This is a genomic window from Streptomyces sp. NPDC014623 (assembly GCF_043088245.1).
Lineage (GTDB): Bacteria > Actinomycetota > Actinomycetes > Streptomycetales > Streptomycetaceae > Streptomyces.
In genome coordinates this window covers 1-90,187 of sequence record NZ_JBIBZU010000027.1, presented here as the reverse complement: position 1 = coordinate 90,187, position 90,187 = coordinate 1, and the positions used below count along the sequence as shown (strand labels likewise).

Genomic DNA, 90,187 nt, shown 5'->3' with positions numbered 1-90,187 from the left:
CCGCTACGAGAAACGCGCTTACATCTACCTCGGTACCGTCACGCTCGCAGCCCTCGTCATCTGGCTCAGAACATGATCCGAGAAACAGTGCCTAGCAACACCCACGCCCCGTCGACAGTGGACTCCCCGCCCCCCTGGGCCAGCGACGGCGACCAGTTCATCCAGTTGCTGGTCGGTCATGTCATCCGCGGCCATGACTTGGTGCCCCCCCTGCCCTCGTCGGTGCGCGAACACCAGCCACGCACGTTCGATAATCACGCAACCAGTGTCCCCCGGACCGGGAAAGCGTACGTGCTCTGTGGAGCGGGACCAGCGCCCCGCACTTCTTGCTGCCGGGGCTCCGGGCGGTCACGCAGCTGTCCCCATGACTTGTCGCACGGACAGCGCAGGCTTCTTCTCGCGGTGTGCTCGGGACTTGTGAACCCGGGGAAATCCGATTGCGGGATGATCACTTCGACGTCTAACGTCTACCGTCATCGGCGTGTAGCTCAGCAGTAGAGCACCGGCCTGGCGATCGTCGAGGCCGGCGAGGCCCTGACCCGTTCGACCAGCGTCCGCACCTCTCCCGGTTTCGCCCGGCTGTGCGCCGAACGAGCCGGGCCGGCGTCGCGGTCCTGGTCGGTCGCGGCGAACGGTGCGGTGATCGAGCAGGCGCAGATCCTCACCACGCACAATCTGGCCACGCTGGTGAACCGGGTGGGCATCGCACCCCGGCCCGGCTGGGCTGACCTGGCGCGCCGCTGCTTCGTGGCCGTGTGCCGGCTGACCGCCCGTGTGCACCGCGGCCCGCGGCCGTTGGGCACGATCAAGGACTCTGCCTACGCGTGGCGTCAGACGGTGTTCCACCTCTCCCTGTGCCCGCCGCAGGAGCAGCGGCGGGTCATCACAGGTTTGAAGGAGGAGGCTGCCCGCCACCCGGCCCATGTCGCGACCCGGCTTGCCCCCGTCCTGGCGGGCCTGGACCTGGTCGCGGAGGGCGGCACCTTCGGCAGTGACGGAACGGCAGACGCCGGGCGTGCCCGGCGCTTTGTGGGATGGAGTACCGACAGGCACTGGATGCGGTGAAGACGAGACGGGGGCACGACGGGTGTACGGCCGCCGGCCTGGTCTCCGCAGCCGCTGCGGCGGACCGGGTCGCGATGTGACTCACCCGGCCTGCGGGTGAACCGGACCGCGTTCCTGTCCGGTAACCGGTGCCGGGTTCACGGCCAGTCGTGATCCCGGCACCGGGGACTCAGCACGGGGACGTCGATGCGCTCGCGCGCCGGTCAGCCGCGCCAGCTCCTCGACCAGTTCCGCGGGTTCGTGTACGACGAAGTCGTGGCCGGGCAGTGCCGGGTTCGTCGCGAGCAGTGGGAGCGAGTCGCCGCCGATGCTCAGCAAGCAGTCTTCAGGACCGGTCGTTTCGATGATCCCGGTGCATGGTGAGACCTGGTCGGCAACGGTGGTGACAGGGCATGGCGGTGACCGAGCCGGGGACACGCGTTCGCCTCTGGCCTCGTTCGCCGACCGTACGCCGGAGCCGGCATCGGCCGAGGTCCTGCGAGGAACACGACGTCGTGTTCCTCGCGCTCCCCCACGGTGGATCGGCGCCGCTCGCGCGCGCCCTCGGGGACGACGCCCTCGTCGTGGACCGCGCCGCGGACCTCCGGCTGCGGGACGCCGCGTGGAAACGCTCCTACGGATCGGAGCATGCGGGGACATGGCCGTACGGCCTGCCTGCACTTCCGGGCAGACGAACGGGGTTGTCGAGCGCTCACCGGATCGCCGTACCCGGTCGCTACCTGTCGGGCCGCCTGGTCACGGTCACGGCGGATCCGTGCGCGGGCGACTCGTCCACGGTGATCGGACCAATGACCTCACTGCCGAGTACGCCCACGAGAACAGCGCGTACAGCTCATGAGCGGGCGGGGGACGAGACGGATGAAACCACTGCCCCTCGACCCGCCCGACGGCCTCACGGTCGCCGATCTGCCGTGGCCGGAGGGGCTTCGGGGCCACACGGCGGTCGTCGAGGGACGATTCCACGGGCGCACCGTGCGCGCTCCGGCGCTGACTGGGCAGCCCGCGAAACGCGCCCCGTTCCCGCCTCTGCCCGGTGGCGTCACACATGGGCCCTTCGGAGACGCCGAGGTCCTGCGGGGCGGCGTCACCGTACGGACCGCGACGGCGGCGAAGCAGCCGGACGCTCCGGACAGGCCCCGAGAAGACGGCACAGCGCCACGTGAGCGACGCGACCCGGCCGCATCCCGCACGAAGGCCCGGCACCGGGCCCGTCCTTCGTGGTCGAGCAACCGTTCCTCCGCCACGGCGTGCGGGGCGTACTTGCCGGCCCGTACTGCCCACAGGTGTGCCTCGGGCTCCCGGGGCGCCGGCAGCTCGGTCTCGTCCAGCCATGCCGGAGACGTCCCTACCCGCACGGCCGTCCCGGGGACTCGTCGCTCTCCGGGCCTCCTGCCTCACGCATCCTGCGCAGGACCTCCTCCGCGCACGTGTCGTTCACGGGGCGGGGATGTTGAGCTCCGTGTCGAAGACCATGGTCTCGTCGGCCGTGTGCCGGATGACCCGTCCCGGCGGGGTCGCCGGTGCCTGCCACAACGGCGCGTGCGGGTCGAGTCGGCCCTCCGTGGTACTCACAGCTTCCCCTCCCCCGTCGCGCGGCCGTCCACGAACGTCTCCACGACCTCGATGTCACCGATCCGTGAGGGCCCGACGTTCCGCGGATCGTCCCCCAGCACCACCACATCGGCGCGCTTGCCGGGAGCGAGGCTGCCCGCACGGCCGTCCCAACGGCACGCGTACGCTCCGGCGACCGTGTAGGCGCGCAGGGCCTCGTCGACCGTGATCCCCTCGTCCGGACCGATGAGCCGGCCGGAGGTGGAGGCGCGCTCGACCATGAACTGGATGGCACGCAGCGGCGAGCCGTCCGTGACGGGCCGGTCGGAACTGCCGACGAGCGTCACGCCGTGGTCCAGGAATCCCCGGCCCCGGTACATCCAGGGCGCGCGCCGCTCCCCCATGACATCGGCGTAGTCGTCACCGAAGTACCGCAGGAAGTTGGGCTGGACCACGGCGCTGACGCCGAGCCGCGAGAACCGCGGGAGCTGGTCGGGCCGGATCAGCCCGGCGTGCTCGACACGGTGCCGGGCGTCCGGGCGGGGACGCAGCTCCTGGGCGCGTTCCAGGGCGTCCAGGGCGAGGTCTGCGGCACGGTCGCCGATGGCGTGGACGGCGAGCTGCCACCCGGCGAGATGGCCGTCGACGATGAGGTCGGTGAGCCGTTCGGGGTCGTCCTGGAGCTGCCCGGCGTGGCGCATGCCCTCGTACGGTGAGGTGAGCGCCGCCGTCCGGGCCATCATGCCGCCGTCGGTGTAGATCTTGAGCGCACCCAGGGACAGCCAGTCGTCGCCGAAGCCGGTGCGCAGGCCGAGGTCGAGGGCGCGCGGGATGCCGTCGTTCCTGTGCGCGCCGAGAGGTCGCAGGGTGTCACCGGCGGCCATCAACTGGACCCGCAGGGGAAGCCGGCCCTGGTCCCTCAGCAGCTGGTAGGCGCCGAGTTCGACCGGGCTGTGCCCGAGGAGGCCGCCGCCGATCCCGGCCTCGGCACACGCGGTGATCCCTTCGGCGAGGCATGCGCGGGCCGCATGCTCGATCGCGTCGGCCAGCTCCTCCTGGGAATACGGCAGGCGCAGCCGCCGTACGGCGGCCATGGCGCTCTCCGCGAGGAAACCGTCCTGGTGCGGCACGTCATCCGCAAGCAGGTCCAGGACGGCGCTGTTGACCACGCACGCGTGCCCGGAGTCGTGCATCAGGAACACTTTGCGCCCATGGCTGACCCGGTCCAGCTCGGCGGCGGTCAGATGGCGTCCGAGGGCCCGCTGGTCGTACCCGGCGATGTCGACCCAGGCGCCGGGCGCGCCCTTCCGGGAGGTGACGTTCCCGACGACGGCGAGTACGTCCTCGACGCGCTCGCACGGCGCGATGCTCGGGGTGTTCGCCTTGAGTCCGGCCCACGCCAGGTGGACATGGCTGTCGATGAACCCGGGCAGCACGGTGGCGCCCTGCAGGTCGACGACCGCGCGTGCCGGCAGCGAGGTCACCGCCGCGTCCAGGCCCACGATCCGTCCCTGCCAGATCCCGAGGTCGTGGGCGACAGGATGGTCCGGGTCCATCGTGATGATGTGCGCGTTCGTCAGCCTCGTGCAGAGCATGGGCAAGTCCGTTCCTGGTCGCGGTCGTCAGGAGGTCTCGGCCAGTACGGGGTCCGTGCCGGCCGGGGCGTACCGCTTGGGCGCTGCGGGCACCATCAGCGGCGTTCCCGTCTCCGGGTCGGAGATGATCCGGCAGGGCAGTCCGAAAACGTCATGGACCAGCTCCGCCGTCATGACGGTCGCGGGGTCGCCCTCGGCGGCGATCACGCCTCCGGGCCTCATCACGATGAGGTGGGTGGCGTAGCGGCATGCCTGGTTGAGGTCGTGCAGGACCGCCACGACCGTGTGGCCCTTGCGGGCGTGCAGCTCGGCGCACAGGTCGAGTACCTCGACCTGGTGGGCGATGTCGAGGAAGGTGGTCGGTTCGTCAAGGAGCAGGATGGACGTCTGCTGGGCCAGCACCATGGCCAGCCAGACACGCTGGCGCTGACCGCCGGAGAGGTCGTCCACGGAACGGTCGGCGAGTTCGAGGACGCCGGTCTGCCGCATCGCCTCGACGACGGCCGTCTCGTCCTCGGCGGACCACTGCTTCAGCAGCCGCTGGTGCGGGTACCGGCCGCGGGCCACGAGGTCGCCCACCGTGATGCCGCCGGGCGCGCTGGACGACTGGGGGAGCAGGCCGAGCCGGCGCGCGACCTCACGGGAGCGGTACGAGGCGATGGCCGCGCCGTCGAGGTAGATCTGCCCGGTCTTGGGCTTGAGCATCCGGGCGAGCGCGGTGAGCAGAGTCGACTTGCCGCAGGCGTTCGGCCCGATGATGACCGTGAAGGAGTGGTCGGGGATGTCGACGCTCAGAGAGGTGGCCACCGTCCGCTGGTCGTAGGACAGCGTGAGGTCCTCGGCGCGCAGCCGGGGCTGTGGGGAGTTCGTTCCAGTCATGCGCGGCTCTTTCGCGACTCGGTGATCAGCAGCCAGATGAGGTACAGCCCGCCGATGGCGCCGGTCGCCGTGCCCACCGGGAGGAGAGCGGGTGCGAAGACCCGCTGCACGACGAGGTCGCTGAGGGCGAGCAGGACGGCGCCCATGAGGGCGGAGGGCAGCAGCGCGGGTCCGGACGACCGGGTGAGCCTGCGGACCACTTGGGGGGCGGCCAGGGCGATGAACCAGATGGGGCCGGTGACGGCGGTGGCGAACGCGGCGAGGGCGACGCTGATCACGAGGAGCACGGTGCGGGTTCGCGTCACGTTCACGCCGAGCGCCATCGCGGTGATGTCGCCCATCTCCACCAGGGCGAGGCGGCGGGAGAGGAGGAACGCGGGCGGCAGCAGGACGGCGACGGCGAGACCGATCGCGTTGGCGTGCATCCACAGCCGGTTTCCCAGGCTGCCGATCAGCCACGCCTGGGCCTCCTGGGCCTCCTGGAAGGTCGCCCGGGTGATCAGGTACGAGTTGACGGCCAGCAGCAGGGCGCTGACACCGATACCGATGACGACCAGCCGGAAACCCTGCAGCCCTCGGCCGATCAGGAGGAGGTGGACGGCGAGTGCGGTGGCGAGGCCCCCGGCCAGCGCCCCGAGAGCGATCTGGGTCATGCTGCCGTGCAGCACGATGATGACGACCAGCGCGCCCACGGCGGAGCCGTTGGTGAAGCCGATGATGTCGGGGCTGCCGAGGGAGTTGCGGGTGAGGCTCTGCAGGATCGCCCCGCTCACCGCGAGGGCCGCGCCGACGAACACCGCGGTCAGGATGCGCGGCATGCGGAGGGTGTTGACGACGAAGTCGGCTGCTCCGGATCCGTTGCCGGCCAGGGCCTGGAGGACCTCGCCGACGGAGAGGGGGAAGTCACCGGTGGTCAGGGTGATGCCCATGACGACGACGAGCGCGGCGAGCAGCAGGGCCGTCACGGCGGCGGTGCGGCCCTGTACGCGCAGCGAGACGCCGCCCGCTCCGGTACGGACGACCCGGCCGCTGACGACGCGGGGGGCGGGGGTGCTCCCGGATCGGGACGCGGAAGCTTTCGTCTCCCGTGCGGCGCTCACAGCATGACCAGCTTTCGACGGCGGCACAGCGCGATGAACAGTGGTGCGCCGATGAACGCGGTGACGATGCCGGCCTGCACCTCGCCCGGGGCGCCGAGCACACGGCCCAGCACGTCCGAGCCGAGGAGCAGGACCGGTGCGAGCAGCACCGAGTACGCGAACACCCAGCGCTGGTCGGCTCCGGCGATGAACCGGGCGACGTGCGGAACGACCAGGCCCACGAAGCTGATCGGTCCGACGGCGGCGGTGGCGGCGCCGCACAGCAGCATCACGGCGACGGCCGCGAGCACACGGGTGCGGCCGACGTTCACGCCCAGGGCGCGCCCCATCTGGTCGCCCATGCCCAGGGCGTTGAGGGACGGGGCAAGGAGGAAGGCCACGATCAGGCCGACGACGACGAACGGCAGGACGAGGAGCACGATGTCGTAGTACCGGCCCGCGAGAGAGCCCACGGTCCAGAAACGGAACTGGTCGAACGCCTCCGGATCGAAGAGCAGCACGCCCCAGTTGAAGGCGTACAGCACGGCGGTCACCGCCGCTCCCGCGACGATGAGCCGGTCGGGAGTGGCCAGTTTCCGCCCGGAGGAGCCGAGGAGATAGACGCCCACCGACGCCACGGCCGCCCCGGCGAGGGCGAACCACACATAGCCGAGGGGCGTGGCCACGCCCATGAAGGCGATAGCCACGACGACGCCCGAGGAGGCGCCCAGGTTCACCCCGAGCAGTCCGGGGTCGGCGAGTGGATTGCGTGTCAGAGCCTGCATCAGTGCGCCGGACATCCCGAGGGCCACTCCGACGAGGACGCCGAGGAGGGTACGGGGCATCCGGTACTCGTGGACGATGATCGAGGCTTCCGACCCGTCAGGTCGCCACAGAAGGTCCCATGTCGAGGCGAACGGGATCCCTCTGGTGCCCGTCCAGACACTGACCAGCGAGACGAGGACGAGCGCGCCGAGTGTCACGAGAAGCCCGAGACCGCGCAGAGCCACCACGGCCGGGCGTGCTGTGGGCACGACGGGCTCGACGGGCTCGACGGGCTCGACGGGGCCACCGGTCCCGCTTCCGGACGCCAGCTGGGCTTCGACGGACAACGACCACTCCCCCGGCGGCGGTTTCGAGTGCCCCGCGAGTCGCGCGAAGCCTGAACATCGGCGTGCCGCAAGCGACATGACCTACGAACGAACATAAAACTTAGGTGAGCCTAACCGCACAGTCGCAACGGGGTCAACGCGGCCGGCGCCCGTCGCGCACCCTTGGCATGAGCCGCCGTTAAGCTAGGCTTACCTAACCATCCAGCCCCGTTCCTGTGGAGGCGCCGCATGCCCGCTGGAGGACCAACGGGGGGCCATGTCCTCCGGAGAGCGCTCGTCGATCAGCGCCGCCGTGTCGCAGGAGCCTCCGTCCTCGGTATGGCTCACCAAGCGTGCGAGGCCCTCGTCCCGGTCGTCATCGGCCTGGTCATCGACGAGGCGATGACGACCGGCTCCTCCGGCGCCCTCCTGCGCTGGCTGCTGGTGCTCGCCGCTCTCTTCCTCGTACTGTCCACGTGTTACCGGAATTCCGCACGGCTCACCGAAGGCGCGGGCGAGGGCGCCGCGCACCGGATCCGGCAAGACCTCGCCGCCCGGGTGCTCGACCCACGGGGCGGCGCCGACACCGGACGGCTGCCCGGCGCGTTGACCGCCGTCGCGACCGGCGACGCCCGGCGCGTCGGCTCGGTCGCCTCCGCACTGCCGTACGCGCTGTCCGCCGTCGCCGGGCTGGCGATCAGCGCGGTGGCGCTCCTCCATATCTCCGTACCACTCGGTCTGCTCGTCCTCCTCGGCGTCCCGCCTCTGCTGTGGATCGGCCACCTCATCAGCCGCCCGCTCGAACGGCGCAGCGAAGCAGAGCAGGAGCACGCCGCCCATGCGTCCGGCGTGGCCGCCGACCTGGTCGCCGGCCTGCGCGTGCTGAAGGGCATCGGTGCCGAAGCGGCGGCGGTCTCCCGGTACCGGGAGACGAGCCGGAGCTCTCTGGCCGCTGCCCTGCGAGCGGCCGGCAGCCGGGCGTGGCACGACGGCGCGATCCTTGCCCTGACGGGCATCTTCATCGCGGTCATCGGGCTCGTCGGCGCCCATCTGGCGATGCGCGGCGCCATCAGCGTGGGTGACCTGGTGGCGGCCGTCGGCCTCGCTCAGTACCTCCTCGGTCCCTTCCAGCTCCTCACCTACGTCAACGGTGAGATCGCCCAGGGCCGTGCCTCCGCCGACCGGATCGCCGAGGTCCTCGCATCGGCTCCCGCCGTCGCGGCCGGGACGGCCACGCTCCCCGACCCGGTCGTCGGGCGGCTGCGGCTGCGGGGCGTCACCCAGGGTGCGCTGCGCGGCGTCGACCTCGACATCGCCCCCGGCAGCGTCGTCGGTGTGGTCGCCCGCGACCCGGCCGCCGCGAACGACCTGCTGCTCTGCCTGGGCCGCGAACTCGACCCCGCCGAAGGCACCGTCGAGCTCGACGGCATACCCCTGACCGATCTCGATCCCGGCGACGCCCGCCGCGTGATCCTGGTCGCCCACCACGACGCCGACCTGTTCGAGGACAGCCTCCTCGCCAACGTACGGGCCGGAGCGGACGCCGAGGGAACAGACGTGAGCCCGGCGCTGGCCGCCTCCGCGGCGGACGACGTCGCCCAGGCCCTGCCCGACGGAGTGGACACCGTCCTCACCGAACGGGGCCGGTCGCTGTCCGGCGGCCAGCGCCAGCGGGTCGCGCTCGCCCGGGCCCTGGCCGCCGACCCGCCGGTCCTCGTCGTCCACGACCCGACCACCGCCGTCGACACGGTCACCGAGGCGCGGATCGCCGCCAGGCTGCGGGAGCTGCGTCAGGACCGGACCACGATCCTGGTCACCACCAGCCCCGCCCTGCTCGCCGGAACCGACGTCGTGGTGATGCTCGACGACGGCACCGTGGCCGCCGAGGGCAGCCACCCGGAACTGGTCGCCGCCCACGCGACGTACCGCTCGGCGGTGCTGGCGTGACGACCGTTCAGGACAGCGATCCGCAGGACCCAGGCACGAAGGACGAAGGACGGACGATGAGCGGACCCGGCACGCCCGAACGCGAGCTCCTGCCCACCGCCACCGGCGCCCAGACCCTCGCCGTCGTCCGCGGACTGATGCGCCGTCACCGGACGCTGGTCGTGGTCGCGACGACCGTCCTCGTCGTCGGCACGGCCGTCGGGCTGCTGACCGCGCCGCTGCTCGGCCGCATCGTGGACCTGGTGGCGGACAAGGCCGGCGCCGGCGCGCTGACCGTACCGATGCTGCTCCTGCTCGCGGTCGCCCTCGCCAGGGGCGTCGCGACCGCGATCGGCAAGTCCCTCGTGGCCCGGCTCGGCGAGACGGTCCTCGCGGACCTGCGGGAGCGGTTCATCGCGCGGGCGCTGCGGCTGCCGCTCGAACGGGTCGAGCAGGCCGGCTCGGGCGACCTGACCTCGCGCGTGACGGGCGACGTCACCCTCATCGCGAAAGCGGTACGGCAGGCCCTGCCCGAGTTCGCCGGCGCCTTCCTCACCATCGTGCTGACGCTGGCGGGTCTCGCAGTCCTCGACTGGCGCTTCCTGCTCGCCGTACTGGTGGTCGTCCCGGTCCACGTCCTCACGGTCCGCTGGTACATCCCGCGTGCCACCAGCATCTACGCCGAGCACCGAGTGGCGACCGGCGCCCTGCAGCACCAGCTGCTCGACAGCGTCGGCGGGGTCCGTACGGTGCGGGCGTTCCGTCTGAACGACCGGCACACGGAGCTGCTCGATCGGCGGTCGCAGACGGCCGTCGACCTCGCGGCGCGCGGCATGCGCCTCATCTCGGGATTCTTCTCCCGCCTGAACATCGCCGAGTTCATCGGTATGGCGTCGATCCTCGTCACCGGCTTCCTGCTGGTCGACAGCGGATCGGTGAGCATCGGTACGGCCACGGCGGCGGCGCTCTACTTCCACGGCCTGTTCAACCCGATCAACGCCGCGCTCTTCCTCATCGACGACGCCCAGTCCGCCGGGGCGAGCCTCGCCCGCCTGGTCGGCGTGTCGAGCCTCCCGGCCGAACGTGAGTCCGACGGGCGGGCCGCCGTGCCGGTGGACGGCTCGGTCAAGGTGACGAACCTCGGCCATGCGTACGTGGACGGCCACTCGGTGCTCTCCGCGGTGGACCTGGAGGTGCGGGACGGCGAACGCGTGGCTCTGGTCGGCGCCAGCGGCGCGGGGAAGACCACACTGGCGAAGCTGATCGCGGGCGTCCACGCCCCCGCAACCGGTGCGATCTCCCTGGGCGGCGTGGACGCCCGGGAGCTCGGTCCGGCCGGGGTCCGGCAGGCGGTCATCCTGATCAGCCAGGAGGTGCACGTCTTCGCCGGCCCGCTGTCCGAAGACCTGCGACTGGCCCGCCCCGGGGCGACGGACGAGGAGTTGCGCGCCGCGCTGGCCCGCATCGACGCCCTGGACTGGGTCGACGCTCTGCCCGACGGCATGGCCACGGTGGTGGGCGAGGGCGGCCACCGGCTGACCGTGACCCAGGCCCAGCACCTGGCCCTCGCCCGTCTCGTCCTGGCTGATCCGCCCATCGCGATCCTGGACGAGGCCACCGCCGACGCCGGCAGCGCCGGCGCCCGTGTGCTGGAAACCGCCGCTCTGCGCGCCCTGGAGGGCCGTACGGGCCTGATGGTGGCCCACCGCCTCCCCCAGGCGGCGACCGCGGACCGCGTCGTCGTCCTGGACCAAGGGCGCGTCGTCGAGACGGGCACCCACGACGAACTCGTCGCGGCGGGCGGCCGCTACGCGGCACTGTGGTCGGCGTGGTCCGACAGCCGCCAGGAACCGGCGGTCCCGGCTTAGGCCGCCCCGTCTCACCAAGGCTCCCGCCCACGAACCTGGGCCGGGAGCCTTGCCGGTGCCGGGTGCGGCCTTGCACTCCGAGTCGTACGAAGCCCTCGGGACCCGCTGCCACTACTGACCGCTCACATGCGCCGCCGCCCGTGGTGAGGTCTCCACGGGCGGCGGCGTCCTGCTGCCGTACGGGGTCAGCCCTGCTGAGCGACCAGACTCGCGGGGCGCAGGTCCGTCCAGTGCTTCTCCACGTACCTGGCGCATGCCTCGCGCGTGTCCTCGCCGGAGGCGGTCCGCCACCCGGCGGGAACCTCGGCGAAGGACGGCCACAGCGAGTGCTGTTTCTCGGCGTTCACGAGTACCAGGAAGCGTCCCTGCGGGTCCTCGAACGGGTTGGTGGTCATGCGTTGTCACTCCTTGTGGACACGGCGGTGAACAGCTCCGAGAGCGGCTGTTCCGGGTCGGCTGCCACGGCGCGCAACAGCCTCTGGAGTTCGTCGGCGAGCCGCTGTGCCCTGGCGGTGCCGAGCAGGTCGGTGGCGTGGATCAGGCCGCAGTGGACCGGGCCGTCGCCGCGCGGCTCGTAGAAGCTGAGGGTCAGCTGGGCCCGGGTCGAACCGGTGGGTACGGCGTCGAGGGAACCGACACCGCCCTCCAGCTTCTCCAGGTCCGCCTGTTCATGGTGGATCACCATGACCTGCGGGCCCTCCTGCGGCAGTCCGGTCGCCCCGGCGACCTCCTCGAACGGGACCTCCTGCCGGTCCAGGGCGCCGAGCGTGGTCTCCCGTACACGGGACAGCAGCTCCGCGAAGGTCGGGTCGCCGGCGGTGTCGGTGCGCAGCACGACCGTGTTGGAGAAGCAGCCCACGAGATCGGCCAGCTGGTCGTCCGTGCGGCCGGCGACCACCGTGCCGAGGGGGAGGTCCGTGCCCGCGCCGTGGGCGGTGAGCAGCGCCGCCAGGGCGGAGTGCAGCACCATGAACATGCTGGTGCCGGTGGCCCGGGCCAGGTCGTCCACGGCCACGTGCAGCTGCTCGTCCAGGACGAAACCCACGTGGTCCGCACCGGGCGAGGACGAGCGTGGCCCGTCCGCCGGGAGGGCCAGCTCGGCCGGTACGTCCTTCAGCGTCTCGCGCCAGTAGGCGAGCTGCCGGCCGCCCCGGCTGTCCGGGTCGTCCAGGTCGCCCAAGACCTCCCGCGCCCACAGGGCGTAGTCCGTGTACGAGACCGGCAACGGCTGCCACTCGGGCGCCCGGCCTTCCGTACGGGCCGCGTACGCCTCCGTCAGGTCACGGAGGAGGGGGACGACCGACCACTCGTCCACGACCAGGTAGTGCATGGTCAGCAGCAGGGCCTGCTGCCCCGTGGCCGTCGTCAGCAGACGAGCCACGAACGGAGCCGCGCGCTCCGGCTCCGGTGATCCGGCCGCCAGCTCGGTCAGCCGCGCCTCCAGGTCCGCGCACTCCTCCAGCAGCAGCGCCGAGGGCTGGACGGCCCGGTGACGCAGCGCGCCGTCCTCCTCCGTGAACGCCGTCCGCAGGGGTTCGTGACGACTCGCCACGTCGGCGAGGGCCGCGGACAGCGCGTCCGCGTCCAGACCGCCGGGCGAGCGCAGCACGAGCGCGTGGTCGAAGCGGGGGGTACGGCCGTACGCGTCCCACTGCCAGCGCTGGACGGGTGCGGCGAGAGGCGGCTCCTGACGTGCCTTCGCCGGGCGCAGCGCCGGGCGGGCCGTGGAGGCGCCCTTGAGCTTGCCCTCGATGCCGGCGACGGTCAGCGCGTCGAAGACGTCCCGGATGCTCAGCTCGACCCCGAACTCGGCACGGATACGGCCCAGGAGCCGCATCGACGCCATGGAGTGGCCGCCGAGCGCGAAGAAGTTGTCGTGGACGCCGACCTTCTCCAGCTTGAGGATCTCTCCGAACAGTGCGGCGAGCCTGGCCTGCGTCTCGTTGGCCGGCAGCGTGCCGCCGGTCATCGTGGTCCAGTCCGGGACGGGCAGCGCCTTGCGGTCCAGTTTGCCGTTGGGGGTCAGCGGCAGCGGGCCCTCCAGCGGCACGACGAGCGCCGGGACCATGTACTCGGGCAGTTGCCCGGCCACGTGGGCGCGCAGTTCCCGCGGGTCCAGCTCCACGGACTTCCCCGCCTCTGGGACGGCGTAACCGACGAGACGGACGATGTCGGCGTCCCGGTCGGGCAGCACGGCTGCCTGGGCGACCGCGGGGTGACCGGCGAGGGCCGCCTCGATCTCGCCCAGCTCGATGCGGAAGCCACGGACCTTGACCTGCGTGTCGACGCGCCCGAGGAAGTCGAGGTTGCCGTCCGCGCGCCAGCGGGCGCGGTCCCCGGTGCGGTACATCCGGCTGCCGGGCGGACCGTACGGGTCGGCGACGAACCGCTCGGAGGTCAGCCCGGCCTTGCCGAGGTAACCGCGCGCGAGGCCGCGTCCGGAGACGTACAGCTCGCCGGCGACACCCGGCGGGACCGGCCGCAGGCGCTCGTCGAGGACGTAGGCGCGGGTGTTGGGGTCGGGGCGGCCGATGGGCACGCGGCCGGTCGGGCGGCCTCCGTGTTCACGCGAGGGCCACAGCGTGGAGTTGACCGTCGCCTCGGTGAGCCCGTACGCGCAGATCAGGTGGGCCGTGGTGCCGAACCGCTCGAACACGTCCGGCGGCACCGTCTCCGTACCGACCAGGACGGTCGACCCCTCGGGCAGTTCGCAGCCGGGGGGCAGGGCCGACACGAGGGACGGCGGCAGGATCATGTGGGTGATCCGCTGCTCCGCGAGGAAGTCGGTGAGCGCCGGGCCCGCGACGCGCGCCTCGTCCGTGATGAGGACGAGCCGGCCGCCGTGGCAGAGCGCCATCGCGAGCTCGAACACGAAGACGTCGAAGCCTACGGACGCGAACTGGAGGACGTGGCTGTCGCGTTCCAGGCCCATCCGGTCGACGGCCGTGGCGATGAGGCTGGAAATGCCCTCGTGCGGCACGACCACGCCCTTCGGACGGCCGGTGGAACCGGAGGTGTAGATCACGTACGCGGCCTGGTCCAGGCCTGCCGGTCCGCCGCCGGCGGCGGACTCCGGCAGACCGTCCAGCTCGGCGGCTACGGACGGCTCGTCGAGCAGCAGCACCGGTACGCCCGCCACCTCCGGGATCTTCCCGGCCACCGCCTCGGTGCCGACCACGACGGTCGCCCGCGAGTCCTCGATCATGTAACCGAGGCGGTCGGCGGGGTGGGCCAGGTCGAGGGGCAGGAACGCGGCGCCCAGCTTGAGTGCTGCGAGCACCGTGGCGATCATGCCGGCGGAGCGGGGCACGGCCACTCCGACCACGCTCTCGGCACACACGCCGCGCGCGGCCAGGAGCCGGGCGATCCGGTTGGACCGCGCGTCAAGACGCTCGTACGTCACCGAGTGCGAGCGGTCCACGACGGCGATCGCGTCGGGCCGCTCGGCGAGCCGCCGCGCGAACATCGTCGGCAGGGTCTCCTCGTCCACCGGCCGCGGGGTGCCGTTGAAGCCCTCCAGAACCAGTTGCCGCTCCTCGCCGCCGAGGATGTCCGCCCGCGAGACGGGCTGCCCGGGTGCGGCGACGAGGGCAGCGACGAGCGCCCGGAGGCGGTCGCCGAGACGTACGGCGGTCTCGTGGTCGAAGAGCTCCGTGGCGAACTCCAGGCGGCAGCCCAGGGAGCCCGTGCCGCCGTCGGCCGGCGTGTGCTCGGTAAAGCTGAACACCAGGTCGAACTTGGCCGAGCGGATACGGAACGGCACGTAACCGGCGCGGAGGCCGGGCAGTTCCAGTGTGTCACCGGTGCGGGCGTGGTAGCCGACCATCACCTGGAACAGCGGGTTCCGGGACAGGGAGCGGGCCGGGTTGAGCTTCTCCACCACGGACTCGAACGGCACGTCCGCGTGCGAGAACGCGGCCAGGTCCGTCTCCCGGACCCGGGCCAGCAGTTCGGTGAAGCTCGGGTCGCCGCTCAGGTCGGTGCGCAGCACCAGGGTGTTGACGAAGAAGCCGACCAGGTCGTCAAGGGCGTCGTCGGCGCGGCCGGCGATGGGCGAGCCGAGAGGGACGTCCGTCCCGGCGCCCATGCGGTGCAGCAGGGCGGCCACGGCCGCGTGCACGACCATGAACATGCTGGCGCCGGTCTCGCGGGCGAGCCGCTTCAGCCCCTCGTGGACGTCGGTGTCGAACGCGATGTCCAGCTCGGCACCGGTGAACGCCGGCCGTGCCGGGCGCGGCCGGTCCGTGGGGAGTTCGAGCTCCTCGGGGGCACCCTCCAACGTCGTACGCCAGTACTCCAGCTGCCGGGCGGCCAGACTGTCCGCGTCCGCCGGGTCGCCGAGCAGACGCTGCTGCCACAGCGCGTAGTCGGCGTACTGGACGGGCAGCGGCTCCCACTCCGGTGCCGCACCCGCGACGCGGGCCGTATAGGCGGTGGCCAGGTCCCGGAGGAACGGGCGGTCCGACCACTCGTCGGTGGTGATGTGGTGCAGCAGCAGGACGACGACGTGGTCCTCCGGGGCGAGTTCCACGATCGTGGCGCGCAGCGGCAGTTCGATGGCGAGGTCGAAGGGCCGGTTGACGGCCGCGTCGACGACGGCGGGCATCTCGTCCTCCGTGGCACGCAGCAGTTCCACGACGGGCCGTGCCTCTTCGGCGGGCAGCACGCGCTGGACCACCTGACCGTCGGGCTCCGCGAACACCGTCCGCAGTGCTTCGTGGCGGGCCGTCACGTCGGCGAGCGCCGTCTCCCACGCCTCGGCATCGAGGGCACCGCGCATCCGCATGACCAGCGGGAAGTTGTACGCGGCCGAGGTGCACTCGATCTGCTGGACGACCCACAGCCGCTGCTGGGCGTGCGAGAGCGGCAGCTCGTCGGGCCGCTCACCGGCGGTCAGTGCCGGGCGGGCGGCGGCGCCGGAGCGGGCCGCGCGCTCGACCAGCTCGGCGACGGTGGGTGCCTCGAACAGGTCGCGGATGGCCAGTTCGGTGTCGAGCGCCGTGCGGGCACGGCTGACGAGCCGGGTGGCGAGCAGTGAGTGGCCGCCCAGTTCGAAGAAGTCGCTGTCGATGCCGACACTGCCTTCCGGCAGGCCCAGAACCTCCGCGAAGAGCATGCAGAGCGTCTCCTCCTGCGGCGTGCCCGGGGCTCGGCCGGCGCCCGTTCCGGAGAAGTCCGGGGCGGGCAGGGCCCGTACGTCCAGCTTGCCGTTGACGGTGAGCGGAAATGTGTCCACGGGGACGAGTGCGGACGGGACCATGTAGTCGGGCAGCCCGGCCTTCAGGTGGTCGCGCAGCCGCTGGAGCAGGTCCTCCCCTGTCTCCGTACCGTCCTCCGGTGCGAAGTAGCCGACCAGGCGCTTGGTACCGGTGCTCTCGTTCACGACGACCGCCGTGTGGGCGACCTCGGGGTGCGTGGACAGGGCCGTGGAGATCTCACCCAGCTCGATCCGGTAGCCGCGGATCTTCACCTGGTCGTCGGTGCGGCCCAGGAAGTCGAGCAGACCGTCGGGCCGCTGCCGTACGAGGTCACCCGTGCGGTACATCCGCTCTCCCGGTTCCCCGAAGGGGTCCGCGACGAACCGCTCCGCGCTCAGGCCGGGACGGTCGTGGTAGCCACGGGCCAGGCCGGTGCCGGCGATGTACAGCTCGCCGGGGCAGCCCGGCGGGACGGGGCGCAACATCGCGTCCAGGACGTAGGCGCGGGTGTTGCGGATGGGCATCCCGACCGTGGAGGTCGCGCTGTCCGTCGTCGAGCCGCCGAGGGTGTTGATGGTGTACTCGGTGGGCCCGTAGAGGTTGTAGCCGTACGTGCCCTCGGTGTGGCGCAGCTTCGTCCACACCGTGTCGGACACCGCCTCGCCACCGAGCAGGACCAGCGCCGGGCGGTGCTTCCCCGCCGTCTCGTCGCGGTCGAGGAGGCCCTCCTCGATGAGCAGCTGGGCGTAGGTGGGGGTCACGTTGACCACGTCGACCTGGTGACGGTCGCAGTAGGCCACCAGCGCCTCCGCGTCGCGGCGCAGCTCCTCGTCGCAGACGTGCACCTCGTGGCCCTCGACGAGCCAGAGCAGTTCCTCCCACGACATGTCGAAAGCGAAGGAGACGGTGTGCGCGATGCGCAGCCGGCGGCCGCCGGCCGAGGCGATGGCCGGGTCGAAGATCTCCTTCTGGTGGTTGAGCTGCATGTTCGTCAGGCCCCGGTAGGGGGTGACGACACCCTTGGGCCTGCCGGTCGAGCCGGAGGTGTAGATGACGTACGCCGGGTGCTCCAGGCGGTCCGGCACGCCGTGGGCGAACGCGGGCCGCTCGGCATCCGTGATCTCCCCGCCGGGCAGGGCGCTCAGCTCGGCGGCCACGGACTCGTCGTCCAGGAGGAGTTCGGGGGCGACGGAGCCTTCGAGCCCGCGCAGGGTCGGTGCCACAGCCGTGGTGGAGACCAGGCCCAGCGGGCCGGTGTCCTCGAGCATCAGGCGCAGCCGGTCGGCTGGGTGGTCCAGGTCCAGCGGCAGGTACGCGGCGCCGGTCCGCAGGACGGCGAACAGCGCGGCGACCATGTCGATGGACCGGGGCAGGGCGAGCGCCACGACCTTCTCCGGTCCCGCGCCCCGGCTGAGGAGCAGGCGGGCGATCCGGTTGACGTGCGCGTCCAGTTCGGCATAAGTCAGGGCGCGCTCGCCGAAGACGAGCGCCGCCGCGTCCGGGGTACGGGCGGCCTGGGCCGTGAGCATGTCGGCGATGGTCTCGTTCGGCACCGGCTCCCGGCTGCCGGCCCACTCGGCCGTGAGCGCGGCGCGCTCCGGCGGCAGCAGCAGGTCCACGCCGGCCGTACGGGCCGAGGCGGCGTCCGGGGCGGAGAGAAGCGTTCCGAGCCGCTCCAGGACGGTCGTGAACCGGCCGAGGACGGTGGCGGCGGCCTCCGCGTCGAACAGGTCGGGCCGGGCCGCCAGGGTGACTCGCAGGCGGGTCCCGGGCGTGACGATCAGAGTGAGCGGGAAGTGGGTGCCGTCCACGTTCGAGACATCAGTGATGCCGTGCCGCTGCCGCAGCGCCGCGGCGCGGTTCTCGCCGTCGGCGGAACGGAGCACGAACAGGGTGTCGAACAGACGGCGGTGGCCGGTCTCCTGCTGGAGCGTGCCGAGGCCCACGTACTCGTACGGCATGACCGCGGCCCGCTCGGACTGCATCCGGCGCAGCAGGTCGAGCAGCGGCTCGTCCGGGGCGAACGCGACCCGGGCCGGGATGGTGTTGAGGAACATGCCGATGATCCCGGCGACGTTCGGCACGTCCGCGGGCCGTCCGGCGACCGCGGTGCCGAAGACGACGTCTCCACGGCCGGTCATCGCCGAGAGGACCAGGCCCCAGGCGGCGTTGAGTACCGTGTTCAGGGTGAGGCCATGCCGTCGCGCCAGGGCGCGCAGCCGGTCGCTGGTCTCCCGGGTCAGCACCGCGTCGAAGTCGGCCGGGATGACCGGGCCCGCGTCCCGCCCCGCCGGAGCGACGAGAGTCGGCTCGTCGAAGCCGGAGAGCACGCCGCGCCAGACGCCGAGGGCCTGGGGCGTGTCCTGCTCGTCCAGCCACGCCAGGTAGTCGCGGTACGAGCCGGGAGCGGGCAGACCGGTGGCGTCGCCGGCCCGCTCGTACAGCGTGAACAGTTCCTCCAGGAACAGCCACGCGGACCAGCCGTCCCACAGGATGAGGTGATGGGTGACGACGAGCCGGTCGCGGCCGTCGCCGAGCCGGATCAGCTGGAGGCGGCACAGGGGCGGCACGGACAGGTCGAAGCGCTGTCGGCGGTCGGCGGCAAGCAGTTCGTCCACGCGGGCACACCGCTCCTCGGCCGGCAGCCCGGACAGGTCGGTCTCCACGAGCGGGATGTCGGCACCGTCCGCGATGAACTGCACGGGCTGGGGCAGGCCGTCGCTGGTGAACCCGGCGCGCAGGCTGGCGTTGCGCTCCAGGAGCGCCCGGCAGGCGGTGCGCAGCCGGCCGGCGTCGAGACGGCGGTCGAAGTCCAGGGTCTCCTGCGACAGGTAGACGTCGAGGGCGTCGCCGGCGTCATAGGTGGCGTGGAAGTACATCCCTTCCTGGAGCGGGGAGAGCGGCCAGACGTCCGCGACCGGGAGGCCGGCGACGGCCTCGACGCGGGCGGTCTCCTCCGGGGTCAGTTCAGGGCCGCCCAGCGGGGCGGGGGCCGGGGCCTGCGCCGGTGCCGCGGCGGTGAGCTGCTCGAGCAGCGCTTTCAATGCGGGGTCGACCGCCGCGCCGGACTGCTGTTGCGCGGCGAGCACCGCCTGGAGGGCGGCGGCGGCCTGCCCGGCATCGGTGGCGGACACGGTGACACCGGCGGCGGGTGCCCCGGCTGCGGCCGGAGCGGGCTCGTCCGGCACGCTCGCGGCCACTGCGGCGAGCGCGCCGGGCGTGCGGTGCTCGAACACATCACGCGGGCTGATGGCCAGTCCCCTTTCCCGGGCCCGGGTGGCGACGGCGATCGAGGTGAGGCTGTCGCCGCCGAGCATGAAGAAGTCGTCGTCGGCACCGATCCCGGGCATGCCGAGGACGGTGGTGAAGGTCTCGCACAGAGCGCGTTCGCGCTCGTCGCGAGGCGCGCGTCCACCCGCCCGGGGGGTGACGGACGGCGAGGGCAGGGCGTTCTGGTCGAGCTTGCCGCTGGGCGAGAGCGGCAGCGCGTCGAGGACCGTGACGGCCGTCGGCACCATCGCCGCGGGCAACGCCTCGGCGAGCGCCCCGTGGAGGGCATCGGCGTCCGGGGCGGTGCCGGGAGCGGGAACCGCGTAGCCGAGGAGCGCTCCGTCACGGACGATCACGGCAGCGCGGGCGACGTCCGGCAGGGCGGCCAGGGCGCTCTCGATCTCGCCCGGCTCGATCCGGTTACCACGGATCTTGACCTGCCGGTCCGTGCGGCCCAGGTACTCGACGGCACCATCGGCGCGGCGCCGGACCAGGTCGCCGGTCCGGTACATGCGCGTGCCCGGATCACCGAACGGGTCGGCGACGAACCTCTCGGCGGTCAGGCCGTGCCGGTCGTGGTAGCCGCGTGCCAGCTGGACGCCGGCGAGGTACAGCTCGCCCGGCACGCCGTCCGGGACGGGCCGCAGGAAGGCGTCGAGCACGTACAGGGGGGTGTTCCACACGGGACGGCCGATCGGAACGGCGGGCTCGGTGCCGCCCTCGTACGGGAAGTACGTCACGTCGACGGCCGCTTCGGTGGGGCCGTACAGGTTGTGCAGCGGTACGGGGCCGTGGCCGTGGCGGGATGTCAGCTCCCACCAGCGGCGGGCGTCCGGGCCGGGGAGGGCCTCGCCGCTGCAGAACACCCGGCGCAGGCTCGCCGCCCAGTCCGGGGTGCCGGCGGCGGTGTCCATGGCCTGGACGAACGCGGCCAGCATCGACGGCACGAAGTGCATCGTCGTGATCCGCTCGGTACGGATCAGTTCAGCGAGGTACGCCGGGTCGCGGTGACCGTCGGGCCTGGCGAGGACGACGGTCGCGCCCTCGACCAGGGCCCAGAAGAACTCCCAGACGGACACGTCGAAGCTGGACGGGGTCTTCTGCAGCACCCGGTCGTCGGCGCCGAGCCCGTACTCACCCTGCATCCAGGCGAGGCGGTTGACGATCGCACGGTGGGTGACGGCGACGCCCTTGGGGCGCCCGGTGGAGCCGGAGGTGTAGATCAGGTACGCGGGGTGGTCGGGGCCCGCCTGCGCACCAGGCACATCGGGCGCCTCCTCGTCGTGGTCCACGAGGACGTGTTCGAGACCCGGCACGTCGGGCAGTCGCCCGGCCGAGCCGTCGGTGGTCACGACGGTACGGGCACCCGAGTCGGCGAGCATGGACGCCACCCGGTCGGCAGGGTAGTCGAGATCGACGGGCAGGTAGGCGGCGCCCGCCTTGTGCACACCGAGCAGCGCGACCATCAGCTCGGCCGAGCGGGGCACGGCGACCGCGACGAACCGCTCCGGGCCGGCGCCGTGTGCCCGCAGCCGCCGGGCCAGGGCCTCGGCGCGCCGGTCGAGTTCGGCGTACGTCAGGGCGGTGTCCTCGAAGACGACAGCCGGGGCGTCGGGGGTCCGTACCACTTGTGCGGCGAACAGCGAGGCAAGGGTGGCGTCCGCGTCGGGCAGCGGGTGTGCGGTGGTGTTCAGCGCGGTGAGGTGCTCCTGCTCCCGGTCGGACAGCATTCCGACCCGGGCGACCGGGCGGGCGGGGTCGGACGCGAGCGTCCGCAGCAGCGACTCGAAGCGGTGGGCGATCACCGCGACGGACAGCTGGTCGAGCCGCGCCGCGTCGTACGTGAACCGCAGTGCCAGGTGGGCGCCGGGTTCGACGATCAGCGCGAGCGGGTAGTGCACGGCGTCGAACACCTCGGCGCCGGTGACGCGCAGCGTCTCCTGGTCCCGTTCGGTGGACAGCTCTCCGGACGGGTAGTTCTCGAACACGACGAGGGTGTCGAAGAGTTCCCCGCCGCCCGCGAGGCGCTGGATGTCGGCGAGTCCGAGATGTTGGTGGTCCAGGAGGGCCGCGTGCTCGTCCTGGACGCGCAGCAGCAGATCGGCGAGCGACTCGCCGCCACGCAGGGTGACCCGGACCGGCACGGTGTTGATGAACAGGCCCACGGCCGAGTCCAGACCATCGACCTCGGTGGTGCGTCCCGAGACGGTGGTGCCGAACACAACGTCCTGGCTGCCGGTCAGGCCACCGAGGAGCAGGGCCCAGGCGCCGTGCACGGCGGTACTGAGGGTGAGGCCGTGGCTGCGGGCACGGGCGGTCAGATCAGAGGTGAGCGTTTCCGGCAACCGGACGTCCACGTGCTCGGGCCTGGCGGCCGGTGGGGCCTGGCCGTCGCCCGCAGCGGAGGCGAGGAGCCGGGTGGGCCCGTCCAGACCGGCCAGCGCCTGGCGCCACGCGTCGCGGGCGGCGTCACGGTCCCGGCCGGCCAGCCACGAAAGGTACGCCTGCGGACCGGGCGGCTCGGGCAGAGCCTCGCCCCGATAGGCCGTGGTCAGTTCGCGCAGCAGGACGGAGACCGACCAGCCGTCGGCGATGATGTGGTGCAGAGTGAGCAGCAGCCGGTGGCGCTGCCCGTCCCGGATCAGGGTGGCCCGCATCAACGGCGGCCGGGCGAGGTCGAACCGTTCGGCACGGTCCTGCCGCAGCAGGTCCTCCAGCGTGGTACGGGCGGTGGCGGCCTCCCGCCACGGAAGGGTCGTGCGGTCGGGGATCCGCTGGACGACCTCACCGCCGGACAGCTGACGGAAGGAGGCGCGCAACAGCGGGTGCCGGTCGAGCAGCAGCTGGAGCGACTGACGCAGTCGGTCCGGGTCGATGTCGCCCGCGAGGTCCAGGAGTTCCTGGACGACGTACAGGTCGCCGGCCTCCTGGTCGAACTCCGCGTGGAAGAAGAAGCCTTCCTGGAGCGGGGAGACGGGCAGGGCGTCCTCATCCAGCTCCACCACCGGCGCCGTCGGCGTGACGGCAGTCGTCACCTGGCCCGCCGTCCTGGCGAGCCCCTCCACGGTCCGCTGCCGGAACACGTCGCGGGGGGTGATCGCGAGTCCTGCCTCACGGGCACGGCTGACCAGCTGGATCGCGACGATGCTGTCGCCGCCCAGCTCGAAGAAGCTGTCGTGCACACCGGCCGACGGCAGGCCGAGCACCTCGGCGAACAGTCCGGCGAGCGCGGTCTCGGCGGGGGTGGTGGGCGCGTCGCCGCCGGCCGTCGCGGTCCACTCGGGCGCGGGCAGGGCCCGGTTGTCGAGCTTGCCGTTGGGCGTCAGCGGCAGCGGCCCGTCGAGGCGTACGACGGCGGACGGGACCATGTAGTCGGGCAGCGCCTCGGCGACCCGGGTGCGCGCCTGAGCCACGGAGGCGTCCGCGTCCGTGGCGGCCTCGGCGACGAGGTACGCGACGAGGCGCTTGGCGCTCCTGTGGTCCTCCCGGACGAGGACGGCGGCCTGGGCGATGCCCGGACAGGCCATGAAGGCGCTCTCGATCTCACCGGGCTCGATGCGGTGGCCGCGGATCTTGATCTGGCCGTCGGCGCGTCCCAGGAACTCCAGGTTGCCGTCGGCGGCCCAGCGGACGCGGTCGCCCGTGCGGTACATCCGGGCGCCCGGCTCGGCGGCGTACGGGTCGGCGACGAAGCGCTCGGAGGTGAGCCCCGGCCTGCCGAGGTAGCCGCGGGCGAGGCCGCGTCCGGCGATGTACAGCTCGCCGTCGACGCCGACCGGTACCGGGCGGAGCGCGGAATCGAGCACGTAGGCGCGGGTGTTGGGGTCGGGCTCACCGATGGGCGCGGGTCCGGGGCGCTCGGGGGTGGCGACCCACAGGGTGGAGTTGACGGTGGCCTCGGTGAGGCCGTACGCGACGACAACCTGGAGCCGTCCGGCCCAGCGGGCGATCAGCTCGCCGGGCACCGCCTCGGTACCGACGATCAGGACGGCACCGTCGGGCAGGTCGCAGTCCTGCGGAAGCGCCGAGACGAGGGACGGCGGCAGGATCATGTGGGTGGCGCGGTGGCGTGCGACGTAGTCCGTGAGCGCGGGTCCGGCGACACGCCGCTCGGTGGGGACGACGATGATCCGGCCGCCCACGCAGAGCGACATGATCAGGTCCCAGACCGTCACGTCGAAGCCGACGGAGGCGAACTGGACGACGCGGCTGTCGGCGGTGACGCCGATGCGGTCGGTGGCGGTGGCGATGAGGCTGCCGACGCCGTCGTGGGAGACGACGACACCCTTGGGCCGACCGGTGGAGCCGGAGGTGTAGATGACGTACGCGGCCTGGCCCAGGGCGATGGGCAGGCCCGGGTCCGAGGCGTCGAGGGCGGCACACTCCGAGGTCACGGACGGGGCGTCGAGGAGCAGGTGACCGAGGCCGGCGGTCTCCGGAAGGGCGTCGGACAGATCGCGGGTGGTGATGACGGTGCGCGCCCCGGCGTCGTCCAGCATGTAGGCGAGGCGGTCCTGCGGGTGGTCGGCGTCCAGCGGCAGGTAGGCGGCCCCCGCCTTCATGACCGCGAGGAGGGACACCACGAGGTCGGGAGAGCGCGGCACGGCGACGGCGACGACGTCCTCGGTGCCCACGCCACGAGCGGCGAGGAGGCGGGCCAGCCGGTTGGCGGCCGCATTCAGTTCGGCATACGTCATCTTCCGGCTGCCTCCCCCGGACTCTGTCCGGGGGAGGCAGCCGGAAGATGACCCCACCTGTTCCTCGCACACGAGGGCGACCGCGTCCGGGGTGCGGCGGACCTGGCGCTCGAAGGCGGCGGGCCAGGAGAGCTCGGCCGTCTTGCGCGGGGACACGCCGAACCCGTCGAGGATCCGGGCCCGCTCCGCACCGGAGGTCAGCTCGATGCGGCCCACGGGGTGGTCCAGACCCTCGGCCAGGGCGTCGAGCAGCGTCAGGAAGCGGCGCTCGTGGGCGCGCAGGGTCTCCTCGTCGCACACATCGGCGTCGGCGTCGATGTGGACACGGATGCCGGTTCCCCCCTGGCTCTCGACGAAGCTGAGGGCCAGGTCGCTGACCGGGCCGAGCCAGACCGGGTCGAGTTCGGCGTCGTGTTCCGAGAACCGGAGGTCTTCGGGACGGGGCAGGATGTTGACGGTCGGGCCGACCAGTTCGGACACGCCGTCGGCCAGGCCGAGTTCCCGTGCCAGGTCCTCGACACGGTACCGCCCGTGGGCGACCGCCTCGGCGACCGCGTGCCGTACGTCGGCCAGGAGTTCGGCGCCGGTCGTGCCGGGGTGGACGGACACGCGCAGCGGGACGATGTTGGACAGCATGCCGGGGATGCCGGCGGACACGGCGCCCTCCCGGGCGGCGATCGGCAGACCGAGGACGAGGTCCCGCTCACCGCTGACCCGGTGCAGGTAGGCGGCCACGGCGGCGATCAGCAGGCGGGAGACACGTACGTCGGCGTTCTCGGCAGCGGCGCTCAGCCGGTCGGTGACCTCGGCGGACAGCTCCACCGTGCGGCGCAGGCGCCGCGTCATGGGCGACGGCGCGCGCTCGACGAGACGTACGGGCTCGGGCCGGTCGGCCATGCGGCCCAGCCAGTACGCACGGTCCTCCTGGTGCCGGCCGGAGGAGCGGTAGGCGCGGTCGGCGTCGACCAGGCGGGACAGGGACCAGTCGCACGGGGCGGGTTCCTGGTCGCCGGCGGTGTAGAACTCACCGGCCCGGCGGGTGATCAGGGCGGCGCCCATGCCGTCGGTGACGATGTGGTGGTAGCGCTGGTACCAGGAGACGTGGTCGTCCGCGAGCCGGAGCAGCGCCTGGGCGAAGAGAGGCCCGCGCGCGAGATCGACGGGCCGTCCCCGGTCTGCGGCCATCCAGCCGGCGGCGGCCGCCTCGGGGTCCGGGGCGTCGCGCAGGTCGACGACGGGGACGTCGACGGGGACGGGGACGGGTGTCTGCCGGAGGGCGCCGTTGTCGTGGCTGACACACACGTGCAGGCTCTCGGCTTCCTCGACGGCCTGCCGCACGGAGGCGGTAAGGCGGGCGAGGTCGACGTCGCCGCGCAGGTCCAGGGCGAACACGATGTTGTAGACGGAGCTGTCCGGGTCGATCTGCTGGGCAAGCCAGATACCGGATTGACCGCCGGTGACGGGTATGCGGGAAGCGGACGTCCGGTCCGACTCGACGTCAAACATCGTTCGAATGGGCCTTTCCCAGGTAGTGCGTCGATGAGGTGTCCCGGTGCGGGCCCGCTCCCGGCCGGGCGGGGAGGGCCGCCGTACGGGCGGGCGGCAGGGCGCGGTGCCGAGGAGGAACGGGGACGCAGATGGCGGGGCCCGCCCGTACGCGGCGTGGCCGGCGGACGGGCGGGGATGCCGGTGGACGGCGCTTACTCGACGGCCGCGATCAGCGGCTCGATCTGTTCGATGGCGTACGGGATCGACAGGACGGTGTTGAAGGAGAAGGCCGCGCCGATGTCCGGGTCCTGGTAGGGCACGAACAGGTCCCGCCTCTCCTGGTGGACTTCCAGCTTCTTGTAGAGCGCCTCGGCCTTGATGCGGTCGTTGGCCTCGGTGCTGGAGGTGACCCAGACGAGGCGGTCGACGTCGAGCACGTCCAGTTTCTCGGCGCTCAGCTCGGCGACGTTCCAGCCCGGCTTGGCCAGGGAGTCGATCTCGGGCTTCAGCTTGAATCCGAGTTCGGAGAAGAAGATGGCCTTCGGGTCGGTCTTCGTGAAGGCCGAGTACTTGCCGGCCTCGAAGCTGTCGGCGACGGCGACGGTATTCCGGGCGAACTCGGGGTGCTTGTCGCGCACTGCCTTGAAGCGCGCGTCGATGCCGGCGATGAGCTTCTCGGTCTCCGGTTCCCTGCCGAGGGACTTGCCGATCTGCCGGGTCATGACCTGCCAGGACGCACCGTAGTCGGGCAGGTCCTTGGGCTGGGCGACGACCTCGGTGAACTTGGAGAGCGTGTCGTACTGCTCCTTCTTCATCCCCGAGTACTGAGCGATGACCAGGTCCGGCTTCAGTGCCGCGATCTTCTCGATGTTGTACTCGTCGCGCTCGCCGACGATCTCCGGCTTCGTGGTCCCCCACTTGTCCTTCGTCCACGGCCACTTGCCGTACGGGTCCTCCTTGAACCAGTCCACCGTGCCGACCGGCTTGATGCCGAGTGCCAGAACCGCGTCCTGGTCCGACAGCCCCAGGGTGACGACCCTCTTCGGCTCCTTGTCGATCGTGGTGCTTCCGTACTTGTGCTCCACCGTCACGGGGAAGGCGGCCGACTCGGTGGTCGCCTCGCCCGAAGGCTGGGACCCGGTCTTCTCGGTCCCGCCCCCACAGGCGGACAGAGCGAGCACGGCGACAGTGGCGACGGCCACACGGGGGACGTATCTGACGAACCGCGTCAGATCGGGGCGCGTACCAGTGGGCACGGATGTTCCTTTCACGGGGGTCTCACAGTGCGTGCCACGCCCGCCCGTGCACGACGGCGCTACCGGGCGGGTGGGGCAGGTGGGGGGCTTGCCCAGGAAGGGCCCTGGGGAGGGGGAGGCTCTAGCGGACCGATCCGATGCCGTCGACGACCGGCCGGGACTCGCCCTGAGCGGGCACGGGACCACGGTCGAGGATCGAGTCCAGGATCTCGCCGACCCTGATCGCGGTGTTCGAGAGCAGGGACGACGTGATGCCGTGGGTGTGCTCGGTGCCGCCCTGGAGGTATATGCCGCAGCGCAGTTCGGGGTCCGTAATGATGCGGTAGTCCCGCTCGACCCGGACACGCCCCTGGGCGTCGCGGTGGCAGCGGTCACCGACCTCGCCGAGGAGACCGAAGGGGTCTGCCTGGCTGTAGCCGGTGGCGAGGACGACCACGTCGGCCTCCAGCGTGCTCTCCTCACCGGTGACCAGGGACCTGACGGTGGCGCGGACCTTGTCCCCGGTCTCCTCGACGCCGGTGAGACGCGAGATGTTGAGGAAACGCAGGCGTTCGGTGCCGAGGACTTTCTCCTGGTACGCCTGCCGGTACAGGTCGTCGATCAGGTCGATGTCCACCACGGAGTAGTTGGTGTTCCCGTGGTAGTCCATCAGGCGGCGCTTGATGTCGTCGGGGGCCGCGAAATACTCGTCGACCGCCTGCGGGTCGAAGATGCGGTTGGCGAAGCCGCTGTCGTCGGCGGGGCTGTAGCCGTAGCGGGAGAAGACGGCGCAGACCTCGGCCCCGGGAAAGCGCCGGTGCAGGTACGCCACGTTCTCGGCGGCGCTCTGACCAGCCCCCACGACGATGAAGCGGGTGGGGTCCGTGCCCTCCAGGCCGTCCACCTTCGCCAGCAGGTCGGAGTTGTGCCAGACGCGGTCCGTCCGCTCGACGCCCTCCGGCATGAGCGGACGAAGCCCCGTACCGATGACGAGGTTGCGGGCGCGGTGGACCACCGTCTCCACCCCGGAACGGGCCGTCACATCCACGTACTCCACCACGCCGTCGCGTACGACGGGCTCGATGGCGATGACGTCGTGGCCGTAGGAGACCATGTCGTCCACCTTGGCCGCGGCCCACTCGAAGTACTCGTGGAACTCCACCCGGAGCGGGAAGAGGTTCTTGTGGTTGACGAAGTCGATCAGCCGGTCCTTGCTCTGCAGGTAGCGGAGGAAGGTGTACTCGCTGGACGGGTTGCGGAGGGTCACCAGGTCCTTGAGGAAGGACACCTGCATCGTCGCGTCGTCGATCAGCATGCCTCGGTGCCAGCCGAAACCCGGCTGGCGCTCGAAGAAGTGAGCCGTAACCGCCTCCTGCCTGCCGACGCGCGCGTTGTGCTCGCTGAGCGCGATCGCCATGGCCACATTGGACGGCCCGAAGCCGATGCCTATGAGGTCATGGATCAAAGGTGCGTCGCCAGGAAGAACCTGTGACATGTCACTCCCATCGTGCGGGACAGCCGCCTGTCAGGCGTGGACGAAAAGAAACAAGACGCCGAGCCCGCCGTCGACCCCGGCCAGTCGAACTTAGGTAAAGCTAACCTGACTTGGGCCGCCCTGTCGACAGGGCGAAACGGGCAAGCGGCAAACCGGGGTGCCGAACGGGCTTGAATTCAGGGCCTGTTGTATTGTTAGGTAAGGCTTGCTTTACTTGACCCGATCATTCGCTCTTCCGAGGAGGAACCCCATGCGGGTCGTCATGTTCGGTTACCAGACCTGGGGGCACCGCACCCTGCAAGCACTCCTGGACTCCGAGCACGACGTGGTGATGGTCGTGACGCACCCCAAGAGCGAGCACGCCTACGAGAAGATCTGGAGTGACTCCGTCGCCGACCTGGCCGGGGAGCACGGCGTCCCCGTCATCATCCGCAACCGGCCCGACGACGAGGAGCTGTTCCAGCGCCTCGAGGAAGCCGACCCGGACATCATCGTGGCCAACAACTGGCGCACGTGGATCCCCCCGCGCATCTACACCCTCCCCCGCCACGGCACACTGAACATCCACGACTCACTACTGCCGAAGTACGCCGGCTTCTCCCCGCTGATCTGGGCCCTCATCAACGGGGAGACCGAAGTCGGCGTCACCGCCCACATGATGGACGAGGTGCTCGACGCGGGTGACATCGTGGACCAGCACGCGGTGACCGTGGAGCCGACGGACACCACCACCGACCTGTTCCACAAGACCGTCGGCCTCATCGCCCCCGTCACGATCGGTGCCCTGGCCCGTATCGCCGCCGGGGAGACCGCGTTCACCAAGCAGGACCGTTCCCAGGCCAGCTTCTTCCACAAGCGCGCCGAGGAGGACATCCGCATCAACTGGGACTGGCCCGCCGACGTCCTGGGCCGCCTGGTCCGCGCCCAGTCCGCCCCGTACCCGAGCGCCTTCACCTTCCACAAGGGCAAGCGCCTGGAGATTCTGACCGCGGTCGTGTCCGAGGGCCGCTACGGAGGCACTCCCGGCCGCATCTTCTACCGTGAGGGCGACGGCGTGGTCATCGTCGCCGGCGCCGATGCCCGCACCGGCCGCAACCACGGCCTGGCGATCACCCGCGTCCGGACCGAGGACGGCAGGGAGATGGGCGCGACCGAGTACTTCACCTCCATGGGCGGCTACCTCACCAGCCGTCCCTGACGACCTCCCGGTACAGCCTTCCGAACTCCGGCGTCCGCAGACCGTCCTGGGGACGCCGGCTTCCTTCCGCGGGTCTTCAGCACGCCCGCGAACACCGATCTGGCGATCGGCACCACCACGGGTGGGATACCAGGTGTCCTGGCCGCCGTCTCCGTACGTCCGGTCCGTGGGCGGCATCTCCGGGAAACGGACAAGTGCGGGAAGAGCGAGCCTTCCTCGGGGACCACCGCGACCCGACGCCGCTCGGGCGGCACCGCGCCTTCGGGTGAGCTGTTCTGACAGGAGGACAAGCGCGGTGAGGGCGACGCGCACCAGCGCGCCGGTGCGGTCGAAGCCGGGATTGATCGAGGTGAAGACGCCCCGGATGAGAACCTCCACCGGCACCGAAGCCGGAGAGCACGCAGAGCACGCAGAGCAGGGCACCCGCCGCCGGCCGCGTCTGGCGCTGTGTCATGCCGACGGCCGTGCGCCGAGCTCCCCGCCCCAGCGACCGCGGCGCTTCCTCCCGCGCCGGCCGGTGCGGCGGTGACCGGCAGGCAGCCGTACGGGGAGGAGACCGGCGTGCACCGGTGCCGGTCCCGCTCCTACACCGGTCGCGCCGCCGTGCTCGCCCGGGTCACCAGCCGGGTCGGCACGAGCGTCGTGCCGCGCTCCGGGCCGTCCTGACGCATCTTGCGCAGCACGGCCTCCACGCAGAGCCGTCCGACCTCGGCGAAGTCCTGGTGGACGGTGGTCAGCGGGGGCAGGAAGGAGCCGGCCTCGGGAATGTCGTCGAAGCCGATGACGCTGACGTCCTCCGGGACGCGACGGCCGCGTTCGTGCAGGGCGCGCATCAGGCCGAGGGCCATCTGGTCGTTGGCCGCGAAGACGGCCGTGCACTTCTCGCGGGCGGCGAGTTCCAGGCCGGCCCGGTAGCCGGACTCCGCCGACCAGTCGCCCCGGGTGAGGGGCGGCGGGGTGCGGCCGGCCTCGGCGAGTGTCCGCCGCCAGGCGTCCGTGCGGCGCTGGGCGGCGAAGGAGCCCTCGGGCCCGCCGAGGTGCCACACCGTGTCGTGTCCGAGGTCCAGCAGATGGCGCACGGCGGCGCGGGTGCCCCCGGCCTGGTCGGTGTCGACGACCGTGTAGTGGCCGCCCGCGTCGGAGTCGACCACGACGACCTGTACGTGAGGCGGCAGTTTGAGGGACGCCGCGTCCAGCAGGTGGACCTCCATGATGACGATCACCGCGTCGACGGCCAGCTCCTCCAGCCGGGAGAACGCACCCCGCACCTCGTCATGGGTGGGGACGGCGACCGGGAGCAGCGTCACCGCGTACCCCTCGCTCGCCGCGGAGGTGGCGATGGCCTCCAGGGTGCGTACGTTGCCCGTGGTGGCCAGCGAGAAGGTGATGACGCCGATGGTGCGGAACTCACCGCGCTTGAGCGCCCGGGCCGCGCTGTTGGGCCGGTAGCCCAGCTCCTTCATGGCCGCCAGTACCTGCTGCCGGGTCTCCTCGGTCACACCGGCGTAGCCGTTGGAGACGCGGGAGACGGTCTGCGAGGAGACCCCCGCGAGCCGGGCCACGTCCGCCATGGACGCCGTGGGCACCCGGCCGCCGCGGCGGCGCCGCGTCCCCGTGTCCCGCGCGTCCGCGGCTTCCTCAACGGTGTCCACTGCCGTTCGCCACCTCTCCGCAACTGTCCGGGCCCCGGCTCCCGAAGGACCCTTGACCGTCGTCCTAGGGGCAGTGTAGACATGCCGCCATCAAATGTTTACGTAAACATAACAGCCCCTCGATCAGTGGCACCGCGCTTCCGCACCGCTCGATGTTTACGCAAACATGATGAGGCTCCAGGACGTGGACGAGCGAGGAACGACATGACGACGCTGCAACCGCCGGCCGCCGCCGAACCGCGGCCGTCCCCACCTCCGGCAAGGCGGGGGCGCCGCTCCTGGACGGGGTGGGGCTTCCTCGGTCCCTTCGCGGCCGTGTTCGCCCTGGTGTTCCTCGCGCCGCTCGCCTACTCGGTCCACCTCAGCCTCTTCCGCGACCAGCTCGTCGGCGGGACCACCTTCGTCGGTCTCGACAACTACAGCCAGGCACTGCAGGACGAACAGTTCTGGGCCTCGCTCGGCCGGGTCTCGCTCTTCCTCGCCGTGCAGGTGCCGATCATGCTCGGCATCGCGCTCCTGGTGGCGCTGGCGCTGGACAGCGGACGCCTCTACGGCCGGGACTTCTTCCGCATCTCGGTCTTCCTGCCGTACGCAGTGCCCGCCGTGGTGGCGACCCTGATGTGGGGCTTCATGTACGGCACCCGGTTCGGCCTGCTCGGTGACATCAACAGCGCGCTGGGCGTGTCCCTGCCCGACCCGCTCTCCCCCGGCCTGGTGCTGGCCTCCATCGGCAACATCGTGACCTGGGAGTTCGTCGGCTACAACATGCTGATCTTCTACTCGGCGCTGCGCGTCGTCCCGAACTCGCTGTACGAGGCGGCCCAGATCGACGGTGCGGGCCAGATCCGGGTGATCACCGCCATCAAGCTCCCCGCCGTCCGCGGCGCCCTGGTGATCGCGACGATCTTCTCGATCATCGGCAGCTTCCAGCTCTTCAACGAGCCCAGCATCCTGCAGCCGCTGGCGCCCAACGCCATCACGACCGACTACACGCCGAACTACTACACGTACTCGCTCTCCTTCAACGGCCAACAGCACAACTACTCCGCGACGGTCGCCATCGTCATGGGGCTGATCACCATGGTCATCGCCTACGTCGTCCAGCTGCGCGGCATGCGCAAAGGAGTGTGAAACAGCGATGACCAGTCCTGTCGTCACCGCCTCCGACCGTTCCACGACCGCACCGTCCCGCACCTCGGGCTCCGTCCCCCGGCTGCGTACGTCCCGGCGCCGGCATTCCCCCGGCAAGCCCCGGCGCAGTGTGCTGCTGACCGTGCTCACCGGGCTGGTGCTGCTGTACAGCCTGGTGCCGCTGATCTGGCTGGCCATCAGCGCCACCAAGACGCAGGAAGGGCTGTCCCGTTCCTTCGGCCTCTGGTTCGACGGCGACTTCGCGCTGTGGGACAACATCAGTCAGACGTTCACCTACGACGGCGGCGTCTTCACCCGCTGGCTGCTGAACACCCTGCTGTACGTGGGACTGGGCGCGGGCGGGGCCACCTTCCTCGCCGTGCTCGGCGGGTACGCGCTCGCCAAGTTCGACTTCCCCGGCCGGCGTGCCGTCTTCGCCGTCGTCATCGGCGCGGTGGCCGTGCCGGGTACGGCGCTGGCGGTGCCGACCTTCCTGATGTTCAGCGAGATGGGGCTCACCGACACACCCTGGTCGGTGGTCATCCCGTCCTTGATCTCGCCGTTCGGCCTGTATCTGATGTGGGTGTTCGCCGGCCAGGCCGTCCCGGCCGAGCTGATGGAGGCCGCCCGCATCGACGGGGCCGGTGAGGTGCGCACCTTCTTCCAGGTCGCCCTGCCGCTGCTGGCGCCCGGCATCGTCACCGTCCTGCTGTTCACCATGGTCGCGACCTGGAACAATTTCTTCCTGCCGCTGGTCATGCTCAAGGACCCCGACTGGTATCCGCTGACCCTGGGCCTGAACAGCTGGAACGCCCAGGCCGCGACCGCGGGCGGTGAGGCCGTCTTCAACCTGGTCGTCACCGGGTCGCTCATCACCATCCTGCCGCTGATCGCCGCGTTCCTGCTGCTCCAGAAGTACTGGCAGTCCGGACTCGCCGCCGGAAGCCTCAAGGAGTAGCCCCGAGCAGCCCTCTCTCCCCGCCCCAACGCCCCTCCGACCCTCAACGGTGCCGGTTCCGGCCACGAAGAAGTGGAAGCAATCCCATGCCCAAGCACTCTCGCCGCCTACTGCGCGGCATAGGCCTCGTCTGCGCCCTCGCCCTGGGGGCGACGGCCTGCGGCGACTCCGACGACGGGGGGTCGAGCCAGAAGGCGGTCTCCGAGGCCGACATCCGGGCGGCCCTCGAGGAGGGCGGCACCCTCACGGTCTGGGCATGGGAACCCACGCTCAAACAGGTGGCCGCCGACTTCGAGAAGGAACACCCCGGCGTCAAGGTCAACCTCGTCAACGCGGGCACCAACAACGACCAGTACACGGCGTTGCAGAACGCCATATCGGCGAAGAAGGGCGTCCCGGACGTCGCCCAGATCGAGTACTACGCGATGGGTCAGTACGCCCTGACCAAGCAGCTCACCGATCTCGAGGCCTTCGGTGCCGACAAGCTTTCCGGCACGTTCTCCCCCGGCCCGTGGAACGGCGTGAAAGCCGGCTCGGACAGCGTCTACGCGCTGCCGATGGACTCCGGTCCGATGGCGCTGTTCTACAACAAGAAGGTCTTCGACAAGTACGACATCGAGGTGCCCACCACCTGGGCCGAGTACCTGGACGCCGCCCGCGACCTGCGCAAGGCCGACCCGAAGGCGTACATCACCGCCGACGCCGGCGACGCCGGGTTCGCCACCAGCATGCTCTGGCAGGCCGGTTCGCGCCCCTACACGGTGAACGGCACCAGGGTGAAGGTCGACTTCTCCGACCAGGGTGCCACGACGTTCACCGACACCTGGCAGAAGCTCATCGACGAGAAGCTGCTCGCCCCCGCCACCAACTGGACCGACGAGTGGTACAAGGGTCTCGGCGACGGCACCATCGCGACTCTCGCCGCCGGCGCGTGGATGCCCGCCAACCTCGCCTCCGGTGTGAAGGACGCCGCCGGTGACTGGCGCGTCGCCCCGCTGCCGCAGTGGACCGCGGGCGGCAAGGCCGGTGCGGAGAACGGCGGCAGCGCACTGGCCCTGCCGGAGCTCGGCAGGAACGAGGCGCTGGCGTACGCGTTCGTCGAGTACGCCAACGCGGGCGAGGGCGTGCAGACCCGCCTGGGGAACGGCGCCTTCCCCGCGACCACCGCGGATCTGCGGTCCACGAAGTTCCAGGACACGGCGTTCCCCTACTTCGGCGGCCAGAAGGCCAACGAGATCTTCGCCGAGTCGGCCGCGAACGTCGCCGGCGACTGGTCGTATCTGCCCTACCAGGTGTACGCGAACTCGGTCTTCAACGACACCGTGGGCAAGGCCTACGTGTCCGGCACCACGCTGGCCGAGGGCCTGAAGTCCTGGCAGGAGGCCTCCGTCGAGTACGGCACCGAGCAGGGCTTCACCGTCGAGAAGTAGCACACGATGCGGCGGCCCGTGGGGGCGGCGGCGCGCCTCACGCCCCGCCGCCCCCGCGCCGCACGCACCACACCGGAAGGACCGCCATGATCTCCACCCTCCTGTCCCGCCTGCAGAGCGGGCCGGACGGTGCACCCGCCGCCCGCCTCGCCTTCGGCGCCGACTACAACCCCGAGCAGTGGCCCCGGGAGGTGTGGGAGGAGGACGTACGGCTGATGCGCGAGGCCGGGGTCAACATCGTGTCGCTGGCCATCTTCTCCTGGGCCAGCCTCCAGCCCGGCCCTCATGCCTGGGACTTCGCCTGGCTCGACGAGATCATGGACCTGCTGTACGAGAACGGCGTCGGCGTCGACCTGGCCACCGCCACAGCCTCCCCGCCTCCCTGGCTGTCCACCGCGCACCCGGAGATCCTCCCGGTGACCGACCGGGGCGAGACGCTGTCGCCGGGTGCGCGCCAGCACTGGCGCCCGACCTCGCCCGTCTTCCGCGAGCACGCCCTGCGCCTGGTCCGGGAGATGGCGACCCGCTACGCCGAGCACCCGGCCCTGGTCGCCTGGCACGTCAGCAACGAGCTGGGCTGCCACAACGTCTACGACTACTCGGACGACGCGGCCCACGCCTTCCGCGACTGGCTGCGCACCCGGTACACCACGCTGGACGCCCTCAACCACGCCTGGGGTACAGCGTTCTGGTCACAGCGCTACAGCGACTGGGAGCAGATCCTTCCACCGCGGCTGGCCGCCTCCCATCCGAACCCTACCCAGCAGCTGGACTTCAAGCGCTTCTCGTCGGACGCGCTCAAGGACTACCTGCGCGCCGAGCGGGCGGTCCTGCGGGAGGTCACGCCCGACGTCCCCGTCACCACCAACTTCATGGTGATGCCCGGGACCAAGGGCATGAACTACGCGGACTGGGCGCAGGAGGTCGACTTCGTCGCCAACGACCACTATGTCGTGCCCAGCCCTCAGGACCGCGACGAGCTGTCGTTCTCGGCGAACCTCACCAGCGGCATCGCCGGCGGCCGGCCCTGGTTCCTGATGGAGCACTCCACCAGCGCCGTGAACTGGCAGCCGGTGAACCTGGCCAAGCGGCCCGGTGAGCTGGCCCGGGACTCGCTGACGCACGTGGCGCACGGCGCCGACGCGGTCTGCTTCTTCCAGTGGCGCCAGTCGGCGGCCGGCGCCGAGAAGTACCACTCGGCGATGGTCCCGCACGCAGGTGCCGACAGCGACCTGTTCCGCGCGGTCACCGCGCTCGGCGACACGCTGAAGACGCTGGCGCCGGTCGCCGGGTCCGAACGGGAGCCCGCCGAGGTCGGCATCCTCTTCGACTGGGAGTCGTGGTGGGCGAGCGAGCAGGACTCGCACCCCACCTCGCTGCTCGACTACCACCAGGAGGCGCTCGACTGGTATTCCGCGCTCCTCTCCCTCGGCATCCGCGCCGACGTCGTCACCACCGACGCGGATCTGAGCCGCCACCGCGTGCTGATCGCGCCCGTACTGCACCTGATCCCGGCCGGGCTGGCCAAGGACCTCACCCGGTACGCCGAGCAGGGCGGGCACCTGGTCACCACGTACTTCTCCGGTGTCGTCGACGAGAACGACCACGTCTGGCTCGGCGGTTACCCGGGCGCCCTGCGGGGCCTGCTCGGCATCCGCGTCGAGGAGTTCGGCCCGCTGCCCGCCGGGCAGACCGTGGAGCTGGACGACGCGAGCACCGGCGGCCTGTGGACCGACCACATCACCGTCAGCGCGCCTCAAACGGAGGTTCTGGCCCACTACCGCACCGGTACGTACGCGGGCCGCCCGGCCATCACCCGGCGTACGACGGATGGGGGTTCGGCCGCCTACGTCTCCACTCGCCTCGGCGTCGACGGGCTCGCCTCACTGCTGCCGCGGCTACTGGAGCCGGCCGGCGTGGTGAGTGAACTGCCCGCCGGAGCACGGGGATCGGTCGAGGCCACCGTGCGCCGCGGTCCCGGCGGACGGTTCCTGTTCCTGGTCAACCGGACAGAGGAGAGCGTGACCGTCCCAGGCGTCACCGGAGAGGCCCTGGTGGGCAGCACCGACGCCGACGGCGCCGTCGTCCTCGCGCCCCGGGGCGTCGCCGTCCTGCGCACGCCCACCGGCTGAGCGCGCCGGCTCCGGCCGAGGGCATCGAGGTCGAGACCGTCGACCCGTTCAACGGGCCGAACACCCCGTGGTGGGGTACGCAGCTGGGCGCGGACGGCGAACCCGTCGGCGGCCGACAGGAAGGGGCCCGCATGGGCCCCGAGCTCCAGCGCCAGATCCTCCGGGCCCTGGCCCCCGCGCTGAAGAAGGCCGAGGCCGGCGTCTCGGCCGTGCCCGCGCAGTCCGTGACCTCCTTCGAGGTCACGGGCGTCTCCGGCGTCGCGGAGGACGCCGCCCCGCTGCGCAAGGGCCACACCTACACGCTGACCGGCGTGCAGAGCGGCAAGGCCGTCACCGTCGCGGCGGGCGGTACCGGCCTGGTCCTCGGCACCGAGGCCGGCACGAACGCCCGGCGGTGGCGGCTCAGCACGGTGCGCCACGACAGCGGCGTCCGCGAGCGCTACGTCTTCGCGCACCCCGAGGACGGCACGCGGCTGGCCGTACGCGACGACGTACCGGTGGCCGAACCCGACACCGGCGTGCGTGACAAGGCCACCGAGCGGATCATGTCGACCACCGGTGACGGCACCTGGACCCTCGTCAGCGCGGCCACCGGGCGCCTGCTCGAGGTGGGTGGCCAGGCGACCCACGAGGGCGCGGCCGTCACGACGCGGCAGCCCGACTCCGGTGCCGATCAGCGCTGGACGGTGACGGACGTGTCCGCCACGAGCACCGGCTGACATCCGTCACGACTCCCACGGCCCCGTTCGCACCGCCCCCTCCGAGCGGTGCGAACGGGGCCCCACGCACGCGAGGGCTGAAGGAGGCCACATGACGACCGACCCGCGCAAGACCGAGGTCCGCCGCAGGATGGCGGCGCAGGAACTGTACTCGGACGGCGTGCCGGGCATGGAGGGCCTTGCGGAGGAGCGGCTTCGGGGCAAGGAACTGGCAGACGCCTACAACCGGACCGGTGCCCGGGACGAGGAGGGCCGCCGGACGATCCTGAAGGAGATGCTCGCTTCACTGGGCACGGGGGTGTGGATCGAGCCGCCGCTGCAGGTGGCCTACGGCAACCGTGTACACCTGAGCGACGGCGTGTACGTCAACTTCGGCCTCACCCTCGTCGACGACGTCGAGGTCTTCGTCGGGGACCGGGTGATGTTCGCCCCGCACGTGACCATCAGCACCACCGGGCACCCGGTCCATCCCGACCTGCGCAGAGACGGTACGCAGTTCTCGGCACCGGTGCGCATCGAGGACGACGTGTGGATCGGGGCCGGCGCGCTGATCATGCCGGGGGTCACCATCGGCCGGGGCTCGGTGGTCGGCGCGGGCAGCGTGGTGACGGCGCACGTACCGCCTATGGTGGTGGCCGCCGGGACACCGGCGCGGGTCATACGCGGGATCACCGACGCCGACCGGGAGTGGGCCTACCGTCCGCCCCGGATCCTGCACCGGGGTGTCGGGTGACCCTCGCCGAGCGGTCGGCAGACTCCTTCGCCGGCGCGCCCGCGCCGGAGGAGAGCGGTATCTACGCAGGCGTGGCGCTTCTCCCCTGACCACGCGAGGCGCGGGGCGGTGGCTCAGCGGCGGCGCCCGACTGCAGTCCCCCGGCCCGGGCCCGGGACACCAGCTCATCGTTCAGCCGGTCGTCCACCGCCTTCGCCGGCTGCGGCTCCAACAGCCCGACGGTCACGTGCTCATCGGTCATCGGTGCATCCTCCATGATCAGGAGGTACACCGAACGATGTACGGTCCCTGGCCCGGAGGGCCAGGGCAGCCGCCCCCCTACGGGCCCCGAGGGGGTTTTCCCCCTTTGCGGTCCGGGGGGTCGCTCCATGTCCCAGCGGAGCAGCCGACAGGCATGATCTCTCCATGACTTTACGGCGAACAAGTATCCGGATTACGGCTGGTGCGGCGGTCCTCGGCAGTGTGTCCGCCCTGGTGGCTCCGGTCTCGGCGGCGGCCGGCTCCCACGGTGAGCGTGCGCGAGGCGGGGCCGTCGTCTCCGTCGAGCAAGTGGCCGACCTTACAGCGGAGGAAGTGGCCGGGGAACTCCGGGGAAAGATCGACTCGTCCCAGGTCCGCCATGACGTGACCGCCTATCGGGTCGTCTACCGCACCACTGACAGCGCGGGCGCCCCCACGACCGCGAGCCAGCTGGTCGTCCTGCCCAAGAACGGGGCGCGCCACCTGTCCACCGTCTCCTGGCTGCACGGCACCACCGTCTATCGCAAGGACGTCGCCTCGGAGAACCCGAAGTCGAACGACCGGCTCGCCGCGCTGCTGTTCGCCTCGACCGGGCGGGCCGTTTCGGCGCCCGACTACGTAGGCCTCGGCTCGGGCGAAGGGTTCCACCCCTACGGTGACCCCCGGGCCACCGTCGCGGCCTCGGTGGACGGCCTGCGCGCGGCCCGGACCGTCGCCCACCGGAACGGCCGGGAGCTGAAGCGGAAGGTCCAGGTGAGCGGGTTCTCGCAGGGCGGCCCCGCGACCATGCTGGTGGGCCGGGCGCTTCAGCAGGAGGGCGCCGACCGCTACTTCAGGCCGGGGGCGCTCGCCCCGGTCAGCGGCCCCTACGATCTCTCGGCCTTCGAGGCCACCGCAGCCGACGACAAGATCGTCAACTCCGGCCTCTACCTCGCCTACTTCGTCACCGCCTGGAACAAGATGCACGGCCTTTACACGTCACCCGGCGATGTCTTCCGCTCCCCCTACGACAGCAAGGTGGAGGGTCTCTTCGACGGCCATCACACCGTTGAGCAGATCGTCAGTGAACTCCCGCCGATGTCCAAGGACCTGTTCACCGAGGACTTCCTGAACAAGATCCGCAAGCCCGACGGTGTCCTGAAGGACAAGCTGCGTCCGATGGACAACACGTGCGACTGGCGGCCGAACGTGCGGGTGGAAATCTTCCACAGCCGGGGCGACAAGGACGTCGACTTCAGTCATTCGGCTTACTGTGCAGACCAGTTGACGAGGAACGGCGCCGCACGCCGGCTGACCGACGTCGGCGACTACGACCACAACGGAGCGGTTCGGCAAGCCCTGCCCCGGATCGTCAGATTCTTCGACGAGTCGGCGAGGGCCAGCTGAAGCACGCCACCGGCAACAGCTGGGAGCAGAGGATGTACGCGCAGCGGCCCGGCCGCCCGGCCCATGCCTCCGCCGTACGCCCGGCGCCGGTCACGCGGGGGACGCGGCATCATTCGTCGATGAAGCCATATGCGCGACTTCAGCCTTCTGGTCGGCCCGTACCGCTGTGTGATAGGCCTGACTGCCGGTGCTCCGTGACGGCGGGCCCTTGCTGCACGGCGCGTCAGGGAGTGACAAGGAGGGCGACTTGTCGTGTGTGAACGGGCGTGGGAAGGACGGTTCGCGAACGCGTTGACCGGCGTCGGCTCCCCCGCCCTGTTGCTCGTGGCGGGATCCGCCGGTATGGGGAAGAGCCGACTGGCACACCGCTTGGCGCGGTTGCCGCAGGCACAGGCCGTAGTACAGCTGATCGTTTCCTTCCGAGCGTCCGGCGCCCTTGTCGTGTCCGATCCGGCGAGCCGGAACACCCGGGACAGTGGTCGGCCGGTACCCGGGAGACCGCTTCAGGCAGGTCCGACGACACTCGCGGCCCCGGTCCCACGTAGGGAAGGAACCGCTGGGACGAGGACGGCCGCCGGCCAGGCCCTGGCTGCGGCGCTCGCGTCGGCCCAGCCGGTTCTCCTTGTGGCCGAAGACGTCCATCATGCGGATGAGAGCTGTCTTCACGTACTGCGGGGGCTATTGCGCGAACCCGCGGAACGGTTCGCCGCCGTGCTGACCTACCGGCCCGAGCGTCTCGTCAGACCGGGGCTTCCGCTGGGACGGGCGGTGGACTACCCGGCGAGTCTGTCGGTGACACAGTGGTGGCTGAGGCCGTTGGATGAGGAGGGCGTACGCGCCGTCGCAGAGGAGCGGCTGGGTGCCGAACACTGTTCGGCGGAGCTCGCCGTCAGGCTGCGTCAACGCTCCGCCGGGGTCCCGCAGGTGCTTGTCGACCTGCTGGGCATGCTGCAGGACGCGGGCGGCGGGCGGCGGCACCTCACGCTCCGAGAAGTGGACGAGGTGGGCGTTCCGGTCCGGCTGGCCGAGTCGGTCCTCGCCAAAGTGGAGGGGCTGGCCAGCTCGTATCGCCCGATCGTCCGGGCGGCTGCGGTGCTCGGCCGGCCGGCGAGCGCGACCGACCTGGCCGCGGTCGCCGAGCTCTCGGAGGAGGACGGACGGGAGGCACTCATCGCGGCGTTGGCCGTGTCGGCCCTGCGGGAGACGCAAGAGAGCCGGTACGGCTTCGCCGTACCCCTGGAGGCGTCGGCTGTGTACGGGAGCCTGCCCGGGCCACTCCGCGAGCACCTGCACCACAGGGCGGCGGTCACACTCATGACCAGCGAACCGGTTCCGTGGGCGCGCGTCGCTCGCCACTGGCGAGGCTGTGGCCGTACGGAGGAGTGGTTGCACGCCACGGAACGCGTTGCCGCCGGGGCCAGCGGTGGCACCATCACCGAGGACGAGGTCGCCGTCGCCTTGCTGGAACAGGCGTTGGACGAAGGTGGTGGTCCACCGCAGAGGCGCGCGCGGCTGGCGCTCGCCCTGGCCAGGGGAGCCACCCTCGGCCTGCGCACGCAGGAGACCGTCACGATTTTGCAGAGGGTCGTCGACGATGCCTCGCTTCCCTCTGTGGTCAGGGGCGAGATACGTCTCGAGTTGGGCCTGTTGCTGCACAACCAGAAGCGGCGATTCCACGAAGGACGGCAGCAGGTACGCCACGCTGTCGATGAGTTGCACGAACGACCCGAACTGGCGACCGCGGCCCTGGTGGCACTGGCGAACCCGTTCTTCCCAGGGTCCTCCCTCTCCGAGAACCGTGTCTGGCTGCAACGGGCGGAGGAGACAGCTCTCGCCTCCCAGGACGAGGTGGCACGCACGGCGGCCATCGCGAGCCGGGCCACCCTTGCCGCGATCTCCGGTGATCCCGGGGCATGGCGGCTGGTCGAGCGTCTGCCCCGGAACGACTCCGCCCTGCTCGGCCGGCAGCAGGTGGCACGGGCGCTGTGCAACACCGCGAGTGGCGCGGTGCACCTCGGTCATCATCAACGGGGCGTTCGACTACTCGAAGAGGGACTGCAGTTGGCGGCTCGCAATGACGCGCCGTTTCTGGCACGCGTAGGCAACGGCACCGCCCTCCACCACGCTTGGCTCACGGGTTCCTGGGAAGGACTCGCGGAACGGTGTACGGCGATGGTCGCGGAAGACGGCACCGCGAACGAAGCTCGTACGGTGCTGGCCTTGCTGGCCCTGGCCAGGGGTGAATGGACCGCGGCGCGCGCATGGCTCCCCCCCGGTGCGCCCCCTTCCTTCGACGGTTGCGAGGTCCCCGTGGCAGCCACAGCGGCCGGCACCCACATACGGCTGCTGCTCCTCCAGGAGGAGGCCGAAGCAGCCGCGTCAGCTGCGGCATCGGCCTGGGCGTGGCTCCGCAGGAAGGGCGTGTGGGTCTGGGGCGCGGAGCTGGCTCCTTGGGCGGTGGAGGCCCATATCCGCGCCGGCGGGCAGGACGCGGCGCGGAAGCTGGCTGCCGAGTTCGCCGGCGGGCTGACGGGGCGGGACGCGCCCACCGCAGCCGCGGCTCTGCTGTGGTGCCGGGCGATTCTCTCTGAGGCGGACGGAGAGGCGGAAGAGGCGTCCGCACATTTCCGGGCGTCCAGCACGGCTTACGCACGACTTCCCTACCCCTATGCACAGGCTCAGACGGCCGAGGGTGCCGGCCGGTGCGCCTTGCTGATGGACAGCGGGAAGGGCGCATCCTCAGCAGAACTCGTTACTGCTGTCGGCCTGTTCGAGCAGCTGGGAGCGTCCTGGGACGCCGCCCGCGCCCGGTCGGCGCTTCGGGCTCACCGGCCCCCGGCCGGACGTCGGCCACGAGGGCGGCCGGCGTACGCGGAGAGGTTGTCCCCCCGCGAGGCCGAGGTGGCGGAACTCGCGGGCAGCGGCCTGACCAATCGGCAGATCGCGGCGACACTGTACCTGTCGCCGCGTACCGTGGAGCATCATGTCTCACGGGCGATGCGCAAACTGGGTGTCGGTTTCCGTAAGGAACTGGCGGACCACGTGCCGCGCGGACGTTCATACCGCGGCGCCCGTGAACCGACCGAGGACTGACGCACCGGAACGGGCCGGGCACTTCCGCGCCCGGCCCCCGGTGTGACTGGTCAGCAGACCGTCGGCCGCATGACCTCGTAGGCGCTCGCCCAGTTCATGCAGCCCGCAGCGGAGTGCGGGTGCCACTCGTGCCCGAATTCGTGCGCGGCGAGCAAGGCGAAGTCAGGGACCTGAGTGGAAAGCATGATTATCTGCCCCGGACCGAAGTTGCACCCGACCGCGTTGACACCGAAGCAATCGATGTAGCCGTTGGTGCACTCCACCGGCTTGCCGCTGCCCGGTGTTTCGGTGGCACCCTCCCAGTAGCCGGCACCCTGGCGGATGGGGGCCGCGAGATTGGCACACGAGGGCATGATCTGGTACCCCCAGGCCGTCGCCTGCACCCGCTCACCCCTCTTGTGTGCGGGGGCGACACCGTCGGCGAGCTCGCCGTTCCCGGCCTCTCCGGCGTCAGCGGGGGGCGTCAGGACCCGCTCGGTTTCGACGACAGCCGAAGAAGTGGAGCCGACGTTCTCGCTGGCACTGGCCGTGAGTGGGCAGAGGGTGATTACGGCGAACACCAGGGCGGTGGCCGCAGCGAATCTGCTCATCATTGCGCGCATGACCGAACCTCTCGAACGGGATGTGTCGGGAACGTGCATCAGCAGATGCGCGCCCGCGACGAACACCATGTAGGGGGACGAGCGGGTGGGAAGCACCGGCTCGCATGGTCCATCAGGCGAAAAGTTACTGGTGCGGAACCCGCGCGCCTATACGGACTGGAGAGGTCACGGATACCCAAACAACAACCGCGACGGTCCGGTGGACGGCACCTTCGACCGCTGAACAACGGAGGCGTCAGCGCGAGCGGTGCAGAGCACGCCCGCGTCGCGCGGGGCGGGGACGGCAACGAGGGCGTCACGCGTCTCGCTCACACCATGGGATTCGACGCGATTCCCGCGCTCAGGCCTTCGATCAGGGGCTTGATCTCGTCACCCGGCACACGTGCGCGGCGAGGCTCGACAAGGCATGCAAGACCCCCGCCCGGCTTCCGAGGCGACGACTTCATCGACGCACAGAGCATGAGGGCTTGATCCGCTTTGACGGACCTCCGGGATCAGGGGTTCAGTCCCAGGTGGATGTCCATCATGGAGAACACGGGGAAGAAGAGGCCTCGGCGTCCTCGTCGTTCTTTCACGCCGCAACCTGTCACCACGACCCCCGATACCAGGGCGGCCTTGTGTCCGACCTCGTCGTCCGGGCCTCCCGGCCCCACCGGACTCGATGCTCGCCGGCGCGGCGACATCACCTGCATCCCGGCCGATGAGGGCCGGCTCTCCCCGGCCACGGTCATCGACATCGCCTCCCGGCGCGTGGCCGGCCGGGCAACCACCGCTCACCTGCGAACCGATCTGGTGGCCGACGTGCAGCCTGTCGCCAGACCCGTTCACGGACTCAGGGCTGCCGGTCCTTGCGGACTTCGCCGACGAGGTCAGGGCGGGTCCGGCGGATCTGACTCCTGAGGGAGTGCTCGACGGCGCGCCGGGAGATGCCCAGGCACTGGGCGATGGTGCGGGGCACGCTTCACGAGGAACGGGCCTGGGCTCCGGCCGTAGCGGGTATCGGGCAGGTGAGCGTCGCGCCCGCGGCCTGCTTGAGGCCGTTGCCGATGATGCCCGCAGCTGGGCTCCTTCCGGGGCCAGGGAGTGGTGGTCAGCTGGGCGGCGCCGGGCGCGGGTGCGTGGCGGCGGATGGACAGGCGGTGCACGACGCGGTCGGCTCCGGCCATAAGGCCGGGACGGGGATTCCGTAGTGGGCGGCCAGCCGGCCTCCGCCGGCCGGCAGGTCCTCGGACTCACCCCCCGGGGAGGAGCGCCCAAGGCCGGGACGATCCACGACATGGAGGTCACGCCGGCTGCCAGGATCCCGTGCCGGGTATCTACATTTCCGAGCGAGGAGCTGGAGGGCCGCCCCCTCGCCACTTCCTCGTCATTCTGAACACTCCCGACGGTCCTACCGTCTCGCCGCACGGCAAGACCGGTGTAAGACAACTTGCCAGAGCCGGCAGAATTTCCCTTGCCGCGTCTCCGACATCGAACCCGAGCAGTTCGTTGTCAACGTTGAGGTCCGCTCCCGGTGCTGCACCTGGCAGGCCGTTTTGTGACGGAGCATCGACGGCCAGCAGGGACTATCAAGATCGACGACAACATCGCAACCTTTCCCCTCACAACTCCCACCGCGTCGACCGGACGGTACCCGTTGGGAAGGACCGCCGTTCCCCGCTCCGGCGAATTGATACTGCGGCATCACTTTTCGCGAATCCGGCAGTGATCTGCTCCCCCACGGCGTGGCGCCTGATCAACAATGTGAGTGCCATGACAATCTACGGGCCAGCACGATGGCGTGGGAGCCGGAGGTACACCGCTCGTGGCGGCGAACATCAACCCCACCCCCAGCAGGCGCCGCCTCGGGGCCGGGCTGCGCCGGCCTCATCTTGCCGGCGGCCCGGAGAACGCCCACATGGCCGAATGCCTCACGGTCTCCCAGCCCAGGATCAGTCACTCGGGGAACGGAGGCCGCGTCGTCAAGCCTCGCGACGTGCGCACCCTCCGGAGTGGCGGACCAGAAGATCATCAACGTCCTGTTCCGCATGGTCCGGGAATCCGGGCAGCAGGGCTGGTGGCGCGCCTATGGCGGCATCCCCCGGAGGGCTTATACCGCCCTCGACACAGATGCCGCCTCCTTGCGAACCTACGAGCCTCTCGTACCCCTTGGGCTGCGCAGACTCTCGCCCACACCCACACCCACACGGTCATCGGGGCGACGACTCCCTCGCTACACCGCAGAAAAGACCGGCACGCGGCTCGAAGTACGGCTGTGCCGGCAGCACGGATCCACGATCCGGCATGCCCGCCGCGCCTGCGCGCCGTCCCGGACGAAGCGGCACTGCGCCGCGTGATCGGCGGCCCCCACATCATGCGTGAACAACTGGATCACCTGAACGCCCCCGGCGCCCAGCCGCACATCAGCGTGCAGGTCCTCCCCCTGTGCCGCAGGTACCCCTCCGGGCCTGTCAGGACAGTCCTCCATTCCGGTCTACTTCAAGTGGCGGGCGTGGGATATCGAAGAGATAAAGAGGGTACACGGCATTCCGGCCCCGCAGGAGCGGGGCGGTGATCCCCCTAAATGATGGGAAGCGCTACCACATGACTACCGCACACACTCCGGCTTCCTCCGCGAAAAGCCCCGTGCAGAAGGCCGCACTGCTGGTGGGCGCCGTCTTCCTCCTGGTGGGCATCCTCGGATTCATTCCGGGCATCACGAGCGACTACGACACGATGAAGTTCGCCGAGCACCATTCCGAGGCGAAACTCCTGGGCGTGTTCCAGGTGTCGATCCTGCACAACATCGTCCACCTGCTGTTCGGCATCGCCGGAATCGCCATGTCCCGCACCGCCTCCACCGCGCGCACCTATCTCCTGGCCGGCGGAGCCGTCTACCTCGTGTTGTGGCTCTACGGACTGTTCATCGACCGCGACAGCGCCGCGAACTTCGTCCCCGTCAACACCGCCGACAACTGGCTCCACTTCTTCCTCGGCCTCGGCATGATCGCCCTGGGCGCCCTCCTGGGCCGCGCCACCACCCGCGCTCACCACAGCCGTTGACATAGGACCACGGTCACCTGGCCCGCGCAGCCGACCGGCGGCGGGCCGAGAACACCCCGGGACAGGAACGGCAGGACTCCTGGCAGGTGAGGGTTTCCTGCCAGGGGCCTTGCATGCTTCGGGTCTGTCAAACGATTGGCTCTGTCTCACATTCGACGGTAACGGATCGTGAAAGTTGAGCATCTCTACCCACGAGGAGTGAGACCGGCGCTCCGGCCTGGATGTTTCGCGGCAGCCAGCATCGCACCGGTTCCCCGGCCTCGTCGCGTCGGACCCTCACGACCCGATCCCGGGAAGGCCGGCTGCGGGAGCGCAGCCCTGTGGTTTCGTGACCGAAGGCCTGTCCGTCGCCATCATCACCGGATGTGAGACAGAGCCGAACGTTTTACGGTCCCGCCGACACCCTCCTCAGCGCTCGCGAGCCGCATCGCTGCGAGAACGCATTCAGCCAGTGGTGCGGGCGGCCTATGAGCGAGTTCCGAAACGTGCCTGCCAGATGCTGCGAAGCCCGGAGGTTTCCGCGTCCCCGGCCCGCTCCCTGGTCCGGCGACGCCGGATCTTCCACGCCGACGGCAGCAGTCGCGACCCCAGGCGCTTGCGAATCCCTTCACGGGACTGCGGCTTCAGCCCCGAGGAGGTCCTGCAGTTGCTGTCGCGGGTATGGTTCGACGGCCGTCTCGCACGTTTCATCCACCACATGCTGCAGGCCGGCAGCCGGACACTATGCCACCTGCGGCGAACAGCGTCCTGAAGCTGATGGGGATGACCACTGACGGTACCTGGGCGGAATACGCCGAGACCCTGGGCGTGCCGCGCGGCAGTGCCACCGGGACACTCTCCATACTCGACGGGGCGATGACCAGCAATCCGTGGGAGGGGTCCGAAGCCGGCGCCGAACGGATTGGCGCCGAGCTCGACAGCACTCCGATCGGGTGAAATACGGCACGACGGCGTCGGGCCATGGCCATCTGCGGATGCCGACGCCTGATAGGCCCGAGCTGTGCAACGGCGCTCCCGAACCCGGCCGCCCGGCTCGGCAAGGTCCTGGCCTTGCCGCGGCTCCTGTCCGGGCTGAAGTCACCCGGTCCCAGCGTCGCAACCTTCCTCTTCCCGTCGTGGCGGCTCTTGCCGCCCGGCACAGGAAGCCGCTGATCGACCAGGCCACCCAGTTCCTCGCCCCGGTCCGCCAGAAGACCGGGCGCCTCGGACTCCGCCGCCGGCCCGGCCTGTACCCCGCCACCCTCACCGCGCGGTGTGGTGCGGCAGGAACGGCTCGCACCAACTCCCTTTCCTGATCAGCGGGATCGCCACGCGTCGAACCGGGCTCCTACCCGCCCCGACCGACTCGGGGCAACCAACTACGTCCGCACAGCACGCTCAAACAACTCCAGCGGGTATTCCCTCCATACGTCCAGGGTCGGATTTCCTCCCATGAACGCTATCCGCCTCTCCGCCTTCCGCATCTCGGGGGCCTCGAACAGGTGGCCGTGAGCAGTGCGGTCATGCCCAGAAGGCGCTCTTGGCTGCGACCCACTCGTGCTCGCGCCGCGCCTTCATATCCACTGTCAAGATGGCCTTGACGGAACTGGCCAGCTCATCACCGACCGGCGAGCTGGCGACGAAGTCCCCCGGCGGACGCCGCCGGCCCCGCTGCTACCAGCCGTCTCATCCCGACCGCCAACTACCCATGGGTGAGCGGGACGTCCCGATCCTCGGCCGCACGAAGCAGGTTGGGCCACACCAGCCACTCTGGCGAATCAAGCAACGGCGTTCCCGTGACCAGCGGATCTTCCGCACCCCTTAGCGCACAGTGAGCAAATTTGCCCACATCCCACCCTGTCTCGATAACAACCTTAGCTAATTATTGACGCTTGAGGCCATCTCGTTGCGTGTGTAGCGTCGCTCAGGTCGACCGATGAACGTCATTTTCGGGCCACGAGATGATCGATATCCGGAATGTCCACGGCGCTATCCGGCACGCCAATCAGCCATGGCCACCGACGTGACATCCATGCCGGTCACCCCTCCTGCCGAAAAGAGTGCATCCAGTAAATTTTCCCTCTCCCGCTCCTGAATATTTCCGGCTTGTCCCACATCAGAGAAGGGACGCACGGTGCACGCACCTCACGGGGAATATTTTCCGCTGCTCACCGCACAGTCGAGAACCTGGAATGCGCAGATCGGCGACCTCACCAATCCCGTCTTCTCCATCTGTGACTACTTGGAAATCCGCGGCCCAGTGAACCCCGATCTCCTGCGTGCCGCACATCTGCAAGTCGAGCGCGAAGCCGACGCACTGCGCCTGGGGATCATCACGGTGGAAGGCGAGCACCGCCAATTCGTGCACCCGGACCCGACTCCCTTGCGATGGGTCGACCTGAGTGCACGGAATGATCCCGCTGCGGCGGCTGCGGCGTGGATGGCGGAGGACGTCCACCGTCCGGTGGATCCGCTGAGGCTGTGCGGTGCTGCCGTCATCAAGACGGCGGACGACCGTTTCCTGCTGTACTGGAAGGTCCACCACGCCGTCGTCGACGGCTGGAGCCTCGCGCTGATCTTCAACCGCACGGCAGTCGTCTACAACGCCCTGTCGGAGGGGCGGAATCACGAGAAGGGAATGCTGCAGCCCTTCGAGCGACTGCGGGAGAGCGAGGCCGCGTATGGGGAGGGGAAACGTTTTTTCGCAGATCGGGCACACTGGCACAGCAAACTGGCGAACCACCCGGAGCCCATCGGGCCGTCCCGTCGCCGTGCCCAAGTCACCGCAGGTCGGCGGCTTCGGCACGAGCTGACGCCCGACCGGGTCGCCCGCCTGGGGGAGGTTGCGGACGGTCTGGGCGTGACCTGGTCCGATCTGGCCATCAGCACGGTGGCCGCGTACGTGGGCAGCGCGGCCCGGGCGCCCGAAGTGCTCCTCGGGCTCCCGACAGCCGGCCGGCTGAGTCCGCAGGTGCGCAACGCCGTCGGCATGGCGATGAACATCCTGCCGCTACGGGTTCCCTTTGACGACGGATCATCCCTGGTCGGTCACGCACAACGCGTCTCGCGCGAAGTACGTGAACTCCTGTTGCACTCACGCTATCCCACAGCCGAGCTGTCGCGGGAGATCACCGAACAGGGCGGCAGCGGACGGTTGTGGGCCGCAATGGTCAACGTCATGCTGTTCGACCACCGGCTGGACTTCGCGGGAGTCCCGGCGATCCAGCACACGGTTTCGATCCCCCTCACCGTCGACATGACGGTGTACCTGATCCAGATCGCGTCCGACGGGACCATGGAAATCATTCTCGACACCCACCCCGACCTCTACAGCGCACCGGAGAGCGAGGTACATCTGACAGGGCTGCTGTCGATGTTCGACGCGATCGAGAAGGCCGGTCCGCACACGCCGCTCCGCTCACTGTGCCCCGGGCCCGAGTGGCCCCGTGCGTCGACGGGTTGACCACGCGCCGGCCCGAGCAGAGCCGGAACGGCGAACCAGGCCTGACCAGATCCGGTCCAGACCAGGTCGAGGGCGGTGTGTCACGAACACATCCTGCCCGCACGCGCCCCCGGCGTTACGCACCTTGCGTCGTAATCGGAAAGGAGGCAGGAGCGTGGACGCGTCCGCAGGTGAGACGGCAGTCCCCCGTTCGTCCCGGCATCAGGAGGCCGCTGATCTCAAAGCAACGCTGAAACACCTGCGCACCGAGCCCCGGGGCTGGGTGTTCTCTCTCAAGCTGGCACTGTGCGCCACCCTCACCGGCGCGGGTGTCGCGCTTGCGCTTCAGTCCGTGCTCTGGTGCCGGATCGTCGGAGTGGTCCTGATCGGCGCCATGTTCGCACACGCCGCGGAGCTCCAGCACGAGACGCTGCACAATCTGGCCTATCGCAACCGCCGGGCGAACACCGTCTCCGGCATCGTCCTCGGGTTGCCGATGCTCATCTCCTTCGCTGCCTACCGGGCCACCCACATGCGCCACCACCGCGATCTGGGAACCCCGCTGAACCGTGAGTTCTTCGACTACGGCGACCAGTACGGCGCGAAGGGGGACCGGTCGCGACTGGCTGTCGGTTTCGACTGGGCCGTCCGTTTCTCCATGGCCCACCATTACGCATTCTTCGTCGCAAATCTCGGCCGCTCGCTGCTGGGCCGGGATTTCCCCGATGAGAATGCCGTGGTGTCCGGCAGGATCCGGCGGGACCACCTTCTTGCGGTGGTTGTCATTGCCGGGCTGGGCGCACTGACCTGGTGGACAGGTTCCGCCGTCATCCTCTGGGTGTGGCTGCTGCCGCTTCTGCTCGTCGCCGCTCCGGCGCACGCGGTGATCGAACTTCCCGAGCACTACCGGTGCGAGACCCTCGACAAGGACCCGTTCGCCAATACCCGGACGATACGTTCCAACCGGATCACCATGTGGTTCACAAATGGCAACAACTACCACGTCGAACACCACTTGATGCCGAATCTTCCGATCGAACGACTGCCCGTTCTCCACGCCGAAGTCCGAGATCGGATCCGTTACTTCCACAGCGGATATCTCGATTTTTTCGCAAAGCTGCTCCGCAAGTGATCCGAAAAGGGGTGAAGGTCGTGGATGTTGCTTATCGAATAGCCCGGACGGACGCCGAGCGAGCCGATGTGATCCTGCTGCGTGACGCCGTCTACGTACGGGATCAGGGCCGGCTCGCCGACACGGCCGACACGGCCGCCACCTTCGACCGCTTCGACGGGACGGCCGAATACATCGTCGGCTACCTCGACGGCGCGCCGGTGGGCACCGTCAAGGTCATTCCGGACTCACCGTCGGGGCTGCCCTGCGACGACACCGTCGACCTTTCCCCGCTGCGGCCGGGCAACCGGCTGGTGGAGTTCGGCCACCTGATGACCCTGCCGAAGCTCCGGCACCAGGAGATAGGCATGGCGCTCATGCGCCAGGCACTGGTCCACGGCGTCCGCGCGCACGGGGCGACGCACATCATCGGTGATTTCTTCGTCGACGACTCGGGCGGCCTGCGCAGCTTCTACCAGGACATCGGCTTCGTGGCACTCGGCGAGCCGTACACGGACGAACGCTTCCGGGGTGCGCCGCTCAGCCTGGTGGCGGCCCTGGACGTACTCGAAGCCGCACGGGCGGCGCGCGATGACGTACACCGCGGCAATCGGGTGCTGCAGTACTTCTTCGGCGACTACGACAGCTACGCGTCCGCCGATCCGAAGGAGGCCGTCCATGCGCACCCGGCGCCAGCGGCTGGCTGAACTGAAGGCGGCACACAACCACCCCACCTACGCCAAGATGGCGTTCGTCATGGGCTGCAAGGTCCAGGACCGGGGCGAGGGGAGCCGCGTGAGCGACGACGAGGGACGGTCGTTCCTCGCGATGTTCGACCAGTACGGCAACCAGTCCTTCGGCTACTCCCATCCGCGTATCGTCGCGGCCGTACGGGAACAGCTCGACACCGGGGTGCTCAACAGCACCAAGATCATGTTCGAGGACGTGCAGATACGGCTCTCCGAGCGGCTCGCGCAGCTCACCGGGCAGCGTCTGCCGTACTCGTACCTGGCCAACGGCGGCGGGGAGACGATCGACAACGCGCTGAAACTGGCCCGTGCCGCGACCGGCCGCCCCGGTGTCATCAGTGCCCGCGGCTGCTTCCACGGCAAGACCTTCGCCACCCTCAGTGCCTCCAACCGCCCCGAGCACCGCGCGCACCTGGCCCCGTTCATGGAGCACTTCCAGCAGGTGGCCTTCGGTGACACGGCCGAGCTGGCCGCCGCGCTGGACGACTCGGTCGGCGCGGTTCTGCTGGAACCCGTACAGGCGGAGGCCGGGGTGATCGTGCCGCCGCCCGGCTACCTGCAAGAGGTGCGCAGGCTGTGCACCGAGGCGGGGGCCCTCCTCATCCTCGACGAGATGCAGACGGCCTTCGGACGGTGCGGGACCTTCTTCGCTCACGAGCAGTTCGGCATCGTCCCCGACCTGGTGTGCGTGGGCAAGGCGTTCGGCGGCGGTGTGCTGCCCGTCTCGGCGGTGCTGGGCACCGAGGAGGTGTGGGGGGTGCTGCGGGAGCTGCCCTCGACGTTCGGGTCCAGCCTGGGCGGCAACCCGTTGTCGTGCCGGGTAGGCCTGGAGAGTGTCACCATCGCCTCGGACCCCCTTTTCCTCGACGGAGTGCGGGAAAGGGCGAAGACGATCGGGCAGCGGCTGGCTGCGGCTGCGGAGCGGCACCCCGGCGTGGTCGCCGCGCACCGCGGTGTGGGCATGATGCACGGCCTGGAATTCCACGATCAGGCCGTGGCCGGTCTCGTCCTGGGACGGCTGCTGGAAGAGGGCATCACGTCCACGTACTCGCTGTACAACCCGAGGGTGCTGCGGGTCCAACCTCCCATGGTCATCAGTGCGGACGAGCTCGGTCACTGCCTGTCGGTCCTCGACACCCTCCTGGCGGAGGCCGACGCGCATCTACGTGCTGTCGGGGAGGGACGTGCCGACGGCTCCGGCGCCGAACTGTCCCCGCTCATCCGCACCGTGTCGCTGCCGCACCCGGCCCACGAGGTGCTGGAACTCCTGCACGTGCGGCCCCGCATCCTGGATCCCTTCGCCACTGCCGAGACCGGTCCGGCGGGGTACGACGCGGAGTTCGCCGGCCGGCTCGGGGCGGATGCCGTGGTCTGGGCCGACCGTGCGGAGACCACCGCCCGGGGTGTCCGGCTGAGCGCCGAGGCCGGCTGGCTGTGGCGCACCCTCTGCCGCGAAGTGACGGTCACGCCCGCCACCGACGGCGGCAGCCTCCTGCAGCTGTGCATCACCTGGGACACCGACAGCGGCTCGTACGAGGAACTGCTCGGCGGTCGCATCGGTTTCCTGGCCGGCCGGGCGCTGACCGAGTGTGTCGCAGCCCTGCGATCCGCGCTCGGGTCCGTGCGGGAGACCGTGTGAGCCGCGAGCAGCCCCCTGCGAACACCCCGGACGACGAGACGGCAACAGCGGCAACAGCGGCAACGAAAGGCGAACCCGAAGTGAGCATGACCCTGCACGACCTCACGAACCGGTACGGCGGCCACACGGGCGCCCGCGTGGTGGAGATCGACGTCTCGGGCGGCCGCCGGGAGATGACGCAGAGCGAGCTGCACGCCCTGGCGACCGACCGGGCCGGGCAGCTGGCCGCCGCGGGCATACGGCGGGGCCACCTGGTCGGGATCAAGGCGGGCAACAGCATCGACTGGCTGGCCTGGGACCTCGCGGCACTGGCCACCGGTGCCCTGCTCAAGGCGTTCCCGGACTCCACGGAGGTGGCCGACCCTGCGGAGTTCGCCGCCCGGCACGGCCTGGCACTGCTGATAGCGGACGACTCCGTACCGCTCACGGCACCCACCGTGATCCGGCCCGACGGCGTCCCCGGGGAGAACGTGGTGCCGCCGAGTGCCGAGGTGTACGACCGGGAAGACGTGCACAGCCTGGTCTACTCCTCGGGCACATCGGGCCGGCTCAAGGGACTTCAGATCAGTGCGAGCGGTACCGACTACGTCATCAACCGCTTCATCGACAGCTTCCGGCTGACCGCCGAGGACCGGCACCTGATCTTCCTGCCGCTCTCCAACTACCAGCAGCGGTTGTCGGTCTACTGCTGCCTGTGGCTCGGGGCGGATCTGGTGCTCGCCCCGTACCAGCGTGTTTTCCAGGCACTGCGCAAGGAACAGCCGACCTTCCTGATCGGCCCGCCCGTCTTCTACGACACCGCACTGCAACTCAGTGCCTCGAGCAGCGCGGACACCACCCTGGGCGACTTCCTCGGCGGACGCATCCGCTTCCTGATCACGGGGATGGCGCCGATCCGGCGTGAAACCCTCGAAGGGTACTGGAAGCAGGATGTCCGGCTCCTCGAGGCGTACGGGCTGACAGAGACCGGCATGGTCGCCTGGAACACCCAGGACGCCTGCCGGCTCGGCTCCGTCGGCAAGCTGATCGACCCGGACGCGGTGATCTTCCTGGACGACGGGGAGGTGGTCATCAAACGCCCGGCGCCGCTGAGCCGGGGCTACTTCGACACCGGCGACGGCTCGCCCGAAGACTGCTTCCGTCCCGACGGCTCCATCCTGACCGGTGATTACGGGCGGCTGGACGAGGATGGGTACCTCAGCCTGATCGGCCGTAAGAAGGACGTCATCGTGCTCGGCAGCGGGCGCAAGGTGCACCCTGCCGAGATCGAGAGTGCGTTCGTGTCCGTCGAGGGCCTCAGCGAGATCATCGTGGTGCCGACTTCGCAGTCGGCCAGGCTCGGCGCGATCATCACCCCGACCGACCCTGAGGACGCCGCCCTGCGCACACAGCTCCGCAAGCGCATCGAGGAGGTCAACGCGTCGCTTCCGGCCCACGAGCGTGTGATGTCGGTGGTCTTCTCCGAGCGGCCTCTGCGCTCCGACCCCGCCTTCCTGACCGGCAATCTCAAGCTGAGCAGGGTCCGTGCGGCGGAGCACTTCGCCGCCGCGTTCCCCGCCGCGCCCGCAGCGCAGGAGGGGGGCCGGTGAGCGAGGAGCAGGCCGGAACCGCCGGCGACGGCAGGGGGGCCGGGAATTCCGGCCGGCCGCTCGTCGTCGACGCGCAGGTACAGCTCGGCAGCGAACTGGCCATCCCGCGTGCCTTCCTGGAGTACCAGGCTGCAAACGTCCAGCACCGGCTGGCCTCGTACGGACACCGGGTGCGCCCCTCGCGCATCCTGGACCACGTACTCGCCCTCCACCAGGACGACGAGGCCGACAAGCTCGTCGCCGAGATGGACGAGGCGGGCGTCGACCAGGCATTCCTGGTCGTCCCCGACTTCTCCCAGGCGGCGCGGTGCCGCCTGTCCCGTCCCGAACTCGCGGCCTGGCACGACCGGGTAGCCCGCCGCCACCCGGGCCGCTTCCACGTCTTCTGGGGCGTCGACCCGCGTGCCGGCCGGGACGGCATCGACCTCTTCGAACGGTGCGTGACGGAGTACGGCTTCGCCGGGCTGAAGCTGTATCCGCTGTGCGGCTACTCACCCAGCGACCCGCTGCTGGACCCGTACCTCGAGATCTGCGCGCAGTACGGACTGCCCGTCCTCACCCACACGGGTCCCGGCTGGGGTCCCCTGGACTTCTCGTACGGCAGTCCGCTCCTGCTGGACCGGGCGGCCCGTGACTTCCCCCAGGTCGACTTCATCCTGGGGCACGGCGGGGTCACCCACGTCGACGAGGCGACCTATCTGTGCGCCCACCGGCCCAACGTGCACCTGGACATCAGCCAATTCCACTCGGTCCTGGCCGCGGACGGCTGGCAGGCACACCTGAACCGGTTGTTCCGCACAGGGATCTGTCACAAGATCCTTTTCGGCACCTGCTGGCCCTCCTACCGGCTGTCGGAGTCGCTCAGCGGCCTGGTCGGCGCGTTCGCCCAGGGCTCCCCGGCCGTCGCCGGACTGCGGGAGCCCGAGCGACGACTGCTGATGAGCGGTAACAGCCTGCGCCTGATCGGCCGCAGGAAGTCCGTGGGAACCACTGCCGGGGAGCCGCACCGCACCGCACCACAACCACCACCACACGATGCCGCAACGGCGCACAGGAGTGGCCTGAAATGAAGCAGGACAGCGCGGAACTGGAAAAGTCGCTGATCGCATGGGTGGAGGCCTGGAACGCTGGGGAGACACAGACCGTCGTGGACGCGGACACCAATCTCAGCCACACCGGTCTGCTCGACTCCATGGCGGTCGTCGGTCTGATCGCCCACCTGGAGGAAGAGAGCGACACGACCTTCGACTTCGCCACCTTCGACCATAGTGACGGCGTCACCGTCCGGGGTCTCGTCCAGCACTGCGTCGGATGACCACCATCTACGACGGCCACTGTCATGTGGCGTCCACACGCTTCATTCCCCAGGAGTTCGTCGAGGACGTCGCGGGCAACGTCCACCGCAAGCTCTCCGCGAGGGGCGCGGCCCCGTCGGTCGCCCGCATCGCCCGCGGTTACGCCGGCCAGCACCAGGACCACCTGGCCGACGGGCTGGTCGCCGAGATGGACGACGCCGGGATTGCCAGATCGGTGCTGCTGGTACCGGACTTCAGCCTGCGCATGCCCGGCTGCGTGCCGCCCGCCGAGGCGGCCCGGCTCCACCACGAGATCCGTATGCGCCACCCTGACCGCTTCTGGGTCTACATCGGGGTCGATCCGCGGCACGGCCCCGAAGGGGTGCGGGCCTTCGCGCAGGTGGTGGACGAGTACGCCCTGGACGGGGTGAAGCTCTATCCGCCCTGTGGCTATTCGCCTTCCGATCCTGGTCTCTACCCGTACTACGAGATCTGCGCGGCCCTTTCACTGCCCGTGTTCGTACACACCGGGCCCACGGCGGCGAGCCTGGACTACGGGAGCGCGGAACCGCTCAGGATCGACCGGGCGGCCCGCGACTTCCCGCAGGTCGACTTCGTCCTGGGGCACGCGGGGCTGACCCACGTGGACACCGCCGGCTACCTCGCGGCGTACCGGCCCAACGTATACCTGGACATCGGCGGGTTCGCCAGTTCCCCGGCCCTTCCGGACTGGCCGGAGCACCTCAACCGGCTCTTCAGGACGGGCATCAACCACAAGATCATTTTTGGGACGGACTGGCCGTTGGGCCGCATGGGCGGCGGGCTGAAACGCCTGACCGACGAGATCCTGCACGGCCCGACCGTCTTCGCCGAGGTCTCCCGCACCGATCAACGACTCCTCCTGTCCGAGAACCTGCTGCGCGTCCTGGCGCCCGGCAGCCGCCCCGGCGGGTACCCGGCGGCCGCACCGCGGAACGGAGTCGCCGCCGTCGCCGAATGACGACCCGACGGACAGCACAACCCCGCACGCCGGACCGCGCACACGCCCGCACGCCCTGACCTGGAACAGACCGGCCGCAGGACCTGCCGGACGAACAAGTGAGGAACTGAGCAATGGCAATCACCGGATCGGAAAGCGTGCCGGCGTGCCACTCGCACGCGGCCGGCGGTACGGCCCTGACAGACCTCTTCGAGGCCCAGGTGCTGCGCCATCCCCGTCGGACTGCGGTCAGCCACGGCAGCGACGGCCTCGACTACGCCGCACTCGATGCCCGCGCCAACCGGCTGGCGCGCGTCCTGATCCGGCACGGCGCGGGACCTGAACAGCTCATCGCCCTCGCCCTGCCGCGCTCGATCGACCTCGTCGTGGCCGTTCTCGCGGTCCTCAAGTCCGGCGCCGCCTACCTCCCGCTGGACCTGCACCACCCCGGGGAACGACTGGAAAGCACCCTGCAGGACGCCCGCCCGCTGCTCCTGCTCAGCCTCGACCCCCTCGATCTGCGCACTGCGACGCCACGGCTGGTGCTCGCCACCTCGCAGACTGCCGCGGATCTGGCGGAACAGGACCCGGGGGCCCCCACCGACGCGGACCGCACCGCCCCCGTGCGCCCGGACACCGCCGCGTACGTCATCTACACCTCGGGATCCACCGGCCGGCCCAAGGGGGTCGTGGTCAGCCACCGCAACGTGGTCCGCCTCTTCACCCACAGCGCGTCCCACTTCCACTTCACCGAACAGGACGTGTGGAGCCTCTTCCACTCCTACGCCTTCGACGTGTCGGTCTGGGAGATGTGGGGCGCCCTCCTGCACGGCGGAAGACTGGTCGTGGTCCCGTACGACATCAGCCGCACCCCCGACCGCTTCCTCACCCTGCTCGCCGAAGAGCGCGTCACGGTCCTCAGCCAGACCCCGTCGGCCTTCTATCCGCTGATCCAGGCCGACCGGGACCGACCCGCGCAAGGAGACCGGCTCGCCCTGCGCGCCGTCGTGTTCGGCGGCGAGCCGCTCGACTTCGGGAAGCTGGCCGCCTGGTACGAACGGCACGCCGACGACGCACCGGTCCTGGTCAACATGTACGGCATTACCGAGACCACCGTCCACGCCACCTACACGGCGCTCACCCGGGAAGACACCCTCGGCCGGCCCGCCAGCAGGATCGGCACCGCACTCCCCGACCTGTCCGCCCACGTACTCGACGAGGCCCTGCGCCCCGTGCCGGCTGGAGTACCCGGCGAGCTGTACGTCGCCGGGCCGGGCGTCGCACGCTGCTACCTGAACCGGCCGGGACTCACCGCGGGACGCTTCGTCGCCGACCCCTTCGGTCCCCCGGGCAGCCGCATGTACCGCAGCGGTGACGTGGTGCGCCGGAACGACCGCGGCACCCTGGAGTTCCTCAGCCGCGCGGACCAGCAGGTCAAGATCCGCGGTTTCCGCATCGAACCGGGCGAGATCGAGTCGGTCCTCACCACCCACCCCGCCGTGAGCCAGGCAGCCGTCGTCGTCCGCGAGGACCGCCCCGGCGACCCGCGTCTGACCGCCTACGCCGTCTCCGCCCCCCGGACCGACGAGGCAGCGGACGACACGGCCGCCGAGCAGGTCGGCGACTGGGCGAAGGTGTTCGACTCCCAGTACGCGCACATGCGTTCCGCCCGCACCCCCGCCTTCGGCGAAGACTTCTCCGGCTGGCACGACAGCTACCGCGGCGGCGCGTCCCTGCCCGTACCCCACATGCGGGAATGGCGCGACGAAACCGTCCGCCGCATTCGCGCCCTGCACCCCGACCGCGTCCTGGAGATCGGCGTCGGCACCGGCCTGCTGCTGTCACAGCTGGCTCCCGGCTGCCAGGAGTACTGGGGTACGGACGTCTCCCGGCAAGCCGTGGACCTGCTGCGCCGCGAAGTGGCGGCGCGGCCCGCCCTGGCCCCGCGGGTCCGGCTGAGCTGCCGGGCAGCCGACACCCTCGGCGAGCTGCCCGCCGCTCACTTCGACGTCGTGGTACTCAACTCCGTCCTGCAGTACTTCCCGAACTCCGGTTATCTCCACGACGTGCTGACGCAGGCCCTCGCGCTGCTCGCGCCCGGCGGGGCCCTCTTCGTCGGCGACGTCCGGGACGCCCGCTCCCTGCGCTGCTTCAGCACCGCCGTGGAGCTGCACCGCGTCGCTGCAGACGATGACACGGTCAGGCTGCGCCGAGCCGTGGAACGCGCACTGACGCTGGAGGAGGAGCTGCTCCTGGCGCCCGATTACTTCCACGCCTTCGCCCGTCGGCAGCCGTCGGTCACCGCGGTCGACATCCAGGTCCGTCGCGGCCGCCACCACAACGAGATGACCCGCCACCGCTACGACGCCGTACTGCACAAGGCGACGACACCGCCCGACGACGCGGCCCTCCGGACGACAGCGCCCCCGCGCGGCCCGCACGCCGTGGCCCTCCCGGCGATACCGCCCGCACCCGGCCCGCACGACGCCACCGTCCGGCTGTGCCGGCCCGGCGTCGAGGACACCCCGGCCGCCCTCACGAAGTACCTGCGCGAGCACCGGCCCGCGTGCCTGCGGATGTCCGCGATCCCCAACCGGCGAACGGTCCAGGAAGCCGCGGCCGCCCGGGCCCTCGACGAGGGAGCGACCCCGGCCGAGGCGCTGGACCTCCTGTCGGCGGCCCCGCACGGAGTCGAGCCCGACGAGCTGTACGCCCTCGGTGCGGAACTCGGCTACCAGGTGGCGGTCGCACCGTCGCCGACGGACGTGGCCACCGTCGACGTCCTCTTCTCCCGCACCGGCACCACCCTGCAGGCGTACGAGCCCGCCGCAGATCTCGGCGCACCGGCCGCGTATGCCACCGGTCCGGCAGCGGCGCGTGACGGCACGCGACTGACCGCCGCACTGCGTGCGTACCTGCGCGAACAGCTGCCCGACTACATGGTGCCGACGGCGATTGTGCTCCTGGAACGGCTGCCCCTGACGGTCAACGGCAAGCTCGACCGGGCGGCGCTGCCCGCCCCGGCCGTCGAAGCCGGGTCCGGCCGTCCCGCGCGCACGGACCTCGAACGTGAGCTGTGCGAGCTGTTCGGCGAGATCCTCGGCGTCGCGGACATCGGCATCGATGACGACTTCTTCGCCCTCGGCGGTCACTCCCTGCTGGCCACCCGCCTGGTGGCACGGGTACGTACCGCGCGAGGGATCGAAGTCCCCATCCGCGCACTTTTCGACAGCCCGACCGTCGCGCAGCTGGCCGACCGCATCCGGGACCGCGGATTCGACACCGTCACCCGTCCTGCGCTGCGGCAGACCGACCGCCCCGGCACGCTGCCGCTCTCCTTCGCCCAGCGCCGCCTGTGGTTCCTGCACCACCTGGAAGGACCGAGCCGGGCGTACCATGTGCCCTGGCTGCTCCGGCTGACCGGTGAACTGGACACCGACGCGCTCCACGCGGCCCTCCAGGACCTCGTCGCCCGCCACGAAGTCCTGCGCACGGTCTTCCCCGACCAGGACGGCGAGCCCTGCCAGTGGATCCTCGACCCGGCGGACGCGTCCGCGGCCATGCCCGTACAGCACGTCACCGACGACGCGCTGACCACCGCCGTCGACGAGGCGATCGACCGGCCCTTCGATCTTGCCGGTGGTATTCCGCTGCGCGCCCACCTCTTCTCCCTCGGCCCGCACCGGCACGAACTGCTGCTCCTGATCCATCACATCGCCTGCGACGGCTGGTCCTTCGCCCCGCTGGCCGAGGACCTGATGGCGGCCTACGAGGTCCACGCGGGGGCCGTGCCCGAGACCGTTGTCACGCCCGCCGTCCCGCCCGGGACACCCGCGGGCTCCCGGGCCGACGACGTCGGTGCGGACAACTCACGTACGGGCGACTCGCATGCCGACGAACGGCCAGAGCCTCCGGTGCAGTACGCCGACTACACGTTGTGGCAGCGCGACCTGCTCGGTGACCCCGGCGACCCGGCCGGCTTGCTGGCCCGCCAACTCGCTTACTGGCGGCAGGAACTCAGTGCACTGCCCGTGGAATTGGACCTCCCCTCGGACCGCCCACGCCCCGCGGATCCCACCTACCGGGGCGCGACGGTGCCGATCACCTGGGACGCGGAACTGCACCGCGCCCTGGCCGACCAGGCCCACCACAGCGGCACCAGTCTCTTCATGGCACTGCAGGCCGCCCTGGCCGCCCTGTTGACCCGGCTGGGCGCGGGACACGACATACCCATCGGCTCACCCGTCGCCGGCCGTACCGACCATGCCCTGGACCGGTCCGTCGGGTTCTTCGTCAACACCCTCGTCCTGCGTACGGACACCTCCGGCTCCCCGAGCTTCCGGGAACTGCTCCACCGCACACGCGACACCGCGTTGGGCGCGTACGCACACCAGGAGGTGCCCTTCGAGTACCTCGTCGAGGACCTCAACCCGGCCCGCGCCATCGGCCGCCATCCGCTCTTCCAGGTGTCCCTGGCCCTGCAGAACGCCCCCGAACCCACGTGGACCACCCCCGGGCTGAAGATCGACAGCGAGCTCCTGCATCCTGGGGGGTCCCGCTTCGACCTGCTGCTCAACCTCACCGAGCAGCAGACGGCGGACGGCGCACCTGACGGGCTGACCGGATTCCTCGAATACAGTACCGACCTGTTCGACCAGGAGACCGTCCGCGGCCTGGCCGACAGGCTGACCCTCCTGCTCACCAGGGCGGTGGCCGCCCCGGAGACACCCGTCGAGGCCCTGGACGTCCTGACCCCCGAGGAGCACCGCCAGCTGCTGGCAGAACACACGCGCACCGTCCGCCCCCGGCCCGCCACCACCCTGCCCGCTCTCTTCCGGGACCAGGTCGTCCGCACCCCGGACGCTACGGCCGTGATCTGCGACGGCGACCGTCTCAGCTACGCCCGGCTCGATGCCCGTGCCGACCGGCTCGCCAGGCGTCTGAGTGCCGCAGGCGCGGGGCCCGAGCGGCTCGTGGCTCTGGCCCTGCCCCGCTCGGCGGACATGGTGGTGGCCGTACTGGCCGTGCTGAAGGCCGGCGCCGGCTACCTTCCTCTGGACCCACGCCACCCCGCGGGACGCATCGCCCTGGTCCTGGACGACGCGGCACCCGTCTGCGCGGTCGCCACCGACGAGACCTCGGCACTGCTTCCCGACGGCCTTCCGGTACTGTGCGTCGACGACGGCCTCACCGACGGTCATCTTGTCGACGGCAGTCCGCCGCAGGCACCGCTCCCCGGCAACACCGCGTATGTGATCCACACATCCGGGACGAGCGGCCGCCCCAAGGGTGTGGCGGTCCCGCATTCCGCCGCGGTGAACCTCGCGCTCTGGGCCCGCGGCGCCTTCGGACAGCAGGGGCTCTCCCACGTCCTGGCCGCCACCTCACTGACCTTCGACGTCTCCGTCTTCGAGATCCTGTGCCCCCTGCTGTGCGGCGGCAGCGTCGAGATCGTCCGTGATGTGCTGGCGGCGGCGGAGCGCCCGGCGGGACGTTGGGCGGGCAGTCTGATCAGCGGCGTGCCCTCGGCCGTGTCCCACCTCATCGGCCACCACGATGTGGCCCTCAAGGCGGAGACCGTCGTACTGGCGGGTGAAGTGCTGCCCGCCCATGTCGTCGCGGAGTTGCGGTCCGCCGTCCCCGGCGCCCGCATCGCCAACCTCTACGGGCCGACGGAAACGACCGTCTACGCCACGGCCTGGCTGGGCGAGGGCTGCAGCCACCGCACCCCGCCCATCGGCCGGCCCGTCGACAACACTCGCGTCCATGTGCTGAACGGGCACCTCCAGCCCCTTCCGCCCGGTGTGGCAGGCGACCTGTACATCGCGGGTGCCGGACTGGCACACGGATACCTCGGCCGCCCCGTACCGACCGCGGAGCGCTTCGTCGCCGATCCCTTCGGCGGCCCGGGAGAGCGGATGTACCGTACCGGTGATCTGGTCCGCCGCCACCGGGACGGCTGCCTGGAGTTCATCGGGCGGACGGACGACCAGGTCAAGATCCGTGGATTCCGTATCGAACCGGCCGAAGTGGCGGCGGCCCTGACCGGCCACCCCGGCGTCGGCCAGGCGGCCGTGACCGTGCGGGAGGACCGGTCGGGCGACAAGGGGCTGGTCGCGTACTACGTGCCGAGCCGAGCCGCACGGGTCGCGGTGACTCCCCTGCCGGAGGAACTGCGGACACATCTGGCACGGACCCTGCCCGCGTACATGCTCCCCGCTGCCTTCGTCGAGCTGGACCGGCTGCCCCTGAACGCGAACGGCAAACTCGACCGCCACGCCCTGCCCGCACCGGAAACCACCGCGGGGCACGGGGCGGGGAGGCCTCCGCGCACTCCGGACGAGAAGGCACTGTGCGACCTGTTCGAGCAGGTCCTCGGGATGCCCCGGGTCAGCATCGACGACAGCTTCTTCGACCTCGGCGGACACTCGCTGCTCGCCACCAGACTGGTCGCCCGCATACGGGCCGACCTCGATGCGAGCATCCGCGTCCGAACCCTCTTCGAAGCACCCACCGTGGCCGCACTCGCCGCGCGCCTGCACGCAGAGGCATAGAGGGCACAGCCGCTCAGAGCCATAGCCGCGCCGTTCCCGGCTCCGGGAGACAAGGAGGCAGAACCGTGCCGAACCCCTTCGACGACCCGACGGGGCCGTTCCTCACCCTGGTCAACCATGAGGACCAGCACTCGCTGTGGTCTGCGTCCGCCGAGATTCCGGCGGACTGGCACGCCGTGTTCGGCCCGGCCCGCCGCGCGGCCGCTCTCGAACACGTGGAGCGCACCTGGACCGGCATACGCCCCGCGTCCCTCTACACCGACGGTCTGCCGGACGGGGTGCGGCAATGACCCGACGCGCCTCGTTCCCGGTCCTGACGACGCTGACCGCTCCGGGGGACGGGGAAGTGGAAGCGGATCTCGTGGTCATGCCGTTCGCCGGCGGCGGTCCTTCGGTCTTTCTGTCGTGGGCAGGGCGAGTACCGGCGGCTTGGCGGCTTTCCGCCGTATGCCTTCCCGGCCGTGGACAGCGCTTCGTGGAGCCCTCGCACACCGATGCGGCAACGGCCGCGCGGGAGGTGGCCGCTGCCGTGCGGTCCCGCCCGGGCGGGGCCGGCCGCCCTCTGGTCTACCTCGGCCACAGCCTGGGCTCGCTGCTCGCCATGGACGTCGCCGCCCTGGTCGAGCCCGACCTGCTGTGCGTGGCGGGCTGCGCCCCTCCGCACCCCAGCACACCCGTGGACCACGGCCGGCTCGACCCCGCCGAACTGGAGCGCACCACCCGGGCGTTCATTACGTCCCTGGGCCCGGCCGACCCGGCGCTGCTGGAGGAGATCATCGAGCTCACCACCCCGGTCCTTCGGGCCGACCTGGAGCTGTACGACGGCCACCTGCCGCCCACCGCACCCCTGTCCTGCGACATCGTCTCGTATTACGGGGACCAGGACGACGTACCCGCACTCGCTTGGAAGCAACACACCACAGGGCGGGCGGCAGTCGTGCGGATGCCTGGCGACCACTACTTCGTCCAGCGGTCACCGGGCCCCTTGACCGCAGACCTGGAACACCGGCTGAACGCCGTCCGATCCACCCGGCCCCCGGGCTCCCGCCACGAGATGGAGGCACCCGCATCATGAAGTACACCAACCTGGGACGCTCGGGGCTGGTCGTAGGACGCCTCGGCCTGGGCACGATGAACTTCGGCCTCCACACACCTGAGCCCGAGGCGCACGCCATCATGAACCTGGCCCTGGACAAGGGCGTGAATCTCTTCGACACCGCCAACACCTACGGCGCACAGCTGGGCGAGGGGGTCACGGAGCGGATCATCGGCAACTGGCTCGCCGAGGATCCCGCCCGTCGCGACCAGATCGTTCTGGCCACCAAGGTCTACGGAATGATGGGCCTCAAACCCAACTCCGGCCGGCTGTCCGCCTTCCACGTCAGGAAGGCGTGCGAGGATTCGCTGCGCCGGCTCCGTACCGACCACATCGACCTGCTCCAGGTGCACCACATCGACCGGACCACACCGTGGGAGGAGACCTGGCAGGCACTGGACCTGCTGGTCGCCCAGGGAAAGGTCACCTACATCGGCACTTCCAACTTCGCCGGGTGGCACCTGACCAAGGCACAGGAGCACGCCCGCCGGCGCAGCACTCCCGGCCCGGTCAGCGAGCAGTCCGTCTACAACCTCTTGGAACGCACCGTCGAGCTGGAAGTGCTTCCCGCCTGCCGCAACTACGGCATCGGTCTGCTCCCCTACAGCCCGCTGCACGGCGGTCTGCTGGGCGGAGCGGTGCTACGCGGCACTGCTGACGGCCGCGCGGCGGAGCCCAAGTCGGTCAAGCAGTTGAAGCGGCACCACGATCGGATCGCGGCATACGAGAAGTGGTGCGCCGACCTCGGTCTGCCGCCCGCCCGAGTGGCCTTGGCCTGGCTGTTGCACCAGCCGGGTGTGACCGCGCCGATCCTGGGCCCACGCGTGGCCGAGCAGCTCGACCAGGGCCTCGCAGCGCTGAAGGTCTCCCTGGAGAAGGGTCAGCTCAAGGAGCTCGACGCGCTCTTCCCCGGACCCGGCGGGCCCGCCCCGGAGGCATACGCCTGGTGAGCAGGCCCGAGGGGGTGGCGCCGCCCGCCGGTATCAGCGCTGCTCGAGGGGGCTGCTCTCCACCGTCCGGCCGGATTCGGCCGGACGGACCCGCTCCCCGGGTGGCGGCAGCAGCCGCTCGGTGAGGAGTGCCGCGAACGCGACGACGGTCAGCAGCCCGCCCACCAGGAACGTGGCCCGCACGTCCCAGGCGGGCAGGACGAGACCGCCGAGCAGCGCCCCGCCGGCGACCCCGGCGTTGTAGGCACCGGAGTTGGCCGCCAGGGCGATTTCGGTACGGGCGGGAGCGAAGCGCAGCATCTGGTTCTGCGTGGCCATGAACACCGGTCCGAGCGAGCCGCCCAGCAGCGCCAGGAACGCGACGGCTGCGGCCGGGGCGGTACCGAACGCGTAAAGGCCCAGCATGCCGGCCGCCTGGGTGACCACCGGAACGGCCAGCGTGCCGCGCGGGCAGCGGTCCAGGAGCGGTCCCGCGATCGTCACCCCGACCACGCCCGCGATGCCGGAGACCATCAGCAGAGCGCTGACGGAGGTGTCGGAGAAACCACTCACGTCACCCAGGAACTTCACGAGGTACGTATAACCCGCGAACGCGCCCGTGACGGACAGCGCGGTGGTCAGCAGCACGATCTTGAACCGCCGCTTGTCTGGTGCCGAACCGTAGGCCGCGTGCGCCTCCTCCGGACGGGACGTCGGGAGGAGGACAGCGATCGTGACGAGGGAGACCAGCCCCAGCCCGGCCAGCACGACGAGCGGAACCTGCCACGCGCTCTGCTGGCCCAGCCACGTACCGAGCGGAACACCCAGCACCAGGGCCAGCGAACCGGCCACCGACAGCACCCCGATCACCCGCCCCCGGACAGCCGGTGCGAACAGGCCGACCGCCACCGGCCCCATCACCGCCCAGAACAGCGCCTGGGCGAGCGCGGTCACCAGCCGGGCGGCCATCAGCAGCCAGTAACTGGAGCCCAGCGCCGAGACCAGGCTGGACAGGACGAGCGCGGCCAGCAGCACAGTGAGCACGTGGCGGCGCGGCATGGACCGGGTGGCGTGCGCGAGAGGCAGGGAGACGACGGCGACGGTCAACCCGTAGGCGGTGACCAGATAGCCCACCGCCGAGAGTGAGACCCGCACGTCCTCCGAGATGAGCTCGAGCAACCCGATCGGCAGGTTCTCCACGGTGTTGAAGACGAACGCGGCCAGCATCAGGGCCGCGAGCACGGCCACCTTGTGCCAGCGAGCCGACGGTGCCGTTGCCATGCAGCCTCTTCCCGCTTGCCCGAGGGCTGTCCCGCACTTCCTGGCGGGCGCACGACGACAGCCACGGCACCTCGCCGCGTTGTCGAAACGCCCGGATACATCCAGTACGCGGGCGCCTCTCCGCCTTGCGATGCACCGCGTCTGACGCCACGCGCTGATCCACCAGGAAGTGCGGGACAGCCCTTATGCCGATCACACTCCGATTGAACATACGCACAACTCATCTGCCTCGTGAACCGCTTAAGGTCACATTGGCCGAGAAAGCCGTGCTGTGGGGCGGGCGGGCGGGTCCGAGCTCGCGAAGGATGGCTCGAATTCGGGGATCACTTGCTTCATTCCACGAGACGCGATCTTCACTCGTACAGGTGGATTAACCGAACGTCTGACCGTGAGGTCCTTGTTCTGGGTACCGTGCGTGCCGGACGACCCGGCAGAGCCGGTTCGCAACGGTCGGGGGCAGGGGTGCGGGGATGACGGGCGATTCTTCGATCCGGGACGGCGGACTGTCGCGGCGCGGACTGCTCGCGTCGTCGGCCGCCGCGGGCGGTGCGGTCTGGTTGCTGCGCGGGCTCGTCCGGCCGGGCAGCGCCCACGCGGCCTCGGCACCGCCGCCGGGCTTTCCGGCCGGGGTCGACCTCCACCGGCGCGTCTACGAGAACTGGGTCGGTGAAATCCGTACCGACCAGCTGTGGACGTGCGTGCCACGTGGTCCTCAGGAGGTGCTCGATGTCGTCAACTGGGCCCATGACGCCGGCTGGACGGTGCGCGCACAGGGGCGGCGGCACGGCTGGGCTCCCCTGACGGTGGCCGACGGCACACCGGCGACGGCCCGGGTCGTCCTGCTGGACACCACCGCACACCTGACCGCGATGTCGCTGGAGCGGCAGGCCGACGACGGGTCGGCCGAGGTCCGGGTCCAGGCCGGTGCCTCGCTCGAGACACTGCTCGCGTTCGCCGGCGCGAGGGGGTACGGAGTCGTCTCCGCGCCGGCACCCGGCGAGCTCTCGGTCGGCGGTGCGCTCGCCATCGGGGCGCACGGCACAGCCGTCCCCTCCACAGGTGAGATCCCGTCACCCGGCCACGGTCACGGTTCGCTGAGCAACCTGGTCACCGAGCTGACCGCGGTCGTCTGGGACTCCGTCTCCGGCCGCTACGCCCTGCGGACCGTCGGCCGGGCGGAGCCCGACTGCGGCGCGCTCCTGACCCACCTCGGCCGCTCGCTTGTCACCGAGGCTGTCCTGCGGGTGGGTACCGACCACAACCTGCGCTGCCAGTCCTTCGTGGACATCCCCGCCGCCGAACTGTTCGCCGCCCCCGGTGCTCCGGCCGGCGCACGGACGCTGGCCGGCTTCGTGGACCGTACCGGCCGGGCGGAGGCGATCTGGTTCGCCTTCACCGACCGCCCCTGGCTGAAGGTCTGGAGCGTCAGCCCGCACCGGCCCTTTGCGGCCCGTGCGGTCGATGAGCCGTACAACTACCCCTTCTCCGACTCCCTTCCCGAGCCGGTGGCCCGGCTGGCCGGCGACCTGGTCTCCGGGGCCTGGGCGAGCGCTCCGCTCTTCGGGCAGGTCCAGTACCTGCTGACCAAGGTCGCGTTGACCGGCGACCTCAGCGACGTCCTGCTCTCGGGGACGCTCGTGCGGGACGTGCTGACCGGCGATGTCCTCACCCATCTGCTGGCAGGCGGTCTGCGCTCGGACCTGTGGGGCGCCTCCCGCAACCTGTTGCAGTACGTGCGGCCCACCACGCTGCGCGAGAGTGCCAACGGATACGCCGTCCTCACCCGCCGCGCCGATCTGCAGTGGGTGGTCAGTCAGTTCGCCGACTTCTACCGCATGCTGCTCACCCAGTACGCGGCGCGCGGCGAGTACCCGGTCAACGGTCAGGTGGAGATCCGTGTGACCGGCCTGGACGACCCGTCCGTGTGCGGCGTCCCCGGCGCACAGCCCCCGCTGCTGTCGGCCCTGCGACCGCGTGCGGACCGGCCGCACCTCGACACCGCTGTATGGATCGATGTCCTCTCCCTGCCGGGCACACCCGCCCTGCACCGCTTCTACCGTGAGATCGAGCGATTTCTCCTCACCCTGAACGGCGACCGGGCGGCTGTCCGTGTCGAATGGTCCAAGGGCTGGGCGTACACCGACACCGCCGCATGGTCCGACCCGGACGTCCTCTCCCACCACATCCCCGCCAGCCACCGTGCCGGAGGCGGCCCGAGCTGGGACGAGGCGGTGACCACACTCGACCGGCTCGACCCCCACCACGTACTGTCCAGCCCCTTCCTCGACGCGCTGCTGCGCTGAACCCTGCGCGCCGGGGAACAACTGCGCTCCGACCGGAAGTGGGACCGCCGGGGTCCAGTCCCGGATCGACACGCCCGATCATTTCGCCCGCGCCACGACCATCCACGGACCGTCGTCGACGCGGATCTGGGCCCGGACGATGCCGCGTCCCCGGAACCAGGCGATCCCGGCGAAGGACACCGGTCTCGCCACCCAGCACACCCTCGACACCTGGTGCCGGTGGACCTGCCACCGGGAGGCCGCTCCGGAAGGCACACCGCCACCGCCCGCGCCACCGACAGCACCGGGCGGGTGACTGCATCGGGCAGCGCACAGGGCGGCACCACATGTGCTCCGGACCGGTTTCGCGGGCGAGTCGGCCCGGGGTGCAGGAGAGCGTCGCCAGACCGATCCCAGCGGTTCCGCCCACCGGGACGCGGGCCGTACAGGGCCCGGCCGCCGTGTGCGGGGTCGTTCACCGGCTGCGGCCACTGCTGGCGATCGAGCCGGCTGCCCGCCCCGCCGATGCTGCCGAACGGCTGTGGATCGTGGACGGAACCCTGATCCCGGTCCGGGACCGGAAGGCCGGCGCGTCCTCACGCAACTACCACTTCTCTGCGAACGTGCAGGTCGTCATCGACGCCGACACCAAGCTCGTGATCGCTGCGGCCCGCCCGGTGCCCGGCGACACCGCGGATGCCAAAACGTGGCGGGACTCCGGTCTGGCCGACGTCTGCCAGGACGTGACCGTTCCCGGTGACGGCGCCTGCATCAACACCGGATTCGTCATCCCTCACCGCAAGCGGCCCGGCCGCCCACTCCTGCCCGGCGAGGATCCGACAACGCGGAGCACCGACGCGTGCGGGCCCGCGTGAAACATGCCTTCGCCCGCATGAAGCACTACAAGATCCTCCGCGACTGCCGGCAACGCGGCAACGGCCTCCACCACGCCGTCCAAGCTCTCGCCACACTCCGCAACCACGCCCTGGCCGCATGATCCACAAGAGCACAGAACCCGGCTTCACCCGCCCGACGCCAGACCTCTGCAACACGCTTCAGCCTCGGCGAGGACACCGGCCGAACAAGGCATGGCACGGCTGAGGTCCTGGCAGATCTTCCGCAGGCCCCGCCTCGGCCCAACCGCATGACCGTCATCACCAAAGCTGCGCTCCCCTGGAAAGGAAACGCCGAAAATGCTCACCGGCCGCATTCGCTCAGTTCATCGCGTTGCATCGGGCGTTCACTCCCGCGAAAGGCGCACCAGCGAAGGCCGTGTCGAGCGAAAGCGGGACCAGACACACAATTCTGGCCACTGACGAAATAGAGGCCCCGTCGTTCGGGCACAGCAGATGCCCGAACCCTGTCCTCGTCAGCCGGTTTCCCGCCCGAATGACCGCACCCCCACATGCACATGCACATGCACACGCACATGCCATGACCAGGGAAGGGAAGCGGCAGCGCCGGTCAACCCGGTATCGCATAGACCGCCTGTCCATGCCGCCCCGCCGAGACATCACGGCGGATCCCGGATGAAGAATTACACGAGCCCTAAAACACCCAAGATATGCCAAACCACGATCATCGGGCAGGAATTCAGCGCCATCCGCACCTGCGTCCGCACGCCCGATTACTGGGCATGAAACCCGCCAGGCTGCCACACGTCGTTGACACGACCGGGACGGGTCACAGAGACTCGTATTCGGTAGGGCCGATTCTGACAGCTAGCCGAATTCCGGAAAGGAACTCGGATGACCTGCGATGATGTCGGGCGCCCAAAAACTGCCCGCACCTCCGTGCATCAAAATTCCGCCGCACGGCGAAGCAGGCAGGAGGTGAAGAGGCGTCATGAAATACTTGCAAGATGTTCCTCACACCGACGACTGCTTGATACTTCCGCCAGCGAATGCCACGTGGTTCATCCACGCGGTTGGAGAAGAAAAGCGATGAGTACAGACATCGTCTCACCCACCGGATCGCGTGCCCTGATACCACCTGATACAACACGCACCTCGATGGCGCCTTTCATCGAGAAGAACGTTTCCACGACGGGGCCGGTCCTGGCCCGCCCCTCCGGTTACCACTCCGGTTTTATCGACGAAGGAAGAGAACCCGGCAGAACCGGCACCAAGAAATCGGCCCGCGCGAGCCTCATGATGGTCGTCGCCGACGGATTCGGGATACGTTCCGGAGACGTACGGGCCCTGGTAGCAGTGGTCAAATCGCCGCACAACGCGGCGCTGCTCCACGATGACATCGCGGGTTCCGACGACCTGCGGCGGGACCGGCTACGTGAAAGACAGCCGGTCTGAGTCCGGCGATTCACACCGGAGACACACCCCAGGGGTCGCCCTGGAACTGGTCATGGACGACTCCGCACCCGGAAACAGGGAAACCGCCCAGCCATCCGCCCCGGGGCACACCGGCCAGGCCCGCAAACCCGCCCTCCGACCGGGCCTGGGCACCGCAACGGCGACGTACGAGCAGGTGGTGAGAGAGAAGAGAGTGTCGGCACCGCTGCAGTTCGCGCTGGGGGCACCGGTGGTGCGAAGGCACGCAGGAGCGCCGGCCACCCTGCGCGACGCGACCCGACACCTGGGCATCGCCCATCCGGGCAGACCTCAAGCACCGCGACCTCGCCCACCCCGTCCAGGCCGCCCATGTCGCCGGGCCGGCAGTGGGAGGCCGAGGGCACCATCGAGACACACCTGCGCACACCGGCCGGCCCCATCGGGGAAGCCGGTGGCCGCCGGACAGCCGAGGAACTGCCCTGACACCACCTGGGCACGGTGGTCAATCACCTGGGACAGACGGGACCTACCCCGCCGCTACCACCGAACCGACCATCCCGTTCGGCCTCATCGCCAATCGCACGGCATGCCCTCACCATCCGCAGGCGCGACACCTCGATAGGAGTAGCCCCCACAATGCCCTCTACTCACTACAGTTCCGCTCCCCCCGTCATCCGCTCCGGGTTCGAGCGGCGCACGCAGGCCCATCACGGGACCAGTATCCAGAACCCGGCCGACCTCCCGCTGGGCGCGGAGGGCGGGCTGCGCCGCCGCTACGCCGCTGACGGCTTCAACAGACCCGTGCGCGAAGTCCCCGGGACCGAACGGAGGGTGGCCGTGCTCGCCGAGACGGGCCGCACAAGGAACGAGCGGGTCGGGCTGGTCCCGCACGGGCTCGCCCCGCTCCCCTCCGGCGGCCGTGTCTGCTCGGGGCTCGCACGGGTGCCGCACCCGGGTGGCCGCTAGGCCGTTTCTCCTGGGTCACCGCGCGGACCGGATGAAGACGGCGGCGAAGTAGACGGTGGAGGTCTCGTCGTAGCGGGTGACCGGACCGTGCCACCGCTTGAGCTTGTTGATGCAGCTCGCGACGGTGGTGCGCTGCTTGCAGGTGCCGCGGTCGAAAACCGGTGGTCTGCCGCCACGGCTGCCGAGACGCTTGGGGTGGGCCGCTTGGTCGGCCGGCTGCGGGATCACCGCCCGGATACCGCGCCGCCGCCGCAGGTGGTTGCGGATCGCCCGTGCCGAGTACGCCTTGTTGCCCAGGACCACGTCTCGTGTGGTCCTGGGCCGACCGACCGGCCGGGGACCACGGCTTCACGAAATGCGGGCGCGCCACCGCGTCGGCCATGCGTGATGACGAGCGCGAGCGGACGGCGGTGGAGCTGAGGGCCTTCCCGGCGCCGACCCGGGCGAGCAGGGCGGTGGAGACCTCCTCCCAAGTGCCATCGGCAGCCCACTTCCGCAGGTGGTTGTGGACGCCCTCCACGGCCCGGAATGCTCGGGCAGGCCCATCCATGGAGTCTTTGCGCGGCACTTGAACGCGATCCCGCCGATCATCTTCCGGTGATCACGCCACCGACCTCATCGCTTCGGTGTCCGGCCCGGCAACAACGGCTTGTTCCTCGTCCACCGGACATCGCTCAACGACACACACCAACCAATGAACAGGTCATCCGAAAGACACGGCCCACCCGGGCTGTACGGAATGGATGGGTGCCATGGATATGGGTCAGAATGGCTGCGAAGTGTCCCAGCCGGTCGGTGGCTGGGTTCCCAGCTCGATCCAGGTCAGGATCCTGGAGGGTGTCGCGGCCGGCTTCTCCAGCGGACGACTTTCGAGAGAGTTGTACCTCAGTTCGAAGACCATCGACTACCACGTCCGCGTCATGTCCGACAAGCTTCAGGCGCCGAATCGTGTCGCGTTGGTCTCGAGGGCGTTCGTCCTCCAGATTCTACGAACAGATGTGTGGCCCCCGCGCATCGCCTGGGAAACGGTGGATTAGTGCCGGGTGGTTGGCGAGATCGCATTCCGCACGTTAATACACGACCGGCTGCGTCATCGTGTGACTGCGCCCTTCCCCCATGGTCCGAGCCGGACGGATGCAGGGCGAGGACGGCTTGGACGAGGGCGGTGATTCGAGTGGTGGAGCACCGCAGTGCGTGGAGCGGACGCCAGGTCTTCAGTGTGCCCACGGTCTGCTCGACGGGGGCGCGGATCTTCGCACGGAACCGGTTCCCGCCCTTCCGGTCCGGGGAAGGGTTCATCCCGTCGGCTCCGATACGGACTGCGGACCGTGCCGTCGGCCCCGGCGAGTCCCTTGTCGGCCCGGTTACCGGGGCTGCCCCGTACCGCGGCACAGCCGGCGTCGATAACGGCGCACACGTACCTCGGCTGGAAGCGGATGTCAGCGAGCGCCGGGATGCCCGGCTTGCGGGCGCTCGCCGGCAGCGCGGCCGCGTCGTCCGCCGAGGGCCCGACGATCCGTCGGCCCGCCGTGGTGAGTTCGGCGATCTGCTGCGGCGCGGCGTCGATGTCGGTGGTGGACGTGGCGGTCATCGACCGCACCGACACCGGCACGACGCCACCGTACCCGCCATGCCTGGCGGGAGGCCCACCGCGTAGCCACGGGGAGCAGGGCCTCGACCACGCGTGGGAAGGACGTTTCCGCATCGACGGTCGCCGGTATTCCTCCCCGAGTGAGCCGGCCAGGTGCCGGAGTCGTCGATGACCGCCGGTGGTCGGCTCGTAGGAACGCTGATTGTCGTTGAGTACGACGACGAGCGACCGCTGCGGCCCGCCCGCGATGGTGTTGAGCGCTTCCCGGGCCCTGCCGCCGAGCCTGCGCGCCACCCCGACCATCCGGATCGAGGTGCTGGAGTTGGCCGAACCGGCCACCGGCACCAGGTCGCACCGGTCCCCGATGCCCCTGATGCCGTCCTGACGGTTCTGGCCGGCGTAACAGATGCCGTCACTGGCGGACCCAGCACAGGTCGGTGAACCTGCGCTGGAGCACGGCGATGATGTCCCCGGTACCGCCCACCGAGAGCGTGATCCGGGTGAGGCAGGCGACCGGCGCGTGGGGAGGTCCGGTGCTTCCGCCCCGGCGACCGTTTCGACGATGACCGTCCGGTCGGGAGCGTTCCCGTAGGTGCCCTCGACCTCCTCGCGGCCCGCGTGGCCGATCAGCAGCAACGTCCGCCCGTCGCGGGCGGACCGGCGGGCCTGCTGATGCGCCTCGGCCGCCGGGGCAGGTCGCGTCGAACACCTCCAGCCCACGCGCGTCCGCGTCCCGCCGCACCTGCGGCGAGACACCATACGCGGAAGAAGACACACACCGCGCCCTCCGGCGCCTCCTCTTCGGAACCGACGAACCGGACACCCCGGTGCTCGGACTCGCGCGCCACGTAGTGGTTGTGCACGATCTCCTTGCGGACGCAGACCGGCGCGCCCAGCTGTTCCAGCGCGAGGTCGATGACGGTTGTCGTCCGGCGGCCCCAGCACAAAAACTCCGCGGCTCGGTCGGCAAGACCCGCTTACCGCCACTCATCCCACTCCGTTCCGCGCCACGACGTCCGCATCGGAATGCCTGACCCGCGCCACCGGACAGGGCATCCACGCCGGCCGGTGGAAACCGAAGCCCTCTCGGGAGGCCTTGTTCAGCGTTGGCCGCCGGCTTAACAGCCGGACCCGAACTACGACCTTGGACGCCGCCCAGCGGCAACCAATCCACAGAGTAGTCCAAATCCAGCCCTGCACCGCCCTCTTTGGGGTTTTTCCTAAACCAGAGAGTGCGTGCGCCACATCGTTGACACGGCCGGAGCCGCCCTCCAGGATGGAATCCAATAGCTGCCACTCGATTTCGGTACCACTCGGGATTCCGGATCATGAGGGTGGCTTCACGGATTGCCTACGTGCCTCAGTACCGGGTGACTCTCGCACATGCGAAAGGTACAGGCACAGTTGATTAACGTGTAATCCGGTCTGGCGATCCTTGCCGAACCAGGCATCCTCGCCGAAGCCGCGGCGAGCGCAGCACAACGCTCAAAGCAGGCCATTCGCCAACGTCGTCGGCATCCGAGCTCTGGAGGAGTGACCCGTGTCGAATCTGGATGGGCTTACAAGTTCACCTCACACAGCGCTGGACCCTCAGGATGAGGTGAAAATAGTTGGCCAGTACTACGACGACAAGACAGCCAGACTTGTTCGCAAATACGGACCTGGGCCCAGGATTCACTACCATGTGGGTTACTACCCTTCCTCCGAAGCGCCGTCGCGTACTGACGATGTGACGCCGGATGCCATTCGCGGCAGCATACGGCGCCACCAGGAGGATTTGCTGCGGTATGCGGCCAAGGTCTGGGACGCCGAACAGCGACTGTCAGGCAGGATCCTGGATGTCGGCTGCGGCCTCGGCGGGGGCTCGCTCTTCTGGGCGCAGGAATACGGCGCCGACGTCACGGCAGTCACCAACGCCCCGGAACACGCGCCGGTGGTCGACGGGTTCGCGCGGGAATGCGGTGTGGACGGGAGGGTCCGCACACTGGTCAGCGATGCGAAGCGCCTGCCCTTGGACGGCGGCCCCTATGACGCAGCAGTAGCGATCGAGAGCAGCGGATATTTCGACCGTCCTCTGTGGTTCGAGCGTCTGGCACGCGTGCTTCGTCCGGGCGCGAGTGTGTGCATCGAGGAAGTGTTCATCACACGCCCTCACGGGGCCGATGTGTGGGCCGAATACTTCTACACAAAACCGGCTACGGTGCTCGACTACGTAAAGGCGGCACAGGCCGCGGGTTTCGAATTGGTCGATGACGTCGACGCTACGTCAGAAACCGCGCCTTTCTGGGAGGAGAGTACCGCCTGGACGAAGGCGGTACTGGACAGCGACAGCAGCCTCTCACCAGTTGACCGCAGGCAGCTGAGGATATCTCTGCTGGCTAACCAGGCGCTTGGCGCTGAATGGCGAGACGGGGGCGTGCGGCTGGGTTTCTTGCGTTTCGAGCTGAAGTGAGCAAGGGACGATAAAAGACGCTGAAAATCCGCACGGAATCCGGAGCGCTCGACACCTGATGGCTTATGTGGTTATGAGCGGATCAAGCAGGCGCTGGGCTGGGGATCGCCCAGCCCAGCGGGTTTCCGCCCTTCTTTCAATGTGACCGCCGAAGTCCAGGGCGGTTGACCAGGATCTTCGCCACAGGAGGGCCCGCCATCGGCCGGCACGGGCCAGTTCGTGGTCAGCGACCGGTACGCGAAGGGCACCGCGGACAAGCTCACCGTCCGGGCAGACGGCGGCGACCGGCCGGCCGGGCTGCGGAAGCCGCGCCGCACCGTGAGAGCCCTGGGGACGACGGGCAGGACCTGCGGTGGCGTACCGACACGATCATTCGCGGGCTCACCGCCGGTAGAGCTGAATCACCGTCGGCTTCCCGCCGCCTTCACAACGATACGGAGTTCCTCATGACGCTCGGACAGTCTCCCGCTCACAGCGATGTCCTCAACGTGTACGACGGGTTCGGCCGGATCTACGGTTCCGCGTGGGGCCCCAACATCCACTACGGCTACTGGGAGAACGACGCCGACGACAGCTCCGTCGAACAGGCCACGGACCGTCTGACCGACCTGATGATCTCAGGCCTCGCCGCACAACCCGGCCAACGGGTCCTGGACATCGGCTGCGGCATCGGCTACCCCGCACTGCGACTCGTCCGCACTTCCGACGTGGACGTGGTGGGCATCACCATCAGCCGGATCCAGGTGGCGGATGCGACGAAACTCGCGGCCGAGGCCGGGCTCACCGACCGGGCCACGTTCCAGTTCGGGGATGCGATGGACATGCCCTTCCCCGACGGTTCGTTCGACGCGGCCTGGGCGTTCGAGTCGATGTGGCACATGCCCGACCGCGGCCAGGTGATCTCCGAGGCCGCCCGCGTCCTGCGCCCCGGCGGCCGCCTCGCGATCGCCGACGTCATCCAGCGGGACCCGGTCAGCCCTGAGGGACGCGTGGTCCTGGACCATGTCGTCGAGCACTACGGGGTGCACTCCTTGGGCACTGTGGACGAATACCGGACGGCGCTGGCCGGCAACGGTTTCGTCGACGTGGAGATCACCGACATCACCGACAACGTCATCCGCACCCTTGGGCTCATGGCCGACGCCGTGGACACCGTCCGCGACAAGCTGGCCGAACTGGTCGGCGAGGAACAGGCCACCTCGCTCCTCGACTTCATGCGCAAGTTCGGGTCCGTCCCGGAGAGCGGCTACCTCTTCCTTACCGCGGTCCGCGCCTGACCGTGAGCACCGCCCCCGGGCGTCTCATGGCGTGAGGCTGTGGCAGAGGTCCTCTCTGGCACTTCCTGAGCAGGTGGGCTTCCTCGATTCGGCCGCCGCTCGAATGAGGACCGGTAAAGCGCGACGGTCTAAGGGCTGTCCCGCACTTCCTGGTGGATCAGCGCGCGGCGTCAGATGCGGTGCATCGCAAGGCGGAGAGGCGCCCGCGTACTGGATGTATCCGGGCGTTTCGACAACGCGGCGAGGTGCCGTGGCTGTCGTCGTGCGCCCGCCAGGAAGCGTGGGACAGCCCTTAGGCTCCCGAGCTGTTGATCGAGATGTCTGACGTCTCCATCACGCTGCTCGGGGGCCTCGTCCGTTTCCAGCCCCACCGCACTCGGCCTGCTCCATCCGCGCGTGGACCAGGCCACCATGCTCGTCGCCACCCGTGAAGGTGGCCGACGCTGCGAGCTCCGTCCGTCTCAACACGCGAGGGGCACTGGTGCACCCGCGCGAACACACCACCCTGGCGAAGATCGCCGCCGGGTTCGGGAGCGGCGACTCCACCACCCACACCTGCACCGTCACGGTCATCCATCTGCCCGCCGAACACGCGCCGGGTACGCGGAAGACGCCGCGCACGAACCTGGCGTCGTCCTGCTCGACGGTACTCCCGGCGAGTGCGGCCGGGTCGGCGACGGACGGGCCGGGTGGCACCGCCGCCACGGAGTGAACGCGCAGGTCGTCACGGACGCCGACGGCCGGCCGCTGTGGCTCTCGTCCGCCCTGCCGGGCGACGTCCACGACCTGACCGGCAGTGGATCCCATGGCGACTGGTTCACGAACCGCTGCAGGGCCTGCATGGTGCCGTCCGGCAGCCGATCCGCCATCGGCTGGATCGTCTTGCGCCCTCCGTCCAGCATCAGACCTCGCAGATAACACTCACCCCGCCGCCGTTGATCCCGCCGGGACGACGTCCCGAACACATCGGCAACGAACTCCGCCCACTTGCCCCGGAGCCGTTCCTCCTCCCCCGGCCTCATACAAGGAAGACGCTCCTCACCAGGCGGGATACCCGGTGACGAAGTATCACCAGCCAGCGTCGTGACCCGTGGCACTCAGGGTTTTCCCTTCGATGCCGTCGGACAAGTGAGTTCTGCGGGGGGGCGGCGTGTCCTCCGGATCTCCCGACAACCGCCCGGATGCCCCTGTCACCGCTGCCGCACCCGCAACTCGGTCAACGCCCGAAGCGGAAACACTGGTCGGTGACGCGGCAGCGGCCCTGGTGCCAGGGTCAGGCCTGGCATCCTGGTGGCGAGGGCCTGTATCGCGATCTCCAGTTCCGCGCGGGCGAATCCGGCTCCGAGGCAGAAATGGATGCCGTGGCCGAACGCGAGATGCGAGGCGGACCCACTGCCTGGACTGAACGCGACCGGACACGCGGAGGAGTGACTGCCCCGGCCGGCCGCTCCGTACAGCAGAAGTAGTCGGCTCCCCGCGGCCAGGTGGACGTCGCCGACCACGACGTCGTTGACAGCGGTCCGGTACATGCCCGCCAGCGGACTGTCGAACCGCAGCCCTTCCTCGACGAGGTCCCGTGTGGCGATCGTCCCGTCGGCCACCTCGGCCCAGCCGCCGGGTGCCTGGAACTGCTGGAAGAGGATGGTGCCGAGCGCCTCGGCACAGGTCATGTGTCCCGCGAAGATCAGTGTGGGGATCATGACGGAAGCCTCGTCGGCGGTGAGTGTGCGGCCTGCCTTGCCCTCGTGGAGCAGTTCACTGATCAGGTCGTCCTGCGGCGAGGCGAGCCGGTCCTGCACGAGCGACCGGGCGAACGCTCCGAATTCCATCAGCCCACGGGCGTATTCACGCAGCCGGTCGAGATCGGTGTGGCCCCGCACCATCATGAGTTCGATGCGCTGCTCGGACCACGTGCGGCAGCGGTCGAGGTACTCGTCCGGGATCCCAAGGCGCCGGCCGATCACCTCGAGGGAGTACGGAACCGCGAACTCCGTGATGAAGTCGAACTCCTCCGCGACCGCGACCCGCTCGGCGAGATCGGTGGCGATAGCGCGGATCGTGGGTTCGAACGCTCTGACCCTGGTCGGCGTGAACCCCACATTGAGTACTTCCCTGATCCTGGTGTGCTCGGGAGGGTCGAGCGAGCCGACAGCCAGAGCATCAGCCCCGCGCCACGTGCGCAGCATCCGGCTCACGTCCTCGGGCAACGTGACCGCGGGGCGGGGATTGTGGTCGCGTGCCGAGAAGTTCCGGTCGTCCCGCAGCACGGCAACCATGTCCTCGCGCCGGGTGACGCACCACGCGCCGAGCAAAGGAGCGTAGAACACCGGTTCCGTCTCTCCGATGCCGGCCAGAAATGAATACGGGTCGTCGCGATGCGCGCCATACGGGTCGAACGACCTGTTCTCATGCAGTTGCCCCGAATCAACAGACATCGCCATTCCACCTCTCAAACTTTCTGTGAGCCATTCCCGGCAATGGTCAGTGACGTTGTGTGACATCGCTCGGCCTGGGAGCTGTTCAGCGGCCTCGGCAAGGCCGACCCGGCCGAAGCGTGACAGTTCTTCGCCATTTCATCTCCGTGGTGTACGGGGGAGGTCCAGGCCTTCGTCCCTGCGACCGTTTCGACGATGACCGTCCGGTCGGGAGCGTGCCCGTAGGCGCCCTCGGCCTCCTCGTGTCCCGCATGGCCGATCAGCAGCAACGTCCACCCGTCGCGAGCGGACCGGCGGGCTCTCCTGGTGCGTCCCGCCGCCGGGGGCAGGTCGCGTCGAGCACCTCCAGCCCACGTGCGTCCGCGTCCCGCCGCACCCGCGGCGAGACACCGATGCGGAGAAGGCACACACCGCTCGGCCGGCAAGACCCGCTCACCGCCACTCATCCCACTCCGTTCCGCGCCACGACGTCCGCGTCGGAACGCCTGACCCGCGCCACCGAACAGGGCATCCACGCCGGCCCGTGGAAACCGAAGCCCTCTCGGGAAGCCTTGTTCACCGTTGGACGCCGGCTCGACAGCCGGACCCGAACTACGGCCTTGGACGCCGCCCAGCGGCAACCAATCCGCAGAGTAGTCCAAATCCAGCCCTGCGCCGCCTTCTTTGGGGTTTTTCCTAAACCCGAAGATGCGCACGCCGCATCGTTGACACGACCAGGGCCGCCCACCAGGATGGCAGTCAGAACGATCACGCAAATTCCGATGCAACACCCCGGTTTCGCATTGCGCACAGACGCAGGAGTCGCCCACGCATCGACCTGTAGTGGTGCCGGGTGATCAGGAGCTTCAGGAAAGCGCTCATCCATCCCTGGCTAGCCGAAATTCCATCGCACGGCGACGCAGGGGTAAGGGCTGAAAAGATATTTACGCAACATATCCAGCGCAGTGATTTTCAGTGGTGTGATTCGTGAACCTCATGCGCGTAGCTTCTGACCGGTAAGAGGCTGGTCGGCGAGTTCGCCCTCCTCGTTCCCCGACGAACATCGGGACGACGCGCTCCAGTACGTCGTGACCTTCTTCGACACGGTGGTCCGAACCTCGATTCCGGCGGAGGCCGTCAGTGAGTACCCCAGCTCAATTGCCTTTCGAGCAGACGAATGTGCTGCACCTCGCGTCAGGGCTGCGCACGCTCCAGTCCCAGGGCGCGGTTCATCGGGTTCGTACCGCCGAGGGAGACGAGGCGTGGCTGGTCACCGGCCATGCCTGGGTGAGGAAGTTGCTCGACGACGACCGGCTCAGCCGCTCGAATCCCGATCCGCGGGCTGCGGCGAAGGACAGCGGTTCTGCGATTCTCGCCGGTCTGCTGGGCGACTTCGCCACCGACCACGCCCGGTTGCGGGCGCTGCTGGAGCCGCATTTCTCACCCGAGCGGATGCTGGCGCTGCGGCCCTACGTCGAAGAGGTGACCGGGCAGCTTCTGGACGGAATGGCCGGCCAGAAGCCACCGGTGGACCTACGCGAGGCGTTGGCGCTGTCGCTGCCGATCCAGGTGATGTGCAAGTGGCTGGGCGTGCCCCAGGAGGACAAGGACCGGTTCGGGGGCTGGACCCAGGACGCCGCCGGCGTCGGGGACCCGGTCAGGTCCAAGCAAGGGCTGAGTGAGCTGTTCGCCTATTGCAAACAACTTGTCGCTGACAAGCGGCGAAACCCGGGCGATGACGCGATCTCCAGGATCTGCGCGACCGAAGGGATCAACGACAACGAGGTCATCGGACTGACGGCGTTGTTGCTGTTCGGTGGTTACGAGACCACGGTGGCCCGGATCGGCACCTGTGTGTCGCTGTTGCTGGCCGACCCCGAGCAGTGGAAGGCGTTGTTGCGCGACCCGGGTCTCATCCCCGGCGCGGTCGAGGAAACCCTGCGGATGTCGATGCCCAATCCGCACACCGGCGGCATGCCCCGTTACGCGCTGACGGACTTCGAGATCGACGGGGTCACCATCCGGACCGGTGACTTCGTGCTGCTGAACATCATCGCGGCCAATCACGACGAGACGGCCTTCGCCGGCCCCGACCGCATCGATGTCACTCGCGACACCACGGGCAGTCTCGCGTTCGGGCACGGTGCGCACTACTGCGTCGGCGCGACGCTGGCCCGGATGCAGCTGCAGGTGGTGCTCACCCAGCTCGTCACGCGATTCCCGACCATGCGGCTGGCTGTCGGTGTGGATGAACTGAGACTGCGCCTCAACACGCTGATCGGCGGGTTGATCCAACTTCCGGTGACATGGTGATCGGGTCCTGATGCTGCACGAAATATCTAGAGGCGTAGTCACGAAGAGCCCCACTCCAGTCCGCGTGTACCTCCTGTTGATGCGACTGGACAGGCCCACGGGATACGTGCTCTACCTGCTCCCGGGACTGTGGGCTGTCGCCCTTGCGTCCGGGCGACGGCCGGACCCGCTGGCGGTGGTGCTTCTCGCCGTCGCTGCGGTGCTGGTTCGCGGCGCTGCCTGCGCGGTCAACGACGTGATCGACAGGGACGTGGACGCCCGAGTCGCCCGCACCGTGTCGCGTCCTGTCGTGTCGGGGACGGTCAGCGTCAAGAACGCACTCCTGTTCGCCGCCGCACAGGCCGTGGTCGCACTGCTGGTCCTGGCGGTGGTGAACGTGGAGACATCCCTGGTCGCCGCGGCCTCGTACCCGCTGATCGTCGCGTACCCCTACATGAAGCGCGTCTTCTTCTGGCCCTCGGCGTTCCTGGCGCTGGTGATGAGCGTCTACTCGCTGATCGGCTGGACAGCGGCGGCCGGAAGCGCCGACTACCCGCTCGCGGTGTACGGCCTGTACGCCGGTGGGGCCTTCTGGACCCTGATTCACGACGCGATCTACTCCCATCAGGACAAGGAGTACGACCGCCAGATCGGTGTCAAGTCTTCCGCTCTGCTGTTCGGCAAGGCCACCAAGGCGTGGCTGGCGGTCTTCGCCGTGCTCAGTGTCGGCGGCGTGCTGTGGGCCGGTTCTCAGACGTCGATGGGGTGGGCGTTCTACCTGATCCTCGCACTCGCGGGAATCTACCTGTCCTACCTGATCGTACGTGTGGACCTGGACGACCCGAAATCGTGCTGGGACGCCTTCGTTTCCAACACCTACTTCGGCTGGCTCATTCTCGCGGCCATGGTCGCCGGGCAGTTCACATGAAGGGTGAGCTACATATGACAGATTCGATGTGGCAGGGCGGTGGCGTCGACCTGGACGCCTACCTGGCCCGCGTGGGCTACCAGGGCGGCGTGGCTGCGGACCTCTCCACACTGCGCGGCCTGCACGCCGCCCATGTCGACGCGATCGCCTTCGACAACCTCGACGCGCTGTTCGGCAGCACGGCGGTACCGCTCGACCTGGACAGCGTCCAGGACAAGATCGTGCGACGGGGCCGCGGTGGCTGGTGCCTGGAGCAGGTCGTGCTGATGGCGGCCGTGCTCGACCGCATCGGGTTCACGTTCACGGCGCTCGCCGGCCGAACGCGGATCCGCACCGGGAACAAGTTCGGGCCGGCCCTCCACGTGGCCCTGTGCGTGGAGCTCGACGGCGAACGCTGGCTCCACGACGTGAGTTTCGGTGCCTACGGACCGCACGAGCCGATCCGGATCGCGGAGGAAGCACAGCTGGACGGCGACTGGTCGTTCGATCTCGAACGAGAGTCGACCGGTGAACACGTGCTGCGGTTCCTGCGGCCGGAAGGACCGGCCGAGCTCTACGGCTTCACCACGGACGTGCGCTATCCCTCGGACTTCGAGCTCCTCAACCACTTCTGCCTCACGCATCCGCGCTCACCGTTCAACCACCAGATGGTCCTCCAGCGCACACAGCCCGAAGTGAGGCACCTCCTCGCCGGTAGCACTCTCACGGAAATGCGTCCCGCGAGGCCGGCGACCTTCCGGGAACTCGACAAGGACGAGATGCTTTCCGCTCCCGAGGAGCTCTTCGGGATCACCTTGGAACCCGGCGACGTCCAGACGCTCCGGAAATTCTTGGGCGGTCCGTGATGCGTACCCCACTGCTGGACAACCGCTGTCCCGCGGAATTCGAGCTCCTCAACCACTTCTGCCCGGGCCGCCCCCGCTCGCCCTTCAGCCACCGGCTGGTCCTCCAGCGCACCCAGCCGGCGGTGTGGCACGTGCCCATCGGGAAAACCCTCACCGCGATCCGGGCCGGCGTGGCACCGGTGCACCGCGGACTCGGTGTGGAAGGGGTCCTCTCCGCCCCGGAGCAGGTCTTCGGCGTCGCGCTGGAACCGGACGAGATCGAATCCCTCAGGACCAAGACCGGCGCCGTGCGCGCCGGACGGCTCTGACCTGGACCGAGGTCACCATGAACGACATACCCAACGAGACGGACCCCGGCGCGTTCACCGTGGCGCGACGGCTCCGGTCGCTCCCGGAGCACGACCCGCACGACGCGGTGGAGAACGCCGTCCTCAGCAGGCTCGCGGGCAACTGGCACCGGCGTGCCACGGTCAAGCAAGAGGAGCCGAACCTGGACGACGTCTTCGAACTGGACCGGCCGGACTTCCCCGAGGCCCTGCTGCCCTTCCGCGAACACCCCACCTATCTCGCGCTCGACGACGGTATGAAGGCGCGGATTCTCGCGTGGGGGTGGATCTCGTTCAACAAGAACATCATGGACATCGAGCAGCACGTGGTGAACCCGGGCCTCGCCCTGGTCACGCAGGGCGTCTTCGACACGGGCATCGACAGCGAGGCCATGACGCTCGCGGTCACCCAGGCCATGGTCGACGAGCAGTACCACACGCTGATGCACCTCAACGCGAGTGCCGTGACGCGCCGCAAGCGCGGCTGGCGGATGCCCGAGACGGCGCTGCCCCTCGCATACAAGGCGCGCAGGCAGGCGCACCGGCTCGCCGGCGCCGGGACGGACGAGGAGCGGGCTCTGGTGTCGCTCGCCTTCACCACGGTCGCGGAGATCTCGGTCAACGCCCACCTGGACCTCGTCGCCGAGAGCCACGGGATCCAGCCCGTGAACCGTATGACGGCCGTCCTGCACAACCGCGACGAGTACTGCCACGCCTCGATCGCGGACACCCTCGCCCAGGAGGCGTGGAAGCACTTCTCCCCCGGGCAGCGCGACTACTTCCTCGCCGCGCTGGCCGACGGGATGGAGGCCTTCGCCGCGCACGACTTCACCACCTGGGCGAGGATCCTGGACCTGCTCGACGTGGAGGGGGGCGAGGAGATGCTGCGGGACCTCAGCAGCGCTTCCGGGGGCAAGCGGCTCCTCCAGGACTTCAGCGGGTTGCGGCAGCTGTGCCAAGAGCTGGACGTCCTGGAGACCCTCCCCTTCGACTGGTCAACGGTGTCGACCCGAACCCCCTGACCGCCACCCCACCCAAGGTGCTGACCCCATGCGCGTCCTGCTCATCGACAACTACGACTCCTACACCTACAACCTGTACCAGTTGCTGGCAAAGGTGTACGGCGTCGCCCCCGTCGTCGTACGCAACGATGCCGGGGCCCGGGACCGGTTCGACCCGCACGGCTTCGACGCCGCGGTCATCTCCCCGGGCCCCGGCCACCCGGCGCTCCCCCGTGACTTCGGCCGCTCCCGCGATGTCCTGGAGAACTCCGGGCTGCCGGTCCTGGGGGTGTGCCTGGGACACCAGGGCGTGGGTCTGCTGTCGGGCGCGCCGGTCACACCCGCGCCGGAGCCCCGGCACGGTTACCTGTCCACGATCCGGCACAGTGGTACGGATCTCTTCGTCGGCATCCCGCAGGACTTCACCGCCGTGCGCTACCACTCGCTGAGCGTCGCCGAACCCGTGCCCGCGCACCTGGAGGTCACCGCGCGCGCCGAGGACGGCGTGATCATGGGCCTGGCCCACCGCGAACGGCCTTGGTGGGGCGTGCAGTTCCACCCGGAGTCGATCTGCACGGAGCACGGCGCCCGCCTCGTGACCAACTTCCGGGACCTGGCACTGGCGGGGCGCGACAGCGGTACGGGCCCGTACGAGGGGCGGGCCGAGGCCGCGCCCGTACCGGTCGCGGCCTCGGGCGCGTCATCGCCTCGGCTGCGCGCGGAGTACGACGTCCTGGACCGGGCCGTGGACGCGGAGGCCGCGTACCTGGCGCTGTACGGGACGAGCACCCGCGCCTTCTGGCTCGACAGCTCGCACGTGGAACCCGGTCTGGCCCGCTTCTCGTTCTTCGGCGCCGCCGAGGAGCCGGGAGCGGAGATGCTGACCTACCGCGTCGAGGACGGGCACACCGTCGTGGACCACCCGGACGGCACCTCGCGCCGGGAGGACGGCAGCGTCTTCGACGCGCTCGACCGCCGCACCGGCCGCGTGGTCGAGGGGGCCGGTGAGCTCCCCTTCGACTTCACCGGTGGTTACGTCGGCTACTTCGGCTACGAACTGAAGGCCGACCTCGGCGGGCGGCGCGCCCACCGGTCAAGGACCCCGGACGCCGTGTGGCTCCAGGCGGACCGCTTCATCGCCGTGGACCACGCCGAGAACCGCACGTACGTCGTCGCCGTCTGCGAGCAGCAGGACTCCGACGCCGCGCAGAAATGGATCAGAACGGTCGTCCCCGTCCTGGCCGAACTTCCCGCCGCGCACGCGGACGCCTCCGCCCCGCCGCCCCCCGAGCAGCACGACGCCTCGGCATGGCTGGCGCGCCCGCGCGCACAGTACCTGGCGGACATCCAGGAGTGCGACCGCAGGTTGCGCGAGGGCGTGAGCTACGAGATCTGCCTCACCACCAACCTGCATCTGCCCGCACCGGCCGACGACATCGCCTACTACCGGCGCCTGCGGCGACTCAACCCCGCCCCCTACGCGGCGTTGCTGCGCCTCGGCGACCTCGTGGTGTTCAGCTCCTCACCCGAACGGTTCCTCAAGGTGGACGCCGCCCGTACGGTGGAGGCGAAGCCGATCAAGGGCACGGCGCCCCGGCACCCGGACCCGGACACCGACGAGGCCACGCGCCGTGCCCTGTGCACGGATCCCAAGACACGCGCCGAGAACCTGATGATCGTGGACCTGCTCCGCAACGACCTCGGGCAGATCTGCGAGATCGGTACCGTCACCGTCCCCTCGCTCATGGCGGTGGAGTCCTACGCCACCGTGCACCAGCTCGTCTCCACCGTCACCGGCACCCTGCGCGAGGGCAGTTCCGCCGTGGACGCGGTCCGGGCCTGCTTCCCCGGCGGGTCCATGACCGGGGCACCGAAACTACGCACCATGGAGATCATCGACGACCTGGAGGGCGAGGCTCGCGGCGTCTACTCCGGCGCCATCGGCTTCGTCGGCTACACGGGCACGGCGGACCTGAGCATCACCATCCGCACCGCCGTCCGCCATGACGGCGAACTGACCATCGGCGCGGGCGGCGCCATCGTCCTCGACTCCGACCCGGAGGCCGAGTACGAGGAAATGCTCCTCAAGGCCCAGACCACCCTGCGCGCACTGCCGAAGGAGACGTACACACGCGGGGAGACCGGCAGGCGGTGACGCGCACCGGCCGCGGGCGAGCAAGCGGCAGACCTGGCCGGTGCCGCCTCGGACGGCTCGACGGCCTCGGCCTCGGTCATGTCGTTGCCGGTCATCGATGCATCTTCCATGATCGGGAGTTACACCGGACGTTTCGCGGTCCCGGACCGCATGAGGCGCCGTCCACATCGTCCGCGCCGGCGCACTCGATCTCACGGCGAAGCCGCTCGGTGCGGTTTCGTCGTGACACAGCTCCACGCGGAAGTCCCGTCAGGATGGCTCCCGGCGGGGCTCCGCCGTGTCACAGCCCCTATCGACAGGGTCCTGGCTGCGACTGGCCGACCAGGTGAAACACCTGGCGGGCGGTGTAGCGTTCCGAGGAAGCGGACGAGGTCGCGTCGGATTCTGCCCTGCGTGAGTCGGCCTTCGCAGTACTCCTGGGCGCGCACCATCGCGGTCCTCTCCCGCGTCCTTCAGGCGTTCTGAATCTTCGGCCTGCCGTTCGTGCTCACCCAGGGCGGCACGGGTACGGCCCCCCAGTCGGTGGCCGTCATCGGCTGCCGGCTCCTCTTCCGGAACCTCGGCTTCGGAGGCGGCGCCGCCGTCGCGGTCACCAGCGCTTGTTCCCGCGGGTCTCCCGCACGCATCGCCTGGTGAATTCTCCACCCGTCTCCGAAGTTCTCACAAAAGGACGAACCGCCCGCACGTCTTCGCTTCCATGCCGCCCGGGGCCCTCAGGGCACGGCGGGAATTCCGGAGACGGGTGGAATACGCCGTGTTGCGATCAGGGACGTCAGCGCCTGGACCGTGGGCGACTTCAGCCATTCCGACCTCTGAGCAGACACTGCGGCCGGAAGCCATAGCAAGCGGTGTGGGCCCGGCCGGCGTACCGGTCGGGCCCACACCGGTGTTCAGGTGCCGGCTCGCGTCTTACCTGCCGGTCAGACGGACGCGGGGGTGCCGAGCATCGCGGAAGCTTGCTGGAGCGGGCTGAGGGCGCGCGCGGGTGCGGCCTCGGGAAGGGTGTGGCAGGTGAAGCCGAGCTTGGTCATGGCCCGGAAGACTTCGGCGGCGCTGAAGTCACGTCGGTCCTGGCGGGTGATGACCTGGCCGACCTGCTTGACGGGATAGAGGCGGCGGCCGATGGTCACGGATTCACCGGTGTCCGGTTCGGGCTTGATGCCCTTCATCGATTCCAGCACGCCACTTTTGGTGAGATCGAACGGAAAGCGGGCGATGACGCAGCGCATGTGGCCTCACAGAGGAGAAGGGAAAGCGGTCCGGCCAGGGGGTGAGGCGGGTCAGCTGGAGAGTGCGAGGACGCCCAGAGCGCTGCCTCGCTCGTCGACCACCGGCAGAGCACCGAGCCGGAGGTGGCGCATCGCGAGCCCGGCTTCGGCCGCACTGGTCACGGGTGAGGTGAACGCTCCTCGGTCGCCGAGAATGTCGCGTAGGCGAACCCGGTCCGTGTAGGCGGAGCTGTCCCGGACGGTGGCGAGTTCGGTCTGGGTGACCAGACCGGTGCACTGGCCGTCCTGGTCGCAGACGACGAGTCGGCCCGTGCGCGCGGCGGCCATGACGGCTAGCGCTACCTCGACGCTCATGTCGTCACAGACCTGAGGTCCGGCCGTGTCCATGACTTCGACCACCGCCCTGTGCACGGGGTGGGTGTCCGCCGGACGGTGCTGCATCTGAACGAGCGTCAAAAGGTGCCTCCTACAGAGATGGGTCAGCTTCCTGATCACGAATGTTCTAGGCTGCCGCGTCCACGACGGTCTGGAGCACGGACGCGCGCCGGGTCGCCGAAACGGGGCGGCGTCGACCTCGGGAGGAGACACCGCGCCTGGGGCGTTCGACCACCGGTGCGGTGATCACGACCGGGATGCCAGACGGGATCCGGGCGCCGGTGATGCGGTTCAGCTCGGCCTCGCCGGAGCGGACCTGGGCGACCTGCGGCGTGATGCCGGCGTCGGCCATCAGCCGGGTCATCTCGCG

At 69.9% G+C, this 90,187-nt stretch carries 58 protein-coding genes and 8 pseudogenes; 44 read left to right on the top strand and 22 right to left on the bottom strand.

What is annotated here, in order from left to right; all coding sequences use genetic code 11:
• Window positions 1-507 precede the first annotated feature (507 nt).
• Together ACF1FZ_RS31510 and ACF1FZ_RS31505 are read left to right on the top strand one after the other, a co-directional pair.
• Window positions 508-1,065, top strand: a pseudogene (locus tag ACF1FZ_RS31510) (hypothetical protein); the annotation flags it as partial.
• Window positions 1,066-1,457: 392 nt separating this feature from the next.
• On the top strand, window positions 1,458-2,228 hold the full coding sequence (locus ACF1FZ_RS31505) for a hypothetical protein (RefSeq protein WP_391776792.1): 771 nt from the start codon (window positions 1,458-1,460) through the stop codon (window positions 2,226-2,228).
• A 271-nt stretch (window positions 2,229-2,499) separates the two neighbouring features.
• Here the strand turns inward: ACF1FZ_RS31505 and ACF1FZ_RS31500 are convergent, their stop codons facing one another.
• The 5 genes from ACF1FZ_RS31500 to ACF1FZ_RS31480 are packed head-to-tail and all read right to left on the bottom strand — an operon-like array spanning window position 2,500 to window position 7,203.
• Window positions 2,500-2,637 carry a hypothetical protein gene (locus ACF1FZ_RS31500; protein WP_391776791.1) on the bottom strand — a complete coding sequence of 46 codons (138 nt, stop codon included), beginning with the start codon at window positions 2,635-2,637 and terminating at the stop codon, window positions 2,500-2,502.
• On the bottom strand, window positions 2,634-4,211 hold the full coding sequence (locus ACF1FZ_RS31495; protein WP_391776790.1) for an amidohydrolase: 1,578 nt from the start codon (window positions 4,209-4,211) through the stop codon (window positions 2,634-2,636). Before ACF1FZ_RS31495 ends, ACF1FZ_RS31500 begins: the two co-directional genes overlap by 4 nt.
• Window positions 4,212-4,238: 27 nt before the next feature.
• The gene (locus ACF1FZ_RS31490; RefSeq protein WP_391776789.1) at window positions 4,239-5,090 is read right to left on the bottom strand and encodes an ABC transporter ATP-binding protein; all 852 of its coding nucleotides are present in this window, start codon (window positions 5,088-5,090) and stop codon (window positions 4,239-4,241) included.
• Window positions 5,087-6,190: a FecCD family ABC transporter permease gene (locus ACF1FZ_RS31485; protein WP_391776788.1), complete on the bottom strand. Its 1,104-nt coding sequence runs from the start codon at window positions 6,188-6,190 to the stop codon at window positions 5,087-5,089. Before ACF1FZ_RS31485 ends, ACF1FZ_RS31490 begins: the two co-directional genes overlap by 4 nt.
• The gene (locus tag ACF1FZ_RS31480) at window positions 6,187-7,203 is read right to left on the bottom strand and encodes a FecCD family ABC transporter permease (RefSeq protein WP_391776796.1); all 1,017 of its coding nucleotides are present in this window, start codon (window positions 7,201-7,203) and stop codon (window positions 6,187-6,189) included. Before ACF1FZ_RS31480 ends, ACF1FZ_RS31485 begins: the two co-directional genes overlap by 4 nt.
• Window positions 7,204-7,509: 306 nt before the next feature.
• Between ACF1FZ_RS31480 and ACF1FZ_RS31475 the strand changes: the two genes are divergently transcribed.
• The gene (locus ACF1FZ_RS31475; RefSeq protein ID WP_391776787.1) at window positions 7,510-9,207 is read left to right on the top strand and encodes an ABC transporter ATP-binding protein; all 1,698 of its coding nucleotides are present in this window, start codon (window positions 7,510-7,512) and stop codon (window positions 9,205-9,207) included.
• Window positions 9,208-9,263: 56 nt separating this feature from the next.
• Entirely contained in the window at window positions 9,264-11,054 is a 1,791-nt protein-coding gene (locus tag ACF1FZ_RS31470; protein WP_391776786.1) for an ABC transporter ATP-binding protein, read from the top strand.
• Between the two features lie 185 nt (window positions 11,055-11,239).
• On the opposite strand, the gene ACF1FZ_RS31465 is transcribed toward ACF1FZ_RS31470, so the two are convergent.
• From ACF1FZ_RS31465 to ACF1FZ_RS31450, 4 genes are all read right to left on the bottom strand, one after another.
• On the bottom strand, window positions 11,240-11,449 hold the full coding sequence (locus ACF1FZ_RS31465; RefSeq protein WP_391776785.1) for an MbtH family protein: 210 nt from the start codon (window positions 11,447-11,449) through the stop codon (window positions 11,240-11,242).
• Window positions 11,446-25,725 (bottom strand): amino acid adenylation domain-containing protein, encoded by a 14,280-nt coding sequence (locus tag ACF1FZ_RS31460; protein ID WP_391776784.1) that lies wholly within the window; start codon window positions 25,723-25,725, stop codon window positions 11,446-11,448. The genes ACF1FZ_RS31465 and ACF1FZ_RS31460 overlap by 4 nt, the downstream gene beginning before the upstream one ends.
• 194 nt (window positions 25,726-25,919) lie before the next feature.
• A complete protein-coding gene (locus ACF1FZ_RS31455; protein WP_391776783.1) occupies window positions 25,920-26,963 on the bottom strand; it encodes an iron-siderophore ABC transporter substrate-binding protein in 1,044 nt (347 codons plus the stop codon).
• Between the two features lie 121 nt (window positions 26,964-27,084).
• The gene (locus ACF1FZ_RS31450; protein WP_391776782.1) at window positions 27,085-28,437 is read right to left on the bottom strand and encodes a lysine N(6)-hydroxylase/L-ornithine N(5)-oxygenase family protein; all 1,353 of its coding nucleotides are present in this window, start codon (window positions 28,435-28,437) and stop codon (window positions 27,085-27,087) included.
• A gap of 250 nt (window positions 28,438-28,687) precedes the next feature.
• Between ACF1FZ_RS31450 and ACF1FZ_RS31445 the strand changes: the two genes are divergently transcribed.
• Window positions 28,688-29,635: a methionyl-tRNA formyltransferase gene (locus tag ACF1FZ_RS31445; RefSeq protein WP_391776781.1), complete on the top strand. Its 948-nt coding sequence runs from the start codon at window positions 28,688-28,690 to the stop codon at window positions 29,633-29,635.
• Between the two features lie 584 nt (window positions 29,636-30,219).
• Here the strand turns inward: ACF1FZ_RS31445 and ACF1FZ_RS31440 are convergent.
• Window positions 30,220-31,206: a LacI family DNA-binding transcriptional regulator gene (locus ACF1FZ_RS31440; protein ID WP_391776795.1), complete on the bottom strand. Its 987-nt coding sequence runs from the start codon at window positions 31,204-31,206 to the stop codon at window positions 30,220-30,222.
• A 285-nt stretch (window positions 31,207-31,491) separates the two neighbouring features.
• Between ACF1FZ_RS31440 and ACF1FZ_RS31435 the strand changes: the two genes are divergently transcribed.
• The 6 genes from ACF1FZ_RS31435 (at window position 31,492) to ACF1FZ_RS31410 (ending at window position 38,390) form a co-directional block, all read left to right on the top strand.
• Window positions 31,492-32,418: a carbohydrate ABC transporter permease gene (locus ACF1FZ_RS31435; protein ID WP_391776780.1), complete on the top strand. Its 927-nt coding sequence runs from the start codon at window positions 31,492-31,494 to the stop codon at window positions 32,416-32,418.
• A gap of 7 nt (window positions 32,419-32,425) precedes the next feature.
• A complete protein-coding gene (locus tag ACF1FZ_RS31430) occupies window positions 32,426-33,376 on the top strand; it encodes a carbohydrate ABC transporter permease (protein WP_391776779.1) in 951 nt (316 codons plus the stop codon).
• An 86-nt stretch (window positions 33,377-33,462) separates the two neighbouring features.
• Entirely contained in the window at window positions 33,463-34,806 is a 1,344-nt protein-coding gene (locus ACF1FZ_RS31425) for an ABC transporter substrate-binding protein (RefSeq protein WP_391776778.1), read from the top strand.
• Window positions 34,807-34,892: 86 nt separating this feature from the next.
• Window positions 34,893-36,938 (top strand): beta-galactosidase, encoded by a 2,046-nt coding sequence (locus ACF1FZ_RS31420; RefSeq protein ID WP_391776777.1) that lies wholly within the window; start codon window positions 34,893-34,895, stop codon window positions 36,936-36,938.
• Window positions 36,939-37,069: 131 nt separating this feature from the next.
• Window positions 37,070-37,657: an RICIN domain-containing protein gene (locus ACF1FZ_RS31415; RefSeq protein WP_391776776.1), complete on the top strand. Its 588-nt coding sequence runs from the start codon at window positions 37,070-37,072 to the stop codon at window positions 37,655-37,657.
• A gap of 91 nt (window positions 37,658-37,748) precedes the next feature.
• A complete protein-coding gene (locus tag ACF1FZ_RS31410; protein WP_391776775.1) occupies window positions 37,749-38,390 on the top strand; it encodes a sugar O-acetyltransferase in 642 nt (213 codons plus the stop codon).
• A 61-nt stretch (window positions 38,391-38,451) separates the two neighbouring features.
• Here ACF1FZ_RS31410 and ACF1FZ_RS31405 read toward each other — a convergent pair whose 3' ends face one another.
• The gene (locus ACF1FZ_RS31405) at window positions 38,452-38,631 is read right to left on the bottom strand and encodes a hypothetical protein (RefSeq protein WP_391776774.1); all 180 of its coding nucleotides are present in this window, start codon (window positions 38,629-38,631) and stop codon (window positions 38,452-38,454) included.
• A 164-nt stretch (window positions 38,632-38,795) separates the two neighbouring features.
• Between ACF1FZ_RS31405 and ACF1FZ_RS31400 the strand changes: the two genes are divergently transcribed.
• Window positions 38,796-40,016 (top strand): lipase family protein, encoded by a 1,221-nt coding sequence (locus ACF1FZ_RS31400; protein ID WP_391776773.1) that lies wholly within the window; start codon window positions 38,796-38,798, stop codon window positions 40,014-40,016.
• 252 nt (window positions 40,017-40,268) lie between these two features.
• Window positions 40,269-43,109 (top strand): LuxR C-terminal-related transcriptional regulator, encoded by a 2,841-nt coding sequence (locus ACF1FZ_RS31395; RefSeq protein WP_391776772.1) that lies wholly within the window; start codon window positions 40,269-40,271, stop codon window positions 43,107-43,109.
• 50 nt (window positions 43,110-43,159) lie between these two features.
• Here the strand turns inward: ACF1FZ_RS31395 and ACF1FZ_RS31390 are convergent, their stop codons facing one another.
• Window positions 43,160-43,711 carry a hypothetical protein gene (locus tag ACF1FZ_RS31390; protein ID WP_391776771.1) on the bottom strand — a complete coding sequence of 184 codons (552 nt, stop codon included), beginning with the start codon at window positions 43,709-43,711 and terminating at the stop codon, window positions 43,160-43,162.
• A gap of 832 nt (window positions 43,712-44,543) precedes the next feature.
• Entirely contained in the window at window positions 44,544-44,669 is a 126-nt protein-coding gene (locus ACF1FZ_RS31385; RefSeq protein ID WP_391776770.1) for a hypothetical protein, read from the bottom strand.
• A gap of 939 nt (window positions 44,670-45,608) precedes the next feature.
• Here ACF1FZ_RS31385 and ACF1FZ_RS31380 point away from each other — a divergent pair.
• The 16 genes from ACF1FZ_RS31380 to ACF1FZ_RS31305 all read left to right on the top strand — a co-directional run bounded on the left by ACF1FZ_RS31380 (window position 45,609) and on the right by ACF1FZ_RS31305 (window position 66,136).
• The gene (locus ACF1FZ_RS31380) at window positions 45,609-46,265 is read left to right on the top strand and encodes a Scr1 family TA system antitoxin-like transcriptional regulator (protein ID WP_391776794.1); all 657 of its coding nucleotides are present in this window, start codon (window positions 45,609-45,611) and stop codon (window positions 46,263-46,265) included.
• A 29-nt stretch (window positions 46,266-46,294) separates the two neighbouring features.
• Entirely contained in the window at window positions 46,295-46,753 is a 459-nt protein-coding gene (locus ACF1FZ_RS31375) for a DUF4383 domain-containing protein (RefSeq protein WP_391776769.1), read from the top strand.
• Window positions 46,754-47,515: 762 nt separating this feature from the next.
• Window positions 47,516-47,689, top strand: coding sequence for a hypothetical protein (locus ACF1FZ_RS31370; protein WP_391776768.1), 174 nt, complete (start codon window positions 47,516-47,518; stop codon window positions 47,687-47,689).
• Between the two features lie 179 nt (window positions 47,690-47,868).
• Window positions 47,869-48,048: a hypothetical protein gene (locus ACF1FZ_RS31365; RefSeq protein WP_391776767.1), complete on the top strand. Its 180-nt coding sequence runs from the start codon at window positions 47,869-47,871 to the stop codon at window positions 48,046-48,048.
• 818 nt (window positions 48,049-48,866) lie between these two features.
• Entirely contained in the window at window positions 48,867-50,195 is a 1,329-nt protein-coding gene (locus ACF1FZ_RS31360) for a condensation domain-containing protein (RefSeq protein WP_391776766.1), read from the top strand.
• 154 nt (window positions 50,196-50,349) lie between these two features.
• The gene (locus tag ACF1FZ_RS31355; protein WP_391776765.1) at window positions 50,350-51,306 is read left to right on the top strand and encodes a fatty acid desaturase family protein; all 957 of its coding nucleotides are present in this window, start codon (window positions 50,350-50,352) and stop codon (window positions 51,304-51,306) included.
• Between the two features lie 20 nt (window positions 51,307-51,326).
• On the top strand, window positions 51,327-51,992 hold the full coding sequence (locus ACF1FZ_RS31350) for a GNAT family N-acetyltransferase (RefSeq protein WP_391776764.1): 666 nt from the start codon (window positions 51,327-51,329) through the stop codon (window positions 51,990-51,992).
• Entirely contained in the window at window positions 51,964-53,673 is a 1,710-nt protein-coding gene (locus tag ACF1FZ_RS31345) for an aspartate aminotransferase family protein (RefSeq protein ID WP_391776763.1), read from the top strand. The genes ACF1FZ_RS31350 and ACF1FZ_RS31345 overlap by 29 nt, the downstream gene beginning before the upstream one ends.
• 86 nt (window positions 53,674-53,759) lie before the next feature.
• On the top strand, window positions 53,760-55,262 hold the full coding sequence (locus ACF1FZ_RS31340) for an AMP-binding protein (RefSeq protein WP_391776793.1): 1,503 nt from the start codon (window positions 53,760-53,762) through the stop codon (window positions 55,260-55,262).
• Entirely contained in the window at window positions 55,259-56,332 is a 1,074-nt protein-coding gene (locus ACF1FZ_RS31335) for an amidohydrolase family protein (RefSeq protein ID WP_391776762.1), read from the top strand. The genes ACF1FZ_RS31340 and ACF1FZ_RS31335 overlap by 4 nt, the downstream gene beginning before the upstream one ends.
• Complete coding sequence (locus tag ACF1FZ_RS31330) at window positions 56,329-56,577, top strand: phosphopantetheine-binding protein (RefSeq protein ID WP_391776761.1); 249 nt, start codon at window positions 56,329-56,331, stop codon at window positions 56,575-56,577. The genes ACF1FZ_RS31335 and ACF1FZ_RS31330 overlap by 4 nt, the downstream gene beginning before the upstream one ends.
• Entirely contained in the window at window positions 56,574-57,557 is a 984-nt protein-coding gene (locus ACF1FZ_RS31325; protein WP_391776760.1) for an amidohydrolase family protein, read from the top strand. Before ACF1FZ_RS31330 ends, ACF1FZ_RS31325 begins: the two co-directional genes overlap by 4 nt.
• A gap of 113 nt (window positions 57,558-57,670) precedes the next feature.
• The gene (locus ACF1FZ_RS31320; RefSeq protein WP_391776759.1) at window positions 57,671-64,090 is read left to right on the top strand and encodes an amino acid adenylation domain-containing protein; all 6,420 of its coding nucleotides are present in this window, start codon (window positions 57,671-57,673) and stop codon (window positions 64,088-64,090) included.
• A gap of 65 nt (window positions 64,091-64,155) precedes the next feature.
• On the top strand, window positions 64,156-64,380 hold the full coding sequence (locus ACF1FZ_RS31315; protein WP_391776758.1) for an MbtH family protein: 225 nt from the start codon (window positions 64,156-64,158) through the stop codon (window positions 64,378-64,380).
• A complete protein-coding gene (locus tag ACF1FZ_RS31310; RefSeq protein WP_391776757.1) occupies window positions 64,377-65,165 on the top strand; it encodes a thioesterase II family protein in 789 nt (262 codons plus the stop codon). Before ACF1FZ_RS31315 ends, ACF1FZ_RS31310 begins: the two co-directional genes overlap by 4 nt.
• Window positions 65,162-66,136, top strand: coding sequence for an aldo/keto reductase (locus tag ACF1FZ_RS31305; protein WP_391776756.1), 975 nt, complete (start codon window positions 65,162-65,164; stop codon window positions 66,134-66,136). The genes ACF1FZ_RS31310 and ACF1FZ_RS31305 overlap by 4 nt, the downstream gene beginning before the upstream one ends.
• 33 nt (window positions 66,137-66,169) lie before the next feature.
• Here the strand turns inward: ACF1FZ_RS31305 and ACF1FZ_RS31300 are convergent, their stop codons facing one another.
• Window positions 66,170-67,396, bottom strand: coding sequence for an MFS transporter (locus ACF1FZ_RS31300; protein ID WP_391776755.1), 1,227 nt, complete (start codon window positions 67,394-67,396; stop codon window positions 66,170-66,172).
• A 470-nt stretch (window positions 67,397-67,866) separates the two neighbouring features.
• Between ACF1FZ_RS31300 and ACF1FZ_RS31295 the strand changes: the two genes are divergently transcribed.
• The 5 genes and pseudogenes from ACF1FZ_RS31295 to ACF1FZ_RS31275 all read left to right on the top strand — a co-directional run bounded on the left by ACF1FZ_RS31295 (window position 67,867) and on the right by ACF1FZ_RS31275 (window position 72,932).
• The gene (locus tag ACF1FZ_RS31295) at window positions 67,867-69,699 is read left to right on the top strand and encodes a cholesterol oxidase substrate-binding domain-containing protein (RefSeq protein WP_391776754.1); all 1,833 of its coding nucleotides are present in this window, start codon (window positions 67,867-67,869) and stop codon (window positions 69,697-69,699) included.
• Between the two features lie 431 nt (window positions 69,700-70,130).
• Window positions 70,131-70,675: pseudogene (locus ACF1FZ_RS31290) on the top strand (transposase family protein); the annotation flags it as partial.
• A gap of 55 nt (window positions 70,676-70,730) precedes the next feature.
• Window positions 70,731-70,866, top strand: a pseudogene (locus tag ACF1FZ_RS31285) (IS5/IS1182 family transposase); the annotation flags it as partial.
• Between the two features lie 755 nt (window positions 70,867-71,621).
• On the top strand, window positions 71,622-71,987 hold the full coding sequence (locus ACF1FZ_RS31280; protein WP_391776753.1) for a hypothetical protein: 366 nt from the start codon (window positions 71,622-71,624) through the stop codon (window positions 71,985-71,987).
• Window positions 71,988-72,602: 615 nt separating this feature from the next.
• On the top strand, window positions 72,603-72,932 hold the full coding sequence (locus tag ACF1FZ_RS31275; RefSeq protein WP_391776752.1) for a hypothetical protein: 330 nt from the start codon (window positions 72,603-72,605) through the stop codon (window positions 72,930-72,932).
• A gap of 15 nt (window positions 72,933-72,947) precedes the next feature.
• On the opposite strand, the gene ACF1FZ_RS31270 is transcribed toward ACF1FZ_RS31275, so the two are convergent.
• Window positions 72,948-73,235 carry a hypothetical protein gene (locus tag ACF1FZ_RS31270; protein WP_391776751.1) on the bottom strand — a complete coding sequence of 96 codons (288 nt, stop codon included), beginning with the start codon at window positions 73,233-73,235 and terminating at the stop codon, window positions 72,948-72,950.
• Window positions 73,236-73,675: 440 nt separating this feature from the next.
• Here ACF1FZ_RS31270 and ACF1FZ_RS31265 point away from each other — a divergent pair, with 440 nt between their 5' ends.
• Window positions 73,676-73,969: a LuxR C-terminal-related transcriptional regulator gene (locus ACF1FZ_RS31265; protein ID WP_391776750.1), complete on the top strand. Its 294-nt coding sequence runs from the start codon at window positions 73,676-73,678 to the stop codon at window positions 73,967-73,969.
• 85 nt (window positions 73,970-74,054) lie between these two features.
• Here the strand turns inward: ACF1FZ_RS31265 and ACF1FZ_RS31260 are convergent.
• Window positions 74,055-74,292: pseudogene (locus ACF1FZ_RS31260) on the bottom strand (transposase family protein); the annotation flags it as partial.
• Window positions 74,293-74,346: 54 nt separating this feature from the next.
• Window positions 74,347-75,282 (bottom strand): annotated as a pseudogene (locus ACF1FZ_RS31255) (flavodoxin-dependent (E)-4-hydroxy-3-methylbut-2-enyl-diphosphate synthase); the annotation flags it as partial.
• 781 nt (window positions 75,283-76,063) lie between these two features.
• Here ACF1FZ_RS31255 and ACF1FZ_RS31250 point away from each other — a divergent pair.
• The 3 genes and pseudogenes from ACF1FZ_RS31250 to ACF1FZ_RS31240 all read left to right on the top strand — a co-directional run.
• Window positions 76,064-76,975, top strand: a complete 912-nt coding sequence (locus tag ACF1FZ_RS31250; RefSeq protein ID WP_391776749.1) for an SAM-dependent methyltransferase — start codon at window positions 76,064-76,066, stop codon at window positions 76,973-76,975.
• Window positions 76,976-77,421: 446 nt separating this feature from the next.
• Window positions 77,422-78,252, top strand: coding sequence for a methyltransferase domain-containing protein (locus ACF1FZ_RS31245; protein WP_391776748.1), 831 nt, complete (start codon window positions 77,422-77,424; stop codon window positions 78,250-78,252).
• A gap of 411 nt (window positions 78,253-78,663) precedes the next feature.
• Window positions 78,664-79,059: pseudogene (locus tag ACF1FZ_RS31240) on the top strand (IS5/IS1182 family transposase); the annotation flags it as partial.
• Here ACF1FZ_RS31240 and ACF1FZ_RS31235 read toward each other — a convergent pair.
• Together ACF1FZ_RS31235 and ACF1FZ_RS31230 are read right to left on the bottom strand one after the other, a co-directional pair.
• Window positions 79,038-79,274 (bottom strand): annotated as a pseudogene (locus tag ACF1FZ_RS31235) (transposase); the annotation flags it as partial. The pseudogenes ACF1FZ_RS31240 and ACF1FZ_RS31235 overlap by 22 nt on opposite strands.
• A 168-nt stretch (window positions 79,275-79,442) precedes the next feature.
• Window positions 79,443-80,687, bottom strand: a complete 1,245-nt coding sequence (locus ACF1FZ_RS31230; RefSeq protein WP_391776747.1) for a cytochrome P450 — start codon at window positions 80,685-80,687, stop codon at window positions 79,443-79,445.
• 1,137 nt (window positions 80,688-81,824) lie between these two features.
• On the opposite strand from ACF1FZ_RS31230, the gene ACF1FZ_RS31225 reads away from it, so the two are divergent.
• The 6 genes from ACF1FZ_RS31225 (at window position 81,825) to pabB (ending at window position 88,213) form a co-directional block, all read left to right on the top strand.
• The gene (locus tag ACF1FZ_RS31225) at window positions 81,825-82,979 is read left to right on the top strand and encodes a cytochrome P450 (protein WP_391776746.1); all 1,155 of its coding nucleotides are present in this window, start codon (window positions 81,825-81,827) and stop codon (window positions 82,977-82,979) included.
• 79 nt (window positions 82,980-83,058) lie between these two features.
• On the top strand, window positions 83,059-83,886 hold the full coding sequence (locus ACF1FZ_RS31220; protein WP_391776745.1) for a 4-hydroxybenzoate octaprenyltransferase: 828 nt from the start codon (window positions 83,059-83,061) through the stop codon (window positions 83,884-83,886).
• Between the two features lie 14 nt (window positions 83,887-83,900).
• Window positions 83,901-84,731, top strand: a complete 831-nt coding sequence (locus ACF1FZ_RS31215) for an arylamine N-acetyltransferase (protein WP_391776744.1) — start codon at window positions 83,901-83,903, stop codon at window positions 84,729-84,731.
• Window positions 84,728-85,039, top strand: coding sequence for a hypothetical protein (locus ACF1FZ_RS31210; protein ID WP_391776743.1), 312 nt, complete (start codon window positions 84,728-84,730; stop codon window positions 85,037-85,039). The genes ACF1FZ_RS31215 and ACF1FZ_RS31210 overlap by 4 nt, the downstream gene beginning before the upstream one ends.
• A 17-nt stretch (window positions 85,040-85,056) precedes the next feature.
• Window positions 85,057-86,079 carry a diiron oxygenase gene (locus ACF1FZ_RS31205; protein ID WP_391776742.1) on the top strand — a complete coding sequence of 341 codons (1,023 nt, stop codon included), beginning with the start codon at window positions 85,057-85,059 and terminating at the stop codon, window positions 86,077-86,079.
• A gap of 28 nt (window positions 86,080-86,107) precedes the next feature.
• Window positions 86,108-88,213 (top strand): aminodeoxychorismate synthase component I, encoded by a 2,106-nt coding sequence (gene pabB, locus ACF1FZ_RS31200; protein ID WP_391776741.1) that lies wholly within the window; start codon window positions 86,108-86,110, stop codon window positions 88,211-88,213.
• A gap of 920 nt (window positions 88,214-89,133) precedes the next feature.
• Here pabB and ACF1FZ_RS31195 read toward each other — a convergent pair.
• The 3 genes and pseudogenes from ACF1FZ_RS31195 to ACF1FZ_RS31185 form a co-directional block, all read right to left on the bottom strand.
• A complete protein-coding gene (locus ACF1FZ_RS31195; RefSeq protein ID WP_391776740.1) occupies window positions 89,134-89,442 on the bottom strand; it encodes an SCO5918 family protein in 309 nt (102 codons plus the stop codon).
• Between the two features lie 51 nt (window positions 89,443-89,493).
• The gene (locus ACF1FZ_RS31190; RefSeq protein ID WP_391776739.1) at window positions 89,494-89,898 is read right to left on the bottom strand and encodes a CBS domain-containing protein; all 405 of its coding nucleotides are present in this window, start codon (window positions 89,896-89,898) and stop codon (window positions 89,494-89,496) included.
• 46 nt (window positions 89,899-89,944) lie between these two features.
• Window positions 89,945-90,187: pseudogene (locus ACF1FZ_RS31185) on the bottom strand (ATP-dependent helicase); the annotation flags it as partial.

Coding starts and splice junctions, on each gene's coding strand:
- ACF1FZ_RS31465 (WP_391776785.1), bottom strand. CDS start 11,449: ATGACCACCAACCCGTTCGAGGACCCGCAGGGACGCTTCCTGGTACTC.
- ACF1FZ_RS31470 (WP_391776786.1), top strand. CDS start 9,264: ATGAGCGGACCCGGCACGCCCGAACGCGAGCTCCTGCCCACCGCCACC.
- ACF1FZ_RS31425 (WP_391776778.1), top strand. CDS start 33,463: ATGCCCAAGCACTCTCGCCGCCTACTGCGCGGCATAGGCCTCGTCTGC.
- ACF1FZ_RS31220 (WP_391776745.1), top strand. CDS start 83,059: ATGCGACTGGACAGGCCCACGGGATACGTGCTCTACCTGCTCCCGGGA.
- ACF1FZ_RS31505 (WP_391776792.1), top strand. CDS start 1,458: ATGGCGGTGACCGAGCCGGGGACACGCGTTCGCCTCTGGCCTCGTTCG.
- ACF1FZ_RS31275 (WP_391776752.1), top strand. CDS start 72,603: ATGCCCTCTACTCACTACAGTTCCGCTCCCCCCGTCATCCGCTCCGGG.
- ACF1FZ_RS31370 (WP_391776768.1), top strand. CDS start 47,516: ATGACCACTGACGGTACCTGGGCGGAATACGCCGAGACCCTGGGCGTG.
- ACF1FZ_RS31475 (WP_391776787.1), top strand. CDS start 7,510: ATGCCCGCTGGAGGACCAACGGGGGGCCATGTCCTCCGGAGAGCGCTC.
- ACF1FZ_RS31420 (WP_391776777.1), top strand. CDS start 34,893: ATGATCTCCACCCTCCTGTCCCGCCTGCAGAGCGGGCCGGACGGTGCA.
- ACF1FZ_RS31310 (WP_391776757.1), top strand. CDS start 64,377: ATGACCCGACGCGCCTCGTTCCCGGTCCTGACGACGCTGACCGCTCCG.
- ACF1FZ_RS31325 (WP_391776760.1), top strand. CDS start 56,574: ATGACCACCATCTACGACGGCCACTGTCATGTGGCGTCCACACGCTTC.
- ACF1FZ_RS31320 (WP_391776759.1), top strand. CDS start 57,671: ATGGCAATCACCGGATCGGAAAGCGTGCCGGCGTGCCACTCGCACGCG.
- ACF1FZ_RS31375 (WP_391776769.1), top strand. CDS start 46,295: ATGACTACCGCACACACTCCGGCTTCCTCCGCGAAAAGCCCCGTGCAG.
- ACF1FZ_RS31295 (WP_391776754.1), top strand. CDS start 67,867: ATGACGGGCGATTCTTCGATCCGGGACGGCGGACTGTCGCGGCGCGGA.
- ACF1FZ_RS31435 (WP_391776780.1), top strand. CDS start 31,492: ATGACGACGCTGCAACCGCCGGCCGCCGCCGAACCGCGGCCGTCCCCA.
- ACF1FZ_RS31445 (WP_391776781.1), top strand. CDS start 28,688: ATGCGGGTCGTCATGTTCGGTTACCAGACCTGGGGGCACCGCACCCTG.
- pabB (WP_391776741.1), top strand. CDS start 86,108: ATGCGCGTCCTGCTCATCGACAACTACGACTCCTACACCTACAACCTG.
- ACF1FZ_RS31390 (WP_391776771.1), bottom strand. CDS start 43,711: ATGCGCGCAATGATGAGCAGATTCGCTGCGGCCACCGCCCTGGTGTTC.
- ACF1FZ_RS31430 (WP_391776779.1), top strand. CDS start 32,426: ATGACCAGTCCTGTCGTCACCGCCTCCGACCGTTCCACGACCGCACCG.
- ACF1FZ_RS31215 (WP_391776744.1), top strand. CDS start 83,901: ATGACAGATTCGATGTGGCAGGGCGGTGGCGTCGACCTGGACGCCTAC.
- ACF1FZ_RS31400 (WP_391776773.1), top strand. CDS start 38,796: ATGACTTTACGGCGAACAAGTATCCGGATTACGGCTGGTGCGGCGGTC.
- ACF1FZ_RS31245 (WP_391776748.1), top strand. CDS start 77,422: ATGACGCTCGGACAGTCTCCCGCTCACAGCGATGTCCTCAACGTGTAC.
- ACF1FZ_RS31195 (WP_391776740.1), bottom strand. CDS start 89,442: ATGCGCTGCGTCATCGCCCGCTTTCCGTTCGATCTCACCAAAAGTGGC.
- ACF1FZ_RS31440 (WP_391776795.1), bottom strand. CDS start 31,206: ATGGCGGACGTGGCCCGGCTCGCGGGGGTCTCCTCGCAGACCGTCTCC.
- ACF1FZ_RS31460 (WP_391776784.1), bottom strand. CDS start 25,725: ATGTTTGACGTCGAGTCGGACCGGACGTCCGCTTCCCGCATACCCGTC.
- ACF1FZ_RS31265 (WP_391776750.1), top strand. CDS start 73,676: ATGGGTGCCATGGATATGGGTCAGAATGGCTGCGAAGTGTCCCAGCCG.
- ACF1FZ_RS31415 (WP_391776776.1), top strand. CDS start 37,070: ATGGGCCCCGAGCTCCAGCGCCAGATCCTCCGGGCCCTGGCCCCCGCG.
- ACF1FZ_RS31330 (WP_391776761.1), top strand. CDS start 56,329: ATGAAGCAGGACAGCGCGGAACTGGAAAAGTCGCTGATCGCATGGGTG.
- ACF1FZ_RS31230 (WP_391776747.1), bottom strand. CDS start 80,687: ATGTCTGTTGATTCGGGGCAACTGCATGAGAACAGGTCGTTCGACCCG.
- ACF1FZ_RS31495 (WP_391776790.1), bottom strand. CDS start 4,211: ATGCTCTGCACGAGGCTGACGAACGCGCACATCATCACGATGGACCCG.
- ACF1FZ_RS31280 (WP_391776753.1), top strand. CDS start 71,622: ATGAGTACAGACATCGTCTCACCCACCGGATCGCGTGCCCTGATACCA.
- ACF1FZ_RS31380 (WP_391776794.1), top strand. CDS start 45,609: ATGGCCGAATGCCTCACGGTCTCCCAGCCCAGGATCAGTCACTCGGGG.
- ACF1FZ_RS31345 (WP_391776763.1), top strand. CDS start 51,964: ATGCGCACCCGGCGCCAGCGGCTGGCTGAACTGAAGGCGGCACACAAC.
- ACF1FZ_RS31305 (WP_391776756.1), top strand. CDS start 65,162: ATGAAGTACACCAACCTGGGACGCTCGGGGCTGGTCGTAGGACGCCTC.
- ACF1FZ_RS31340 (WP_391776793.1), top strand. CDS start 53,760: ATGACCCTGCACGACCTCACGAACCGGTACGGCGGCCACACGGGCGCC.
- ACF1FZ_RS31410 (WP_391776775.1), top strand. CDS start 37,749: ATGACGACCGACCCGCGCAAGACCGAGGTCCGCCGCAGGATGGCGGCG.
- ACF1FZ_RS31300 (WP_391776755.1), bottom strand. CDS start 67,396: ATGGCAACGGCACCGTCGGCTCGCTGGCACAAGGTGGCCGTGCTCGCG.
- ACF1FZ_RS31490 (WP_391776789.1), bottom strand. CDS start 5,090: ATGACTGGAACGAACTCCCCACAGCCCCGGCTGCGCGCCGAGGACCTC.
- ACF1FZ_RS31405 (WP_391776774.1), bottom strand. CDS start 38,631: ATGACCGATGAGCACGTGACCGTCGGGCTGTTGGAGCCGCAGCCGGCG.
- ACF1FZ_RS31450 (WP_391776782.1), bottom strand. CDS start 28,437: ATGTCACAGGTTCTTCCTGGCGACGCACCTTTGATCCATGACCTCATA.
- ACF1FZ_RS31205 (WP_391776742.1), top strand. CDS start 85,057: ATGAACGACATACCCAACGAGACGGACCCCGGCGCGTTCACCGTGGCG.